We start from the raw sequence: 115343 nt of genomic DNA, 5'->3' as shown, positions 1-115343 counted from the left end.
TGATCGCCGCCGCGCTGGACGAGGCAGGGCGACCGGTGGATACGGCGCGGCTGCATCATCTTGCGGTGGCCTGCAACGCGGTGATCGACGGGCTATGGATGGAGGGCGGTGCCTTGCCGGAGGCCTTCGACGAGGGGGAATTGCCTGCCATCGGATTGGAATCCGTCAGCGCAATTCTGGGACTGAATTTGCAGCATAAGGCGGAAGAGCCATGAGAATGACCGATGTGACCAAGCGGCTTGCGGGGCTTGGCGGGGCCAAATGGGCTGTGCATCTGACCGCGCGGGAGATGATCGCCGCGGGGGCCGATATCATCGAAATGACCATCGGCGAACCTGACGTGCCACCCCCGGATGTGCTGATGCGTACCGCCAGCACTGCGATGGTGTCTGGCCGGACCGGTTATTCGGACGGTCGTGGTGAAGCGAACCTGCGCCAGGCGCTTGCTGCGCGTTATAGCGCCAGCACGGGGCGGCCTATAGGGCCGGATAACGTCCTGTGTTTTCCCGGCACGCAGACCGCGCTTTATGCGGTGCTGATGGGTGTGGCCCAGCACGGGGACGAGGTTCTTGTCGGCGATCCGATGTATGCCACCTACGAAGGAGTGATCCGGGCAAGCGGTGCCGATATGGTGCCCGTAACGCTTCGGGCCGAGCATGGTTTTCGGATGCAGGCCGATGATATCGCCGAGAAAATCACGCCGCGCTGTCGCGCCATCCTGCTGACGACACCGCATAATCCGACCGGGTCAATTCTGACGGTTGAGGACCTTGATGCGATTGGACGACTGGCCGAGGCGCATGATCTCTGGATCATCTCTGATGAGGTCTACGAACAGCTGGTGTTTGAAGCGGCGGAGTTTGTCTCGCCGCTGGCGCGGGCGGCGTTCTCGGAGCGGGTGATCGTTGTCTCCTCGATTTCCAAATCCCATGCCGCACCCGGATTTCGCAGTGGCTGGTGCATTGCCAGTAAAGCCTTCTGCGACGGCTTGCTGCCGCTGTCGGAAACAATGCTGTTTGGTAACCAGCCCTTCATCGCGGATATGACCGAGCAGGCCGTGCGTGACGGATCACCGGTGGCGGCGGGGATGCGTAGGCGATTTGCCATGCGTGCGGCGAAACTGGCAGAGCGGCTGCACCGCGACACGGCATTGCGGGTTCACAGCCCGCAGGCCGGAATGTTTGCGATGATTGACGTCTCGGCCACCGGTATGGATGGCGATGCCTATGCGCAGGATCTGCTCAGACGGGGTGGGGTTGCGGTGATGCCGGGATCCTCTTTTGGTGACAGTCTGCGGAGCTGGGTCCGGGTGGCGTTGACGATTGAGGATGAGGCCTTTGACCGCGCGCTGACGCGGATCGTCGATCATGCCAGCCAGCGATCGGCGGAGGTGGCATGAGCAGGTCCGCCCAAGACGCGGCACCGCACACTGTCGGCGAAGCGCTGGTTGAGGCGCTGGCAACACGGGGCGTGCGCCATGTTTTCGGCATTCCCGGTGTGCATACGGTAGAGCTTTACCGTGGGCTGGCGCACTCAGACCTGCGCCATATCACACCGCGTCACGAGCAGGGGGCCGGGTTCATGGCCGATGGCTATGCGCGGGTTTCCGGCCGACCGGGTGTGGCCTTTGTGATCACCGGACCGGGGCTGACCAATACGCTGACGCCGATGGCGCAGGCGCGGGCGGATTCGGTGCCGATGCTGGTGATATCCGGGGTCAACGCAAGCGGCTCTCTCGGTCAGGGGCTGGGCCATCTGCACGAGCTGCCGGATCAACATGCGCTGGCGCAGCTGGTTGCGCTGAGGTCGGAGCATGTGGCGGCGCCGGAGGGTCTGGCGCGGGCGCTCGATCAGGTTTTTGCACCGGTTGACGGCAGCGCGTTGTCACGCCCGGGACCGACCCATCTGCAGGTTCCGCTGGATGTTGCAGGGGCGGCGGCGGTCCAAACCGGCCAGTCGTCGGCAACTGATGTGAACAGGGCAGGGCCGTCCGCCGCGGATCTGGCCGCAATCACGCAGCGCCTGTCGACAGCAAAGCGCCCGGTGATCCTGGCAGGCGGAGGCGCGCGGTTCTGCGCCGATCAGTTGCGCCAGCTGGCGCAGCTTCTGGGCGCGCCGGTGATCCAGACCGTTAATGCGCGTGGGGTGCTGTTTGACCATCCGCTGTCGGTGCCCGCAAGCCCCAGCCTCGCCTCGGTGCGGGGGCTGATCGAGACGGCGGATATGGTGCTGGCGCTGGGAACCGAGCTGGGGCCGACCGATTACGATATGTATGCCACCGGAGTGATGCCACAGATGCCGGGGTTGATCCGGGTTGATCTCTGCGCTGAGCAGTTGGCCCGACACCCGGCTGAGCTGGCGATCCATGCGGATGTGGCGGATGTTCTTTCTGCGGTTCTCGCCGATCTGCCGTCAGTTGCCGGCCCCTCCGGCGACTGGGGCCTCACACAGGCGGGTCTGACCCGCGCGGCAGCCTGGGAGGAAATCGGCGAGGGTTACCGCGCGCAGGTCGAGGTGCTGAATGCGCTGCGCGCAGCAGTTCCGGGGGCAATCATCGTTGGCGATTCTGCGCAACCGATCTATGCGGGCAATCTCTACTACGATCATGACCGCCCAGGGGGCTGGTTCAATGCGGCCACCGGCTATGGTGCGCTTGGTTATGGCATTCCGGCCGCGATCGGCGCCGCCGTTGCGGCACCGCAGACGCCGGTTATCTGTATCGTCGGCGATGGTGGCGCGCAGTTTTCCCTGCCCGAGATCATGACAGCCGTGGATGAAGCCTTGCCGATCACGTTCATCGTCTGGAACAACCACGGCTATCAGGAAATTGCCCGCTCGATGCAGGAGGTGGGCGTGGCTGTGGTGGGCTGTGATCCGACACCGCCGGATTTCGCTGCGGCGGCGCGGTCCTTCGGGATCTTGCATCGGGCGGTTTCCGCCGATCCGCAAGAGGTTGCCGCGGCCATCAAAGACCGCGCCGCGCAGGCAGGCCCCAGCATCATTGAGATCATCACGCCCAAATACGTGCCGACACAGGCTACAAAGGACTGAGACATGACAAACCCAACATATGAATTCTCCCGCGCCATCACCCGCCGTCCCGCGTCCAATATCACCGACGGCCTGCGGGCCGAGGATATAGGCACGCCCGATCTGGACCGGATGCTGGCCGCTCATGCCGATTATGTTGCCGCACTGAAAAGCACGGGCGCCGAGGTGATCGAGCTGCCGCCGCTTGAGGCCTTTCCCGATGCGGTGTTTGTTGAGGACACCGCCCTCTGCCTGCCCAAGGGCGCGGTTCTGATGCGCCCCGGCGCGCCGTCGCGTCTGGGGGAGGTGGCCGAGATGGCACCGACCCTGCGGCAATGCTACAGCGAGCTGCGCGAAATCAACGGCCCCGGCTTTATCGAAGGCGGCGACATTCTTGTGACGGACCGCGAAATCCTTGTCGGTCGTTCAGCGCGGACCGATGCGGCCGGCGTGGCGGAACTGGCAGAGATCGTGTCTGACTGGGGCCACAGCCTGCGCGAGGTTTTCACGCCAGAGGGCGTGCTGCATTTCAAGACCGACTGTTCGCTGATGGACGGTGAGACCATCCTTGCCACCAAACGGCTGGACGCATCGGGCTGTTTTGAAGGCTACCGCGTGCTGCATGTCGCCGAGGGCGAAGAGGCTGCGGCCAATGCCATCCGCTACAACAATCTGGTAATCATGGCGGCAGGTTTCCCGCGCACCGCCGAGATGCTGGATCGCGAAGGCTATGAGGTTGTTCAGATCAGCAATACCGAGTGCGCCAAGCTGGATGGCGGCATGTCCTGCCTGTCGCTGCGCTTCTGAACTGGCCCAAAGAGTGGATCTCTCCCGGTTTCGGGAGGGATCTGGCCACATGAGGTTGAAACCTGGCGCCGCCGCCCCTTATGAAAGGCAATCGGGCAGACAGAGACCATTGAGGCGGCGGTATGAGCGGGACAGAACGGATTTGCGTGATCGGGCTTGGCTATGTCGGTCTGCCGCTTGCGGTGGAATTTGGCCGATCGCGCCCGGTAGTGGGCTTTGACATCAGCGACGACCGGATTGCGGCGCTGCGCTCAGGGCAGGACAATACCCGCGAGATCAGCGCCGAGGCGCTGGCGGCTGCGTCGCATCTGACATTGACCAGCGACCCGGCAGAGATTGCCGATTGCACGATCTTTATCGTCACCGTTCCAACACCGATCGACAGCAGCCGTCGCCCGGATCTGACGCCATTGCTGCGGGCGTCAGAAACGGTTGGTGGCGTGCTCAAACCCGGCGATCTGGTGATCTATGAATCCACGGTCTATCCCGGCGCCACCGAGGAGGACTGCGTCCCGGTTCTGGAGCGCGTGTCCGGGCTGACATTCAATCGCGATTTCTTTGCAGGCTACAGCCCCGAGCGGATCAATCCCGGCGATAAGACGCGGCGTCTGCCGGATATCGTCAAGGTGACCTCCGGCTCAACGCCTGAAATTGCGGCGCGTGTCGATGCGCTCTACCGTGAGATCGTGACGGCGGGCACCCATCAGGCCGAGAGCATCCGCGTCGCCGAAGCGGCCAAGGTGATCGAGAACAGCCAGCGCGATATCAACATCGCTCTGATCAATGAGCTGGCCAAGATTTTCAACCGCATGGATATTGATACCGAAGCAGTGCTGCGTGCTGCCGGAACCAAGTGGAACTTCCTTAACTTTCGTCCGGGTCTGGTCGGGGGCCATTGTATTGGGGTCGACCCCTATTACCTGACCCACAAGGCAGAGCAGCTGGGCTATCACCCCGAGATCCTGTTGGCAGGGCGGCGGCTGAATGACGGCATGGGAGCCTATGTGGCGAGCCAGATGGTCAAATCCATGCTGAAACGCAAGATGGCCATTGCCGATGCGCGGGTCCTTGTGATGGGGTTGACCTTCAAGGAAAACTGCCCCGATCTGCGCAATACACGGGTAATCGACGTGGTGCGCTGCCTTGAGGAATACGGTCTGACGGTGGATGTGCATGACCCCCATGCCGATCCAGATGAGGCGCGGCAGGAATACGGCGTCAATCTGGTGACAACTCCGCAGCCAGGGGCCTATGACGGTTTGGTTCTGGCGGTGGCCCATCAGGAATTCCGCGATATGGGGGCCGCGCAGATCCGGGCCTTGGGTCGGGACCATGCGCTGCTGTACGATCTGAAGTATGTGCTGACGCCGGACCAGTCCGACCTGCGGCTCTGACCGGCCGATCAGGCTCTGAAGCTGGCTACTTCGGGACCTTTGGCAATTTGCCGCCGCGCCAATAGGCGCCGGTGTCTTCCCGCAGGGTCTCGTAGGTGCGGAACCTTTCCTGCGCCGCCTCTCCTCCGGCATCGACCAGATGGGTCAGCAGACAATCAAGCACTGCCATCGCGCCGCCATAGCCACCAAAAGGATGCAGCGTATTGTCGGCCACCAGCAGCAGGTGGTCGGGCTGCAATCCGGGCGCGATTACCTCGCTATCTGAGATGAGGATCAGCGTCGCGCCTTTGTTGCGCGCCTGTCTCAGCGCCTGCAGCGTCTCCGATGAATATGGCGCGAAGGTCATGGCAATCAGGCAGTCCCCGGCGCCGATATCCATCAGCTCGTCCACGGCGGTGCTCATGTGGCGCGGCACCAGATCAAGCCCCGGCAAGGCCATTCGTCCGACGTAGTGGAAGTAATAGGCCAATGCGTAACTGGCGCGGGTTGCAGTAACATAGCATCGTCGCGCCGAGGTCAGCGCCGCAACGATGGCCGCAGTGCGCCCGGGGGTCATCAGGCGCAGCGAGCGGGCGACGATGTTCACCTCATTGCGGGCGATGCGACCGTGGCGGGTGGTTTCGGGAGCCTGTTCCAGCCGATCGAGCCAGCCAAGGCCCAATCCGCCCTCACGCTCGGTTGTCAGCGCGGCCCGAAAGGGCGCGCGCAACGCCTCGAAACTGTCAAATCCAAGATGTGCGGCCAGTCGCACCAGAGAATTCGCGCTGACCCCTGCCTTGGTCGCCGAGACACGGATCGGATCAAGACCAAAGTCGCCGGGGGTGTCGATGATGTATTTCGCCGCCGCCGAGAGGGCGGGGGGCAGGCTGTCGATCTCGGTCTTCAGCTGGTCGAGCAGGCGATGGGTCTGTCGGGGATCAAGATGCGGGTCCATGGCCACAGTTCAGACCGTTTGCGCGAAAAGATGCAAGATGGAACGTATGTTCTGCCCCTGCCTTTGAGACCGGAAGGGTCAGGCAGGGGCAAAAACGGATGGTGGATCAGGCCGAGACCTGTTGCAGATCCGGCGTCTCGCTCGGGGTGATCGAGCCGTCCTCGCCAACCATGATCAGCTTACCATGGGACAGCTGGTCGAGCCCCTTGCAGGCCACCAGCATCAGGATGTTCTTTTCCCGCGCGACAATCGCCATATGGCTAAGCCAGCCGCCCACCTCGCTGAGGACAGCGCCGGAGCGCTGGACATAAGGAAGCCAGGCCGGGTTGATCATGCGACATGCCAGGATGTCGCCGTCCTGAAACCCGTCAAAGACCTCCGGGCCGATGGCGGTTTCGTCTTCAACCCAGAATACGCGGGCCTCCACGGTGCCGCTGCCGGCGACACAGGTGCCGCCCAGATGCCCATCAGCGGACCCCGCCTGCACGCCGAGCGAGAGCAGCTCGCAGTCACGCAGGGTGAGGCTGACATCGGTTGGCGCCGAGGCCTTGCGCAGATCTTCGACGTGTTTGCGGCTGGCGGCGTGCTCTTTCAGCAGCTCAGGTTGGGTCCAGTCGCCGGTCATGATCTCTTCCATGGTCAGGTAGAAGATCAGATCCTCCAGCTCGGTGTCGATCCCCAGGGCCAGCAACGCCCGGCGCAGCTCCGCCAGAACCCGCAGTGCCTCGTGTTTGGCCTGTTCCTTGAGGTCCTGATAGGCGATCGCAAGCTCTAGCGTGTCGCGCAGATCTTCCGGCAGGTTTGCCGGAGTGGCCACGGTGCCGCTGATCGGCTCAACCGAACTGTCGAGCAGGGAGGCCAGCAGGCCGGGTGCTTCGCTATAGCGGGGTGCCGACAGTTCGTAATCAAAGATCGAGCGATGCCCCATCAGCAACTGCGCATGGGTTTCTGCATTGGCACCGGTACAGGAGGCCAGCAGGCTGGACGGGGCGTGGGGCAGTTCGGCGTGCATCAGGTGGGCGCGCAGGGCCGGATCGCCTGCGGCGGCGGCGCTGGCTTCGCCCATGGTAAAGCCTGCGACAATATTCACCTTCTCCGCCTCGACATAGATGTCGGTGACAAAGAGATTGCGCAGGGTCGCAATCGCCTCGAGCTGTTTCTGGCGGGGCAGGGCGGTGTAGTCCACAGCCTGCCAGAACGCCAGCTGATCGGTGAGCTGGGGCAGCACCTCCTCGCGCATGTGGGTGATCATCGGGCGGGCCTGCCTGCGCAGCTGCTTGGCCTTGGCGGCGGTCAGTTTCAGCGTCATCTGCTCTTTTAGGCCGACATCGACGTAGGTCTTGCCAAAGAGGTTCACCAGATGACCCGCCCGGCCTTCCGGCAGGTTATAGGGGACGCTCAAGCCGCGGCAGGCCAGATCGACGCTGCCGCCCGGCGCCCAGAGGCTGCCCATCAGCGAGAAAGACAGCGGGGTCGGGCGCGGCAGCACTTCGGACATCTCATCCTGTTCCAGCAGCGGCTTATCCGGATCCACCCCGGCGTAATGGTCCAGCAGATCGCGCCATTCCTGAAGCCGGATCCGCTCAGCTTCGGTTCCAAGCGACAGGGTGGTAATGTCGCGGCTTTGCACGATCTGGAACTGGCCGTTTGCATAGGCCCATTCGACGTCCTGCGGGCAGCCGAAGGTCTCCTCGATCTGCTTTCCAAGCGCCAGCAGCGGCGCCATGTCCAGCGTCTGGTCCTGATCTTCAGATGCGGGCAGGCCGGTATAGCGGCCAAAGCGCAAGCTGGTCGGGGTGACGCGGCCAGAGACCAGATCCTCGCCGCAGCCTTCGACCCATTCGATCATGCACATGCCGGGGGCCATCGGATCCTGGGTGAAGAGAACGCCGGCGTAGTCTGCCTGCACCATTTCCTGCACTACGATGTTGCCCTGATCGGTGCTGTCGCCCTCGCCCGAATAGCTGGCGGCGCGCTCGGACGAGAAGCTGGTCACAACTTCATCCAAGGCGGCGCGCATGGTCTCCGCGGTGACGTCCAGCACGGATTCGAACACTCCAGCAAAACTCTGGTCAGCGCCATCTTCGTTGCTGGCCGAGGAGCGCACGGCGACCGGCTTGCCGCCAGCCAGCCGATAAACATATGCGGCAAATGCGTCTTTTCGGGCGTCAGGCATCTCGCGATAATCGTGAATTGCATCGGAGCGCAAGACTACGCCGCCCGGCACCGGTAGCCCTGCGTTTTTGAGAATGGACAGCCGCAGGGCCTTATTGCCGGCGTGCTCCAGCTCCTCGGTGTAGCCCATCGGGATCACGCCGCGCGGCAGTTTGGCGAGGCGGCGCTTGTGGGCGCGCAGCGACAGCGCCTCAGCCAGTTTGCGGTGCATGCCGGTGACATAGGCGCGCTGCATCAGCAAGAGCGTCAGGCTGAAGCAGAGATAGGCATTGGCGGCGCCCGAGAGGCTGAACACCATGGCAAATAGCGCAGGCATGCCCAGCACCATCCACAGGGTTTTCTGGCGCTTGGTCTTGGCCACGGCCCAGAGCAGATAGATGGCGGCGAGGGCGCAGAACAGCACCGGCATGATGAACAGAGGATCGGGCAGGCCGAGGTCGGCCATCCACAGGAACGGGGTCTGCAGGCTGACGCTGGCCTCTTGCGCGGCGGAGACGCCCAGCATCATCACCGGCAGGAACAGCAGCGCGGTGAGGTTCTTCATCGGCGTCAGGCCCTTGTCCTTGTAGAACGCCTGCACCGCGCGCGCCTTGCGCACCGGGTCATGGGCCAGTTTTTCCTTCAGCGCCTTCATCTCATCGGCGGTCTCACTGGTGGTGATCTGGTCGCGTTCAGATTTCAACGCCACTGGCAGGATCATGATCCGGGTGATCAGGGAGAGGGCGAGCAGACCCAGCAGGATATGGCTGCGCTCATGCACCCAGAGCAGCGCGGCGGCCAGCGCCGAGATCGCCTTGTCCCAGAGGCCGCTTTGCTGATCGGCAAGCCAGGCCTGCACATGAGGCTTCGGCTTGGGGGCTACAAAATACTCCCATGGCAGGGTGTAGCGGCCACGGAAATCGAACCCTTTCTGCGACAGCTCCAGCCCCAAAACCTGGCTCATGAAACAGCTGCGACGGTCGTAGCAGGCCGCCAGCGTTGGTTTGGTCGGATCAAGTTCACTGATGCGCTGCATCAGATCGGCGGTTGTCGTCTTGCGGATCGGAATGTTCACCGCGCCGGGAAGGTGGCCCGCCTCAAAATCCCCGGGGTAGCGGGTATCGACGATCTGCAGGTCCTCGGTGTTCATCAATTCGGTGAAATCCGCGGTGCTGAGCAGCACATCACGACCGGGATATTCCGGAATGGCACGCAGGTCAGAGAGGGATTTCACGTCCTTGTCAGAGAACGCGCGCCCTTCGACAATCCATTTCTCGATTCCGCCGGCGATGAAGCTGCAGTCGATGCCCATCGCTGCCAGCTTGGCACAGGTTTCCGAGCTGCGGTTGCCGTTATGGCAGAACAGCACGACCTTCTGGCCGGGTTTGACCGGCTGGCTCTCGACGAAGTCCGGAAAACGGATATGGGTCGCGCCGGGCAGGGTGCCCATGGCATTTTCGCCGGTTTCGCGGATGTCGTAGAACAATGTGTTGCCATCCTCCAACGCGGCGGCGGCGTCGGCTGTCGACATCGCAAGCGGATGATCTGACTGGCGCGCAAAACTTGTCTCTTTCAGCGCCGCGTCCTTGATCTTGGTTCCGTCAAACTGCGCCGGCCGCATGAGCGTTGCCTGCAGGCGCGCCTGCTCCGCCGCCCGCTGGCTGCTGAACTGCCAGTAATTCATAACGGCCAGTGTCAGCGCCGCCAGCACCAGACCGGTGATCAATCGGACCGGGTAACGTGTTGCCACCGCAGTGCTCTTCGGCTTCAGACCAAGCTTCGCCGCAACCACCGCGCCGAGACCCGACATCATCGCGATCGCCACGGCCAGCACCTGCGACAGGGATGATACCGATCCGATCACCAGTTCCGGTGAGGGAATGGCCCAGGCAGCAGCGGGGGCGAAGCCGGAAAAAAGGGCGGCCGCAAGCAATAGGCGGGGAACGGGTCTGCGGGAAATTATGTGGTTTTTGATCACGGGAGGTCCTGCCGGGCTTCTGCCCGATCTTCAAATTTATGATGAATTTTATAAAAGAGCGCTGAAATCGTTACTGAAACGTTAATATTCATGCCACGCTCTGAGGCGAGCCGTAAAATTATTTATACTATTTCAGGGCCACTTAACCAAATTTTCTCACTATTCAGGGTAAACAGATGCGCGAGACCACCGATCGGGCAGCGCCTGGATTCAGACTGGAGACGATGATGCAAACCGCTTCGAAACATCATAATAAGCCAGCCGGCATGGGCCGCCTGTGGTTGGTATTCTGTGTCTGTCTGATGGCGCTGCTGGCGCCGATGACAGCACGCGCCGAAATTACCCTGACGTTTGGGACCTATGCCGCGGATAAACCGACGGTAACGGTTAAGAAATACCGCCCCTTCCTGACGTTCCTGTCGAACCGTCTGGGCGAGGTGCTGGGCGAAAAAGTTGTCATTCGGATGACAGTTGCCAAGGAATATCAAGAGGGTATCGACCAGCTCGCCAATGGCGAGGTGGATTTCGCGCGTTTCGGTCCGGCCTCTTATGTGCATGTGATGAAACAGAACCCCGACATCAGGATCGTTGCCATGGAATCCAAAAAGGGGCGCAAGCGTTTTAAGGGTGTGATCGTCGTGCATCGCGACAGCACCATCACTCAACTGTCGGATCTTGCGGGGCTCAGCTTTGCCTTCGGGGATGAGCTGTCGACGATCGGGCGCTACCTCGCCCAAAGCCAGCTGCTTGAGGCCGGGATCGACAGCGGTGATCTGCATACCTATGAGTACCTCGGCCGCCACGATCTGGTGGGGGAGGCGGTTGGCGCCGGAAAATTCACGGCAGGTGCCCTGAAAGAGAGCACCTACAAGAAACTGATCGCCAAAGGGGTGCCGATTCGGATCTTGGCGAGCTTTGATAATGTGACAAAACCCTGGCTTGCATCCTCGACCCTCTCGGAGGAGGTGCTGCTGGCCATGCGGGAGATCATGCTGTCGTCAGAAAATGAAGAGATCGTGCGCCGAGTGTCCAAAAACGGCTTTCTTCAGGGGGCCGACTCCGACTACGACCTGATCCGCGATGCGATGGAGCAGAGCCAGGCATTTTAGCTTCGTCACCGAGGTCTCCCATGAAACGTACGGGCATACTCTTTCAGATCGTCTTGTCATTGTCGCTGGCTGCCTTGCTGGTGGCGGTGGCGATCGGCGATGTTGCGCGTCGCTACGAGACCCGCAACCTGCAGGACCAATTGAAAGAGCAGGCTGAGCTGACCATCTCGTTGCTGAGCGGGCTGATGCTTGAATCGATCATCGTCGAAGATGTGCCGGTGCTGGAAACCGGATTGACCGAGGCGATTACCCGCAATCCCAAGCTCCTGAAGATCCAGATCCAGGATAGCGCGGGTACTCCGATCGCGGAGGCGGGCCGTACGGATCAGGTGGGGCCGGATGACTTTGTGATGTATGACCGCCCGATCACGCTCGACGGGTTCGATTTTGGCAATATGGTTGTTCACTGGTCTACCCGTGAGGGGCAGGCAATGGTTCAGCACAAGGTCAGCCAGACCATCATGTGGACCGTGGTGGCCGTGGCAGTGCTGTCCATTCTGGTGCTGATACTGGTGAGCGTGCTGGCATTGCGCCCATTGCAGATCATTCACCAGCGCATGTCGGATGCGATCGCCGGCTTGTCGAACCGGCAGGCCCGGCTGCCCTGGTTTGCCTCGCGCGAGTTTCGGGCCTTGGATTTCTCTGTCGGTGTGCTTGAGGATACCTTTGAAGAGCGGGACGAGCGTGAGTACGCATTGGATGAGGCGCGGAAATCGGCTGATATCGCCAATCGGGCCAAATCCGAATTCCTGGCCAATATGTCCCATGAAATCCGCACTCCGATGAATGGCGTCATCGGCATGGCGGAACTGATCCTGGAGACGGATCTGGACGAAGACCAGACCATGTATGCCGAGACGATTGCCAAGTCTGGCTCGGCGCTGCTGACGATCATCAACGACATTCTGAATTTTTCGAAGATCGAGGCGGGCAAGATGGAGCTGGACCGCGCGCCCTTTAACTTGCAGACCGCAATTGAGGACGTCGTGACACTGTTGTCGCCCAAAGCCGCGGAGAAGAATGTCGAGGTGACACTTCGCTATGATCCGAACCTGCCGGAATGTTACGACGGCGACGTTGGTCGTATCCGCCAGATCCTGACCAATGTGGCGGGTAACGCGGTGAAGTTCACCGGCAGCGGCTATGTCTATATCGAGGTCTCAGGCGAGTCTGAGTATGGCTACACGGATCTGCGCATTTCGGTCACCGATACCGGCACCGGCATACCGGAGGACCGGCTGGACCTGATTTTCAATGCCTTTGAGCAGGCCGACGGAGCCGCGACCCGCAATTATGAGGGCACCGGACTGGGCCTTGCGATATCCACGCGCTTGCTTGCGCTGATGGGCGGGCGGATCTCTGTACGGTCGGAACTGGGCAAGGGCTCGGTGTTCACCATTGAGCTGCCACTGCGGATCCGGCCCAACCAGCCGAAGCCTGCTCAGGATGAGCGGGATTTCAAGGGGCTGCGGGCACTGGTTGTTGATGATCTGGAACTCAACAGGATTATTCTGACTGAGCGGTTGGCGACCTGGGGGGTGAAAAGCATCGCAGCCGGATCGGCCCATCAGGCGCTGGAGATTCTGCTGGATGCACGCCACGACGGTGTGCGTTTCGACGTCATTCTGCAAGATTTCCAGATGCCGGGGATGGATGGGAAAGAGCTGGCAGAGCGGATCCGAGATATCCCGGAATATCGCGATCTGCCGATCGTTATCCTGTCCTCGGTTGAAAATACGCTGGACCGGGCAGCACGCGAACATCTGGGTCGCTGCGAAGTTGCGCTGAAGCCACTGCGTGCGGCGCAGCTCCAGTCGGTTATGAGTCGGGTGCTCGAGATACCCGCCGATGCGCCTCAGGACACGGTTCAGCCACCGGTCGCGGATGATATGGAGGCCATACCGCAGGTGAAACTGCTGCTGGCGGAGGACAATCGAACCAACCAGCTCGTCGTATCACGCATGTTGAAGGCGGCTCCCATCGAGGTCTTGATCGCCGCGAATGGTGAGGAGGCGGTGACCATGTTTGCGGAACACCAGCCGGATATCGTGCTGATGGATATGATGATGCCGGTCAAAGACGGGATAGATGCGACGGCTGAAATCCGTCAGCTCGAACGGGAGCAGGGGATGCGCCGCTGTCCGGTCGTCGCGTTGACGGCAAATGCCCTGCAGTCCCACCGCGAGGAATGCCTTGCCGCAGGCATGGATGACTTCCTGAGCAAACCGATCAATAAGAAGGCCCTGCTTGGAGCGGTAAGCAAATGGGTGGAATGCGGCCCGTTGCTGAAGACCGGAACCTGACGCCACCTGATGGCACCGGGCGCCAGCCGACAGAACCGCCGCGATCAGGCAATAACCCCCTGGTTGACGGCGACCGATTGCTGATCCGGCCTGCGGTGTTTGCTGATGAGGGTTTCCTGGCGCATCTTTCCGGTGCTGCGGCGTTGCCTCAGGCTCGGCTGAAGAGCTGTTTGAGGCTCGACAGGGCAAACAGGCTCGCGGCGAGGCAGACAATTGTCGGCCCGGTGGGCGTGTCGAACATGAACGCCAGTTGCAATCCGCCCAACGCCGAGATCGCGCCCGTGATGGCTGCAATCACCGTCATGCGTTCCGGTGTCGCGGCAAACGGGCGCGCGGTGGCGGCCGGGATGATCAGCATGGCTGCAATCAGCAGAACTCCGACAACCTTGATCGCTACGGCGACCACAACCGCCAGCGCCAGGGTCAGCACCAGTTGTTCGCGGCGCGGATCAATGCCTGCGGCGTAGGCCAGATCCGGGTTCAAGGTCGCGGTCAGCAAGGCGGACCAACGCCACCACAACAGGGCCACAACAAGGATCGCGCCGCCCCAGATGATCATGAGATCCTGACCATTGACCGCAAGGATATCGCCGAAGAGATAGGCCATCAGATCCAGCCGTACACCATGCAGGAAAGAGACGGCCACAAGACCAAATGCCAGCGATGAATGAGCGAGCACCCCGAGCAGCGTGTCAACGGCATAGCCCCGACCGCTGAGGGTTGAGACAACCGTCGCCATGATCAGTGCCATGGCAAGGACGCCGACAAAAATCGACGTGTCGAAGCTGAGCGCAATTGCGATGCCGAGGATGGACGCGTGGGCCGTGGCATCACCAAAATACGCCATCCGTCGCCAGACCACGAAACAGCCCAAAGGGGCCGCCGCAAGGGCAACACCTACGCCTGCAAAAGCGGCGCGGATCAGAAAGCTGTCGAAGATTGTCATGACTGTTGTCTCACCAGATCGGGCGTTGCAGGTTGCGGGTCATGCGCGTGATCATGACCGCAGCTGTGATCATGGGAATGATTGTGTTCGTGCCGGTATAGCGCCAGAGCGCCCTGTGTGCCGGTGCCGAACAGCGCCCGGTATTCCGGGGCGGAGGCGACATGCGCAGGCGCGCCTTCGCAACAGATATGACCGTTGAGGCAGATCACCCGGTCCGATGCGGCCATAACCACGTGTAATTCGTGACTGACCATCAGAATGGCGCAGCCCAGATCGCGGCGCAGCTGTTCAATCTGCTGGTAGAAGGCGGCTGATCCGGGCTGGTCCAGCCCCTGCGTGGCCTCATCAAGGATCAACAGCTGTGGATCGCACAGCAGGGCGCGCGCCAGCAGAACTCGCTGGAACTGACCTCCCGAAAGACCGGTCATCTGGCGTTTCATCAGCTGCCCGGCGCCCGCTTGCTCCAGCGCTGTTCGTGCTGCGGCGTCGGTCACGGGGCTGGGCAGGCTCAGGAAGCGGCGCACTGTCAGCGGGAGCGTCGGGTCGATATGCAGTTTTTGCGGCACATAGCCGATCCGAAGTCCCGGTGCCTTTGACACGGTGCCGCGGGTGGGACTCAGCGCGCCGATGATGGTGCGCAAAAAGGTCGATTTGCCGGAACCATTGGGGCCAACGATCGTGACAATCTCTCCGGGGTTAATGGCAAAGTCGACGTTGTGCAGCACGGGGTTTGCATTGTGGCGTACGGTGACGCCGTCCAGATTGACCAGTGTCATTGCGCGTCGTCCTGCTGGCATTTGGGGCACAGGCCCTCGGCCTCCATCACCGTCCGTTCGATCAGGAATCCTGCCTCGCGGGCGGCAGTTCCCAGACGACCGTTGGTGGTTTGCGAGGGGGCTTCGGCAACCGCGTTGCAGGTGCGGCAGATCATGAAGACCGGCGCGTGATCGTCGCCGGGATGGCTACAGGCCACAAAGGCGTTGAGTCGTTCGATCTTGTGCACAAAGCCGTTCTTCACCAGAAAATCCAAGGCGCGATAGGCGATTGGTGGCTGTGATCCAAGCCCTTCGTCGCGCAGGATGTCGAGCAGATCATAGGCGCCCATGGCGCGATGGGCCTGGAGCAGGATTTCCAGCACGCGGCGGCGTACCGGGGTGAATTGCAGGCCATGTGCACGGCAATGGGCATCTGCAACGGCGATACCGTCGTTTATGCAATGGCTGTGGTCGTGCGCATGAAATCCGATGGGGTCCATCTGAGGCTCCGTTGGGCGGTCTCTCTTTCGGGGTTGATATGTTATGTTATGACGTTTATCAACCGCCGTAATGTTATACAATTACATGAGGCCATCATGGGACATCTCCGCTATCTTGCAATTGCCGCAACTGTCTGTACCACAGCGACGACAGCTCTCGCCGAGGTTCCGACGGTCGCGGCTGATATCACGCCAGTCCATGGCCTCGTCTCGCGGGTGATGCAGGGGGTTGGCGCCCCTGAGCTTGTGGTGCCGCCCGGCGCTTCGCCGCATAGCCACGCGATGCGCCCCTCCGAAGCGCGGGCATTGGATCAGGCGAATCTGGTGTTCTGGCTTGGCCCGAGGCTGACCCCATGGTTGGAGGGGCCTATCGCGACGCTGGCCTCTGACGCCACGGTTATCTCCCTGCTTGAGGCTGACACAACGCGGCAGCTGACGGTGCGTGACACAGTTCAGTTCGGGCGCGGTGATCACGATGAGCACGCAGAAGAACACTCCGATGACCATCATGAGGGGCATGGGGATGACCACAATGATGCCCATCACGATGAGGAGGGGCACGACGATCACGGCCACAGGCACGAGCCGGGAAGCCTGGATCCGCATGCCTGGTTGATGGCGGAGAACGGCAGCGCCTGGTTGCAGGTCATCGCCGAGGCCCTGGCTGACGCCGATCCCGACAATGAAGCGCTATACCTGCGGAACGCCGCAGAGGGGCAGGCTGAAATTGCGGCGGCGACCGCTGAAATCTCCGCCAAACTGACCCCGGTTGCGGGCAAGCCGTTTGTGGTTTTTCACGATGCTTATCAGTATTTTGAAACCGGGTTCGGTGTTCAGGCCGCCGGTGCGATCTCGCTCAGCGATGCCTCTGATCCAAGCCCGGCGCGGATCGCGGAGATTCGCGCGACGGTCCAAGAGATGAAAGTGCAATGTGTGCTGTCAGAGCCGCAGTTTAACCCGGGCCTGGTCGCGACGGTTCTGGACGGTACGGAGGCGCGCACAGCTGTTGTTGATCCACTGGGTGTAACGCTGGATCTTGGCCCGGATTTCTATCCGAAGCTTCTGACATCTGTCGGGGCGGCCATCGCCAGCTGCTATTGATCAGCAGCTGGCGATCTTGAGCCCGAGCGTTCGGCCAACAGATGGATCAGCGTGGCCCCTGTTTCGTAATAGGCGCCACGCAAACCTGCGAAGGGCAACCGGTGATGGTGGCTCAATGGGACTGGCAGCTGGGATGGGTCTTCACCAATCAGCGCGTCTGCCATGCGTCTGCCAAAGAGCGTGCCGGGACCGATGCCCCGGCCCGAATATCCAAAACAGGCAAACCCTTGACCAAGATCTATAATCTTGGGGATGTGCTCCGTTGTCATGGCGATTTTGCCTGCCCATTGCGTCTCGAGCGGGTAGTCTGCAAGAGCAGGGAACATGCGCGCCAGTTTGCGCCGCAACCAGTTGCTGTGCACACGGCCGGCTGGGTGTGAGAGTTCCCCCATGCCGCCGATGATCAGCCTCCCCGCACGGTCGCGGCGCCAGGAAGACATGATCAAACCCGTGTCCCAGCAGCCTTCGCCCTGCGGTAGGATCTCGTTGGCCAAATCATCGGGCAGCGGCGCTGTTGCCGCCTGAAAATAGCTGACCTGAATAGACGCCGGTGCTGCGTAGCCAGCGATGGGTTGCGGATAGGCATTGGTCGCCATGATCAGATGTCTGGCGCGCACCGTGCCACCGGGCGTCGCGACGAGCCAGCCAGTGGCGTGACGGTCAAGAGTCACGACCGGAGACTGGGCGTGCAGACGGGCCCCCTGGGCCATCGCGGCGCGGGCCAATCCGATGGCATAGGCCAGCGGTTGAATCGTGCCGGCACGGGGGTCGAACAACGCGCCATGGACCGCGTCGCTGCCGACCCGAGCAATTGCTTCGCTGCGCGACAGCAACCTGACCGGAGCGCCAATCGCAGCCAGCTGCCGGTGGCGATTGTGAAGATCCTTCAACCCAGAGGGCGCATGGGCGCAATGCAATGTTCCATTATGGACCGGTTCACAGTCGATCTGATGGGTCTTGATCAGATCAAAGACAGCTGCGGGCGCTGCTGCCAGCAGCTCCGAAAGCCGCGCGCCAGCCACAGTTCCCAGTGCGGCGTTGATCTCTTCTGGCGGCAGCCAGAGACCGGCGTTGACCAGCCCGACATTTCGCCCGGATCCGCCTGCGCCAAAGCTATCGGCCTCCAGCAGGCAGACATCAGCACCCATCTCTGCCGCGCGCAAAGCGGCGGAGCAGCCGGTGTAGCCGCCGCCGATGACAACGAGATCGGCCGAAACCTCGCCGGTCAAAACGGGGGCCGAGAGCCCCTCGCGGGTGGTTTCCTGCCAGAGGCTGCGACCCGGCTCGTGCGTCATGACCGACGGCCTATAACCTCGGGAGACGTCGTCTCGATTGTCTGGTGCTGCACTTGCGCCTCCCTCCTTGGCGTGACGGGTGTCGGACACCGTTTGCTGATGGCCTGTCACCCTTCGGGCATACCGCAGCGACTGGCCTCTGCCGAGAGAAATCAGCAGAGCGCACACGGTTTACCGTGAGATTTCATGCGGCATATGTTTGCCCCTGTGCGCACCGCCCACGTCCTCGGGTGCGACGGACACGGATTTAACGATAGCATGGCACTGTGTCCCGACCGCGAGGTTCAGCGCAGCGGCAGATCGTCGGGTGACCCGCGCCAACAGGGCGCCGGCGGGCGTCTGCAATGATATCATAATACCCGGTCCCCCGCCGCTGCGCAGGGCGGTGATCCGGCCCGGAAGAATGTTCAGCGCAGACAGGCCGATGGGGCGCTCACGCGAGAGGATCACCTCGTGTGCCGATATTCGCACACGCACGGTTTGACCCGGCGGATGTGGCACCTGCGGCAGGAACAGCGCAATGCCACCGGCATTCAGTTCGCTCAGCCCATCTGGATGGTGCTGCTCAACGACGGCCTGAAGGATAGCGCCCGCGCCGCGCACGCCGGTCGGCATGATGGCCGGATCAGCGAGGACAACATCGGCAGGACCAACGCGACTGCATTTTCCATCCTGCAGGGCGACCACTGTCGTTGCCAGGCGGGCAACCTCGGCAACGGAATGAGTCACATAGAGTATCGGCACCGAGAATTCGTCGCGCAGCCGCTCAAGATAGGGCAGGATCTCTGCCTTTCGCGCCTCGTCCAACGCGGCAAGAGGCTCATCCGCCAGTATCATGTCCGGTGCGGCCAGCAATGCACGGCCAATGGCCACGCGCTGTTTTTCGCCCCCGGAGAGATGTGTCGGGTGGCGTTTCAGCAGCCCGCCCAGCCCTAGCATGTCGACCACGGTGTCAAATGGCGCTGCCTTACGGTTCTTGCCGATAAACCGTTGACCGTAAGAGAGGTTTTTTGCCACCGTCATATGCGGGAAGAGCCGGGCATCCTGAAAGATATAACCGATGTGGCGTCGATGAGGCGGGATGTTGATGTCGGCACCGGTGTCCAGAACAATGCGACCCTTTACGCGGATCTTGCCAGTGGCCGGTTTCAAAAGACCTGCGACCGCGTTGGTGACGGTGGTCTTCCCGGCGCCTGAGCGGCCAAACAGGACGGTCACCCCGGCCGGCGCTGCAAAATCGACATCAACGGCAAGTTGCCCCAGTTGATGGGTGAGCTTGACCTCTAGCATGTGGCGCCCCGCACACGTTTTGCCACCCGTCGCGCCAGCCATTCGGAGGCCAGCAAAGCTGCCATGGCGATGACAACGGAGACGATCACCAGACGCAGCGCGGCATTTTCACCGCCAGGAACCTGCAGGAAGGCGTAGATCGCCGAAGGAATGGTCCGCGTCTGGCCGGGGATGTTGGAGACGAAGGTGATCGTTGCTCCAAACTCGCCCATCGCCTTGGCAAAGGCAAGCACAGCACCCGCAAGCACGCCGGGCAGGATCAGGGGCAGAGTGATGGTCACGAAAACCCAGAACCGCGATGCGCCAAGCGTTGCAGCGGCCTGTTCCAATCTTGGATCTACGGCCTCCAGCGACAGGCGCATGGCGCGCACCATCAGCGGGAACCCCATGATCGCGGCGGCGAGCGCAGCGCCGGTCCAGCGAAAGGCAAATGTGATCCCGACCGCATTCAAGGCCGTGCCGACCGGACTGGGGCCACTGAACACAATCAACAGAATGTAGCCGGTCACCACCGGTGGTAGGATCAGGGGCAGATGGACCACCCCGTTCAGCAGGGCCTTGCCCCGAAACTGCCCGCGCGCCAGCGCCAGCGCCACCATCAGCCCCAGAGGAAGCGACAGCAGGGTTGCCCAGAACGACACTTTCAAGGACAGGGCGACCGCCTGCCATTCCTCTGGACCAAGCCACTGCATGTCGAAGGATCACTCCACTAGAACGGTGAAACCTTGCCCGACAAAGATGTCTTTCGCAATCGGGCTGCTTAAGAAGGTGAGGAAATCCATGGCCTTCTGCCCATTGTGGGTTGCCGCGGCAGGGTAGACTATCGGCCCGTGGCTGTCTGCGGGGAACCGGTCAACGACGCTAACGTCGCTCACTCCGACAATGTCGGAGCCGTAGACGATGCCAAGCCCGGCCGCTCCACGGCGGACAAGCGCCAGGGCTGCCCGAACATTGTCTGTCTGGGCAATATGTGGGTGCAATTGATCCCAGAGCCCGAGGTGCTGCAACGCGGATTTGCCGTAGATGCCTGCTGGCACCGCATCAACCAACGCCATCGCCAGCGGGCGATCCTGGACCTGTTCCAGAAGCCCTGACCCGTCGTTCAGTGACAGCGCGTCACTTTTTTGTTGTGCGGCGGCGGGTGCAATCAGGAGCAGAGAGTTGCCGAGCAGATCGAACCGGGTATCCGAAGCAATCAGGTCTTGGCTCTGGGCCCAGTCCATCCAGGCTGCGTTGGCAGAAATGAAGACATCCGCCGGTGCACCATATTGCAGCTGCCGGGCCAGAAGGGAGGACCCGGCCAGGGACAGATCAACGGCGATGCCGGTTTGCTCCTCATAGACCTGCGATATCTGCTCCAACGCGGTTTTGAGACTGGCTGCGCCAAAGATGGTCAACCGATCGGCCAATGCTGCCCGGGGCAGCACGAAGGTGAGGGCAAGGGCAAGGCAAGCAACGCACCGAATTATCCACGATCCCAGACCCTTGGGCAGGGTGAACTGCTGGTTGTGTTGCACGGTAGATCCTGTCGTCGGATGACACATTGGATCATAGCGGCTCATCCGGGCAGGCTGCAAGGCGCAAGAGGGTTGGTAGAGCCTCAACCCATGACCAAAAAGAAGGGCCCGAAACTAGCGGACCCTTCCTGAAATTTCTGGCGATTGCGGACACGGGACACAGGCGTGTTGCCCGTCCCTTTCTGCCTTAGAACAGCGTCACTGCGCCAACATCTGCCGCAGGCTTGGCAGCCGGTGCCGGACGTGCCGCGACCCGTTCCTGTTCGCCCAGACGCCGATCATCCTTCACCTGTGTCTGCTGTGCAGCACCCGAAACAGCGTGGAAGCGGACCCGTCGTGCCGAGGTTCCACCGACGCTGGAGGAGACAACAGCGATGCCCTCATCCCTCAGAAAGCGCTGGACAAAATCCGCATTTGAGGCCCCGATATCGGAGAGGTTGGCCGACATCTTGGCGCCGCCAAAGACCTTTGCCTTCAGGTTTTCGCGGCGAGCGCCCTTTTTCATGATGCCGTTGATCAGCAGTTCCATCGCGTGGATCCCATAGCGGGCATTGACGCTATCGCTGGCCGTCGAGGAGGCCAGCAGGAAATGGTTCATGCCGCCGACGCCCACTTGGTCATCGTAGATACATGCCGCGATACAGGACCCAAGCACGGTAGAGAAGACCACGGTTGGTGATGTCGATACGCGATACTCGCCCTGTAGGACGGTCACCGTGGTGGAGTTAGCAAATACGCTCAAGGTGATTTCCTTCCCAGTTATCTGTCAGGTCTTGCAAGCCTGAATCAATGTTCCGGCCATTCGCGCAAGCGAGACCTGTTGCTGCGCGGCGCCCATTTCCCAGGCGACACGTGGCATCCCGTAGACGACGCTGCTTTTTTCGTCCTGAGCAAAGGTTTTCGCCCCAGCTTTGCGCAGTTCAAGCAGCCCTTGCGCCCCATCTTGGCCCATACCGGTTAAGATTGTCGCAACAACGCTCTTTGCCATCGGGACTGCGGACATAAAAAGCGCATCAACCGACGGCATGTGACCCGAAATCGGCGGGCCTTCCTTGAAGCGTGTGCGATAGGGTTTGCGAGGGGTGAGCCCCATGTGGCGGGGCTGCCCTGCGGCCACATATACATGGCCGGGCGACAAGTTCATATTGTCATCCGCAGACAGCACCTTTGCCGGACAGATGCGATCCAGAAGCGAGACCAGCCCGCGCCCAAAATTCTTGCCGGTGTGCTGAACAATCAATGTTGGCGGACAGTTCAGCGGAAATCCGACCAATACGCTGCGCAGGGCTTCGACACCGCCGGTGGATGAACCGATTAGGATGATCTTGTCGCTGCCGGGGCCTGCGGCAGCGGCAGTGCCCTTTTGCATGGGAGAGGCCTGATCCCGTCGCGGGGCCTTGACCATCATGTCGAAGTAGCGGGCAAAATCATGCGGATTGTCGGATTTTGTGAGTTCGAAGATCCCGGCACCCACATCGAGCAGGGGGGATGAGCTGCGCGCAGGCGTCGATGTCTGGCTGTCCATCACAGATACCCAACGGATATCCAGCGCAGAGAACAGGGCCAGCATCATTTCGAATTCGGGCAGTTTGGTGAACCCATCTTCGACGAAGGCGAATGTGGGTTGCCCGGCTTCCGCCTGATTATAGGCCATCATCAGATTATTGGCCAAGAGCACTTGGAGGCCAGGATAGGTGGCCTCCATGTGGTGTTGTATGGTCTGCGCAAAACGCCGGTCCGTGGTGATGATCAATAGGCTCTGTGACAATGCTCATTCCGCTTGTTGCGTTCGGACAAGGGCCGAAGTGTTTCAGATGTAGGGGCGCCCGGTCCAACTACGGTCCGGGCGCCTTCCGCAGGATCAGAAATCCTGCCAGATGTCCCTGGCCGCGTTGCCATTGGTGCTGGCAGCTGCCGGTGCCGGTTGCGGTGTGACCGCCTCCATATCCCAGTCGTCGCCATGGGCGCTGGGGGCAGAGGGCGCCTCGTCAGGAGCTTCGTCAAACGCCATGGTTTGCGGCTTCTGCATCGCTCCGGTCTGGCCTTCAGTCGATTTTGGCATGGGGGTTGTATTGCCGCGGGATTGAGCTGCGCCCGCCACGACCCTGAAATGGGCGACCAGCTGGGCCAGCTTGGTGGCATCGGCATTGAGCATATGCCCGGCGGCAGTGGCCTCTTCGACCATGGCGGCGTTCTGCTGGGTGACCTGGTCAAGCTGGGTCACGCCGGTGTTGATCTCATGCAGACCAGTCGACTGTTCGCTGGCACCGGTTGCGATGCCCGAAACCAGTTTCGAGATATGACCGACCCGCTCCACGATGCTTTGCAGCGCGTCGCCGGTTTTGCCCACCAGATCAACGCCCCGCTCCACCTGTTTGGTGCTGTCACCGATCAGCGTCTTGATCTCCATCGCCGCATCCGAGGACCGCTGCGCCAGGGCGCGCACCTCGCTGGCGACCACGGCAAAGCCCTTGCCCGCCTCGCCGGCCCGCGCGGCCTCGACACCGGCGTTCAGCGCCAGGAGGTTGGTCTGGAAGGCGATGTCGTCAATCACCCCGATGATCTGCGAAATATGGGTCGAGGACTGCTCGATCTCGGTCATTGCGGAGACGGCGCTCTGCACCACGGTGCCACTTGTTTCGGCCTCCTGCTTGGCGTCCTGCATGATGCTTTCGACACTGCGGGCGCCTTCGGCGGCGGATTTCACGCTGGCCGTCATCTCGTCCAGGGCGGCGGCGGTTTCCTCCAGCGTGGCGGCCTGGCTTTCGGTGCGATTGGACAGGTCGTCGGAGGCCTGGCTGATCTCATTGGCGCCGTTGCGGATGCTTTCGGCGGTGTCGATCACCTGGGTCACAGTCGCGCTCAGCGTTTCCGCGGTGCGGTTGAAATTCTCCCGCAGCTTCTCGTGATGCGCCGGGAACGGATCGCTGATCGGCTGGGAGAAATCGCCACCGGCAAGACGCACCAGGCCGGAGCTCAGCTGTTCGACGACGATTTCCTGTTGCCGCTGCAGTTCCGCGCGCTCCAGTTCCGCCGAGCGAGCCTGTTTCAGATCATCCTGCAGGCTGATCAACTGCTTGCCGATATCGCCGATTTCATCGTTTTGATTCGCTTCCGGGATTGGTGATTCGAGATTCCCGGACGCAACCTCTTCGATTCGACCGCAGATCCGGTTGATCGGCTTGGTGATCGAGCGCGCAAACAGCCAGCCGAATACAGACATACCTGCGGCACAGGCCAGCGAGATCAACAGCAGGCGATTGCGATCGCGGTTTACGGGAGCAAACAGCTCTGCGCGGTCCTGTTCGGCCACGATCGCCCAGCTGGCCTGCGGCAGGCCTACGGGCTCAGAGTAGGCGACTACAGCACTGCCGGCCACACCAGTTGTGTTGGCATAGAAGCCTGAATTGCCAGCGAGGGCGCGAGACAGGTGCTCGGCTGTGTCCAGTTCGTCAAGAACCTTGTGATGGTCGTTATGGCGCGATTTGGTGCGGACCTTCATATCCTGACCGACGATGAACACATTCAGCGTTTCGGTCATCTCGCTTACCGGGTTTACGATATTCGTCAGCATCTCAACGGGCACCTGCAACGCCAGGACACCCTGAAGTTTGCCTGCAACATCGAACACTGGAGTCGCAACAAATGAGGCCGGATCGCCATTGCTGGGCGCATAGCCTTCGAGATCGGCAAAGATCACGGTTCCCGCCGATGCCTTGATGGCCGAGCGGAATGCCTTGCCCAGACCTGATGCGGCATAGGCGCCATCAACCAGATTGGAGGCATAGTCCGCTTCCTTCGTCACGGAATAAACGATGTCGCCTGCCGGGTTGATCAAGAAGACGTCGTAATACCCCTTGTTCTGCAGAACGGCAGTCAATGAAGGATGAAAACGGGCATGGTGCATGTGATAGGGCGAATCGCCGCCCCCCCGGTTAAGGAGGTGTTTTTCGCCGGCTTTGTTCGGGTTGGCGTCAACATAGGCGTTCCGCAGAACCTTCTGTGCGTCACCTTCGATCCCGTCCCAGGTCATCGTGAACCACTCCAGCGCGGTGGCCGTCGACGGAATGGTGGCCAAGGTCGACGCATCCGCCTCGATACCCTCCATCAGCGCACGCAGGGCAACACGGCGATCCTCTGTCATCGCGTGGAATTGTTGTTCGGCGTGTTTCATCGCCGCATTTTGCAGCGCAATCGAGCTGATCGTGACGAAAGCCGCCGTTATCAGCACACCGAACCCCACAATGAAGAGGGGCAACTTATACGCCAGACGCAAGGTGGGAATAATTTTCATCGGACACTCCATTCACAGGCACAAGAAGAGGATGGTGGCCTCTGCTTTCCCTTCTTGATGCCTGCTAGGAGTTAATTTCGAGCTTACGAGCGGTTGGTTTTTCACGGCAATTTCCCGGTAAAACTCCACAGCCGGGGCACCGCCGGAGTCCGTATAATTATATTACCTTACGCTGCTGCTGTTTTTGTGGCGGTACGCCCGGCGGAAAAATTCAGACGATTTGCAGCCGGTAAAATTTTGCGAAATTGCAGTTGGTTTTTACCGCCAAATCCTCGCTAATTCCGGGCCCCGGGGCGCCGGTCCGGCAATCAAATATTAAGGCCCGGCGTCTACTCCTACCGTATCGACTTGAAACCTGTCGCCGAATACGGGGGTGCGAATCGCTGACCATGACGACGGAAACGCAAAAACACATCTTGGACCTGCCCAATGCTTTCTCGGATCTTGATCCGCTGATTTCATTCTTGCGCGGGGCGCGCACTCAGGCAGTGGAGATTGATTGCAGCAGTGTGGCGGTCATGCCGTCACGCTGCCTGCAGCTTCTGCTGAGCGCAGAACAGCAATGGCGATCGGAGGGGCTGGGGTTCTCAGTCTCTAAGATCACTGAAGGGTGCCGGAAATCGCTCACTCTTTTGGGGCTCGAGCCCAACCGATTTGAAGACGAGGAAACAGCATGAAGACGAAAGTTCTGGCAATCGACGATTCCCGCACGATCCGGAATCTCCTGGCCGCCGCTCTTGAAGAGGCCGGTTTTGAATACCATTGCGCGGTGGATGGCCGCGAAGGTGTGGACATGTATGCCGACGTGGCTCCGGATGTGGTGATTACCGACATCAATATGCCAAACCTCGACGGGTTCGGCGTCATCGAAGAGCTGCGCGGGGAAGGCATCAATTCCAAGGTTCCAATCCTGGTCCTGACCACCGAGAGCGCGCCCGAACTGAAGGCCCGCGCCCGCGGTGCCGGCGCGACCGGATGGATCACCAAACCATTCGACGACGCATCCCTGATTTTCGCGCTGAAACGCGTCACCGGGGCCGCAGCCTAAGATGGCCGGGTCGATACAGGACACATTCTTCGAGGAGTGCGAAGAGCTCCTCGAAGCAATGGATGAGGGTTTGACCGCTATCGAAGGAGGCGATCATGACCCTGAGGTGGTCAATGCTGTCTTCCGGGCGGTTCATTCGATCAAAGGGGGAGCGGGCGCATTTGGCTTGGATGAGCTGGTGGCCTTTGCCCATAAATTCGAAACCGTCTTTGACGAAGTGCGGGCCAACCGGCTTGGTCTTGATACCAAGCTGATCCAGCTGTTGCTGCGCTCCAGCGATCATCTCTCTGATCTCGTTTCGACCGCGCGCGATGGTGGCAGCACCGATGAGGCCCATCACGATGTGCTCATCGCGGCTCTCGAGGAATATATCGATGAGGATGAAGAAGAGGTGGTTTTCCAGCCCATGGGGTTGGGCGGTGCCTTTGAGATGTCGCCAATCGAGGTGGAGAAAGAGCGGGTTTACTCGATCCGTTTCCATCCATTGAAAGACATGTACGGGACCGGTAACGAGCCTTACTTCCTGTTCCAGACGCTAGCTGATCTGGGCACGCTGGAGGTGGCGCTTGACGAGAGCGAGTTGCCAGGTTTCGATGCTCTGGATACCGACGAGAGCTATCTTATCTGGGCCTTGACGCTCACCACAACAGAGCCAAAGTCTGCAATCGAGTCTGTGTTTGAATTTGTCGAAGGGCTGTGCGAGCTGTCCATCGAATCCGACATGGATGAAGAAGACGAGGCCAATGCTCTGGCTGCACTGGAGGCTGCATTTGGTGCCGCTCCAGAGGAAGGCGGTGATCAGGTGGCTGCCCCTTTTGAACCGCCGGTCTCAGCTCCAGAACCGGAGGCTGTGGCGGCCCCGGTGGCCGCGAAAGCGGCTGCGCCAAAAGCTGAGGCCGCGAAGTCCGAGCAGCGTGGGCCAAATCCAACGCTGCGGGTCGACCTGGAACGCGTCGATCGTCTGATCAACGCCGTCGGCGAATTGATCATCAACCATTCGATGTTGGCACAGCAAATTGCCAACCTTGATGTTGCGGATCTGCGGGACGTCGAGACCGAACTGGAGGGCTTTAAAAATCTTGCCCGCGATATCCAGGAAGGTGTCATGTCTATTCGCGCGCAACCAGTCAAACCGCTGTTTCAGCGTATGGCGCGGATTGTTCGTGAGGCCTCAGCCGCAACTGGAAAAACGGCTAAGCTGATCACCGAGGGTGAGAATACCGAGGTCGACAAGACGGTCATCGAGCGACTCTCCGATCCGTTGACCCATATCTTGCGGAACGCGGTCGATCACGGTGTCGAAAAGCCCGACGATCGCGAAGCTGCGGGCAAAAGCCGCAGTGGTGAGATCCGTCTGTCAGCCTCTCACCGGTCCGGTAGTGTCTGTATCGAGATCAAGGACGATGGTGCCGGCGTTAATCGCCCGCGGGTGAAGCAGATCGCGATCGACAAAGGTCTCATTCCAGAGAATGCGGACCTGACCGACAGCGAGATCGACAACCTGTTGTTCTTGCCTGGTTTCTCCACAGCCAAGGAGATTTCCAATCTCTCCGGGCGTGGTGTTGGCATGGATGTGGTTAAAAACGCTGTCACGGCTTTGGGCGGGCGGATCAATATTGCCTCTACCCCGGGCAAGGGGTCGGTCTTCACCATCATCCTGCCCCTGACACTTGCAGTCATGGATGGAATGGTTGTTTCGGTCGCCGACCAAACGATGGTTGTCCCGATCACGTCCATTGTCGAAACAATGCGCGGCAGTGATGACATGGTCAACAATCTGGGGGCCGATGGCACGCTGCTGTCGATCAGGGGTAACTTCGTCCCTGTTTGCGATGTGGGCGGGGCGCTTGGATTGTCCAAGGCCGACCAGGATCAGCCACCGGGCGTCTATCTTCTGGTAGAAACGGAGACTGGTCAGCGCAGTGCCTTGGCCGTGGACGATATTCACGATCAACGCCAGGTGGTCATCAAAAGCCTCGATGGCGTTTGCGGGAATATTCCCGGCGTCGCCGCTGCCACCATTCTTGGTGACGGTAAGATCGCTATGATCCTTGATCCTGAAAGTATTCTTGCGGCTTCGCCTTCTGCAGCCGCTTTCGACACAGAGCGGAGAATAAGCAATGCAATCGCAAGCTGAAGCCAAATATGAAGATTCAGAAGTCAAACACGCCCAGCACAGCGAATTTGTCAGTTTCACCGTTGCTGGTCAGGCGTTCTGTCTGAAAATCACGCAGATCCGGGAAATCCGTCGCTGGTCTCCGGTGACGATCCTGCCTCATGCGCCCGCAGATGTCTTGGGCGTGATGAACCTACGCGGCGCGGTGATCCCGATCTACGATCTGTCCGCGCGATTTGGGCTGCAGCAGACCGAAGCGAGCGAGCGAAACGTCGTGATCGTTGTCTCGGTGCACGGCAAGCCGGTTGGTCTGCTGGCAGAGTCCGTATCGGAGATCATCTCGATCAACCCGGATGATATCCAGGACACCCCGCCGGTGGATAGTCGCAACACGATGGACTACATCCAAGGGATTATTTCGCACGATGAAACCATGGTGCGGATCATCAATCTGGATGCGGTCATCACTGTACCGGAACAGGTGATCTCGTGACCATTGCCAATCCCATTGATTCTCGTGCGGATGGTTTCACCCTGTCTGATCAGGATTTCGAAGCCATCGCCGATTTCGCGCACAAGCACTTTGGGCTGGCCATGTCCAGCAGCAAGAAACCCTTGGTTTCTTCTCGCTTGGCGCGGCGGTTGCGCAAGCTCAACTATACCGATTTCAAATCCTACCTGAAGGAGTTGAACGGACCAAATGCGGATGTGGAGCGCAGCGAGCTGCTGTCTCTGCTGACGACAAATGTGACGCAGTTCTTTCGAGAGCCGCATCACTTTGACACTTTGCGCGACGACGTGCTGCCGCCGCTCCTGGAAAAGGCGCGTCGCGGAGATCGGGTGCGAATTTGGTCGGCAGGGTGTTCGAACGGGCAGGAACCCTACACCATCGCGATGGTGCTAAAGGAACTGTGCCCGGATGTTGAGAAACTGGATGTCAAAATCCTTGGCACCGATATCGATCCTGTTGTTGTCCGCAAGGCGTCGTCGGCACGCTACTCTGCTGAAGAGCTGTCGCAGATCCCGCAGAAATACAGCGGCTACTATAAGATCGAAGGGCAAGATGGTGCGATCCGCGAAGATCTGCGTGCCCTGCTGACATTTGGTGTGCTCAACCTGATCGAACCCTTTCCGTTCAAAGGAAAGTTTGACGCCATCTTCTGTCGAAACGTGGCCATCTACTTTGATACCCCGACCCAGCAAAAGGTCTGGCACGCCTTTCAGCGCAGTCTCAATCCGGGCGGCTATCTGTTTATCGGCCACTCGGAACGTATGTCCGGCCCTGCGGCATCGGCGCTGCAAACCGTCGGAATCACCACTTACTTAAACTCTCCTGCCGGTGGGAACACCTGAGCAGTCCGGCAAAAAAAGAGAAAATGAGGAACTAAAAATGAGCTTGAAAGACTCTCTGCGTGTGATGGTCGTTGACGATATGTCTACCAGCCGAGGCATCCTGACCCAATGTCTGGACGAGCTTGGCGTGAGTAACTACATGGTTGAAAACAACGGGCAATCTGCGTTTCAGAAGCTCGTGACCAATCCGGTTCACCTGGTGCTGTCCGACTACAACATGCCGGGCATGGATGGGCTTGGCCTGCTGAAAGCGCTGCGTGAGCACCGCGTGACACAACGTGTAGGCTTTATCCTCGTCACGGGCAAACCGACACCGGAGATCGTTGAAGTCGGTCGTCGCCTGGCGATGAATAACATCATTCGCAAGCCGTTCACCGTTGCCACGATGAAGCAGGCAATCGAGCAAGTGGTTGGCCGCCTATGAACATGCAGTCGACACCACCGCCAAAGGGTCACACGGTGAGTGATCTTTGCGATGTGTCACGCGCGGAAATGCAGCGGTTGCAAACCCAGGTGCAGGCGCTTGAAGATACGGTGCTTACAATCTTTGAGCGTGGGACGCCTCCAACCCGCGAAGAGCGGCAATCGCTGCAGGATTTCGATCTTGTCGTGCAGACGCTTGCGGCCCTGGGAAAGTTCTATGCGGAACTACAGAAGCTTGCGAAGGAAACCGGCGGTATCAATCTCAACGATAGCAGCGCCGTGGTGACATTGCACAAACTGCGTGACCGGCTCCGCGATCCGGCCAGCGCATCTCAGAAGTGAGACCCTCTGCACCGCCCATCGGGCGGTGCAGTCATATCTTGGGTCGTGCGCATGCCTGGTCGCTGGCGTATCTGCCGCATGTTTCGACTGATGTTATGTCAGGCGGTGGCGTAGCGCGGGCAGGCGCGTCAGGATCAACCCGTCCAGCATCAGCAGCGCCAGAAGAGCCAGCCCCGCCATCGGAAAGGCAATGCATACGGCAATTCCGACCAGTCCTGCGCCTTTCCAGAGAGGCAGCTCCTTGGGCATCGGGGGGGCGGAGAGGCGGCCTGATTTGGTAGGACGACGCTTCCACCAGAGCACCACGGCACTGGCACATAAAAACAGGATGGAGAGGCAAACCAGCGTATTTGCCAGAACGCTCCACAGCCCCAACGTGCCCATATGGAGGGCAATCCCGACGGCCATCGCCTTTCCGGGCCAAGAATAATCGGCAAACCGGACATCCGCCAGAATCTTGCCGGTGTAGCGGTCGACATGGACAGTCCGGTCAGAGGTGGGGTTGATACTGTCGGTGCTCATGGAATCGCGGCTTAGGGTCCAGACACCGGTATCGCCGCGTGCAATGCTGAGCTGATATCGTCCGCCAAATCCGATCTGGCGCGCCAGGGCGTCAACGCTGTCGATGTCGACAGTTGCACCGATAACACCGCTGATGCCCGCAGTTCCCCCTGAAGCTGGCATCGGCGTCTGCTCAAGTGCCCAAGGAACCTCGCGGCGGGTGTGGTCCATGCTGGCATGGGTATCGCCGGACAGGGGGACGTTGTCCCATTTCTCCGCCGGAAACTGGCTCCAGGCCTGAACCATTTTCCCACCCCAGAGACCGGCCCAGGCAAGGCCTGAAACCAGAAACAGTGCAAGGAAAAGCGAAATCCAGAAACCGACCACCCCGTGCAGAGATCTCCATGTCGTCCGGCCGCGTCCCCGGCTCGGCAGCAATGCGTGGCGCCAGCCCAGATTTCGGGGCCACCACATGTATAGGCCGGTCGCGATCAGCAGCATGGTCAGAGAGGCAGCGGTTTCCAGGATGCGGTCGCCAGTGACGCCGAGCATCAGATCGCTATGCAGACTGTCGGCGAAATCATACCATCCGCTGCGGCGCGGGAAGGTTTCGATGACCGTCGCCGTATAGGGGTCGACCGCGACCATCACTGCGTCACCGTCGTGATCGATGCGAAAGAGCGCGGCGAGGTCGGCACCTCGGGGGGCCACATATGTTTTCAAGATGCCATCAGGCAGGATTGCCTGCGCGGCATCGGCCTGCGCCGAAAGTGGCAGGGCGTGGGCTTGAGCAGTGACGGGGGTACGTTCGCCATCGCGCCCGTCAACCCAGGCGATCCACAGCATGGCCAGCCCGGTTAGCGCGAGTGTTGCGAGAAACGGAATGACGAACAGGCCGGTATAGAAATGCCACCGCCAGGCAGCAAAATAGAGTTTCTGCGTGCGGCCCTGCGGCTGCACGGGGGAATGGGGCAGGGTCATAGGTTGGCTCCAGGCCTTTTTTGGCTGCCGGTGTGGCAGCGCATAGTTTGCAATTGACGTCAGAGAAGGAAGGTCAATGGCGCTGGAGGGGCCCGGGTGCGATGTGCCGGACCACGCGGGCGGTCTCGGTGCAGCGGTTTGACGACGGCTGCGCGTGTTCTCGGACGCTGTACCAAGCGCAGGCCGGGCGTTTCTGGATGGCTCGGCATCAGGGCCGCAGCGGTCAGTCGGCAGGCTTCACATTTTGCACGAGCACCGTGATCTGGGTCCGTGCTGTCACCACAGAGATCGCTTAATGTGCCGCCTGCGGCGACAAAGGCGGCATAGTCCGGCGAGTGAACGGTGCGGTCATAGCGATGTGCAAATCCGGTGCCGACCATGGCCAGCACCAGCGCTAGCATCATGGTCAGCCGTGGCAGGATATGTACCGCGAATCGCATGTGCAGTGTGTTACTTCGACTGCGGCGTGATGGCGAGTGATTCTGCTGTATTACCTAAGGTTTTGTGAGTAAAATCATTGCACTAGGTTGGTACAGTCCCGACGATGGTGTCGCGCTAGGTGTCCGTCGCCGGTCGTCGGGTGGAGAGCAGGGCCCGTCCGAAGAGCAATGCGAAGCCGAAGAAGGCGATGCACCACGCGATTGCCGAGATCAGATAGAGCTCATGCGCGATATCGGACCCGCTGTTCGCCACAAGCCGCGCGAAGGTGGCTATTATGATCGCCAACAGGAGCAGTCGGGTGCCTGCTCCTGCGACCAGTGGGCGGCCGGTATGTCCGAGCGTGGCGCGGATCATGACGGCCAGCGTCATTATGCCAATAGCCCCGGCCATCCACAGATGCTGGGCGGATGCGGGATCCAGCGGCAGCCGCAGCAGCCGGATCGAGGCCATCAGGAGGGCGCCGATGGGGATCATTGCATAAGCCAGGTGCAGAATGCCCAGCAGTGGCTCCGCTCCTGTGTGATGTCCCTGCCAGCGGACCAGTCGCAGCATCTGCGCAACACCAAAGATGGCCAGCGCCGCTGCGGCTGCGATGTGATCTGGTACAGCAACCCATATGGCCAAGGTCGGCAGGCTGAGTGCCAATGCGATTTTGTCCAGAGATTGCATTGGATCCGCAGGACGCACATCAGCCCCCTGTTTGACCAACCAGTTCCGGGTGAAACTGGGGATGATACGTCCGCCGATCAGGCAGATCATTCCAATCGCGTTGGCCAGTCCCAGACGCAGCCCCAACCCCTGTGCGGGATAGCCGCCCGCAGCCGTTTCCAGATGCAGCAGAAGCAGCGCCAATGCGTGTATTGCCAGCAATAGAAGGATGACGAGGTTGCGCCAGTTCTTTCCTGCGATGATCTCGCGCAGGACCACGGCGCCAAGCATGAGTGGAAAACTCACATCGACCAGAGTGACGGTCCAGACCGGAAGAAATGCGCCACATAGCGTCACGAGACGTCCCGCCATCCACAACAGAACCAGTGCCAGCAGCGGTCCTCCGGTGAGCGGAGCGCGACCGGTCCAATTTGGCACGGCGGTAAGCAGAAAGCCCGCGAGAACGGCGCTGAGGTAACCAAAGAGAAAAGACTTCGCGTGCCAGGATACAGGATCAAGCCTGAGCGGTAGGGTCAGCGTTCCGCCGAGCAGCCCGATCCAGGCGATCATCGCCAGTCCTGCCCAAAGCGTCGCAAGCAGGAAAAACGGCCGGAAACCATAGGAGAGTATCGGCGGGGTGCGCAATGTCGTTGTGGTATTTCCGGCATCTGCCTTGGTGGTCGCGGCCATGGGTCAGCTCCGCTAGTATTCGGGTAACAGGTTCAAGATTGCGGCACTTCGGCGCTGTCCATAAGGCGTCGGATATGTCCGGCAAAGGCGTAGGTGGCGGGCAGGGCGATTACCGCACCTATGATGATCGACGGGGATATGCCCAGAACGGGCAGACCCAGCCAGCTGGTGATCAGAGCAGCGAAATATACGTTCAGTGCCATCGCACCGGCGCCAAACGGGTAGAGTCTGACGGTTATGCGCAAGCGCGACCAACCGGCTCGCGCAGTCATCGCCGCATCACCAGCATGTGCACCGCCGCAAGCGCCATAACCAAGGCGATGCAGGCCAGTGCAAACCAGAATTCGGCAGTTGCCGATTGCGCCTGCGGAACAGGCCGGTCAAAGCCCTTGGCTATGGCGGGCGAAGCGACGGTCGCGGCGCAGGATAGGATGAACAAGATACGGCGCATGTCAGGTCTCCTGTGTGAGTGTTCGGTAAATGTCGGGCAGCGCGCGGGTCAGCCGTGTGGGATCCGACAGCAGTGAAAACCCGCCGCGTCCGAAAATTCGGGCAAACCAGTCCTGACCGTCTTCGTCGATGATGATGCCGTGCAGGCGCTGGCCTGCGCGCCGGGCTGTCCGAGCGGCCATGCGGCTGTCTTCGATGCCGTGCTGGCCTTCGTAATGGTCCAGATCGTTGGGTTTGCCATCGGTGAGGATAATCAGCAGCTTACGGCTGGACGGCTCCGTTGCCAACTGCGCGCTGACGTGGCGGATTGCGGCGCCCAGCCGTGTATAATGGCCCGGTTGCAACGCGCCGATATTGGCGGTGACGTCCTCAGACATCGGCGTGTCGAACCCCTTGCAGCGGGTCAGGAAAACGCGATCGCGGCGGAGCGAGGAGAACCCCCAGATCGCCAATCTGTCGCCGGCCACGTCGATCCCGAACGCCAGCGCCGCCATGGCATTGCGCGCAATCTCAATCACGCTGCTGTCCGCAATTGCGGCCTCGGTGGAACGCGATGTGTCGATCAGAAAGGCGACCGATAAATCCCGCTGTTGCTGGCGTGTGTTCTGCCAGAGCCGGTCACTGCCGCGCCCTGTTGCGGCCAGCTCGGCCCGGGCGCTGATCACCGCATCGAGATCCAGCTCGGCGCCGTCGATCTGGCGCGGTTGCAGGATCCGGCGTGGACGCAGGGCCTCGAACTGGCGACGGACGCTGCGGATCTGGCGCGGATCGGGGCGGAAGGGACGTGTGGTGTCAGGCTGCGCTGCGGCCTCCAGCACGCGGCAATGATCCGCCATCTCGCTTTGGCTACGATGGTTCCATTCGGGATAGGTGAATTCAGCGCTCAACCGTTCGTGTTCGGCATCTGCGGGCGACAGGTCCAAATGCAGTCGAAGCCGCGAGGCAAGGCGGCGGTCGTGTTTGGTCAGAGTTATCAGATCCTGATCCTCGGCGGCTTTCTGGGCATTGTCCGGATCGTCGTCATCAACGCTGCGGTTGATATTCATGGATTCGACCCAGGACAGGATTGATTCAAATCGGTGCAGGATGAAGCTGTCCTTGCGACGGGCCTGCTCCTGGTCTGCACGCACGCCGAGCTTGCGTTGGCTCATGGTGGCGGCGGCCAGTGGCGTCCTTTGGTCATCAGGATCGGCCGCAGCCGAGGCGGAACTCTCGGGGGAGGAATAGCGCAGCCAGATCGGCACCGGAGCGAAGGGCATGTATCTTTGGGACCTGCTGCTGTCTCTTGAGGGAGTGAATTCGCCCCAGTCGGCCGCTATGGCCCAAGGATCCAACGACAGGGCGGCGACGATCTGCTCTGCCACTGCGCGTTCGGCCGTATGCAACGGTCGTGATTGGCGTTGTGTCACACATAGAGCGGCCATCTGGAGATAAGCGGGCCTCAGGCCCGGACAATGTTCGGCAGCCCGCCTGCTGGCGGCAATGTTGGCCCGGATCCGGGCCATGTCCAGCGCCTGCGCAGGCATGTCGGCGCGCGGGTGCAGTTCTGCTGGATCGGTTACCGCCGCAAGCGCAACCAGCCAGAAATAGGCGGCCCGGTTCAGATCGTAGCTGGGAAAGCAGGCGATCACCGGCGGCAGGGCCAGCCGAGTACCGTCATAGCAGGGGATATATTCACGCAGCCGGTCAGCGGCGATCCGATGGCCGAAGGAGCGACGATGCTGCGCGACGGTAGCGGGGGTTTCGACCAATTCCACAGAGGCAGATCCCCCCAAGGCGCGAAACAGGACGGCAAGGCTGCGCCGCAGGTCCTGCAACCGGCAGGCCGCAGCAGATAGAATTTCACCATCCGTTGCGACCTCACCGGCGAGATTGCTGGCCATATCGTGCCAGAGGTTGCCAACAGTTTCCTCCGGCTCCATCAGGTCGAGCAATTTCATGGCGCTACCCGTAGATCGTGGCGATCAGATCGCGCAGCGCTTGTTTGATATCCTCTTCATCGGTGAGGGGCTCGATGATCGCGGCGTCCAGTGCCGCTTCTATCGCCATGCCGCTTTGGATCAGGCTGGCGGTGTAGATCAGCAGCCGGGTCGAGACACCTTCCTCAAGATCCATGCCCGACAGCGACCGGATGTGCCCGGCCAGCCGGACCAGAGGCTGAACACGGGACGGATCCAGGCCGCTTTCCTGCGCAACGATGGCGATTTCCGCCTGCGGGTGCGGGAAGTCGAAGCTGGCCGAGAGAAAGCGCTGACGTGTTGAGGGTTTGAGACGCTTTAGCACGTTCTGGTAGCCCGGATTGTAGGAGGCGACCAGCATGAAGCCTGGCGGCGCCACCAGCTCTTCTCCGGTGCGGTCGATCATCAGCCTGCGGCGGTTGTCTGTCAGAGGGTGCAGCACAACTGTCACATCCTTGCGCGCCTCGACGACCTCATCGAGATAGCAGATCCCGCCTTCTCGGACAGCCCGGGTCAGTGGTCCGTCGACCCACTGGGTGTCGCCGCCCTTCAGCAGGTAGCGGCCAATCAGGTCGGCGGCCGAGAGGTCATCGTGGCAGGCCACAGTGTATAGCGGACGGCCGAGCCGGGCGGCCATATGTTCGACGAAACGTGTTTTGCCGCAGCCGGTTGGCCCCTTTAGCAGAAGGGGGAGACCCTGGCTGTATGCGGTTTCGAACAGGGTGCATTCGCCTGCAATTTCAGAGTAGTGCGGGATCGCGCAGGGGGTTTGCATATTCATGGCTATTCTCCTGCGATGGTGCTGGTCTCATGGACCGGGCCCGGTGCGATCAGCTCGTCCCGACGCACCACGAGCAGCGCATAGATGAACAGGAGGGCGCCAATCACAACGGCGGCCCCGGCGCCAAACCGCATCAGGTAGAAAATCGCCAAACTATCCTGAACATCCATGTAGTAGTCGCCAATGACGCGCTGCATATGGGTCTGGATGGTGCCAGCAAAGGTGAGGACGAAGGTCATGAAGGCCATGCCGCCGGTCATCAGCCAGAAGCTCGCCATGTTCAGGACCTGATTATAGGGTGCCCGTCCACGCAGCATCGGCATGGCATAGGTGAAGACCGCGAGATTCAGCGCCACATAGGCCCCGTAGAAGGACAGATGCCCATGTGCAGCAGTGATCTGAGTACCGTGGCTGTAGAAGTTGACACCATGCAGGGTATGAAGGAACCCCCAGACACCGGCGCCAAAGAACGCCACGGTGCTCGATCCCAGCGACCACAGAAGCGCGGCCTTGTTGGGGTGGTTCTTGCGCCCCTTCCAGACCATCACAAAGGCAAAGGACATCATCAGGAAGAAGGGGATCACCTCAAAGGTGGAGAAGATCGAGCCGATCCACTGCCAGTAGCCGGGCAGGCCAATCCAGTAGAAGTGATGTCCGGTGCCGAGAATGCCCGAGAACAGCGCAGTGGCAACGATGACATAGAGCCATTTTTCGACCACTTCACGGTCCACGCCCGTCAGCTTGAGCAGCAGGAAGGCCAGAATCGCCGCCATAACCAATTCCCAGGTCGCTTCGACCCAGAGATGGACGACGAACCACCAGTACATTTTGTCGAGGGACAGGTTCTCGGGGTTGATAAAGGCAAAGACCCAGAGCAGCGACAGCAGCCACAGGCCCATCAGGAGCACGTTGGTAATGGCGGTTTTCTTGCCCGCGAGCACGGTCATCGACACATTGAACAGGAAGATCAGCGCGGCCACGAGGATGCCGAATTTCACCCAGAGCGGTTGCTCCAGAAATTCGCGCCCTCCGTGGATGCCCACCAGATAGGAGCCAACAGCGCCAAGTGTGCCGATCATCAGGATGGCAAGTTGCAGATAGGCAAGTTTGACCGAGAAGATCTCCCGTTCGGATTCCTCAGGGATCAGGAAATAGGCAGCGCCAAAGAACCCAAGCAACAGCCAGACGATCAGCGCGTTGGTGTGGATCATGCGAATGATGTTGAACGGCAGAAGCTCGGACAGGAAATTGGGGGCGACATAGATCCAGCCTGCCAATAGCCCGCCGATCACCTGAATTCCGAACAGCGCCAGAGCGCAGATGAAATAGGCCTGAGCGACCTTCTGAGATTGATATTTCATTGTGTCTCTCCCTTAGCCCGCGTCATTGGGCGGCCAGCCCTGAGTGTCGGTCTGATCGGCCCATCGCAGAAATTCGGCCAGGCCCCGGATCTCTTCGTCGGTGAGTTGGAAATACGGCATCTGACGGCGACCCTCGACACCGCTGGGCTGGCTCTCCATCCAGTTCTTCAGTGTCTCGAAGGCCTCTTCCGGTTCGTCCTGAACGCCCCAGCGGGTCATGACATTGCCGACTTCGGGGGCAAAATAGGCACCTTCGCCGTGCAGCGTGTGACAGTTGATGCAGGAGTGACGCTCCCAGACACGTTTGCCGAGGCTGACCTCTTCGGTCAGGGGCATTCCTGCGGTCGAGGTGGTCACGACGTAGCGGTGGCTGTGCACGGTCATGCCAATAAACACGACGACGAAGAAGATTGACCCTCCGTAGAACACATTGCGCGCCCGCGACTTGGTCAGAAATTCAGCCATGGCTTGGCCCTTTCCGGCAGTTGCTGATCATCCGGTGATAGCGCGCGGCGCAGCGGCAAAGGTTGCGCAAGCGCAAGGTTCGGCGCGATTGCGGCTGTTAGCGTGATATCGAAGAGAGGACAGGCTTGTGAAATTGCCACCAAAACTGGATGACCCTGACCTGCCGCTTGACGTGCTGCTGACCACCTGGCCGGAAACACTGCGGGTTTTCATGGATCATGGCATGTTGTGCGTCGGCTGCATGGTCAGCCCATTTCATTCGGTTGCAGAGGCCTGCGCCGAATATCACCTTAACGAGGATATGTTTCGCCTCGAACTGGCTGAGGCAGTTCGCTTGGCTCGCGGCGACCGGGGTTAAGTCGGTTCCTGCGGCCAGCGATGACGCTAGGCAGGCAAGCCGACCCGCCGCGCGATCAGGGATCGCTGAGCAGCATCAGTCGATGCGGATCACAGATTGTGATCTTCTTGCGTTTACTGCTGACCATGCCGTCTTTTTCCCAGGCACTCAGCAGGCGGCTGACCGTGTGCAGCGTGGTGCCGGTCAGTTCAGATACATCCTGGCGGGTGATCGGAAATCCGATCTCGATGCCCTCGGCCACCTTGACACCGGATTGATTGATCAGCCGCAGCAGCGCACGGGCGATGCGCTGTTCGACATGCTGGGTCGACATTTCCATGATGCGGGTGTTCATCTCACCCACCCGGGCGCCGACAGTTTTATATGTCTCAGTTGCAAAGCCCGGGTAGTCAGCGGTGAAGCTGTTCCACAGCGAGGTCGGCCATGACAGGATCAGCGCCTCACTGGCGGTCAAAGCCGTTGCAGGGTAGCGGTCCTGTCCCAATGCCTTGGCGATACCGAAGAGCTGCCCGGATGGGATGTGGAGAGAGGTGACCTGATCGCCGTCGCTGGTGATCCTGACGACGCGGATGGTGCCGTCCAGAAGCAGGTAGAAGCGATCAGCAGGCGCCCCTTCTTCAAAGATGGTCTCTCCGGGTCCGAGGCCGCGGCTGCTTGCCTGATCAAGAATTCTGCGGATCTGGATATCCTCCAGCTGCGAGAAGGGCGGCAGCGGTCGAAGCAGGCTTTCATGTAGGTGGCGCACGGCATCTCCGAACAAGGAACTGGTTCATCCTATCGCGATATCGCGGTGATGGTCACCCATGTCTTTAGTCTGTTGCCGCTCTCGCAGCCAAAAAGCCGCGCCGTCTTTGCGCTGCCGCAAAGTTCTGTCGGGTGTGACGAGCTAGATTAATCGCGACACCAAGACCTGCGGGATGCGCTGTCTTCCGGCTGCATCGGCGCAGGAAAGGACGCCTCCGCCCCTGAGCGGCCGGAGACCCCTATTCCACTCACAACGCCCGCCGATTTTGGGCTGATCGAATGATAAGGAGAGTGACAATGACCAAACGCTTCAATCCCGGACTTGCACCCACAAGCCGTCGCAACGTTTTGCGTGGGACAGTTCTGGCGAGTGCTGCGGCCCTGACCGGCGGACGGGCATCCGCGGCGAATGGTGCAGCTCGTCGGGCCGCTGTTCCGCCACTGCGCGGCGCGGCGCCACGGTTCATTCAGGCCGAAGCACAGGCTCAGGCCGAGGCGGCGCCGGTTGATCTCTCCGGCTATACCCGCGTCAAACAGGAACTGGTTGCACCTCCCTTTGCCCCCAAGCACGAGCAGGTCGCAACCGGTGGTCCGAAAATCGTCGAGATCGAGTTGATCACAGAAGAACGACTGATGGTTGTGGATGAGGATACCGGCGCCGAAATCTGGGCGTTGACCTACAACGGGTCGGTCCCCGGTCCGCTGATTATCGTGCATGAAGGCGACTACGTCGAACTCACTTTGCGCAATCCGACCGATAGCCAGATGGAGCACAATATCGACTTCCATGCCTCGACAGGGGCGTTGGGCGGAGGCGGTCTGACCCATGTCTTCCCCGGCGAAGAAACCGTCTTGCGCTGGAAGGCAACCAAGGCCGGCTGCTTCACCTATCACTGTGCGCCGGGCGGCGCGATGATCCCCTATCATGTCACGCATGGTATGAATGGTGCCATTATGGTGCTGCCGCGCGATGGTCTGAAAGACGGTGAGGGTAACCCGCTGCGCTATGACAGTATCGCCTATATCGGCGAGCAGGATTACTATCTGCCGATGGATGAAAACGGCGATTACCGGACCTACGATTTGGCCGGTGACGACTACGCCGACAGTATCGAAGCGATGCGCACTCTGGTGCCGACCCATTCCGTGTTCAATGGTGCGGTTGGCGCGCTGACGGGTGAAAACGCCCTGCGGGCCAAAGTCGGTGAGACCGTTCTGATGATCCACAATCAGGCCAATCGCGACTCGCGTCCGCACCTGATTGGTGGGCATGGTAACTATGTGTGGGAAACAGGGTCGTTCACAGATGCGCCGCTGACTGGCATCGAGAGCTGGTTCGTGCGCGGCGGAAGTGCCATGGCGGCGATGTATACCTTCGAACAACCCGGCGTTTATGCCTATGTGAACCACAATCTGATCGAGGCGGTTCTACTGGGCGCCACAGCGCATTTTGTGGTCGATGGGGCCTGGAACAATGCGCTGATGGAACAGGTGGTTGCTCCCCGTAGCTTTGAAACCTGAACGGCTGCGCCACCAGCGCTTGCAGAAGGAAAGCCCACATGACTGCCGCCATTTCGCACGATACCGGGAACCGGATAGCCCTGCTGGGTCTTGGCCTGGCTGTGGCGGCAGCGCTGATCTGGGCGCTTGGACAATATCTCCCTCGCGGGCTCATCGGGTCGGCGGGGGAGAGTGTCCATCCAGAGCTAGTTCTGGCCGCCATGGAGCCAGATGCTGGGCGCGGACTTTATGTCATGAGACATGAAGTCACCGTCGCCGAGTGGAACCGCTGTCACGCAGATGGGATGTGCAGCCTAAAGCTGCGCACTCGCGCCAATCAGGATGCAAAGACAATGCCTGCAACGGGAGTGAGCCATGTTGATGTGAGCCAGTATCTGGCGTGGATCAATGCGCGCAGTGATGGCGGCTATCGCCTGCCAAGTGTTGCGGAATGGGCCTATCTAGCGGAGCTGGTACTCCCAGCCGAGCCTGAACCGATCTTTAGCGATCCCGATCTTAGCTGGGCTTCGGCCTATCTCCTTGGTGAGCAGAGCAGCCGGACGCTGCGCCCCCAGGGCAGTTATGCAACTTCGCCTGATGGTGTTGTCGATCTGGATGGCAACGTATGGGAATGGACGCAGGACTGCTATGCCGGCGAGTCCGGGGCCAGCCTCGATCGTTGCCCGGCGTATTTCGTTGCGGGCGAGCATCTGGCGGCAGTTCCGTTTCTTGTCCGCGATCCCGCTCGTGGGGGCTGTGCAGTAGGGTCACCCCCGGCGCATCTGGGCGTGAGACTTGTCCGTGATACGCCCATCTGAGGTTATTCTGCCCTAACTGCCGCAGTGATGAATCCTTGCAGGTTTGCGCGCATACGCCGGATCGGAACCCTGTCCAGGACACTGCGATAGGCGCTGCCTTCGATCAGATCGACAATCATCTGCGCCGTGCCCTCCGGATCGAGATCGCGGCGCATGTCACCTGTGGACATACCGCGTTCGATTACCTTGGCGAGGGCCGCAACCAGCGCGTTTCGATTGTCCAGAAACAACCGAGCGATATCGGGTTTGCGGATGGCCTCGCTGGTGATCTCCAGACCCAGAATAACGTTTTCAGGCACTGCGAGATATTTGGCATAGGATTTTACAAAACTGTCGAGCAGTTTAAGCGGCGGGCGCGCTTGGGTGAGCGCGTCGATAAACGGCGAGAGTTCCTGTCGTTCCAGCGCAGCGATTTCGACCAGCACATCATGTTTGCCGGGGAAATGATTATAGAGATTACCGAGGCTGACGCCGGCGCGCGTCGCGATATCGCGGACACCGGTCTGGTGATAGCCAGTTTCAAGAAAACATCTGACTGCCGCCTCAAGGATCTGCTGCCGCCGTTTGGCGGTGGTCTCGGTCCGGGTGAGTTTGGGCTTGCCGTCTGACATCAGTGTCCTGAGGTGAATGCTCTGTCGCGCAGCTGCGCGGGTCTGCGGTCTGCGGAGAGATGTAGCCTCCGCGCAACAGGCTGACAAGGTCGAGGCCCTAAGGGGTGTATTGCCGCCGCGCGGTTTGGCTGGGCGAATGCCCGAACCGTCCCTTGTAGTCGCGCGCAAAACGGCCCAGGTGGGAAAACCCGTTGGAAAATGCAGCGGTGGTGACGTCGGGTGTGTCGCGCTGCGCCATCAGTTGATAGTGGGCCGCATCCAGTCGCGCATTGCGCAGTACCCGCATCGGGCTCTGCCCAAAAGCGCGGCGAAAGCCCTTTTGAAGGGTGCGGACATTCATGCCCGCATGTTCCGCAATGTCGGTCAGCTGTATTGGGTTGCTGAGATTGGCGTGGATGAAGTCCATCGCCGCGCGAACGCCGGGTGGCAGGGACCCGTGGTCAGCCCGTTCAATGATGTGGGAGATATTGCTGGGTAGCCGCGTCAATAGCTCTCGCGCCAGATCCTGTTCCACCCGGATATCCGAACCACGCAAACGCCCCTGGAACAAAATGCCGACTTCTGCCGCCTGAACGCAGGCACAGACCATCTGCCGCAGCCGCCGCCCGCCAGGAGCAAGCAGATCGACGCGGCTGGCAAAACGGATTGGCCCCGGCAGTTCCGCTCCGATCAGTTGCCGCGCAACCGTTTCAAGGTAATTCCGGTCGATCTGAAGCAGCAGCTTGCGGCAATCGGCGCTCCACCGCATCAAAGCGTCCCGATCGGGATTGAGCACCGTTGCAGTGGTTACGTCGGCCAGGATCTCGGCGCCGCGATGCCGGACGCTGGCCTGGCCGCAAAGCGGGATCTGCAACAGGTAGAACGAGTCCAACATACCGGGGTCAATAGTCACATCGGCGCCGTAGTGCAGGTAATTGATCGAGCAGTGACGCCCGGCTGCGTGATTATGGCGGACCGCGAGATCCTGATGCCGTTTGGCGAAATCCAGCCGGTGATCGCAGAATTTCTGCCCCACCCGGTGGCGTGCCTCGTCCAGATCCCCGGTGCGCAGCAGCGGATGATTGCTCAAATGCTCAACTGTGTCCGGGTTGGCTGGGATGGCCATCTTGCCTCCAGATCAGAGGACTGCAGCTTAGATTGCCCCGGAGATATTTCAAGCCTCAACCATCCTGCCATCAATTGGGTTCGTTTTCTGGATAATCGAATGTGCGACGCTGGTGCAGTCTGGCGGCATTAGATCAATTTCAGGGAGGAGACGTCATGGAAAAAGGGATCACCAAGGCAAAAGACGGTATTCGCGGCATGTCCTGGACCGTTGTCGGGCAGACCTATGTGCCCAAGTTGCTCAGCACCGATGCCTTCATATGGGATGCGGTTCTGCCGGCCGACACCTTTGTACCGCCGCATATCCATCCAACCCAGGATGAATGGATCAGTGTCCTGTCGGGGGAGCTTGAGGTGGAATTTTCGGGCGATGTGCATAAGGCGGGGCCGGGGGATACAGTGCGTATGCCCAAGGGCGAAGCACATGCGATATTCAACCGTTCCGGTGCTGAGGCGCATTGTATTTTCGGCGTCGCGCCCGCGCGCAAACTGTTCGACCTGTTCATTGAGCTGGACGGTGTGACCGACCCGGGGGAGCTGGTGCGTCTCTCTGCGCTGCATGAGGTCGATTTTCTGCCACCCCCGGCTGACGCATGAGCAATCCGGAGCGCGGGTGGGGCGGTGCCACTGTCCAACCCCGGTCCGGCAGGAAACACACCGGCCTGCGGGGAGGCAGGTGAGGGACAGAACGGTTCATCGCAGATTGGATCGAGAGGGGAGAACAGGACATGACAACACGCAAAACAGTTGCGGTTATCGGCGGCGGTGTCAGTGGTCTGGCTGCGGCCAAAGCCTTTGATGAACGCGGCCACAGGGTGATCGGTTATGAACGCAGCCATGATTTCGGCGGTGTCTGGGAGCTGTCGCGGTCATACCCGGATGTGCAGACACAGTCGCCGAAGGATCTATATTGCTACAGCGATCATCCGATGCCCGCAGATTACCCGGAATGGCCGAAAGGTCCGCAGGTTCATGCCTATCTGCATTCTTACGCGCAGAAACACCGGCTGGCGCGACTGTTCCGGCTCAACACTTCCGTTACGGCGATGGAGCGGCGTCAGGATGGGCAGCCCGGCTGGACCCTGACCCTGGAGGCCGCCGGGAAGAGTTGGCAACAGGATTTCGATTTTGTTGCGATCTGTACGGGTCAGTTTTCGGAAAAGAACATCATCACCCATCCCGGTCAGGACGCATTCATCGCCCGTGGCGGACAGGTGATACATTCATCTGATTATACGGATCCCGGCATGATTGTGGGCAAACATGTGGTGGTGCTGGGCGGCTCTAAATCGGCCACCGATATTGCTGTCAATGCGGCCAAGAGTGGGGCGAGATCTGTTCGGCTGGTCTATCGGGAGAATGTCTGGCGGGTGCCCTATTATGTCGGCGGCATCAACTTCAAGAAACTGCTATATATGCGGGCGCAGGAGCAGCAGTTCAATCAATGGGGTAAGTCGCCTTTTCAACGCGGTATCGCCGCGCTGCTGAAGCCTCTGGTCTGGGCCAATTTTCGCGGTTTGGAGACCCTGCTGAAGCTGCAACTGGGTCTGAAGAAGCACAATATGGTCCCCACCACGCCAATTGAAAAAGAGGTGTCCTGCTCGGTCCCGATTGTGACTCCAGGTCTGTTTGAGGCGTTGAACGATGGCAGTATCAAGCCCGTTATCGGCACGTTTGAGAGTTATCAGGAGGAAGGTTTGCGGCTGAGCACCGGCGAGGTGGTGCCATGTGATGTGGCGGTGCTGGCGGTTGGCTGGAAGCTGGGTGTACCCTATCTGGCGCAGGAGTATCGTGACAAGCTGATCGAAGACGATGGGCAGTATCGCGTTTATCGCCTGTCGGTGAACCCGGATCTGCCCGATATGGGGTTTGTTGGTTTCAACTCCAGCTTTTGCACGGTCCTGTCGGCCGAGATGATTGCCAATTGGCTGGTTCGCTATGCCGATGGCAAACTGGCTCACCAGCCCAGCCGGGCGGAGATGGAGCAGAATATCGAGATGATGCTGGACTGGCGCCGCCGGGAGCGACCTGCGGCGCAGGTCTATGGCGGTCTGTGCTCAGCACCGTTTCATTTCAAACACTTCGACGAGCTTTTGGCCGACATGGGAGCACAGCTGCGCAAGCGCAAGAATCCCCTGGTCGAGCAATTCTCGCCCCCGGATGCGGCGGCTTATGGGCAGTTTCTGGCCTCGGCCCCGCAGTATCAGGCCGGCCAACGCTGCCAGATCGGGAAATAGGCTGGCGTCGAGGCGGCGATCATGGCTGCGTCCTGGACGCCGGGTTTCACAGCGCCTAAGCCTGCACGCCGCCCAGTCGGGCGCTGGTGTCTTCGCCCGTGTCGCCGCCTGCCATTCGCGCAAAGGCGGCGCGCCAGCCTGCGGCGAGATCAGAGAGATCGGCCAGGCTGGCGGCCTCTCCGGCTGTGATCTTGCGAGTCAGCCTCGCATGGGTCACGCGGTATACGGTCCATTCGGGATGGCGCCGTTCGATAAGCCTGATCTCGTCGTGCGTCTGTGCCGCCCCCGGCTCAAGGACGCGGTAGTACCATCCGGTGCGGCCGGTCTTCTGGAACAGATAGGGCATCCGCTTGTTCTGAGTATAGAGACCGAGTTTCCAGCAGGGCTGTCTGCCCTGGCTGATCTGAACGACAGCACTTCCCAGTCGCAGGATGTCTCCGATGCAGAGGGTGTCCTCAGTCAGCCCGTAACTGGCGATGTTTTCTCCAAAAGCTGCCGGAACCGCTGTTGGAGGCAGCTCGGCCTCGTCCTGCCACAGGCGGTAGTGCTCGCTGGCGTAGTGGTGGATTGCCTTGTCCGCTCCACCATGCACCGTCAGATCGGCCTGCGAGTCTCCGGTGAAGCCGTTGATGTCGATCATCTGAGATCCGGCGACTGGGGACTTGTGAATGGCGGTTGGCGGTTTGTCGGCCCATGGGCTGTGGACAGCGCCATGAAAAATGCCCGCGATCGGGGCGGATAGGTCAGGTCGTGTCATCTGAAAGCGCCTTATGTTCAACACATATTAAATCTCGATCGCCGGGCTGCAGCGGAAGCTGCAACAGGGTGCAATACCCATTGGCAGGGCCTGCGTCGTGATAGGCGCAGGTCCTGCACAGGCCAAAGGGGCGCCCGCCACGGGCTTCCAAAGCCGCACGCAGGGTCGCGCTGAGCGCCTCTTCCAACGCGGCGGTTTCCGCGTCCTGCATTGTGGTCAATGCGCCGCCGATGACCGAAGGCGCTTCGGCCAGTGCCTGCCCCTCAGCTGTCACCCCGTAAGAAATCGAACGCTGATCGCCAGTTTTTGGCTCTTCGCGCACGAACCCTTTTCGGGCGAGTGTCTTGAGCGTTTGCGACATGGTGCCGCGTGTGGTGCCCAGATAATCGGCCACATGCGAGGGCGCCCGTGAGTAGCGATTGGCGCGCGCGAGGTAGTCCAGCGCCGCTGTTTGGGCCGGATTCAGGCTGTCAGACCATCCCCCGGCGGCGTCGAGACGGGCCAGACGATTGATGAGCGCGCGGATGCGGTGATGTGATGTCATGAACAATTGGTATCGACTCGAAATCAAAACTGCAATAACTCTTATTTGGTAGCGAGTCGCTACGAACTAAGATGGAGACGAAAATGACACGATTTCTAGTGACGGCTGCGATCCTGGGCCTCGGTGCGGCGGGCGCAACCGGCGCGTTCGCCGATGGCGATCATGCCGTGCATCAGCAGGGCGCTATTATCTCGGCATCCGATGGGGGGAAGACGGCATCCTTTGATATTCTTGCGGCTCATGCGCACCGCAAAGGGAACACTGTCACCTTCCACATGACGACAAATGGCAGCGCTGGCGCGGATACGCCCGAAGCAGTCGGTTCGGTCGGCGGGGCTGAGGTTTTCTCCTATGTTTGGCCGACCTCGCTTGACCCGGCTGCCGTCGGGTTTGAGGCAGGCAGCGGAATACTCGCGCTGGCTGCAACCAGTCACCCGGACTTTGACGACACGCCATTGGTGGATGAAAACAACGACGGCGATACCGGCAACGACGGTCTCCTGTGGCACAGTCATTGGGTGGTTCTGACCCCGACCGAAGCCTGCGGGCCGGGCGCGTTGGCGGTGCGTGACATTCCAGAAGGCGCCACCCCGCAGCTGCCGGCCACCTGGCCTGGGCTTCCGATCTATCTGGATAGCCCGGGATTTACGCCCCTGTTCAACGGGCCGGAAGTGACTGTGACGGTCGGGTTTCGCAGCGATGTGACTCTGGCTGATGTGGCGTATGATGGTGTTACGTCGGCCCTGCGCGTCAATGCAAATGTGCATGCGCCGTTGCTCTGCGTGGTGGATGTTTTCGATATTGCGTCGGGCGACCTGACCCTGCCGGGAAAAATCAACTGAACGCAAATGGCGCGGCACATGTGCCGCGCTACCTCATGCCTATGAACTATCGGTGCTGGGATCGTGATTTGAGGCGTTTCAATAGATTTCGGAACGGTTGCCCCGGCCGATGTTGGATCGGCAGGGGCCGGAGGTGATGAATACGATCTCTCACCAACGCATTTGGATTTGCCATTCAATTCGAAAACCACTCATATTCAGGTGAACTGACTTAATCCCTGGTCCCACGAATGGCGGCGCATCATGTCCAGACGACACTACGACCTGCCGCCGCTAACCACATTGGCGGCCTTTGAAACCGCAGCCCGGCACCTGAGCTTCAAAAATGCGGCGCAGGAACTGTCTGTGACACCCGGAGCGGTCAGCCACCAGATCAAGGCTCTCGAAGGCGAGCTGGGTGTGGCGTTGTTCCAGCGGAAACATCGCGGTGTCGAGCTGACGCGCGAAGGTCAGGCGCTGTTTGAGACTCTGGCCACATCGTTCCGGCAGATCTCGCGGCAATTGTCTAAGACCCGTCAGATGGGCGAGGAAGATGCCGTGACCGTCGGATCGACGACGGCGGTCGCAGCCCTTTGGCTGTCGCCGGTGATCATCCGATTTTGGCGTGATCATCCGGATTTGAACATTCACCAGATCACCCAGGATCGACCATTTCACGACACGCGGGAGTTCGATTTCTTTATCAGGTATGGGCGTGATCCCGACGCTACGCTGGCCCATACGGCGATCTATCGGGATCAACTTGTCCCGGTTGCCCGGCCGGATATCGCCGAAGGACTGGCGGGCTCATCGCTACAGGATCTGGCAGCGCAGCGGTTGATCCATCTGCACAACGTCAGTCAGAGCTGGACCACCTGGGTCGACTGGTTCCACGAGTTGGGTCATCGGGGCGACATTTCGGTTGGCACCCGCGTGACCAGCTATTCAGTGGCGTTGCAAATTGCCCGTAAGGGGGCGGGCGTAGCGCTTGGCTGGAAGCGGCTTATCCAGCCGATGCTCGACAGCAAGAAGCTTGCCATTGTCGGCAATCAGAGCGTTCCGGCACCGCAAGAGTTCTATCTGGTGGGTCTGCCGGATGATGAACTGTCGCCGAATGCCCGCAAGTTGAAAGCCTGGATCCTGTCGGAGGCAAGCCGCAGTTCGGTTTAGTCAGGCTCATTCATGAATGAGGTTTTCCCCTATTGAGCGGAATTGATCCGATCCTCCAATAGGGAAAAGCTCACGCCATGGAGAGTTCGATGAACACGCATACCCCCCTGTCGTCCGTGCTGACCGAGGTAAACACGGCAAACGGCCTGCCAAATGAACACTATGTCGACCCCCGCGTTTTCGATGAGGAAAAGCGCTCGGTTCTTTTTGCCAATTGGTCAGGAATTGGGTTTGGCAAGGATATTCCGGAACCAGGCGATGCCAAACCGGTCGACTTTCTTGGTATGCCGCTGCTGCTGGTGCGCGACCGAAACGGTGACATCGGCGTGTTTCAAAACACCTGCCGCCACCGGGGTATGATCCTGGTGGACAAGCCACAGAAGATCCGCGGGGCGATACGTTGCCCCTATCACAGCTGGTGCTACGGGCTCGACGGGGCATTGCGTGCGACCCCGCATATCGGTGGTCCCGGGCGGAGTACCCATGACGATGTCGACATCGGCAAGCTTGGCCTGATCCGCGTCCGGGCGCATATCTGGCGAGACGTGATTTTTGTGAATGTCGATGGCGAGGCGCCCGAGTTCGCCGAAGCCCATGCCGCATTGCTGGACCGCTGGCGCGAATTTGAGACACCGATTTACCACGGTGGCGAAGGGTCATCGCTGAAGCTGGAGGTGGCAACCAACTGGAAGCTGGCGGTCGAAAACTATTGCGAGAGCTATCATCTGCCGTGGGTTCACCCCGGGCTTAACAGCTATTCGCGGTTGGAAGACCACTACAACATTGAAGAGCGGGGAAAATACTCGGGTCAGGGCACGCTGGTCTATCGCCAACTTACCGACGAAGCCGGTGCGAAACTGCCGGATTTCGACGGGCTGAGTGATCAATGGGATGAGGGTGCGGAATATGTCGCGGTCTATCCCAACGTTCTGTTGGGGGTGCAGCGTGACCATAGTTTCGCGATTGTTCTGGAGCCGAAGGACTGCGGGCATACGGTCGAGCATATCGAGCTTTACTATGCCAGAAGCGAGCGGGACACGCCGGAACTTGATGGTTTGCGTGCCTCTAATGCGCAGCTGTGGAAGACCGTCTTCGAGGAAGATATCTTTGTGGTGGAGGGCATGCAGAAGGGGCGTCACGGCGTGTTGTTCGATGGCGGCCGGTTCTCTCCGGTGATGGATGGGCCAACTCATAACTTCCATCACTGGGTGGCGACCGAGGTTCAGAAAGGTCGTGCAAAATGAGCGGGTTCCTGAGCCATGGAACGCGATGAGCTTGATCGCGCCCTGTTGCAGGCGCATGCCGCAGATGATGGCGCGGCTCTCGTGCGGCTCTATTCACTCGCCGCCGATTATGCAGAGGCGGCCGACGATATCGACAGGGCCTGTTTTTACCTCACGCACGCCTTTGTCTTTGCTCTGGAACTCGGCGCGCCCGAAGCCGATCCGCTGAATGCGCGGCTTGCGGCACGGGGGCGCGTGCAGCGCCTCAGCTTCTGACATGTCACAGACGGGTATTTGTGCTGAAAAACCGGCTGGCATGGTGACCTGTGCGACCGGCAACAGGCACCAAGCTGTTCAACCGATAGCGGAGGCAGTGTGGATCGCTGCTCCGTTGAGATAGGCTCTTGAAGGGAGCAAAGATGCGTAGAGAAGCACAGGCAGTTGTCATCGGTGGAGGGGTTATTGGGTGTTCAATCCTCTACCACCTGACCAAACTGGGATGGTCAGATGTGGTGCTGCTGGAGCGGAACGAGTTGACGTCCGGGTCCACCTGGCACGCGGCGGCAAATATCCACGGGTTGCATGACAGCACCAATATCAGCCGTATCCAGCACTATACGATGTCTCTCTACAAGGAACTGGAAGCTGAGACCGGACAGAGCTGCGGCGTGTTTCAGCCTGGGTCCCTCTATTTGGCGCAGACAGTGGAACGTGAACACCAGCTGAGGTTGCAGGCCGCAAAGGCCAAGCTCTATGGGATGAATTTTTACGAGATCAGCATCGAGGAGGCCAGGCGCCTGAACCCGCTGGTCAATTACGATGGCATCCGCTGTGTTATGTATGAACCCGATGGTGGCAATGTCGATCCCTCTGGCGTGACGAATGCCTATGCCGTCGGGGCGCGCCAGCGGGGCGCCGAAATCCATCGTTTCACCCCTGTGACCGCGACCGAGCAGCAAGACGATGGCAGCTGGATTGTTAAGACGCCCAAAGGAGATATCCGCACGCCTTGGGTGGTGAATGCGGCAGGGCTCTGGGGCCGCGAGGTCGCGGCGCTGGCGGGGATCGAGCTGCCGTTGCAGCCAACTGAGCATCAGTATTTCGTTACCGAGACCATGGCTGCCGTGGCCGCGCATGGGACCCGCCTGCCATCCGTCAGTGACCGGGACGGTGAGTATTATCTGCGGCAAGAAGGGCAGGGGCTGCTGGTTGGCGCCTATGAAAAGGATATGAAGTTCTGGGCCGAGGAGGGCACGCCGCTCGACTTTGCACATGATCTCTTTCCAGATGATCTGGAGCGGATCGAAGAGAACATGATGAACGCCATTGAACGCCTGCCTGCGGTTGGTGACGCTGGCATCAAGCGTGTCATCAATGGTCCGATGATCTGGTCGCCGGACGCCAATGTCCTGATGGGGCCGGTGCCCGAAATTGATGGATATTTCTGCTGCAATGGCATTATTCCGGGTTTCTCGCAGTCCGGCGGTATGGGGCTGATGGCGGCGCAATGGATCATCGAGGGTGAGACCCAATATGATATGCTCGCCTGGGACATGGCGCGATTTGGCAGTTGGGCGACCAAAGATTTCACCAAGGCGCGGGTGCGGGATCAATATGCCCATCGCTTTGCCATCCATTTTCCCAATGAAGAACGCAGCGCTGGTCGCCCGGCACGGACGCGGCCGATATATGAGCAACAGGCGGAAATGGGCGCGGTCTTTGGCCTCAACGCCGGTTGGGAACATCCCCTCTGGTTTGCAGAAGCGCCCGGCGCCAAGGATACCAATGGGTTCACCCGTCAGAACTGGTGGGGACCCGTTGGTGATGAGTGCAGAATGCTGCGGTCCCGTGCGGGCATTATCGACATATCCAACTTTGCCAAATACCGGTGTGCGGGGCCCGGGGCCGAAGAATGGCTGAACGCGGTCTTTGCCAATGCGATGCCAAATGCGGTGGGACGGTCCTGCCTGACGCCGCTGATTTCGAAACGCGGTGGGATTGCCGGGGATTTCACGGTGACCCGTGTTTCTGAGGATGAGTTCTGGATCATCGGATCCGGCATGGCCGAGCGCTATCACAAGCGATTCTTCAAGGAGGTGCCGCTGCCAGAAGGCACTATGTTCGTGTCGCTGACAGACGAGATCTGCGGTTTCAATGTCGCGGGGCCGAAATCACGTGAGATGCTGCAACGCCTGACAAATACCTCCCTCTCGACCGATGAGTTTCCGTTCATGCGTTCGGCTTGGATTGATCTTGCCGGGATTCAGGTGCTTGCACTGCGGGTTTCTTTCACCGGCGATCTGGGATGGGAGCTGCATTGCAGGCGCGAAGATCAGCCGCGTCTCTACTCGGCGCTCCTGGCTGCTGGTGAGGAGTTCGGCGCAGGTCCTGTCGGGAGTCGGGCGTTGATGTCCTTGCGGATTGAAAAAGGCTATGGCTCCTGGAGCCGGGAATATAGCCCGGAATACTGGCCGCAGGAGGTCGGGCTGGACCGGCTTTGCAAGTTGCAAAAAGACTTCCTGAACAAAGCTGCCGCAGAAAAGGTCCTCGAGAACCCGGCACGTGAACGGATGGTTCTGCTGCATCTGGATGAGGCCGGAACGGCAGCTTCCAATGCTGATGCGACCGGCGGAGAGCCTATTTTCAAGGATGGTAAGGGGATCGGCCGCGTAACCTCGGGCGCCTATGGATACAGCGTGGGCATGTCGCTGGCGCTTGGCTTTGTTCGAGAGGCAATGCCCGGTGATGCGGTGGAGGTCATGGTCCTGGGGCGTCCACACCGGGCGGTCATTTTGGAGCGACCGCCGTTCGACGCAGATGGTGCCATTCTGCGGGGCTAGCGTTCAGGAGAACGAATAAAGGAGGCCATATGACCTCCTTTATCGTGGTGTCTTGTGTTCCTCGCGACGGATCAGAGAAGGTCGCGGACCTTCTCCAGCAGTGCGGCGTTCACGGCGACGCCTTCAGACGCGGCACGTGTGCGGCAGCCACGACGTCCATCGCCCGGCAGCCGTGCGCCATCCTGATCATGGATTGATGCGATCAGGTCGGTCAGCCGGTCGTGGAATGCGCCGCCCGAGGTTGCTGCCGGATCGATCGCAATGAAGAACTGGCCGGTTTTTGGTGGCCCACCCGCGGTGCCAGAGAAGGGGCTGGCGACGGAGCCGAGGGTCGCGCCGGTCATGGCAGCCGCCATCAGTTCAACAGTCAAGGCGATGCCGACGCCCTTGTATCCGCCGGAAGGAACCATTGACCCCTTGAGCCCGGCCTCGGGATTGGTGGTTGGTTGCCCGTCAGCATCCAGCACCCAGCCTTCGGGGACCGCTTTGCCCTCCCGGGCGTGTTTCATCACTTCGCTCTTGGCAATTGTGCTGGCGGACTGGTCGATCAGCAGCGCGGCATTCCCGTCTGCGTCGGGGGCCGCGATCGAGAAGGGGTTGGTGCCGACAACCGGCTTCGCACCGCCGGAGGGCGCGATCGAGGCGGGCGCATTGGTGAAACCGATGCCAAGCAATCCTGCCTGCGCCAGCCGTTGCGTGTGAACTCCGAGGACACCGCAGTTGTAGGAGTTGTTCACCGCCAGAACCGCAACCCCCATCTCGCGGGCCAGCGGGATCAGTTTTTCAAAGCCGAGATCAATGGCGCTATGGGCAAAACCGGTCGCTGCGTCCACGGTGACAACCGCCGGGCGGGGCTGATCCACAACCGGCTTTGCCTGACCATCCACCTTTCCACATTCGACATGCTGGGCATAGATCGGGATATAGGCCAGCCCGTGCGAGGCGACGCCATCGGCTTCGGTCATGGCGGTTGCAACAGCAAGGGGGCGGGCGTTGGCTTCGGAGGTGCCGGCCTTGACCAACACGCGGAAGGCTAGGTCTTCGATTTCGGCAAGGGTCAGGGTTTCGGTTGCGGTCATATCGGGCTTTCTGTTTTTCAGTCTTCGGGTCAATGCCGGGCTGACCGGCAGTCGATGGGTGGATCAGTCGTTGTCGCTGAGGCCGGCCCCGGCGCCGCGCAGGCGGCTTTCCTCGGTCGCCGGGGCAAAGGTGCGATGGGCAAACTTGCCCAGCTGATCCCAGCTTGCGTTGGAGACGCTTGCGCGCATCACCGGTTCTTGCTGGCCGGTCATCTCCGCAGGGGCGGAGAATACCATCCGTTCCGCCAGCCGGCTGTGCAGCGCCTCGCTGGAGCCCTGCACGCAGAGCCGCTTGCCATCGGTGGCCAGGCGCGCGCCCTGCCATTCGGCGGCAACCGGTCGGCCCAGTCGCAAGGCCGCACCGCCCATGAAGGGCACCGCCAGCAAGGGAAAATTGACGTTTTCCATCGTGATCTTGCCACGCTCCAGCAGGCGCACGGCACAATCGCTGAGTGCTGCACCGGCGATCAAGGGGCTCATCCGGCGGGCAGGGGCGTGCCAGACCTCGGCTCGCAGCGAAACGGGCGATACGTCAATCGAGGGAATGCGATCATTCATCGTCAGCAGATCTGCCAGCATCTCGGTGCCGGGAAACCCAAAAGACGAAAGCCAGCGCGTGCCCTTGGCGGCCTCTTCTGCCAATCCCCAGGACAGGCCCGCGCCCCGGGCGGCGCGCTTGCTCATGGCCTCGATTTCATTCAACGAATGGCTCATGCCAGACCCTCTTCCAGTTCGGGGAATACCCAGAATTCCGCGTTCTCAACGGTGAGTTCGGTGGGCAGCGGAGCATTGCCATACATGCAAATCCGCACCCAACGATCTGACCGGGGATCAAATTTCGTCGCGCCAAAGAATGCCAGCTTGCAGCGCAGCATATCGATCGGCAGGACCTGATCGGAAATCGTGTTGTCACGGATTTCCGCGTAGGGCGCGCGGCCGACGATCTGAACACGGCGCAGAACATGGCGGTGTTCGGAATGGCGCAACAGGAAATCTGCAACCTGCGCCTCGTCTGGCCAGTGGGCCAGAGCCTGGTACAACATCGCGGCATCTCGACCCGGTGCCAGCGGCTGCTCATATTCTTCGATGGGCTCCTCAAAGCGCTCACCCAGACGGGGTTCGAGCTTTTCCTCCGAAACATACCAGGCGCGTGCCTTGTTCTCTGGGGCCTGCCAGTTTGTGTCGATGGCCCAAGCGTATACGTCCCGCAGGATCTTGCGAAGATCGCCAATGGTCATAGCACCCGCAATGCGAAAGGTTGCGGTGTTATCTGCCGACATATCTTCGGCGAAGCCATCGACAAGCCCGCCGTAGGGCTCCAGCATCAGCGACGCGATCCATTCCTGACCCTCGAGCGAGAGCGTCTCTTCGGCCCAGCGGTAGAGGGCATTCCAGGGCTTCGGACCGGCCAGCGTCTGGATTTCCAGGTAGCTGGTCACTTGATCAGCGTCGGCACGCAGCGCGCTCAGTTTCTGGATCTGAATCGGATGCTGTGACTGCCAATCTGCAATTGTCAGCTTGCTGCGTGCCACCAGAGAGCGGAACACAGCGATATCGTCCGGATGCGCTTCCTCGATATTGCGCACCGCCTGGATCGCCTTTTCGCGCGCCGCGACCCAGTTGTTGAATAGCACCGGGTGGTTGAGCAGAAACGGCGCCATTCCAAGGCCGGTGGAATTGCCGATCCCCATGGACCGGGCCAGATCCGGAGCCAGTTTTGCGGCGGTGGTGCCCTCAGCCTTGGCGCGACATTCGGCCATATGCTGGACCAGATCGGTGACGAACCAGCGGGTCAGGTAGACCGATAGCATCTCAACCTGGAACGGCGCACGGAATTCGGGGCGTTCCGCGATCATCTCGCGGTCAGCCGCACCCAGTTTGCCGGACCCGTAGACCGCCGTTGTCCGCATCAGATAGCCGACGGCGTCGATCTGCTCTGCGGAGGGCTGCTGGCCAGAGGCCAATGCGCTGACCACATGTTCCCAGAGGCGCACCGACCGGTTGGCGCGGGATACAGAAAGCTCCGACCCGGACACACGTCCGGCTTCCTGCACGGGGATATTCTGTGACAGCCGCGCGATATCCGCGTCAGAAGGAATGCCGTCAAATAGTGTGAAAGTGGCGTCCCAGGCCTCTGCAATCACTCGGTCGGAGCGTTTTTCAGGCGGCAGGTCATGGGCAAAGGCGACCAGGGAATATGCACGCTCCGGCCCATATGCGGTATAAACGGCATGGCCCTGACCGCTGTCGTCTATGTCAAATGCGGTCTGTTCAAATCGCCAGCCTTCGCGCGCCAGACGACGGGTCAGCACCCGCATGAATGACAGGCGCGACTGGTGCATCGAGCCAAGGCGTGCCAGACGCATGACGGTGTTCGGTTCACGGCAGAGAATGTCGGTCATTCGGATTGGCCTTTGTAATCAGGTCGTTAGTCGTATCCCGTATGATCTGAACAGGTCGGGCAGTTTGGATGGGTGGGCCGGGCGCCAGCAGCGCCCGGCAGCTATTCAGTTCTCTTTGCCTTTTGCCAATGTGATGCGCAGAGCATCCCAGAGCGATGGCAGAAGAATAAGCGACACCGGAACCGCGGTGACCACGATGAAGCTCTGTAGTTTTGATACGCCACCGGAACCGACGGAGATCAAAATGACCGCCATCACACCCATGGCGATGCCCCAGAAGACACGTACGGCGATGCTTGGGGTGTCGCCGTTGGTCATTGTAGCGGAAATCACGTAGCTCATCGAATCTCCGGTCGTGGCCACAAAGATCGTGGTCAGGATCAAGAACAGGATTGAGATCAAGAAACCCATCGGCAGATTGTTCGTGATTGCCAGCAGTGCCGCAGGCAGGTTGAAGCCTTCGAAAGCTGCGGAGATGGTGCCGGGCTCAGCCAGTTCCATCGCAATGCCCGTGCCCCCGATGATGGTGAACCAGAAGTTGGTCACGATGGGTGCGATGATCGACAGCATGATGATGATGGACCGGATCGACCGTCCGCGTGACACGCGGGCAATGAACATTGCCATCAGTGGCCCGTAGCCCATGAACCAGCCCCAGAAGAACACGGTCCACCATCCCAGCCAGCCGGGAGCGCCGAATATGCCTGCATCACCGCGATAGAGCGCCATCTGGAAGAAGTTGCCCAGATAGGTCGTAAAACCTGAGAAGAACGATCCGAAGATGAAACCGGTAGGCCCGGCAATGAGCACATAGACCAGCAACACGGCGGCCAGGATCACATTGATCTTGGACAGCATCTGGATGCCGCGCGACAGGCCGGTCATCGCCGAGATCGTGTAGAGTGCCACCAATGCGCCGATCACCACGAACTGAGTGGCAAAAACGTCCGGGATGCCGAAGAGATCGGAGAGACCATAGCTCACCTGAAGCCCAAGAAAGCCGATCGGACCGACGGTACCCGCTACCACGGCGATGATCGATGATGCGTCGGCGATCACCCCGATGGGGCCGTTGATAGCCTTGTCCTTGAACACCGGATAGAGCAGCGTCCGGGGGGCCAGCGGCAGGCCCTTTTCATAGTGATAATGCATCAGCATGACCGTGGAGAGCGAACCGAGGATCGCCCATGCTAGAAACCCCCAATGCATGAAGCTTTGTGCGATAGCGGGGGTAACGGCGGCTTCGCTACCGCCTTCGGCCCCGTAGAGGGGAGGCGAGTAGAGGAAATGCGCAATCGGCTCCCCGGCAGCCCAGAACACGCCACCACCAGCAAGCAGAGTACACATGACCATGGATCCCCACTGGAACGTGGTGAATTCAGGCGCGGCCAGCCCGCCGAGAATAGCGCGCCCACCGGGCAGGACGCAGAGCAGCAAACCGATCAGAAAGGTCGCAAGCAGTAGAATTTGCCAGTACAGGCCAAAATAGGTCGCCGAGATGTTGAACCCCCAGTCGACCAGTGCCGACAGCCCGTCAAGATTGACCAGTGCTGCGGCACAGAATAGCGCGATAAAACCGCCTGAAAGCAGAAATAGCGGCTTGTTGATCCGGCTCTCCTGCGGTGTTGTCTCCATAGATGTCTCTGACATCTTTCCCTCCCATTGGTTGGCCCGCGCACTGGTCGGGCCGATATTTCTGTCTATCCCGGTCTTTAATCCCCCGATTTTGGACCGAAATTCTCTTCAAAGAAGCGATACCAGTTGCCTCCCATGACAGCTGATACCTCGTCGTTGTTCATGCCGACCTTGCGCAGCCCGTCTTCGATATTTCCGAAGTCGCGGTTGTCTTCGAACCAGCTGGGCATTGGCGGGAAACCCGGCGCGGATTTGGAGCCTTCGCCGTAGTCGATCTCCTTGGTCCAACGACCCACACGCATCCATTCGACGACGCTGTCCGGCTGGTCCTGGCAAAGGTCAGTGCCGATCCCGAGATGTTCAACGCCGAATTTCTCGGCGGTTCGGGCAATCATCTCGCAGAAGCTTTGCAGCGTGCAGTTGGACTTGTCCTTCAGGTGATGCGGATAGACCGAGAAGCCCAGCATCCCGCCGTGGCCGGTCACTGCGCGGATGACATCATCCTTCTTATTGCGCAGGGCCGGCGACCATTCATGCGGGTTGGCATGAGTAATGGCGATCGGGCGGCTGGAAATTTCCGCTGCTTCGATGGTGGAGCGGTCGGCGGAATGGCTCATGTCCACGACCAGGCCGACCCGGTTCATCTCCTTGATCACCTGCTTGCCCATGCGGGTGATGCCCATGTCCTCGGCCTCATAACACCCCGTCGCCAGCAGCGACTGGTTGTTGTAGGTGAGCTGCATGAATCGGGCGCCCAGCGTATGCAGGATCTCCACCAGGCCGATGTCGTCCTCTATCGGCGATGGGTTCTGGAAACCGAAGAACACCGCAGTGCGGCCGGTTTCGCGGGCCTTGTCGATATCAGAGGCCCACTGCCCCTTCATGATCAGGTCGGGGAACTGTTCGAACCAGCGGTTCCATTTTTCGAAGTTCAGGACCGTCTCGCGGAAGGTCTCGTGATAGGCAATGGTGACATGGATTGCGTCCACGTTGCCCTCGCGCAGCTGGCGGAAGATTTTTTCCGACCAATTGGCATATTGCAGGCAGTCGATACGATATCCGGTCATTCAAGTACCTCGGTTTTCAAAGTCCACTACCCGGCCTGTAATGCCAGGCAGGATGCGCCCGCCTCGGGGGAAACAAGGAGGGCGGGCGCGTCCGCAAACTGGCAGGCCGGCGATGCGGCACTGCCAAGAATTCAGTCTCAGACCGGCTTGCCGGCGCTGATGTAGGCGGTTTTGACGGTGGTATAGAACTCCGCCGCTGCCTTACCCTGCTCGCGCGGGCCATAGGAACTGTCGCCGCGGCCACCGAAGGGCACGTGGTAGTCGGTGCCTGCGGTTGGCAGGTTGACAGTGACCACACCGGTGCGCGCGTTGCGGCGGAAATGGGTGGCGCGGGCCAGCGACTGGGTGACAATGCCCGAGGTCAGGCCGAAGTTGGTGTCATTCACCACCGACAGCGCCTCGTCATAGCTGCCGACCTTGATCACGCTGGTCAGCGGCGCGAACATTTCCTCGCGGTTGATGCGCATGTCGTTGGTGGTGTTGAGGAAAACGCCAGGGGACATGTAGAAGCCCTCGTGCGGCATCTGAAGACGCTGGCCGCCGCAGGCGAGTTCGGCACCTTCGGATTTGCCCAGATCGACATAGGCCAGGTTCTCGTTCAGCTGCTGCTCGCTGACCACCGGCCCCATCTGCACGCCCGCTTCCAGCGCGTGGCCCACTTTCATGGCCTGTGCCCCGGCGACAAGTTTGTCGACAAAGGCATCATGAATGGCCGCGTGGACCACGAGCCGGGAGGAGGCTGTGCATTTCTGTCCGGTGCCGCCAAAGGCGCCACCGAGGGCCAGCGTGACGGCCAGATCCAGATCTGCGTCGTCCATCACCGCCAGAGCGTTCTTGGAGCCCATCTCCATCTGCACCTTGGTCAGGTTCTGGATGGCGGCGGCAGCAATCCCTTTGCCCACCGGCACCGAGCCGGTGAAGGAGATCGCGTTCACTTTGGGGCTTTCGACCAGACGCTGGCCGATGGAACGGCCGGAGCCCATGACCAGCGAGAACAGGCCCTTGGGGATATCCTGCCGGTTGATGATCTCGGCCAGTGCGACGGCTGATGCCGGGGTGATGTTGGCCGGTTTCCACACCACGGCGTTGCCATAGCAAAGCGCCGGCGCGATTTTCCAGGAGGCGGTAGCGGTCGGGAAGTTCCAAGGGCTGATGATCGCCACGGTGCCGACCGCTTCCCGGCGCACATCCACCTCGATGTCGGGACGCACGGAGTCGGCGTTTTCCCCGATTTGGCGGAGGCATTCGGCGGCGTAATAGGTGAAGAACTGGCCGGCGCGGTAAACTTCGCCTTTACCCTCGGCCAGCGGCTTGCCTTCTTCACGGCTCAGGAGCGTGCCGAGTTCTTCGGCGCGGGCCATCATCTCGTTGCCGATTGCGTTCAGCACGGCCTGCTTACGCTCAAGCCCATAGGCCGCCCATTCACGCTGGGCCACCTGCGCCTGGTCCAATGTCGCATCCAGTTGATCGGCGCTGGCCTGCGCGAAGATACCAACGAGGTCGCTCAAATCCGATGGGTTGCGGTTCTCGACTTCGCTCTCACCAGCCAGCCATTCACCGGCAATCAGGTTCTTTTGGATATCAGTCATGGTCGGAGGCCTCACACAGAATTCAGTTTCCATGGGTATGGACATGCGCGGCCACTTCAATCAAACTCAAATTACTGAACATCATTTCAGAAACTCTGAAGTTAGTGCTCATGGCTTTGAAAATTGAATTGCTCCGCGGTTTTGCTGCAGTCGCTCGAAGTGGAAACCTGAGTGATGCTGCCGGTATTCTTGGGCGCACGCCCTCTGCCGTATCGATGATGCTCAAGCAGCTGGAAACCCATCTTGGCGAACCGCTGTTTGAAACCGACCGTAAGAACAGGCTGACCGCCCTTGGGGCCTTTGTGCTGGAACAAGCAGAGCGCGAGTTGCAGCAATACGATACGATGGTCAAAGCCATAGAGGGCTATGCCAAGGCCACCCACGGACATGTCCGCATAGCCACGGTTCCATCGGTCGCCGGCACCGTCATGCCCTTGGTCTTTTCCAGGTACATCAACGATTTCAAGAATGTAGATATTGAGTTGCGAGATATGGACTCGATCTCGGTTCTGCATGAGCTGTCCCGTGAACGCATCGACATCGGCATTGCAACACTGGGCCAGAACAGCTCTGGATTGCACAGCCAGCATCTGCTGTCGGATGCGTTCGGAGTGATCTGCGCACCCAGTCACCCGCTGGCGCAGGAGCAGGGGAAAATCGAATGGGAGATGCTGCGCAACGAAAGGCTGATCGCCAATAGCCTGTCGGCCAGCATCAAGGCGGAGCAATCCAGAGAGCTGCACGACAGGGCGCTGTTGAAGGCACAGAACCTGACCTCCATCATGGCTATGGTGCAGGCTGAAATCGGGGTAACTATTTTGCCGGAGATGGCCGCGCGAGCCGCGAATGCGACGGGGCTGGCGTTCCGACCATTGGCTGATTCGCTTGCGACTCGCCAGATCCACCTGCTTCGCAAAACCGATACGGCGCTGTCTCCTGCGGCCCGTTTGCTGGAAAAACACATCCTGAGCTGTGCTGCCGAATTGACCAAAGGAGGCCTGTCGTGACCCTAACCAAGACGCCGCTTACGCTTGGCATTATGATTTTTCCCGGTTTCCCTATGGCTTGCCTGACGTCTTGCATCGAGCCGCTGAGGGCCGCCAATGAAATCGCGGGGAAGGAGGCGTTTCGCTGGACTGTTGTTGCCGAAACAACGGAGCCGGTCGCGTCCTCGGCAGGGGTGACGTTCAGCCCGGATCGTGTGCTGGCCGATCTTACGGATCACGATTATCTGTTCTTTGCGGCGGGTCCTAATGCGCGCTTTGATCAATCGGCGCGTGCCAATGCCGCGCTCCAGCGGCTTACCCGGAACAAGACCCGACTTGGCGCCTTCAGCGGGGGGGTGTTTCCGCTGGCACGCACCGGTTTGGTCGGGAGCGACCCGCTCTCGGTTCACTGGTGCTATGAGGCTGCTTTTGAAGCGGAATTTCCTGAGATCGAGAGGCTGAGCACAGTGATCTGCGATGAGGGGGCTTTCACCACGATTTCCGGGGCAACGGCGGTTTTCGACTATATGTTGACCTTGATAGAAGACCATCTGGGCGGCGATATCATGGCCGAAGTTGCCTGCTGGTTTCAGCATCCATATGTGCGCAGCGCCACGACGTCGCAAAAGACACCCGCGTTTTCAACAGCCAAGAGCAAGGATCTGTTGCCCAAGAAGGTGACGCAGGCCATTGAACATTTTGCCGAGCATATCGAAGACCCTATTCAAATCAGCGATGTAGCGAATGCCATTGGTGTATCGGCGCGATCCCTCGAACGCAGTTTCAAGGAGGCGACGGGTCAGAGCCCGCTGAAATACTATCGGATGATGCGGATGAATCAGGCGCGGCAACTGGTGCTGTATTCCAGCACCTCGGTCACCGAAATCGCCTATATGGTAGGTTACAGCACGCCGGGCGCGTTCCTGCGGATATACCGCGAGAGCTTTGGCGTCACACCGATCAATGATCGCCGGGCGAAAAACTCCCTCCGCGTAAAAAGCGGCGACGCCCTGCCTGCGGGATAGGACACCGCAGACAGGCGGGTTTTACGCGATGGAATGAGCTGCGCTTATAAGCGCGTGGTGAAGGGAGGCCGCGGAGGAGCGCGGTCCCAATACTGCCATGTGATCCTCTGCCCGGCGCCAAAGGAATACGCCGAGATGTTCCAACGTGCCCCGAATAACGCGCCCTGTTGTCATATTGCGCACAGGTGCATTGCTGAGCCGTTCGAACAGATCGCAGAGTGTCGGACCGGCGACATCGAAATGGCACCAGCCATCGGTCTGTTCGACCACCGAGGCAGCCGCACCCACCACTTGTTTCAGATCACGCGCCAGCAATTCATGGCGGTCATGCGGGGCCGAGATCATCCATTGAGCGGGTCCGGTCCAAAAAACGGAGATATCCCCCGAGTCTGAAGATGTGCCGACATCTGGAAGCGTCATGCCATGCGCCGAACCAAGAGCCGCCCGCAGTGCCGGTTCCTGATCTTTGCGCGCTGTAACCGAGGCCAGGGCCTGGTCTGTCACCTCTGAGATGGTCAGGTCGCCGACCCGGTCAATCCGGGCCGTATCGCTGCCAAGTGGGCTGATTGGACTGAGCTTATGCACGGAGCTTCTCCCCTTCCGGGTCAACAAAATGTGGGCTGACAATCTCAACCAGGACTGTTTGGTTTTCCAACGGGTTCACAAGGCGCAGCCGTTCTCCTGTGCGGTCCGACCCACCTTTGACAAAAGCCAGGCCAATCGCGCATTTCAGGATGGGTGAATAGGCCGCGGAGGTGACATATCCCTGATCATGTGCCGCATCCACGGGGCCGTCGGCTGCCATCAGATGCCCCCCGGCGGGCAGGCTGTCGCTGCTGTTGACGGGGCGAAGCCCTACCAGATGCAGCGCCGCTTCGGTATTCATCCCCTCGCGCCGGCTGAGGACATTGCCAATGCAGTCTTTGCTGGTTGAGACCATGCGCCCGAGTCCGAGGTTTAGTGCGGATGTTGTCCCGTTCAGCTCATTGCCGGCGGCGTGTCCTTTTTCGATCCGCATGACACCCAGAGCTTCTGTGCCATAGGGGGTTACGTCGAATTCCTCACCGGCGGCCATCATTTCCCGCAGCAGCGCGTCGCCATAGCGTGTCGGCACCGCGATTTCATAGGCCAGCTCACCGGAGAAAGAGATCCGGAACAGTCGGGCGCGGCATCCGCCGCAGACAGTGATTTCGCCGCAGCCCATGAAGGGAAACGCTTCGTTTGAGATGTCAAATTCTGGGTCGACAATCTTCTGTAGCAATCTCCGCGCATTTGGCCCGGCGACGGCATATTGTGCCCAGGCCTCGGTTGTCGAAATCAGTTGAACGTCCAGATCCGGACACAGGCACTGACGCACGAATTCCATATTGCGATAGACCAGAACCGCATTGGCCGTGGTTGTAGTGACGACAAAATGATCCTCTGCAAGACGGGCCGCAGTGCCGTCATCATAGGCGATACCATCCTCACGCAGCATGAGCCCATAGCGCACCTTGCCAACCGGTAATTTAGCAAACCCGTTTGCATAAATCATGTTGAGGAAGGTCGCGGCATCCGTGCCCTGAACGTCGATCTTCCCCAAAGTGGTTACGTCGCAAATGCCCACCGAATTACGCGTTTGCAGCACTTCGCGGTCGACGGATTGGCGCCAATGGGTTTCACCGTCACGCGGGAACCACTGCGCGCGCAGCCAGTTGCCGACCTCAACGAACACCGCGCCTTGTTCCTCGGCCCATTTGTGACTGGGTGTCAGGCGGGTTGGGTGGAAATCCTTACCCACCGCTCGCCCCGCCAGAGCGCCCATCGCCACCGGCGTATAGGGCGGACGAAAGATGGTCGTGCCGGTTTCCGGGATTGACTTGCCGGTGAGCTCGGCCATCACTGCCAACGCGCCAAGGTTCGAGGTTTTGCCCTGGTCGGTGGCCATGCCGAGTGTGGTGTAGCGTTTCAGATGTTCCACCGAGGTGAAGTTTTCCTGATGCGCCAGCTTCACGTCCTTTACCGTCACATCATTCTGGAAATCCAGCCAAGCGCGCTTTGCGCCTTTGACCTGCCAGAACGGGGTCAGCGAGACGGGTGCGTCTTCAGCACGGGGCAGATCGGCTGCACCGGCCGAGATGCCGAGATCGGCAAGCGCCTCGATCGTTTTCTGGGCACCCCCCGCAAGGGCCTGTGCGGTGGTCATATCTCCCATAGCAGCCCCGGCGACCAGCTGATCGGTGGGCAGCCCTGCGGCCGGAACAAAAGACTGGATGGCCTCGTTCCAGACGGGGCGACCACGCTGGTGGCACGTCAGGCCCAGATTGGGATTCCAACCCCCGGACATGGCCAGCGCGTCGCAGGCGATTGTTCGGGTTTGCCCATTTGCCAGGCGCAGGGTGACAGACGTCAGGCCAAGCCGCCCCTTGGTGTCGGTAATCTCGGCACCTGCCAGAACCTCGGTTCCTGGCAGGGCTGGCGCATCCGGTCGCACGTCAATGATCGCGGGGACCTCGACACCCTTTACCATGAGGTCACGAGCGGTTTGATGTGCATCGTCATTGTTGGCGAACACCACGACCGAATGGCCGGGGGTCGCCGCCCAGCGATTGGCATAGGCACGCACGGCGCCCGCCAGCATAATGCCGGGCCGATCATTATTTTCAAAGGCGATCGGTCGCTCAATGGCTCCCGTGGCGATCAGCGCGCGTTTGGAATAGATCCGCCAAAGGGTCTGACGCGGTTTGCCAGCTGCGGGTTTTGGCAGATGGTCGGCATTGCGCTCAACCGCACCATAGATACCGTGATCATAGGCGCCAAAGACTGTGGTGCGAGGCATCACCCGCACATTCGGGAGCGTCGCAAGCTCTGCCTGTGTCTGGTCCACCCAGTCCGGGCCTGACATATCGGACAGAGCCTGAGTTTCACTTAGCAGACGACCGCCTAGGTGACTATCTTCATCCGCGAGAATGACCTGAGCGCCAGCGCGCCCTGCGGTCAATGCTGCGGCCAGCCCGGCTGGTCCGGCGCCTATGATCAACAGATCACAGTGCAGATATCCCTTGTCGTAGGCGTCGGGATCCGCCTCACCGGTCAGGCTGCCAAGGCCGGCTGCCTTGCGGATGATCGGTTCATAGAGCTTTTCCCAGAATGCTTTGGGCCACATGAAGGTCTTGTAGTAGAACCCTGCGGTCAGGAAGTTCGAGAACCGGTCATTGATCGCCATCACGTCATGTTCGAGAGATGGCCAGCGGTTCTGCGATTGGGCCTCCAATCCTGCGTAGAGTTCGATAACCGTGGCGCGCGTATTCGGTTCCTGACGACCACCGGACCGCAGTTCAACGAGGGCGTTCGGCTCCTCGCTGCCCGCGGTCAGCACGCCCCGCGGGCGGTGGTACTTGAAGGAGCGGCCCATAAGGCGCACGCCATTGGCAAGCAGTGCTGACGCCAGCGTATCTCCCTGATGGCCTTGGTAGTTCTTACCGTCGAATTGGAACGACAAGCCTGTGTCGTGGTCGATCAGTCCGCCGGACAGACGGTTTTTCAGTGCGGGGTGCGAACTCATTGCAGCGCCTCCTGCGGCGTGTTTGCGGCTCTGTTCGCAAGGGCAACATCCCGCGCCAGTTCAACCTTCAGTATCTCATGCGTGACCGTATTGCGGGTGACGACCAGCCAGGAACGATCGCCCTGTTCATGAAACCACAATTCGCGATGCTCCCCAGCCGGGTTCTGACGCAGATAGAGGTAATCGTGGAATTGCTGCAGCGCGGTCTCCGAAAGCCAATAGGGGCGGTTCATAAGGCCAGCATCGCCCAGATAGGTGAATTCCTGCGCGTCGCGTGGGCCGAGTAGCGGATGGTTGATGATCATCTGGACAAGTCCTCAATGCAGGTTCGGTTGGGCGCCCTGGCCCTTTTCGTCGATCATGCGGCCAGTCATGAAGCGATCCAGCCGGTAGGCGGTTGCCGTCTCATGCGGGCGGTCTGTTTTCAGCAGATGTGCAAAGCAGTAGCCTGCAGCTGGCGTGGCCTTGAAGCCGCCGTAGCACCAGCCCCCGTTGAAATAGAGGCCGTCGATATGGGTCTTGTCGATGAAGGGAGAGCCGTCCATCGACATATCCATGATGCCGCCCCAGCTGCGCAGGAGACGCGCGCGACCAAGAGCCGGGATCAGGGACATGCCGCTTTCCACCACATCCTCGACCACTGGCAAATTCCCACGTTGTGCGTAGGAGTTATACATGTCGATATCGCCGCCAAAGACGAGCCCGCCCTTGTCTGACTGGCTGCAATAAAAATGCCCGGCGCCATAGGTGATCACCCCGGGAATGAAGGGCTTCAGCCCCTCGGAGACGAAGGCCTGCAGAACATGGCTCTCGATGGGCAGGCGCATCCCGGCGAGGGCCATGACCCGGCTGGAATTGCCAGCAACCGACACGCCCACCTTTCCCGCGCCAATGTAGCCGCGAGAGGTTTCGACACCGCACACCTTGCCTCCGTCGATACGCAGGCCCGTGACCTCGCAATTTTGAATGATATCGACGCCGCGCTGATCCGCGCCCCGGGCATAGCCCCAGGCCACCGCATCGTGGCGCACCGTTCCGCCGCGCCGGTGCAGCAACCCGCCCTTGATCGGGAAGCGGGCATCGTCGAAGTTCAGGAAGGGATACATGGCGCGCACACCGGCGGTATCCAGCAGTTCCGCGTCCGAGCCGTTCAGGATCATCGCATTGCCGCGGCGCCGGGCTGCGTCGCGCTGCGCATCGCTGTGGATCAGGTTCAGGATGCCACGCTGGCTGACCATCGCATTGTAGTTCAGATCCTGCTCCAGGTTTTCCCAAAGCTTGAGCGAGAACTCGTAAAAAGGCTCATTGCCATCCAGCAGGTAGTTGGATCGGATGATGGTTGTGTTGCGTCCGACGTTGCCGCCACCAATCCAGCCCTTTTCCAGCACCGCGATCCGCGCGCCGCCGAATTCCTTGGCGAGGTAATAGGCAGTGGCCAGACCATGGCCGCCGCCCCCGATGATGACGTAATCGTAGGCGGGCTGTGGCGCTGAATCGCGCCATTGCGGGCGCCAGCCTTTGTGCCCGCTCAGAGCTTCCTTGATCAGTCCAAACGCAGAGTATCGCATGGGGGCTCCTGTTTCTTGCCGCACCAGTTGCCGCGAATTCGAGGGATCTTGCCGATGCGCTTTCGGACAAGATTCAGGTCAGAATCGACATTCGGGGCCTGGGCCCCTCGCCAGTCTTTGCAATCTTCGATCCCGAGTGCTTGGAGGGGTCATCCTACAGGGCCGAAAGTGGCGACGATTCCGGAGCGGGTCCAGTCGGTATTGGCGGGCGAGGCGCATGAATTCCACCACGTGGAATACGGCTCTGGCGTCATGGATGCCGGTCTGGATTTACCCGATCATCGGTCCCGATTACCCACAAAACGGTACCAAGATGACACAGAGCCAAAATCGAGAAGAGTTCCGCGCGTTGATAGCTGATGTCGATGATGTGGTTGTGGACCGCTTAATGGTCGGTGCCGTTGATCTCCACGTGCATTCAGGACCCTCGATCATGGAACGCCAGATCGACCATATTCAGGCGGTCGAGCAAGCGGCGGCTGCAGGAATGCGTGGCATCCTGTTCAAGGACCACCACTACTCTGTTGCACCGTTTTTGCCCATGATGAAGCGTCTGGTCGGGGATCTGGGCGTAGCGATGTATGGCGGGTTGGTTCTGAACAACACGACCGGGGGATTCGACCCGCATGTGGTTGATTCCCAGTTGAAACATGGCGGTACGATGATCTGGATGCCGACGGCGCAATCGGCCAATCATATCCGTTCGTCCTTTCGGAAATCGCGGTTGGCGATGAATGTGAAGCTCAAGCCTCCACGGCTTTTGACCGTCGTGGACGATCGGGGGGCGATCATTGATCCGGTCAAAGAGATATTGGATTCAATTGCCGAGTTCGATGCGGTTCTGTCCTCAGGGCATCTTCACGTCTGGGAGATATGGAAGCTGTTTGAGGAAGCCAAAACGCGTGGGGTGAAAAAACTGATCGTCAATCACCCAATGTACGGGCTTCACTTTACCTACGACGACATTCGCGAGATCGCCGAATTTGGTGCGCTGGTTGAGCAATCTGCCTGCCTGTATGTTGATAGCCGCTTTAACGTGTTCGAACCGCATCTTCTGGCTGACCACATCCGCGCTGCCGGTGTCGAACATTCTTCGATCGGATCAGATTTGGGTCAGATCGACAATCCAACTCCGGTCGAAGGAATGCGACAGGCGATCAAGCTGTGCCTCGTCAGCGGCTTCAGCGAGGATGAAATTCGCCTGCTGGTGCGGGATAACCCGTCGCGTCTTGTTGGTCTGCCGCTGGCCTCCGACGTGTGAAAGGGCAGGATATGACCTATGTTAAGGGCGGATTTCGTCAGAGGTTTCTACACGAAACCAATCTGACCGGGAGTTTTCTGAAGATTGCGCATACCATGCCTGCGGAAATCCTCGGGGTGGTCGGTTATGACTTTGTAGTGGTCGACGAGGAGCACTCTCCGATTTCTCGTGAGGCCACGGATCGGATCGTTCTGGCCTGCAAGGCGGCAGATATTGGCTGTCTTGTTCGGGTAAAGAGCGCCGAACCGGCGGACATCCTGTCGGCTTTGGATTGCGGTGCAGACGGGATTCTTGTTCCGCATGTTGACACAGCACAGAAAGCCAGGGCGATCGTCTCCGCCGCGCGCTATCGCGGCGGATCGCGGGGCTATTCGCCGACGACGCGTGCGGGTCGATTTGGGGCGGTCACGCTCGCCGAGCATGTTGAAAAGGAAGACAACAGGGGCCTGGTCATCGCGATGATCGAGGATCCTTTGGCGGTCGAGCAGATTGACGCGATAGTGACGACCGATGGGCTGGATGGTGTGTTTATCGGGCGCGGCGATCTGACCGTTGCCTATGGCGAAACAAAGCCCGGGTCAGAGCCTGTATTGCGGGCGACAAAAACCATCTGCGCAACGGCGCGGGCGCACGGGGTGGCGATCTGCGCCATGGCGGTTTCGGCCAAGGATGCCGGATGGCTCTGCGGACTGGGAGCGACCGCCTTCGTGCTCGCGTCTGATCAGACGTTCATCCGCGATGCGGCCCGCGCGCGGCTTGCCGAGCTTCGCAATGCCCTTCCCTCAGTACAGGAGTGACTGATGGCCTATGACAAGACAGACCCGCGGTCGGCGCTGCGCACAAAAGCCGCGGCCAAGCCCAGAACGGGGCTAGTAGCGATTCCGCAGATTGGTGAGTTCGACAAGATCGACCCCGCTGTTCGCAGCAGCGACGGCCTGACATGGTGCCTGAGAGGCCAAAACTTTGTTGTCATGCGCACCGAAGCGGAACCGGGAGGCAGTTTTACCAGACAAAATCAGTGCGACGAATATGTTGTCCTGCTGCCGGAGAACGGCGCGACGATCACTGTCGGCGGTAATTCCTGCGACGTGCCTGGGAACTCCATTGCCTTCGTGCCACCCGCCGACAGCGCAGTGATCCTTCCCGAAGGGGGGCGTTTTTTCCGGCTGTTCACCAGCCGATCAAAGGATCTGGTGGCGCTTTGCACCAATGGTGACGCTTATCAATCGCTGCGCAGTCATATTCCGCCCTTGCAAGACTGGCCAAAGCCCACCGATGGGTGGCAACTCCGGCATTACTCGTTGGATGTCCCGCCAGAGCCGGGTCGATTTGGCCGGATTTTTCGATGCACCACCTTCATGGTCAATGTGCTTGATCCTTATGACGGGCCACGCGACACAACCAAAATGTCGCCACATCATCATGATGATTTCGAACAATGCTCACTGGTGCTTGAGGGCGCTTATTCGCATCATTTGCGCTGGCCCTGGACCACGGATATGGCGGATTGGCGCCCTGATCAGGAGGTCAAAGTGGGCGCCCCGTCGGTGACCGTTATTCCTCCGCCCGTCATCCATACCAGTCGGGCGACGGGTGCTGACAGAAACGCAATGGTTGATGTCTTCTGTCCCCCGCGTGAGGATTTCAGTCTGAAACCCGGTTGGGTGTTGAATGCGGCTGACTATCCGATGGCGGGCTGACCGGATCGGAAAAGTCTTTGAAGGAAATGGCGATGAACGAACGAGTTGGCGTTGTTGGGCTTGGCAAGATGGGCGCGGCACTTGCGGCAAGATTGGCTGAACAGGGCTGTTCAGTTTCGGGCTGGACGCGGAGCGGGGTGGACCTGGATTGGGCCGATGCGAGGGGAATTGGTGCCCCTGCCATATTGGACGATCTGGTTGCGGAGGTCGATATTGTCCTATTGTCGCTGTTTGACGACGGGGCGGTCGCGGCAGTGCTGGACCGGCTGATAACCTGTGAATTGCGTGGCAAGCTGGTTGTCGACACCAGCACGGTTAATCCGGCCACGCTGAAAGGATATGCCGACAGGATCAAGGCTGCCGGAGCTGTGGTTCTGGACGCGCCTGTTTCGGGCTGGCCCAAGGTTGTCTCGATGGGACAGGCAGGCGTCTTTATCGGCGGTGAGCCTGTTGATGTGGCCCGCTTCGTGCCGGTAGCCGAACTCTTTGCAAACCGGGTTTTTCACGTCGGCCCGTTGGGCCAGGGGTTGGCGGCAAAAATCGTCAATAACATCATGCTGGCCAGCTATTGGCAGTCGCTGCGCGAAGCGCTCGGGGTAGGGCGCAGCCTCGGCCTGCCGGGTGAGTTGATGTTGGACATTCTGATAAGCGGCCCTGCAGCAAATGGTGCTCTTTCCGGGAAGTCCGAGATTATTTTGGGCAAAGAGAGCCCGGCGAGCTTTACAGTCGCCGGCATTGCCAAGGACCTAGGGGTGTTTTGCGAGGTGGCAGCCCAAGGCGGAGTCGCGACGCCAGCCTTGCAGGCTGCGCTTGAAAGCTTCACCCAGTTTCGGGATGCCGGGTATGCAGATCGCGATTTCGCGGCCATGCCGGGTGCAATTCTGAAGGATGGCAATCATGTTCTTTGAACCGTCAAAAGGGCACGGCTTGCCACATAACCCTATCTCTGCCTGCGTTGCGCCACGGCCTATTGGCTGGATTTCGACTGTGAGTGCCGATGGCATCCATAACCTTGCGCCGTTCAGTTACTTTAATCTCGTGCATAATTTTCCGCCCACCGTCATGTTCTCGTGCAATGGGTTGAAGCCGGACGGCACGCCTAAGGACAGTTGGGTCAACGCTGAGAATACGGGTGAATTCGTCTACAATGTCGCCACCTATGATCTGCGCGAGGAGGTCAACCTGTCCTCGACTGCTTGGGGCAGCGAGGTTAGCGAGATCGACGAGGTGGGGCTAGCTTCGGTCCCGTCTAGGCTGGTCCAACCGTTGCGGGTTGCGGCTTCTCCCATTCAGTTTGAGTGCAAGACCATCGAGGTGCTGCATTTGCCAACTGAACGTCCTGAGAACCCCAATACGATCGTGTTTGGCCATGTGGTTGGTGTTCATATTGACGATGCCTGCCTCACCGACGGGATGGTGGACTACAACAAGGTCAGGCACATCAGTCGCCTGGGCTATCTGGATTTCGCCGAAATGGGGCCGCGATTTCAGTTGCCTCGGGTCTACGTCAAGAAAGAACAGGATTGAGATGATCAGATACGATGCGCTGCGGCGGCTGACCGGCGATCTTTATGATTGGTCATTAAAGAAGATCCCCGAGGACACGAAAGCACGGCTTGCCGAAGCCTATGCCGAGGAAACCGGTGAGAACGCTAAGAAGGTGCTGAACTTCATGATCCGCAGTTCGGAGCTGGCCGAAGAACACGACCGGTTTTTGTGCTCGGATGCGGGTGTGCCGGTCTATTCTGTTAAGATCGGCAGTCAGGCACGGTTCGAAGGGGATGTGAAATCTGCCTTCGTCGATGGTTTTGGCGATCTTGTTGAGCGTATCGATCCGCCGCTTTTGAAATTTGTTCAGAACCCTCTGACAAACGAACGCTCCTATCAGGGCAAGGATATGCCCATCATCAACTGGGATATCGTCGATGGCGCGGATTACATTGACATCACATGTTCACCCAAGGCGCTCGGCTCAGGTCGTTGGGCGGCGCTGGAGATCTTTGTTTATCCTGGACTGGCCGATATTGAGGAGTTCATCCTCAAGACGGTGATCAAGGCCGGTTCGCAGCATTGCCCGCCCGTCATGATTGGCGTCGGTATTGGCGGGTCCTTCGATCAGGCTGCAAAAATCGCAAAGAATGCGACCTTGCGACCGATGGGTACGACAAACCCCGAGCCGATCCTGGCAGATATGGAAAAGCGTTTGCTGAAGGCAATCAACAAGCTGGGTTTCGGTCCAATGGGGCAGGGCGGCGATACGACAGCATTGGGCATCCATATCGATTATTCCGCCGGTCATGGGTTTACCCCCGTGGCAGTGTGCTTCAACTGCTGGATCAACCGTAGAACCCGCGCGCGCCTCTATAACTCAGGCAAAATCGAGCGGATCGAATGACCAATACGCAATCCCAGAGCCACGATTTGACCTTGCCGCTGCAACAGGATTGTCTGGACAGGCTTAGGATCGGTGACCTTGTCTATCTCACAGGGGATATCGTTGTAACCGTTGGTCTGCCGACGCATAAGCGGATGAAGGACTATCTGCAAGCGGGGGTTGAGCTGCCGATAGACCTCAAAGACGGTATGTTGTGTCAGGTCGGTGCTTATATCGAACAGAGTGGATCCGACAAAACATGTCGCTACATCAACCCGTCAACCAGCACGCGATTTGAGCCCCATCTGCCAGCGATCATTCGCGCCAGTGGGGTAAAGGCAATCGGTGGAAAAGGCGGTGTCGGTCCGCAGACGGTAGAGGCAATGCGCGAGATGCGCTGTGTTTATCTGTCATTTGTGGGTGGGGCCAGCGCATTGACGTCAGAGGCGGTCGAAGATGTAATCGACGTGGCGTGGACAGATCTCATCCTGCAATTTCGGCTGACGCGCCTGCGCGTGAAGCAATTGGGCCCCTTGACCGTTGGTGTCGATGTGCGTGGCAATTCTCTCTATTCCGAGTTGCAGGCCCAAGCGGATTCCCGCTTCGAGGCGCTGATGAAAGAGTTGAACGAAACCCGAGCACGTTGACACAGCTCTCAGGTCAGATCGCGGACATTGCTGGCGATCTGTTTGGCCGCATCCTGTAGCGGGCGCAGAAAGTCGCGAACGGCATCCGCGCGCCGGACGGCCGAGCGGAAATAGGTAATACCCAAAGTCCCCAGTACGCGGCCTTCGCCAAGGATCGGAACCGCGATCGTGTTGGAGCTTTCGTTGCCGGCGGCGCGCAGCCGCTCCGCAAATCCCTGCTGCTTGATGAGGGCCAGTCGCCCTTGCAGCCCGGTTTCTGTGTCGCCTGATTGCGGCGTCTCACTCTTGCCGCGTTCGAATATCGATTTCAACAAAATGCGCTGCTCGTCCTCCGGACAGAAAGCCAGATAGGCAAGTCCCAGCCCATGAAGATCCAATGACAGGCGCATATTCACCGTTGCGTGAAACGGTGAAATCGGGCTGTCGGGAATGGTTGAGAACCGAACCACGACGTCGCCCTGATCTGGAATGGCGATTGAGACCGGCCAAGTAACCTGCTTTGTCAGGGCAATGGCATAGGCACGCCCGGCTTCGACAACCAGCGGGTCATTGTGAAACCCGGCACTAAGCGACATGACCTTTGAGGTCAGAACATAGCCCGACTGGCGTTCATCTCTGCTCACATAACCCATGTGTTCCAGCGTCTGGAGCAACCGCACGATTGTCGGCTTTGCGAGTTTGGTGCGGAGATGCAGTTGAGCAACCGTGGAGCTTTTGACGCGGTTCATTTCCTCAAGCACCGCCATCGCCCGCTCGACGGATCTGACCGGAGTATACCGTACCAATAACCTGCTCCCTTATGCGATGTCCGGAACGCTTACCATATTGTTCCACACAGTGGAACATCCCTGCGCAATCGTTGAGAGGTCGCAGGCAAGACCTGACAGTAAATCACAGGTTAACTCAGACGCTCGTCCTGGTTTTCGACCAAGGGTTTTCAATGGGGCAAAGGCCAGGGCGACTGAGCTCTAACCAGAACAAAGGGCGGAAACCGGACCGCGTAACCGACTAGGAAGTGTGAGAAATAGAAATGACCAAAACGCTTAGAATTATGGGTCCGCTTTTGGCGATGTGCCTGGGCGGTGCCGCCGCGGCGGAAGAGACCAAGCTGCCCGATACGTTGTCGTGGACAGCCTATAATGTCGGAAGCTCGGGCTATAGCCAGTCGGTTGCTATCGGCAAGGCGCTCCAGGACGAATACGGCGTTACGCTGCGCGTTGTTCCGGCTAAAAATGACGTCTCTCGCGTTGTGCCAGTGGTGAGCGGTCAGATCGATTTTGCCGCTGCCGGATCTGGCGTGTTCTATGCAGCTGAGGGCGTCCTCGGGTGGGCGAAACCGGAACTGGGACCACAACCCCTGCAAATGGTGATGAGCGCATCCGGCAACAACTGTCTCGCGCTTGGAACTGCGGCAGACGCGAATATCGTGACTGCCGCAGATCTCAAGGGCAAGCGGTTGCCTTGGGTTGTCGGTTCACCCGCGCTACAGACCAATGTGACGGCCTTTCTCGCATATGGCGGATTGACTTGGGACGATGTCACCAAAGTCGAGGTAAGCGGGTTTGACGCGGCATGGAAAGCAATCCTGAATGATCAGGCCGATGCGATGACTTCATTTACCACAGGCGGCGGCACCGAAGTTGACGCGTCTCCGCGGGGTTTGCGCTGGCTTGAAACTCGACATGATGAAACCGAAAATTGGGCGAGAATGCAGGCCGTGGCCCCTCATATGGCCAAACGGATCGCAACGGCCGGTACCAACATCTCGGATGCTAACCCGTTGCAATGCAGCGGCTTTCCCTATCCAATTCTCGTGACCGCGCCGGATCGCGATGCTGGGCTTGTGATGAACATGGCAAAGGGCATCGACGAGCAGTTCGAGAGATTTGTCGCCGCCGAGCCCTCCGCCAGCGGCTGGGCCAAGGATCGGCAGAATTTCCAATGGGTCTTGCCGTATCATGAAGGAGCGGTTGCGTATTGGAAGTCGGTTGGCCTGTGGTCTGACGAAAATGAAGCGCACAACCGGTATCTTCTGAGCCGGCAGGCTGTGATCGCAAATGCGTGGCAAGACCTGGAAGACAAAAGCGCCGATGACTTCCAGAAGCGCTGGATGGCCGCGCGTGCAGATGCGCTGCGAGCGGCAAATATGCCGACAGTTTGGGATAACTGATCCATGAGCACGAAGATGGACGACCTAGAAGCGTCGGTCAGCCGTTTCCGACCTGTCGGCAATGCCTGGCTCTGGTTGCTGCGGGCAAGCACCTGCGCCGTAGTGTTTCTTTCGATCAATCAGGCCTTCAATCTGCATTTCTTTGTGGGCCATACACTTCTTGCAAATCAGTATATGTATCTGCTTTTGCTTTTGATCATCCCGTCCGTCTTCATCATCTTGCCCATTGGCAAGGCTGCGACCGACACCAGGGTGCCGTTCTACGATATCGTCCTGGCGGTCCTGACCGGATCTGTGCTGTGCTGGTTTATCGCAAACTCGCTCAACATGATGCAAAATGGCTGGGAACTCGCGGCACCCGCGCGCGCCACCTATGTTTCGATGGCACTCTGGGTCCTGATCTTTGAGGCCTCGCGCCGCGCCGGCGGCACGGCACTCGCCGTTATTGTGGGCGTCGTGTCCCTCTATCCACTGTTTGCCGATGCCATGCCCGGCCCCATTCGCGGGTTTTCCTACCCGCTGGAGACTGCGGCGGGTTACCATGCCATGAGCAACGAGAGCATTGTGGGCATCCCGATGCGGGCGTTCGCCAATCTGGTCATCGGGTTTCTGATCTTTGGTGCAGCGCTACAGCATACCGGGGCCGGCACATTCTTCATTAATCTTGCCTTTGCTCTGCTGGGACATATTCGTGGCGGGCCAGCGAAGGTTGCGATTGTAGCAAGCGGCCTGATGGGCTCGATGAGCGGTTCGGTTGTGACCAATGTCATGACCACCGGTGTGATGACCATCCCTGCGATGCGCCGTATCAAGCTAAAGGCACCCTTTGCCGCCGGGGTCGAGGCCTGCGCTTCAACGGGTGGTGTGCTGATGCCGCCAGTTATGGGCGCCACAGCCTTCATCATGGCCAATTTTCTCGAGGTCTCTTACGCCAGTGTTGCAATGGCCGCGATTATCCCGTCGTTCTTATATTTCTTCGGGCTTTTCATCCAGATCGACGCGCGCGCGGCGCGCGAAGGTATCAAGGGGCTTGAGGCCGCGGAATTGCCATCGGTGCGACAGACGCTGAAAGAAGGGTGGTTCTATATCTTTGCCTTCGCTCTCCTTGTTTATCTGCTGCTTTTCCTTCGCCGCGAAATGCTGGCGCCGTTCTATGCAACTCCAGTGCTGCTGATCATCAATCAGCTGTTCTCAAAGAACACGCGCTGGGGACGTGACGAGCTGCTTGCCTTTGTTGACACGCTGACGAAGCTTTTTGCCGAACTCGTTAGCGTATTGGCGGGGATTGGTTTGATTGTGGGTGCCCTCTCGATGACCGGGCTTGCCGGAACGTTGGTGAATGACCTGCTGTCGATCGCTGGCGGCTCGCCTATGGTGCTGTTGATCATCGGGGCGATGACCAGCTTTGTGCTTGGTATCGGTATGACGGTGACGGCGGCCTACATCTTTCTTGCGATTATTCTTGCTCCCGCACTGGTTGCGACCGGGATGAATGCAATGGCCGTCCATATGTTCATTTTTTACTGGGGTATGCTGTCGTTCATCACGCCGCCTGTTGCGCTGGGGGCGTTTGCCGCCGCCTCGGTCGCAAAGGCACCGCCAATGGCCACGGGAGTTGAGGCGATGAGACTTGGCAGCGTCATCTACTTCATCCCCTTCTTCTTCGTGCTGGATCCGGCGTTAATTCTGGTCGGCAGCCCGGGTGAAATCGTGATCGCACTTAGCATCGCGGTATTAGGTGTGATGTGCTTTGCCAGCGGTATGCAGGGCTATCTGGCGGGTGTTGGTCGTCTGAAGCTACACGATCGGCTGCTGCTCATTGCGGGTGCGATCATCATGCCGCTCCCCGGGCACACGGTCATCCCGCTTGAAAAGCATGAAATCCTGGGTTTGGCGGGGCTTGTGATCATCCCGGTGGTGGCCTCTGCCTTTCTGCGGGAGCGGCGGCTTGGCAAGATCGAGCTAAGCCATGATTGATGCTTTCCCAATACTGGCCGCCGGACCGGAAACCATTCTGATCCCTGGGCCGTCGATCCTTCCCGATGCCGTGCGCACGGCGATCCAGCGCCCCTCCATCGACATCTATTCCGGGCCGCTTCTCGACGTGACGGCCCGGTGCGAGGCAGGCTTGCAGAAAGCATTCGGCACATCGCAGCGGGTCTTTCTCTATGCGGCCAACGGTCATGGCGTCTGGGATGCGGCGCTTTGCAATACGTTGTCGCGCGGAGATCGAATTCTGGTCTTGGAATCCGGCCGGTTCGCGCTTGGCTGGGGAGACATGGCAGAGGCGATGGGATTACAGATCGAGATCCTGCCGGGCGACTGGCACCGACCCATCGACACCGACGCGCTGATACGGCGATTGACAGAAGACAGCGCCAACGAGATTGCCGCCATCCTTTGTGTTCAGGTTGATACCGCCTCAGGCGTCTGCAACAAGATCGGTGCCATCCGGCAGGCCATAGACGTCACTGGTCATTCTGCTCTGCTGATGGTGGATGCCATCGCGTCGCTGGGCACCATGCCATTTGCTTTCGACGAATGGCACGTGGATGTTGCGGTATCAGCGTCACAGAAAGGTCTGATGTGTCCAGCGGGACTGGGTTTCGTGGTGGCAGGACCGCGTGCATTGGCGGCCCATGCCTCAGCGGGTCTGCGGTCCCGCTACTGGGATTGGACCGCGCGAATGACGGGTGATCACTACTCTAAATACTGTGGCACGCCGCCCGAACAGCTCTTGTTCGGGCTCGCGGCAGCACTAGACATAATGGAGCGGGAGGGGCTCGGCGCGGTCTTTGCACGTCACGCAGCGCTTAGAGATGCGACACTGGCCGCAATTGGCCAATGGTCGGCGGCGGGCGCGATGGCGAATATTATAGACCCGTCTGCTCGCGCGCCATCGGTATCGGTGCTGAACTTTGCCGATACACACGCGCATAGGATCATCGCTTTCTGCAAGCAACATTGCGGTGTTACGCTGGGCCGGGGACTGGGCGACTGGGCCAACAAGTCGATACGGATCGGGCATATGGGGCACATCAATGCACCGACCATTCTGGGGGCGATATCAAGCATTGATTTGGCTCTGAAGGTGCTCGGCATACAGGCCGATGCAGGCGGAGCAGGGGCGGCGATAGAGGCCTTGGCCAATCTGGAAGAATCCCGCGCATGACCGACCAAGCACCCTGCATAATCTGTGTGGCAATTACCGGGTCACTGCCCCGCAAGTCGGACAATCCGGCGGTTCCAATTTCCGTTGATGAACAGATCGAAAGCACCCAGGCCGCGTTTGAGGCCGGTGCCGCGATTGCGCATTGTCATGTTCGGAACCAGGACGAAACACCCAGTTCGGATCCTGAGAAATTCGCGCGCCTGATGGAAGGAATCCGCAAGCACTGTGGTGGCATGATCGTCCAGCTGTCCACAGGTGGCCGGTCCGGGTCTGGCCGGACGCGGGGAGGTATGCTGTCACTGCGGCCCGATATGGCGTCGCTTTCGGTCGGATCAAACAACTTCCCAACACGGGTCTACGAAAACCCACCCGAGCTGGTGGATTGGCTGGCAAGCGAGATGGCGGCCTACGGTGTGATGCCGGAGATTGAAGCCTTTGATCTTAGCCATATCGTAAATGCGTGCACGATGGCGCAAGAGGGTAAGTTGCATGACCCGCCTTATGTGCAGTTTGTCATGGGGGTGCGCAATGCGATGCCCGCAGACAGAGCCATATTTGATATCTACCGGGCAACGCTGCAACGGCTGTCGCCGACATCGCCGTGGTGCGCTGCCGGCATTGGCGCTGCCCAGTTGGTTGTCAATGAATGGGCAATCTCGACAGGTGGACACACGCGAACGGGTCTTGAGGATAATGTCAGGCTCGACCGCAATACGCTGGCGCCGTCGAACGCTGCACTCGTGCAGCGTGTGACAGCGCTCTGCGAAAAATACGAGCGTCCTGTAGCGACCACAGATGAGGCACGCCGCATTCTGGGATTGCGGGCGTCGACGCCAGGGCCGCAGGTCAAGGAGACTGTGTGCTCAGGGGAACGGCTGGAAGTCGGCGGGTGACGCATGGCCAAGCTTGAGACCCGCATTGGAGATCTTTGCCTGAAGAACCCGGTGATCGCGGCGCCGGGAGAACATCTGATTGATATCGAGGGGGTCCGTGCTGCGATTGAAGCCGGCGCGGGTGCGGTGGTCGGCAAATCTATCAACGAGTCGCAAGCCGCCAGGCACCAGTTGCAGCAGGCTGAATACACTTTGCTGGATCGAGACTGGAACAAGGTGGATTGGTCCGAGGATGCTCCTCGCGGACTGACGGTGTTTACCCGATCTGGGCTACCGTCACTGACGTTTGACGCTTGGCTCTTGCAAGCTGTGAGTATGGACCGTCTGGCAGGTCAACACGACTGTCTGTTCGTACCGTCACTGGTCCTGGCTCAGCCAGCCGCAGCCCTGGACATGGCGCGCGCGATCCAGGCCGCCGGCCTGAAGCTTCTGGAACTGAACATCGGTACGCCCTACGCCAGCCAGGCGGCGCGCTGTGCTGTCAGCACGGAGCTGGTCCCCGAACGGGTGGCAAGGCTCACCGGAATGATGGTTGAAGCATTAGATATTCCGGTCTGGATCAAGATCTCAGGTCAAAGCGAACGCGTAGGCGACCTCGCTGAAGCAGCCTTTTCCGCAGGCGCCCAAAGCGTGGTTATGGCAGGCCGGTCGCTTGGGTTGGTGCCTGATCTTGAAACACAAAAACCTGTGCTGGAGACAAGCTGCGGTATCGGGGGGTATTGGAACCTGCCGATCACTTGCCATTGGTTGGCAACAAACCGACGACGTCTTGGTCCGGGCTGCCCATTGATTGGCACCAACGGCGCGACAAATGGTCGGGACGTTGCCCGGATGATGCTGGCTGGTAGCAGTGCCGTAGGGATATCCTCCGAGGTGATGCTGCGCGGCTGGAGGGTGATCACGGACGCGGTGGATGAACTGGAAGCCTATTGCGACAAAATGGGCATGTCTGCCGCCGATCTCATCGGTCGCGCCGCCGACGCACGGCGGACCTATACAGAACTGCCCACCGTCGGGGATCATTGGCGCGATTTTATCCCATCAACAGCAGATGCAGCGCCCGAGGGCTGAGGAATTGCGCCCACAAGATGATTGATAATGGTAGTTATGTTAAAAATAGGATTTATTGAGTTGACAAGACAGGCTTGGTTTCATGCACGTAAGGCCGCCGCTAGATCCTGAACGCCTTGGTCAAGTGTGTCTTCTGAGAACCCTGCAAAGCCCATGACCAGCCCTTGCATGTTGGGCGTTTGTGCAAAAAATGACGACAGCGGTCTAACGGAAACCCCGGCCAAATCGGCGCGCTGTGCAGCCTCGACATCGCTCATGCGGCTCTCGAGCGAAGATGTGAGCCTTGCCACCAAGTGCATTCCGGCAGGTACCGGATCCACGGTCAGTAGATCGCCTGCATGGACGCAGATCGCCCGCAGCAGCGCCGCATGTCGTTTTGCGTAGACGCGCCGCATCCGCCGGATATGGGTGGCAAAATCGCCGCTCTGCATGAAACGGGCCAGCACGGGTTGCAGCATGAGTGAAGCCTGCGGGTCGGTCTGTTCCAGCACGGCTCTGACCTGCGACAAAAGTGGTTTTGGAAAAACCACAAACCCTAGCCTTAGTGCAGAAAAGACCACCTTGGAGAAGCTGCCGACGTAGATCACCCGATCCTGATTGTTGAGGCTCATCATCGCCGGGAGCGGTCGACCCTGAAATCGATACTCACTGTCAAAGTCGTCCTCGATCACATAGGCCTGTCTCGCGACGGCCCATTCGATCAGTTCCAGTCGGCGGGAAAGCGGCAATGTCACGCCCAGCGGGTACTGACGCGACGGTGTCACAATCGCCGCTTTTGCCCTCGGTGTGGCTGGCAGTGCGCTCTTGATGTCGAAGCCCGACTGATCAACCGGCGACGGCACTGGGATTAGCCGGTTGTGATGCAAAGCGCGATTGAGGATCATATACCCGGGATCTTCGGTCAGGACCTCATCGCCTTCGCTTAACACGGCAGCCGCGATCAGGCCAATCGCTTCGACGACACCGGAGGTGATGAAGATCTGCTCTGGCGTGCAGGGCAAGCCACGCCATTCTCGCAAATGATCGGCAATCGCGCTGCGCAGCGGCGGCCAACCAAAAGGATCGACGCGCGCCAGCAACGCGGCTTCGGGCATACGCCAGGTTTTGTCGTGGTGGCGGCTCCATTGGCGGTATGGAAACAGTGCGATCTCAGATGCGGAGATATCAAAGGTTCGTAACTGTGCGGGCATGTCGGGAGTAGCGTCCGGCATGGCTGCGTCTGTATCCTGCGGGCCTGGTGCTCCTGCCGATCCCGGCAGCTGTTCGGGCAATTCTGCTTCGACGTAGACACCGGATCTGGCGCGCCCTTCCAGATAGCCCTCGCTGATCAACTGATCGATCACGGCGGAGACCGTCACCCGTGACACCGAGAGTTCATCAGCCAATGTCCGGCTTGAAGGGAGCTTTGACCCTGGCGAAAGCACATGCTCGAGAATCAGGCGTCTCAATTGAGACAGCAGCTGTGCCTGCAACGTTTCTGGTCCGTCGCGATCCAGCGAAAGGGAGAGCAGTGCCGCTCCTGTTCTGGCCTTAGTCATAGCGCAACTATTGATAAGTTCGATCAGACCAGTCAAGGCGAGAACTGCCTTTGTGGCCGCTGCCCCCCGAATGGTAGGTCCCCCCCACCCTGATCCGGATGGGCGAGAGGAATGCTGCGTTATTCATTCGGACGAACGCGTGCAGCCGTTTTGTTCGCAAAGGCTTCAAGCCGTGCCCGTGCCGCGGGCTGCGTGTTCACAACACCGGCGACCACCGCTTCGGCATAGGCGGCATCCATACCGGACATATTGTTGAGATGGCTGATTGCGGAACAGATCGCGTAGTTGGTCAACGGCAGGTTTTCCGCCGCGCGATCGGCAAGTTCCAATGCCTTGTCAAAGCTGGATCCATCAGTGATGTATTGCGCCAGCCCAAGGTCAACGGCCTCCTGCCCCTGATAAACACGTCCCATCAGGATCATGTCGATCATCCGTGATTTGCCAATCAAATCAGAGACACGGATGGTCGCGCCGCCACCGGTGAAAATGCCACGCTGGCCCTCTGGCAGCGCGAAATATGTGGTTTGGTCTATCACCCGGATATGGGCTGCGCTGGCCAGCTCAAGACCGCCACCAACAACCGCGCCCTGCAGGGCTGCGATGACGGGAACCCCGCCATATTCCATCTTGTTGAATGCTTCGTGCCAGCGCAGGCAGACATGCATGAATTCGTCCGGGCTGCGATCCTCTTTCCAATGTTCGACGAGGTCCAGACCTGCACAGAAATGGTCCCCCGCCCCGGCCAGCACCACTGCCTTTACACCGTTGCGATGTGCACCGCTGAAGAACTGAACCAGCTCTTCAATGGTTGCGGTGTCCAGCGCGTTTCGTTTCGAGGGGCGGTTGAGTTTTACGACACAGACACCGTTGTCGCGCACGTCGATGGCGAGGTTCTGATAGGAGCTGAAGCTGTCTTTTGCCAACATGGCGGGATCCTTTTCGGATTAAATGGGTGCCCTTGGGCGGGTATGCTGCGGAAGGTCAGAGTCGGCTTGTCTCGTCGAGGATACTCGATGCACCGTTGATGATCCGGGCCCGGTCGCTTTCGCATTCGACCAGGACATGCCGGGCGAAGATCTGGGCGGTGGTGATTTTTTGTGCCATGAATTCAGGATCGCTGCCCTGTTCCAACTCAATCTCGGCAGCACGCGCCGCGCGTGCCAATTGCCATCCGGCCGCAAGCGTCCCGGTTAAATTGAGGAAAGGGACGCTGCCGGCAAAGGCGGACCTGAGATCATCGCTGCCAATGTCCAGCAACCAGTCCAGGCTGGCATCAAACGCTGCCCGCGCATCGCCAAGACATTTCGCGATGTCCTGCGCCTTCGGGCTCCCAGTTTTCAGGGCGCTTTCGGTCTCTGCAATCATGGCCGAGAACCGGCGCGCTGTCTGTCCGCCATCTCGCAGCACCTTGCGTCCCAATAGGTCATTCGCCTGAATTGCCGTGGTTCCTTCGTAAATCGGCAAGATCCTGGCATCCCGGTAGAATTGCGCGACGCCGGTCTCTTCGATGAAGCCCATTCCGCCATGGACCTGCACGCCGAGGGAGGCCACTTCGACCGCTCGCTCGGTGCAGAAGGCTTTGACCAGAGGGACGAAGAATTCGGCGATCGGCGTTGCCTCTGCGCGCGTGCTGTCGGTCCCGTTCCGAGACAGGTCCAACCAGCCAGCCGCTGCCATGCTGAGCGACCGGCCACCTTCGACCAGAGCCCGCATCCGCAGCACCAGCCGGCGCACATCGGGATGGCCGATGATGGTCGGAACCTGTTCAGGGTCCAGCCCGATGCCTTGTCCCTGAACCCGCTCCTGGGCGTAGGCAAGCGCGTGCTGATAGGCGCGGTCGGACAAGGCGACCCCCTGAACGCCGACGGCAAAGCGCGCGGCATTCATCATGGTGAACATATACTCCAACCCGCGGTTTTCTGCCCCGATCAGATATCCGGTGGCACCTGCATATTCCAGAACCGCTGTCGGACTTGCCCGCACCCCCAGCTTGTGTTCGATGCTCACACAGTTGACACGGTTGCGGTCGCCGGGGTGGCCATTCTCATCAACGAGGTATTTCGGCACCAGAAACAGGCTCAGCCCCCTGTGCCCCTCCGGGGCGTCGGGAGTGCGCGCGAGAACCAGATGAATAATGTTCTCGGAGAGATCATGTTCGCCATAGGTGATGAAAATCTTGGTGCCACTGATGCTGTAGCTGCCGTCCTCGCGCGGCTCAGCTTTGCAACGCACGCGACCAAGATCACTGCCGGCCTGAGGCTCGGTCAGGTTCATTGTCCCGCTCCACTTGCCGGACACCAGCGGCCGGAGATAAATTTCCTTCTGTTCATCCGTGCCAGAGAGCTCCAGCGCGTCGATGGCACCATCGGTCAGAAGTGGGCACAGGCCAAAGCTCATGTCCGACGCATTCAGGATCTCCGTCGCGGCAGCTCCGACGGCCCGCGGCAAGCCCATTCCGCCATGGCCCGCAGGGTGCGCCAGGCTTTGCCACCCCATATCGACAAACTGCGCGTAGGCTTTTTCATAGGCTTTGGGGAGAACGACTTTGTTCCCCTCAAGTCGCGCGCCCGCCGTGTCGGCATCATGTGACAGCGGCGCGATGAGATCCCCGCAGAACCTGCCAAATTCTTCCAATGCAGCCTGAGCGTCAGCGCGTTCAATTTCGCTGTATTTGTCCAAGGACACGATCTGCGGCCATTGGGAAAGATGTTCGAGATTGAACATCAGGTCACGGATTGGAGCTTGATAAGTCATTGGCGCCTCGCTGCTGTGCTACCTGCTGTCGCGTATCTACGGTACGCCCAGTTTGCTGCCCATTCCAGAATTTGACAAACGACTTTCCGAAAGTGACAAAACAACCTAATCTGACGCAGTGATGACACACTCCGATCCAGACACGCTGGCGACCGTATCTCTGCCATTCATTGAAGACTGGCTTCTGGCTTTGCAGACCTGCTGCAACGGAGATCAGATGAGCGCTATTCTGCAACGCTGCGGTCTTGCCCCGCTGGTCAAGCCGGAGACTGTCAAACACATGGGCGCGCAGCGGGTAACCCTTGACCAGATCGTGCAGCTCTATCAGGTTGCCGCCGTTGAAACTGGTGATGAAATGACCGGTTTGTGGGACCGCACTGTCCGGCCTCGCGCGCTGCAACATCTGTTGACCACGGTGCGTGCAGCTGGAACCCTCCCGGCGGCCCTCTATCGGTTCTCCACATTCTGGAATTTGATACTTGATGACTATCAAGTTGATTTAAAATCTGAAAATACAGATCTCATTCTCAAGATCGTCCCCCGCGGATCGCCTGAGATCCAACGGTTTGGGCATATGCTTATGCTTAAGCTGGCGCATGGTCTGCTCTCTTGGCTGGCGGGCTACGAGGTGCCGGTGAAGGCCGTGCAATTTGCCTTCGATCGCCCCGAATTCGCGCAGGATTATGGTGTCGTCTTTCCAGCCGCCGTAACATTTTCTCAGGGCTGCTCGGCCATCTCATTCGACGCCCAGCAGCTGGGCGCACCTCAGCCCCGCACTGCTGCGGAGTTGGCGGAATTCCTGGACCGCGCTCCGCGTGACTGGATCTTCACCGGCTTTCGGGAGCACCGGCTTTCGCTTCAGATCCGAGAATTCCTCTACCAATCCAACTGGGAAAACTGCCGACTGAGCGATGCTGCGGCAATGCTAAATGTGACACCTCGAACATTGATGCGGCGATTAGATGCTGAGGGAGCGTCCTTCCAGTCCATCAAGGATGCACTGCGCCGCGATATCGCGATCCGTGATTTGCGAGCCGGGCAGAAGTCGATTGAAGAGATATCGCAGGATCTTGGATTTTCCTCTGCGGCAAACTTTCATCGTGCTTTCCGGCGCTGGACAGGCGGCACAACCAGCTCCTATCGAGCCCTTGATACATAGGCACCGGGCTGCTCGGGTTCAGGATACAGGCGCGACGCATAATCGAGGATCGACCCGAGGGCTGTTAGGCCGTTCATGATTGGTGGCGTTCGGATTTTTCAGGGCAGTACGAATAAATTCGTGCTATCCAAAGACAAATATCAACGGGCCTTCTATGACGCATTCAGACCTCGGGACAGGATCGGACAAAGTTCTGGAGCGCCAGTTGGGTGTGCAGCAGTTTGGTGAAACCATTCTGCTAGACTGCGTAGTGATCCCCGCAGGCAACAGCCATGCCGCCAGGCTGTTCTTCAAATCAGGGACCCATTGCAACGATGTTTTGGCTTCCGACGAAAACACCACGCTGAGACATCGCCCGGATTGCGTTCAGTCCCTCGATCTCGGGTTGAATAGCCCGATGGACCCGGTCGTTATCGCCGTCAACAGTCAAGAATGCCGTGTTGAGGCCCAAGCTGCTGAGACGGACCTTTTTTCCGGGCTGAACGTGATTATAGCGACGCGCAATGGTGAAAGTGCCGAAACGGCCTTTGACTGGCTGACCTACCATGTGTCTCAGCATGGGATGCAGGCAGCCGTCATCCTAGATCAAGCGCCACCTGATGAAAGTCGGCAGTTTATCGCGGCTTTGCAAGGCTTTGCTAAAGAGATTGAGGGGCTCGTGCGCGTGGTCGTGGTTCATTCTGCCTGCCCGCTTGGCAAAAAAGGCCTGCCAGCTGAAGCTCATCCACTGAATGTGCTGGGTGCACCGAAACGCAGGCAGACGGCGCCGCCGGATGACCCCTGGAGGGCGCCGCTCGGTGAGTTCGTGATCTATGAGATCATTCGGGCGCGTTTTTTGGCCAGCGCCCGTGCAGTGGCCAACCTTGATTTATGCGACCTGTTGGCCTGTGACAAAGGGCCAACGATTTTTGATCGCGCGGTTCAGGTCCCTGGTCGCTACACGTGCCTGCATGGGGTGCAGAGCTATCCTTGGCGGGTGCGTCGCGGCAGAAACGCCTCATTTTCCGATCATATCTGTACGCGGTTTGATAGCGACATACGCCACCTGCGTTGGTGCGTCGCCCCGCAAGACTGCCGCGCTGACAGCATTTGGCATCAGTCACAGATCGTAGGGGCGACGCCCGACACGGATCGCATCGCCAAGTTCTCCCGCAGTATGCTCCTGCGCCATCCAACTGAGAAGCTATCGCAAATTGTCCCGAAGGCTGGCCTCGTTGAGGCGCCGGAACTCCTTGATTTTTCGTTGCAGCATTTCGGCGCAGATCCGGTTCGTATGCCCAAGGCAAAGCTTTTGTCCACTGGCGGCAGTGGAACGCGGACGGTTGTGGTCACAACGATGAAGAATGAAGGGCCTTTCGTGCTGGAGTGGCTGGCCTACCACCGTGCTATCGGCGTCGATGAGGTCCTTGTTTATACAAATGACTGCAGCGATGGCACCGACAGTCTTTTGCGGGTTTTACAGGACAAGGGCTACGTCCAGCACAGGGATAACCCATATCGCGGAACCGACCTGAAGCCGCAGCACGCCGCGTTTCAAGCGGCGGAAGAAGAACCTGTCGTTCGCGCCGCGGATTGGCTTGTCTGTATGGATGTGGATGAATTCATTAATATCAGATGCGGAAATGGGCGGCTCAGCGACCTATATGCTGCGATCGGTGACGCGAATATGATCGCTATGACCTGGCGCTTGTTCGGAAACAATGATGTGTCCAGGTTCTCCGGCGCGTTAGTCACACGAGAGTTTACGCGCTGCGCCCATGAAGTCACGCGCAGGCCGCATCAGGCTTGGGGCTTTAAAACGCTGTTTCGAAATAACGGTGTCTTCAGACGTCTCGGCGTTCACCGGCCAAAGGGGCTGCAATCACAGCACTGGCAGGGCATTCGATGGGTCAACGGATCGGGTCGCCCGATGCCACGGGACATATTTCGCAATGGCTGGCGCTCGACCATCGCAACCTATGGATACGACCTGGTCCAGCTCAACCATTACGCGGTGCGCAGTGCAGAGAGTTTTCTGGTCAAACGCGACCGTGGTCGGGTGAATCACGTCGAGCGCGATCAGGGATTGTCCTACTGGTTCAGAATGAACAACAACGCCGAAGACGATCGCTCGATCCAGCGCATGATGCCTGCGCTTGAGGAGGAACTGGCCCGATTGCTGACAGATCCAGACATTGCCGCTGCGCATGAGGACTGCTGCCGAAGGCATCGCGAGAGGATCAGCGAACTCAAGGCGCGCGAGGATATGCTTGCGCTGTTTCAGGACATCACAGGTGAAAAGTTGCGAAAACTCTCGAGGATGCACGCCCATTTCTGCACCAACGTGTTTCTGGGCGGCCCCGAGGTTATACCTGACGAGGTTGCTGATCGCCCCTTAGGGAGCGACTTTTTTTTCAGCGTGAAGCGGGGCGAGACCAACCATTAACGACAGAAGAGATCCGGGATTTGCGTATGGCTGTCCTGGTGTCTGTTGTTTTAAGTCTTGCGGTTTGTTATATTATAAAATAATAACCTGAAGCAACAAAGGGGGCCATCATGCGAAAACGCGCAACGACACGCCAATCAGATGTCCTGACCGTGTTGAAGGCCTGCGACAGGCCGATGACGGCCTATCAAATTCTTGAACAGCTCCAGCTGAGCGAGCCAAGTATAGCGCCGCCGACAGTCTATCGTACGCTGTCGGCTCTGACCGATCAGGGGCGTGCGCATCGCCTTGAGTCAATCAACGCCTTTGTCCCCTGTCGCTGCGACCATGCTGAAAGCGTGCCTGTTCTGGCCATCTGCGAAGACTGCGGATCGGTAGAGGAACACGACGGCAGTGACTTGCTTCCGAAGCTTACAGAACTGACCGATAGAAATGCCTTTAAAGCCCTGCGCCATATCGTCGAAATCCACGGCCTATGTGGCACCTGTGCTGCCTGATCATTTTCCACATTGGACATTGTTATGAAACGAACTCTCTCTCTTCTCGCAATCGTTACTGCCTTGCCGGCGTTGGCCGAGGGCCCCCGTCAACTTGGCGCGCATGAACACGGCGTTGGCACGCTGAACATTGCGATCGACGGGAGCACGGTATTGATGGAGTTCCAGGCGCCCGGTGCTGACCTGGTCGGGTTTGAACATGCCGCAAAGAGTGCCGCGGATCGTTCAGCCGTTGATGCTGCAATCGCCCGGCTCAGTGATCCGTTGGCCCTGTTCATTATGCCGGACGCCGCTCGGTGCAGCGTTGGCGAGGCGAGCGCAAAGCTGGAGACTGCCAGTGGCCACGGTCAAGATGTGCATGAGGATCATGCCGGAGATGCCGGGCATGATAACAACCAACACGGTCATAACGACCACGAAGGCCACGCGAACGACAAGCATGATGACCATGAGCATGAAGGCCATGCTGAGCATCACACCGAAAAAGCAGATCACACCGAGTTTCATGCAAGTTACATGCTAAACTGCGCCGAACCTGCATCCCTGACGAATATCAGCTTCGCTTACTTCGACGCCTTTCCCAACGCGCAGAAGGTTCAGGTGCAACTGGCCGGTGCATCCGGCGCGCACGCATATCAGGTCGAACGTGGCACCCCGATCCTGACGTTGGAGCGTTGAACGTAGGTGACGGATGCAACGCTCGAAATCACTGGACTGGCCTATCGTTGGCGCGGACGAACCGGGTTCTCGCTGAGTGTCCCGCAATTCTCTCTTGCAGCGGGTGAAACAGTCCTGCTTCTGGGCGAAAGCGGGTCGGGAAAATCAACGCTGCTGTCATTGATCTGCGGTACAATCCTGCCGGATCGCGGCGAGATTGCTGTTGCCGACAGAGATATTTCCCGATTGAGCGGAGGCGCGAGAGATACCTTCAGGGCGGAGCATATCGGCGTTATCTTCCAGCAGTTCAACTTGCTCCCATTTGGATCCGTGATCGACAATATCCTGCTGCCCCTCCGCTTTGCCCCCTCACGCCGCAGGCGGGTCAGCCAGCCCGCCGCGGAGGCAGCACGCTTGTGTTCTGCCCTGGGTCTGCCGGAGCATCTTATCAACGCAAAGGCCAGGACGCTCAGCGTCGGTCAGCAACAACGCGTCGCGGTGGCCCGTGCCTTGATTGGCCAGCCCCCCCTGATCATCGCGGATGAGCCGACCTCTGCCCTCGATAGCAACGCCCAGAACGCCTTTCTCGATTTGCTGTTCACACAGGCTGCGTCTACGGGCTCTTCACTATTGATGGTGAGCCATGATCCCCGTCTGGGCAAAAGGTTCGACCGGGTCATCACCCTTGAGGACATCGCCGAAGTTCAGAAAGGGGTATCATGATTTTGCGGCTGGCGATTGCGTCGCTGTTTGCGCGTGCGCTGACGGTGGGCATGACAATCCTCGCTATCGCTTTGTCGGTCGCCCTTTTTCTTGGCGTCGAAAAGGTGCGAACCGGGGCCAAGGCGAGCTTTGCCGACACGATTTCCGGGACCGATCTGATTGTCGGCGCCCGCTCGGGATCTGTGCAGTTGTTGCTCTACTCGGTATTTCGTATCGGGAATGCGACAAACAACGTCAGCTGGCAAAGCTATCAGGACATCGCGGGCCGGTCCGATGTGGACTGGATTGTGCCGATCTCCCTTGGTGACAGCCACCGGCAGTTCCGTGTGATGGGCACCACCCAAGAGTTTTTTGAGCATTATAGATATCGGCAAGGCAGGTCGTTGACGCTGGCAAATGGCGCCGTCATGGATGATCTTTTTGATGCGGTGGTTGGGGCCGACGTCGCGTCCGCATTGGGTTACAAGGTCGGCGATCCGATCATCGTGGCGCATGGCCTTGCGTCTTTCACCGAACACAAAGATCAGCCATTCCGGGTCTCTGGAATTCTGGGAAAGACCGGTACGCCGGTTGACCGCACGGTCATCATAAGCATGGAGGCGATAGAAGCCATCCATGTCGACTGGCAGAGTGGCGCACAGATCCCCGGTCAGGCGACGCCGGTGGATGTCATCCGTCAGATGGACCTGACACCGAAAGCGATAACGGCGGCCCTCGTCGGTGTCAAAAGCCCGCTCCAGACATTTTCTCTGCAACGTTCCATCAACGAATATCGCGAAGAGCCGTTGCTGGCGATCCTGCCGGGTGTGGCTTTGCAAGAGCTATGGGGTATTGTTGGCATAGCCGAAACCGCGCTTGTTGCAGTCTCGGCTATGGTGGTTGTGACCGCGCTGATCGGAATGATGGCCACGATCTTTTCCAGTCTGAATGAACGGCGCCGCGAAATGGCGATCTTTCGCGCGATGGGTGCAGGTCCGCTAACAATACTTAGCCTGCTGGTGTTGGAAGCGATGATGATGGCCACTCTCGGGGCAACACTTGGATTGGGGTTGGTATATGTAGGGTTGATCATCTCCCAACCCCTTCTCGACAGCGCGCTTGGCTTGTGGTTGCCGATTGATGCGCCAACACTGCGCGAGTTTTGGGTCATTCTGAGCGTTATCTGTGCCGGCATGGTTGTCAGCCTCATACCTGCGATGAGAGCCTATAGAATGTCCGTTGCCGATGGTATGATGGTAAGGATGTAGTGGACTAAGCGAGGTGGACCAAATGATGAACCGCAGAACGGCGTTGATGCTCTTGTCTGGATCAGTGGTTGCCCCAACGGTGGCCTCTGCAGCGACGCCGCGCGAGATCATGTGGGATGACCTGATCCCGCCGGGAGTTCCCTATTCGGAGATCACCGGCGAAGGCGATATGGACGTTGAGAATGACACCTGGCGGCCGATCTACGACGCAAATGCGACGAAGCTGAACGAAGAGCTGAACGGTGTGTATATCAAGATGCCAGGTTTCATCATCCCCTTCGACGTCGGTGCAAAGGGCGTGACGGAGTTCATGCTGGTGCCCTATGTCGGCGCCTGCATCCATACGCCCCCGCCCCCGGCTAACCAGCTTGTGATGGTCACCGCGACAGAACCATGGCCGGGGGATCAGCTCTGGGATCCGGTTTGGGTTACGGGAACACTGCGGACGCAACTGCAATCTACCGCGCTTGGCCAAACGGGCTATTCCATAGCCGCCGACAAGATGGAGGTCTACGTCTGGTGACGAAGCAGCTCGCCGTTTTTCGAAAGCTCCAAGCGAGGCAAGAATACCCCGCTTGAAGCCCAATCGGTCGCTGTTACTTTTTAACAAACTGCCGCGTGTGATCGCGGGGTAGTCTTGCAATTGAGCGGTAAGGCGAAGACCAGGAAACCGGCCGGCGCCGTGAGGCAGAGCTCCTGACTATGTTGATGCAATCTGCTCCGCGAACTTTATCAGCCGGTTCCGCTGGAATTCGACGAAATCGGCTGCGGGCTGGTTGGCCTCGGCAACGCCGCGGAAGGGGTCTTCGACATCGCTCTTGATGCCTGCCATCGTCGCGATCACTTCGTGCGCACAGAAGGGAACCACCGCCTCCGCGTAGCCGCCCTCATGCACCGCAACCAGTCTGCCACCACATAGATCGCGCGCGGCCTTCATCACCGTGCGGGTGAGATAGGCGAATGTGCCGCTGTGCGCGGTCATCCGGCTGAGCGGATCGAAATTGTTGGCATCAAGCCCGCAGGCGATGATGATCAGATCCGGTTTGAATTCGTAAAGCGCGGGCAGCACCAGCAGCTCCATCGCATCGGCGTAAGACTGGTGGCCTGCGCCCGGCAGCAGCTCGACGTTCAAGTTGCAGTCGGCTCCTGCTCCCGCGCCGCGCTCCTCCCCCAAGCCCGAGCCAGGTGGGAAGCAGCTTTGCTGGTGAATCGAAATCGTCAGAACATCACCGCGCTCATAAAATATGTCTTGGGTGCCGTTTCCATGATGAACATCCCAGTCAAGCACTGCGACGCGGCCTAGCCCTTTTTCAGCCTTGGCGGCCTCGATCGCGATCGGGATATTAGCCAGGAGGCAGAACCCCATGGAACCATCCCGCCCAGCATGGTGCCCCGGCGGGCGCGACAGGGCATAGGCGTTCTGATAGGTTCCGTCCAGCACATCGAAAACCGCCTGTCGCGCCAGCCCGGCCGACAAAGCGGCAATTTCGTAGCTGCCAGCTCCGAAAGGTGAGAACAGACCAGCATTCCCGCCGCCCGCATCGCTCAGCGCCTTGAAACGCTCAATGTAGTCACTGCTGTGGACCCGCGCCATTTCGCATTCGCTGACTGGCCGGGCCGACTGGACGCCCAATTGGGCGGTCAGCCCGGACACATCCATCAGCGACTTCAGTCGCCGTTTGGATTCCGGCGATTCCGCATGCCCGGCGCCGGCGGGCGGTTGCACCCAGCCCCCGACCGGCATGATCAGCGCGTGTTCACCTGTCGTGTGCCACAGGCAGTGTTCGTCAAAGTAAAATCCTGTATCCGGCATTATCGTCTCTCCTCAATCTTCAGGTTGCAGAAGCGCAGCGGCGCATAATTGGCGCGGGCTTAGGCATGCAGCCGCGATCCGGCCAGCTAGGCGGCGCGCGTCAAAGTCTTAGTCATCGTCTCGTCGCCGAGGTTCGAGATTATGGGTCTCTGGCAGCCGTTCTGGCTCTGGGGAGCAGGCGGTCCAGCAGGCCGCTCAGCCCCTTAGGCACAGTCAGCATCACCGCAACCGCAATGGTGCCGAGGGCAATCTGGCTCCAGCCGGGATAGTCAACGAGCCCCTCCCGCAGGACGACGAACAACAGCACGCCCAGCACCGGGCCGCGGATGGTCCCAAGGCCCCCGATCACGCAGATGAAGATCGCGTTCACAGTCCAGTTGATGTCGAAGGCGGCGACTGGCGAGACATAGAGCGTGCCAAGAAAACTGATGGCGCCGGCCATCCCGCACCCTGCCGCCGACAGGACAAAGATGGTCCCTTTGATCCGCCGGGTTTTCACCCCCAGCGAGCGGGCGGCGGTTTCGTCATCGCGCATCGCATGGACATGCAGGCCATAGGGGCTTTGCTGCAGCAGCCACAGCCCCAGGCACAGGCCCGCGGCCAGTGTCAGCGCAAACCAATGCGCCGAGGCGGGCAGCCAGCTGGTATCGATCCGCCGCGCCGCATAAAGCGGCAGGCCGGAGGAGCCTCCGAAGTAGTCCAGCCGACTGACAACGATCTTGATGATCTCTGCAGCCACCCACATACCGATGGCGAAATAGACCTCGCGCAGGCGGAACAGAACCGGGGTCAGGGCAAGCGCCAGCAGCGCTGCCCCGGCCCCGGACAACGGGACCATGATGTAGGGAGAGACAGGCAGGTCCCGTGTGACGGCAAACAAGAGGTACGCCCCGGTGGCGACAAAGGCGTGGTGGCCAAGCGACAGGAGGCCGCCATAGCCCGCCAGCAGGTTCCAGCTTTGTGCGATGGCCAGCAGCACCAGCATTTCGGTCAGCAGCGCGAGCCCGCCTGCATTCAGCGCAAAAGGCGCGGCAGCAAGTGCTGTCAGCAAAAGGGCAAGAATAGCGCGGGTCATCGTGTCACCACCTTTCCGGCAAGCCCCTGCGGGCGGATGAGAAGGAAGACCAGCAGAAGCAGGTGCCCGTAGAGCAGCCCCGACGCCGGATCAAAGTAGAAGCCCGCCACATGCACCAGCGCCAGGGCGATGCCGCCAAGATAGCTAGCCCAGATTGAGCCAAGGCCGCCGATCACGATCACCTCAAAGGCGATGAGCAGGCGTTCCGCACCGGAAAACGGCGTGATCGAACTGCGTGAGGCCAGCAGCATTCCTGCCAGTGCCGCGCAGGCTGCGGAGACTGCCATGGCAATGGCAAAGATGCGTCGACGGCGGATTGCAAACAGCGCCACGGTTTCCGCATCATCCGAGGTTGCGCGCACCGCGCGCCCCAGCCGGGTCTTGCGCAGGACCAGATGCAACCCGCCGAACAGCGACAGCGACAGCAGGAAGATGCCCAGCGGGAGCCAGCCGATTGTCTGGCCAGCAATGGTGAGATTTGCTGTTTTGACCGCGCCTAGGTCGATGCTGCGGCTGTTGGCGCCGTATAAGCCGACCATCGCATTCTGCATCACCACCGACAGGCCGAAGGTGACCAGCAGCGCGGGCATCGGATCGGGGCTCAGCACCCGGTTCAGCAGCTGGGTCTGCAGCAGCCAGCCAAAGGCGAAAGCGCCCAGGCACACCAGCGGCATCAGCAGAAATGGGCTGACCGGCCAGTCCGCGCCGAGGGTGAACAGCGCCAGCGCGCCGGCAATGGCCAGCTCTCCATGAGCAATATTGGCAATCCGCATGACACCGAAGATCAGCGATAGTCCCAGCCCGAACAGCGCATAGAGCCCGCCCAGGAACAGCCCGTTCATCAGGATTTCTATGGCTGTGCTCATTGGTTCTCTCCGAAATAGGCCTGACTCACCTGCTCGAAACAGGCACCATCCGAAGCGCCTGCCAGCGACACTTGCCCTGCCAGCAGGCAGTAGAAACGGTCAGAGGCTGCCAGCGCCCTGCGGATATCCTGTTCGACCAGCACAATTGTGGTGCCGCGCGCCTTGAGGTCGGCCAAAGCCTCATACACCCGATCAACAATCACCGGCGCCAGCCCGAGGGAGGCCTCATCCACCAGCAGCAGCTCCGGGTTGGTCATCAGCGCGCGGCCGATGGCCACCATTTGCTGCTGGCCGCCCGACAGCAGACCTGCAGGCCGCTGCGCCATCGGCGCGATTTCGTCGAACAGCTCCAGCACCCGCGGCAGGGTCCAGTGGCCGCGCCGTCCGACATCGCCGCCGATCATCAGGTTTTCCGCCACGGTCAGGCTGGGGAACAGCCGCCGCCCCTCTGGCACCATGGCAATGCCGCGCTGCGCCAGCGCGCCGGGATCCAGCGCCAGAATGTCCTGCCCGGCAAAGGTCAGCTGTCCCGCCTCTCGTGTGCCCAGCCCGGCAATCGCCCGCAGCAGCGTGGTCTTTCCCGCGCCATTGGCACCGATCAGCGCGACGGTCTCCCCCTCGTCCACATGGGCATCAATCCCGAACAGAGCCTGGAAATCGCCATAGCGCGCGGTCAGGTTCTGCATCTGCAACAGGGTCATGCCGCCGCCCCCAGATAAAGCGCGCGCACCTGCGGGTCGGCGGCAACCACCTCCGGGCGGTCCTCAATCAGCTTGCGCCCCAGCGCCAGCATCATGATCCTGTCAGACGCTTCCTGCAGTGCGTGGGCGATATGCTCAATCCACAGGACCGCCAGCCCCGCTTCCTTCAGCCGCTTGACCAGCAGCACCATCTCGGCGGTTTCCTGATCGGTCAGCCCGCCGGACACCTCGTCCAGCAGGATTACTTTGGGGTCGGAGGCCAGCGCCTTTGCCAGTTCGAGCCGTTTGCGGTCCAACAACCGCAGCGCGGTGCCGGGATTGTTGCGGTGTGGTCCCAGACCGGTGATCTCCAGGATCTCCTCCACCCGCGCCCGTGCGGCCTTGGGCGCGATGCCGTGGCTTGCGTGCTGTGCCAGATAGAGTGTCTCTTGAACGCTGAGAGAGGCAAATGCGCGCGGCACCTGAAAGGCACGTGCCAGCCCGGCACGAACCCGCCCGGCTGTGTCCAGCCCGGTTACATCCCGCCCTGCCACATGGACCGATCCGCCATCGGCGCGTGTAACATCGGTCAGGAGATCAAAGAACGTGCTCTTGCCCGCGCCATTGCCCCCCATGATCCCAAGGCAGCTGCCCGGTGCGACGGTGACCGAGACATCCTTGATCACCCGCAGGCCGCCAAACGCCTTGCTGAGATTGCGTGCTTCCAACATGGCTCAGACCTTGGGCAGTGCGATGGTTTCGCTTTCGACGCGAATGTCAGGCGCGAGGGTGTTTTCGGTAATCACCAGTTCAAACGCATGCTTACCCGAGGACTTGCGCCACTGGCCGCCCGCCAGCTGGGTCTTCGCCACGTTTTTGACAGGGCTGGAGGCAAAATTCACCGGCCCCACAACCGTGTCCAGTTTTGTGGCAGCAAAGACGTCGCGGACTGCGGCGCGGTCCTTGGGGGCGCCGGACTGCACCAGCGCATCCAGGCCCACCTCGAACAGCGCGTGGCTGTAGCCCAGCGTCTGCACCCATTGCGCGTTGCTGTCTGCTTCCCAGGCGCCGGCCAGTTCGCGGGCGCTTTGCCCCGTGAAGGAAGAGGCGAAGGGCACATTCGGGGTCCACCAGACCTCAGTTGTCATGCCATCGCCGCGCGCGCCCATCGCTTCAATCGCCTGTGGGAACAGAAAGGCCGCCGCAAAGGTGCAGGCCTTTGGGGTGTAGCCCGCCTGCCCCGCCTGATTCCAGAAGGTGATCCAATGCGGCGGGAAGCCGAAGCCAGTCACAATATCGGCGCTTGCGTCGCGGAAGCGGCTGACCTGGGCGGAATAGTCATCCGCGTCGATCTTGAACATGCCGCCATCGGTACGCGAATACCCGCCCCGCTCGATGAAGCCCGGCAACCCCATCGCCGGATCGGCAAAGGCCTGTCCGACCGGGTTGTCGAGATAGAAATCGCCAACGCTCTTGTTGGTGTCGATCTGATCCCAAAGCCGCACAAAGGTGCTCATGGCGTCATCAGCCCCCCAGAAGAAATGGAAGGTCCAGGGAAAGCCCTGTTCCGGGTTGGAGCCGCGCGGGAACATCCAGGCTTGCCACGGTTGCATCGTGCTCATCGTCGGGATGCCGTGGATATCAGCGATCTCGCCCAAAGCCACCGCTGCATCGCCGTCGTTGATCAGCAGCATATCGACCTGATCGCGCAGGATCAGCTCATTGCCCGCAGAGATCGACCGGTTCATGTTGGACTGATTGTCCTTCACGATGATCTCGACTTCATGGGTGCTGCCGCCAGCGTTCAGCCCGCCCTCCAGCTGCTTGCGGATGCTGTCGACCATCCACTGATCCGACGTCCCGAACGAGGCGCGAGGTCCGCTCAGCGGCGAGATGAATCCGATCCGCACCTTCTTGGAGGCGGCGGTGGCAATGGACGGCATCGCGAGTGTGCCGGTTGCGGCGGCCGTTCCGGCCAGGAAACTGCGACGGCTGAAAGATGTGTTTCTGGTCATGGTGATCCTCCCTTTTCCAAAACGGTACGGAAGGGCGAACGGGCCAGACATAGTGCAGATGCACTATCATCGACCGGCTTGTTTACAGCTTTGCAGCGCTCGCAGGAACGTCGATGGAGCCACATGAAATCAGCGGCATAGCGAAGGAATGAAGGTGCCTGAAACGCTACGGGTGCAGCTCTAGCGCAGCTGGCTGCCCGCCAGTCGCAGCAGTTCGACTTTGCTGTGAACGCCGGTTTTCCGATAGATGGAGGCCGCCTGATTCCGCACGGTATTGACCGAAACGCCGACGTCTTCGGCAATCGCCCGCATCGTCGCGCCGGAAATCAGCAGCTCCGCAACATGGCGTTCCTTCGGGGACAGGCGGCTCAGGGGGCTGACCGGCTGTGCCGAAATCAGCCAAAGGTCGTCAGAGTAACGGGAGCGGCCGAAGGTCGTCCCGGAGGGCGCGGTGATCACAGTCTGACCCGCCAGTTCCCGCATCATGGCCGTCGGCTTCTGCCCTGGCTCAAGCCCGTCTTTCACCGCCGCATTGAAGCCGGAAGAGCACAAGAACAATTCGCCCTCATGGTCCAGCAGCGCCCATTCGTTGCAGGGGTCCACCCGCAATCCTAGGTCCAGCTGTAAGCACATCGACAACGCCTGCTCCAGATGCCGTAGGATGGCCAGAAAATCCGCAGTCTCTGTGTCGGTAAAGGCTGGCTTCTGGCCATGCCGGTAAAGCGACATGAAAAAGTTGAACGGCCCTTCGCGCACCTTGCAATGGCCGTTCAGCATCTGGGTCAGATCGAATTCCTCGGCGAAGACCTTAAACCCGGGATCTGTCACAGCATCCTCGACCGACAGCGACCGGGCGTACCGTTTCAGGGAACGGCCGGTGCGCACAAAGGGGTCATTCACCAGATGCGCTTTGACCTTGGGCTCGAACCCCTCCGGCAAACCGCTGACCATCGTATGCACCATCGCGATCTTGCCGCCGCGGAACACTGACCAGCCCCACCAGGCGGAATCGAACACCGTAATCCCGCGCATCAGCCCGATCATGTACTGCTGGAAATGCAGCGGCGTATGGGTGTTGGCCTTGTCCATCAGGCTCAGCACAAATTCACTCAGATCATAGCGGTTCATGAGGTCAGGTTATCCCGTGCCAAGCTGCCACCCGCATAGTGCATATGCACTATACAGTCGCTTCCTTTCCCTGACTAGCGTTGCTGTCAGCGCCCCGGAAAAGTCTGGGACAGGCGCAAACGCAAGGGAGGATTGCACCATGACTGCTACGCTGAAAGACGTGATCGCCACCAAGTCCCGCCAGTTCGAGGCGAATTTCGCCGCCGGCGATGTCGCCGCGCTGGTGGAGGACTACTATACCCCCGACCCGGTGGTGATCGGCCAAGGAATTGGAACCTTTTCCGGCCGGGATGGTGCCTCGGCCTATTTCCTTGGCGCCGTGCAGGACATGAAAACGGCGCAGTTATCCACCACATCGGTGCAGCATGAGGGCAGCAGCGCCATTGAAACCGGCCGGGTGGTGCTGACACCGCGTGCTGAGGGCGCAGGTGATATCCATCTGGCCTATGTGGTGGTCTGGCAGAACGGCGAGGACGGCTGGAAGGTCCACATGGACTATTTCATGCCCGCCGCCGCCTGACCCGCTGGCAAGGAGAACACCCAATGAAATTTGAAATGACAATCGGCGGCGCCCCCGCTCCCGCGGCTGCCTGCTTCGATGTGGCCAATCCGGCAGGCGGGCTGGCAGGCCGAGCACCAAACGGAACACTGGCGGACCTAGACCGTGCGGTAGCAGCCGCGCAGGAGGCCTTTGCCAGCTGGTCGCAGCTGTCCCATGCCGATCTTCAGCGCTATTGCGAGGCTGTAACAGCCAAGATCGCGGAGCATGCCGAAGAGCTTGCTCAGCTGATCACGGCTGAACAGGGCAAGCCGCTCAATGGCCTCGGATCACGTTTTGAGATGGGCGGCGCCCAAGCCTGGGCTGGATACACCGCTGAGCTGTCGCTGCCGGTCAAGGTGCTGCAGGACGACGCCGAAGGCCGGATTGAGCTGCATCGCAAACCGCTTGGTGTCGTCGGTTCGATCACCCCCTGGAACTACCCAGTTATGATAGCGGTTTGGCACATCCTGCCCGCGCTGCGGACCGGCAATACAGTGGTGATCAAACCCTCGCCGCTGACTCCGCTCAGCACGCTGCGGCTTGTGGCTTTGCTAAACGAAGTGCTGCCTGCGGGTGTTCTCAATTGTATCACCGGAGACGACCAGACTGACAACCTGGGAGCGGCAATGTCTGCCCATCCGGGCATCCGCAAGATTGTCTTCACCGGCTCTTGCACGACCGGAGAGAAGATTATGACCGCGGCTGCGCCGACAATGAAGCGGCTGACGCTGGAAATGGGTGGCAATGACGCGGGCATCGTGCTGCCGGATGCAGACCCCCAGGCGATTGCCGAAGGGCTGTTCTGGGGCGCTTTCATCAACAACGGCCAGACCTGCGCCGCGCTGAAGCGGCTCTATGTTCATGAGGACATCCATGACGCAGTCTGCGCCGCGCTGGTGGAATTTGCCCGCACCATTCCGGTGGGTCCGGGATCTGACGAATCCTCCATCCTTGGCCCGCTGCAGAATCCCATGCAGCACGCCAAGGTTTCCCGTCTCGTTGCCGCTGCCCGCGAAAAGGGCCAGCTGCTGCTGGGCGGCAACCCAGGCAAAGGGCTGTTTTTTGAGCCGACAATCATTGCCGGTCTTACCAATGGCGACCCGCTGGTGGATGAAGAACAGTTTGGCCCGGCCCTGCCGGTGATCAAGTACAATGACGTGGAAGAGGCGATTGCCGCCGCCAACGGCAGCCCCAACGGGCTGGGCGGGTCGGTGTGGTCCAGTGATATTGCCAAGGCGTGCACCGTCGCGGCACGGCTGGAATGCGGCTCTGTCTGGATCAACAAGCACGGGGCAATCCAGCCCAACGCGCCCTTTGGCGGGGTGAAATCCTCGGGGCTCGGCGTGGAGTTCGGCGAGGAGGGGCTGGCGGAATACACCGATATCCAAGTGGTGTTCGCCTGAACCGGCGGCCGGGACAGCGGTCCCGGCCCTAGCCTGCGCTGTCGTAACGCTCTCGCGCCGACATGATTTCCGGCTGTTTCGCCACCGCCCAGGCGGCCATTGCGCCTATCGGTTCAAACAACGACTTGCCCAGCTCCGTGATGGCATAATCAACCCGCGGCGGGACCACCGGAGTGACCCTGCGCGCCACCAGCCCATCCCGCTCGAGCTGCCGCAAGGTCTGGGTCAGCATCCGCTGCGAGACATCCGGGATTGACCGCTGAATCTCGGAAAACCGGTGTTCCCCGTCCCTCAGCAGCAGGATCACCAGCAGGCTCCATTTGCCGCTGATCTGCGCCAGCACTGTCCGGATCGGGCACAGATCCAGCCCCAGCTCCCGTTCGAGTTCTTCACGCCGCTTCATGGATTTTCCTTAGTTACTAAAAAGTGCCTACTTCCGAATTGGAACTTCGGTTCCTATTAGTAACTCATGTACCCGACTCAAGCAACTGTCACGATGGAGACTGCAATGACACTTCTTAAAAAAGCAGCCGCAGCTGTGCTTGCCTCCGCCGCCGCGACCAGCGCCGCCGCAGACCCAGCAGAAAACAAGGCCACAGCCGTTGCCCTCTTGGAGCAGGGCCTCGCCAAGGGCGATCGCGATTTCATTCGCGCGCATGTCGCCGAGGATTACATCCAGCACAACCCGCAGGCCGCCGATGGGCGCGAAGGGCTGCTGGGCTTTGTTGATTTTCTTGAGACCCTGGATCCGCCAGTGCAGGTGAACCCGGTCAGGGTGTTCGGCGATGAAAATTTCGTGGTGATCCACCAGACTGCAGAGTTCTTCGGGCCGAAGGTGATCATCGACCTGTTCCGCTTTGAAGACGGCAAGCTGGTGGAGCATTGGGATGCGATCCAGGATGAAGTGACTGAGACCGCCAGCGGCCGTTCCATGATTGATGGCACCACCGAAATCACAGATCTGGACAAGACCGACGCCAACAAGGCACTGGTCACCGGCCTCGTCACCGACGTGCTGATGGGCGGCGACCTTGCCAGGATCGACAGCTACATCCGCGCCGACTACATGCAGCACAACCCCTATGTGCCGGACACCCGCGACGGACTGAAGGGGTTCATCGCCTATCTGGCCGAGAACGAAATCTCCTTCGGCTACACGAAGCTGCACAATGTGGTGGCTGAAGGCAATTTCGTGATGACCCAGGCCGAAGGCATCTACGACAGCAAACCCACGGCCTTCTATGACCTGTGGCGCGTCGAGGACGGGCTGATCGCCGAACATTGGGACGCGGTGCAGGAAATCCCCGCCGAATTCGCCCACGGCAACGGCATGTTTTGATTCACAACCCCTTTAACTTCACGTCCAACGGAAAGGATACGCAATGACCAAAATCCACCTTCTCAGCACCCTCGCCGCTCTTGCCATCATGACAGGCGCAGCCGCTGCAGCAACTTACAAGACAGATCCTGGCCACACTGAGGTTCGCGTGGGCTGGAACCACGCCGGCGTCTCAATGCAGCACGGCGAATTCACTGCGGTCAGCGGCACGCTGGAACTGGATCCTGCAAACCCGGAGACCGCCAGCGTCACAGCGGCCATCGCAACGGACAGCTTCTTCTCCGGCGTCGAAGCGCTTGATCAACATGCCAAAAGTCCGGATTTCCTGGACGCAGGCACCTATCCGGAGATCACCTTTACCAGCACCGGTGTAAAACTCACCGGTGAGGATACAGCCGAGATTACCGGCGATCTGACCTTGCACGGTGTCACCAAACCGGTGGTGCTTGAGGCCCGCCTGACACACCTTGGCGCGCATCCGGTCGGTCAGTTCTTTGATTACTACAAAGGCGACTGGGTGGCTTTCTCCGCGTCGGGCACAATCGACCCGGCAGATTTCGGCGTCGGCAGCAGCATCCCGGTGGGCCAGCTGACCATCGAAATCGACACCGAGCTTAAAGCAGCCGAATAAGCTCAGGTCTCAATATACCAAGTATTCCGACACCGGGGCGCCAGCTTCGGGGTCGGAGTCTGCACATCAGACTGGTAGATTCAGCGAGACGGTCCATAACTGAGGATATCCACCATGGAATTGGTCACAGCTTGCGGTTGCAAACCAAGGGTTCACGAAATGCCTGAAGCCGACATCCATCGTGCTGTTCAGTTGTTGACCATTCAGAACGTAGGTAATCACTTGCGCTTTACTGCGCTGCAGCAAGCTTAGCGAGCGTTCTAAGTCAAAGGAGCCGCACAGCTGCAACGCATTCTAAGGTTCTTCAAGCGACTGGACACCCTAAGCAGAGGTGGTTCGGGTCGTTTGAACAGTTTCCGGCCGTTTCGTAGGTAGATTTCCCGCTCGATTATGCTGCGACCGGGATTTGTCGCAACGGTTTGAGATAGGCCTGATCGGGCGTCTGCCCGTCCAGCGATGAGTGCGGCCTCCTGCTGTTATAGAACGCCAGATATCGGCACAGGCTCTCGCGGGCTGCTGACACGCTTTCATACGCGCGCAGGTAGACCTCCTCGTATTTGATCGTCCGCCACAGCCGTTCGACAAAGACGTTGTCCCGCCACGCACCTTTGCCATCCATGCTGCTCTGGATGCCCGCGTCCTTCAGCGTCTTGATGAAGTCGATGGACGTGAACTGGCTGCCCTGATCCGTGTTCATGATCTCGGGCTTGCCATGACCGCGCAAGGCATCTTTCAAAGCCTCGATGCCCGGGCCGGTTTCCAGCGTTGTCGACAATCGCCAGACCAGAATCTTTCGGCTGAACCAGTCCAGCACCGCAACGAGATAAACAAATCCGCGCGCCATGGGGATCTAGGTAATGTCCATCGCCAGACCTGGTTTGGCCGTGTCACAGCATGCGTTCTTAGCAGACCGGCCTTGGCGAGCACTTCGCCCAAAAAATCGTTTTCCAGCGTCAACTGGCCTATCGTCGCGTGCAACGATTTCACATCGATCTCGGGCGCTTTCGACGCCTTCGGATTGTCGTCAAAACCGTCTGTCACGCGGCCTAGGGGCTGGTCTTTCCATTGCTCGACCTCGTTTGGATGAACGTCAAACTGCGTCGCCAATTCGCTCATCGTTTTGTCGCCCTTCAAAGCTGACAATGCGACTTTCGCCTTGAATGCCGGGCTGTGGTTCTGTCTGGGTCGCCTTGCCATCGTTGCTCCTTCGTCCCGGTACGCTGCCGGATCAGGAGCGGAAAATCCACCTAGCTCAACCGTCCATATTTCTCGGGCCAAATCTAATGGCCGCTCTATCTCTCTTCGCAAAGATCAGGGAAAATCTGCTCTGGCGTAGTTTGCAAAGCGTCCGCCAAAGCCTGCTCAATCTTCGCAGATCGACACATTCTTTTTCCTACCAAAGTGACAGCAGAGTCAGTCACGCCCAATTCGCGGGCGATCTTTGCGAGAGAGCTTCCCCGGACGCGAAGATCGGCCCTGCGGCGTTCATGTCGATCTAACTGTTGTTTTGTGGGCTGACGCATGTTGGCACAATGACGCAGCGCAAGTTTTAGGACAACACGGAACGCCAGCGAGCAGTGTTCGGATGCTGGGTGAATGTTGCGCGGAAGAGTTCGGCCGGGACTCTGTTGGGTCAATGATGTGACGGAAAAGTCAAACACCTCTGACGTCATACACATAGGAGAAGTGGCGGACCGAGGAGGATTCGAACCCCCGACCCCTTGATTCGTAGTCAAGTACTCTATCCAGCTGAGCTATCGGTCCACTGCGGCGGGGTTTAAGCGTAGCGGCGCGGGGGTGCAAGTCAAAAGCGAGGGGTCGGCCCTTTTTTTGGCTGACCCCTGAAACGGCTTCTTACCCGGATCAATCAGAACCCCAGTTTGGACCGGGTCTGTTGAACCTGGGCCTGGAATTTATATCCACGGACGAGACCCGCATCTTTCCCCATCGGCCACCATTCGGGATCGTTCGGCCAGCTTCGCCAGATGACACCCCAGGCGTCAACCACATGGCTGATGCAGGATTTGTCGTTCGCGCTGGCTCCGGCACGGCGTCCGCTTGGGTAGTACCAAACGAGATCCTGGCACATCTGCCCGTTTGCATCGACCGCCCAGGTTCCTGCGCCCAGGTTGTCGCTTTGGTCGGCACACCAGGCGCGCGCCTGACCGCCCGGTGCGAAATAGATGCCTCCGCCGCAGTTGTTGGTCCAGAGTTCAGTCTTTCCCGAGTATATTTTTGCAATTTTCTGCGGATTGGCAATTTTTGCACTGCGCGGCAACGGGTCTGCGGATGTCACCGCAGGTAGAGTGCAAAGCAGCGCCGCAGCAATCAGGTTACGTTTAACACTAGTCATCATTTACCTCCTCGGGTCTACCTGGGATCTGTCATCTTGATCTGCTGAACCGCTCTCCAGGCGCGAAGCTTGGAGCGTCAGTATATCAGAACAAGAAGTGATCGGCGTCCTGCAACTCTGTGTATGTCATGTTTTCGACGATCACGGTGACATCGGCAAAATAGATTGCCGCATCATCGCCGACCTGACCAAAATCGACATCCTGCATGCTCTCCGCTCCGCGGCCAAGCTTGATGCGGTCCACCCCCGCCTCAAAATCGGTGATGCGATCAGTGTGATCGCCCTCATTGAAGATAAATATATCCGCCCCCGCGCCGCCGGTCATCACGTCATCACCGGCCCCGCCAAATAGTCGGTCCACACCGGCGCCGCCACGAATCGTGTCGTTGCCAGCCCCACCGATCAAACGATCGTTGCCCCGTCCGCCCCCGATGAAATCGTCACCAAGACCGCCAAAGATACGGTCACGGCCGATTCCGCCGCGCAGGATATCGTCGCCGCCGTTCCCGTGGAGCGTATCTGCACCGGAGCCTCCGCGGAGGTTGTCGATCCCCAGACCACCCGTCACGAAATCATTACCCCCGCCGGCAGCGACCGTGTCGTTTCCGGCGCCAAGTGAAATGCGATCGCCGCCGCCATAGGTACGGATGGCAGTCACATTGCTGTTGAGGAGGGCAGTGATCTCGTCGTCACCAGAGAGCAGCTCACGGGCCAAATCGTCGGCAGGCAGTGAGGCAAAGCGATCAAAGGTCATCGAGATATTGGAAACCGATACGATTGGGGCGCCGTTCAGGGAGTGGTCCATCGAGTAGATCTGCCAATCCGCCTGGTCCTCGCTGGAAAAATCCCCGCCGAGGCGCAGCACGGATCCATCGGCGCCCGTCTGTTCAAGCTCGGTGGCAGAAACAACGGTACCGAAAGAGTCGCGCGAGGTTTCAAAGCTGTCAAAGGCCAGATAGTTACTCAGTGAAGATACGCCTGGAAACGACGCAACGAATACATTTGCCATTGTGGGCTCTCTTTCACACTGGTTGGAACGATTTGACTAAAAGCTGATAGGTTTATTCGGCGCTGCGGGCAAATATTTGGCGCCTTAACCATATTAACGGACTGTTAATGGGCGTCTGGGGCGTACAAACGACGAAATTTCGTGCGACTGTTTCCAATGCCGCCATGGAACGACCCGCGCTCTTCGCTCTAGGGGGAACACCGATTCTCTTGGTTCAGGTCGTTTTTCTTATCTCGATTCGGCCGGCGGTCTTCTGCGCCAATGCGTCACCTCGATGCGCTGTTTTTCGCCGCTGGGGTGCTCAGTATAGCAGTCAGAACCGCCGATTCCCGTCCACCCTCTGATAGGTTCTTGCTATGCGGAATGCGCATCCGCCGAGGTGATTGAGCCAACAAATGCCCCATAAGTTTTTGAAATATTTTTGAAAAACAAGCTATACGCATTTTGCATAGCCGCTTTGCAATCGGCATTGGATTGTTCGCGACCCCTGCGATACCGATGAAGTAACAATACAGTAACGGGAGGATGAATAATGAAACATTTTGCGAGTACGCTCGCTGTTGCCACTCTGACGGCAACCCTGAGCACGGCCGCGATGGCCGAGGTGACCATCAAGGTCGCCTATGACGCTGATCCGGTTTCGCTGGATCCGCATGAGCAGCTTTCCGGCGGCACGCTGCAGCTGTCGCACATGGTATTTGATCCGCTGGTCCGCTGGACCAAGGATCTGCAGTTCGCTCCGCGGCTGGCAGAAAGCTGGGAGCAGATCGATGAAACCACAATGCGGTTCAAGCTGCGCGACGGTGTCACGTTCCACAGCGGCAACCCGCTGACCTCGGCAGATGTTGACTGGACGTTTGATCGTCTGAAGTCCAGCCCCGATTTCAAGGGTATCTTCGCGTCTTTCACTGACGTCGAAGTCATCGACGAGCTGACTTTCGACCTGAAGACCTCCGAGCCGTATCCGCTGGTCCTGCACACGGCGACCTACATCTTCCCGATGGACAGCCAGTTTTACTCCGGCACCACCGAGGATGGCAAAGAAAAGGCCGAGCTGGTCAAGCACGGCGACAGCTTTGCATCGCGCAACCTGTCCGGCACCGGGCCCTTCACTGTCACCGAGCGTGAACAGGGCGTGAAAGTCGTCTTTGATCGCTTTGATGGCTACTGGGACACCGCTTCCGAAGGCAACGTCGACAAGATTATCCTGACGCCGATCAAGGAAGACCCGACACGTGTCGCAGCCCTGCTGTCTGGTGACGTTGATTTTATCGCACCGGTTCCGCCAACTGATCTGAAGCGTGTCGAAGAACACGAAGGCACCACCCTGATCACCGAACCCGGCACCCGTATCATCACGTTCCAACTGAACCAGAACCGTGTTGAAGCGTTCAAAGACGCACGTGTTCGCAAGGCGATCGACTATGCGGTGAACAACGCCGGCATCGTGGATCGCATTATGCGCGGCTTTGGCACCGTTGGCGCCCAGGCAAGCCCGGCCGGCTATCTCGGCTATGACGAGAACCTGACCCCGCGCTTTGACGTTGAAAAAGCCAAGGCTCTGATGGCCGAAGCTGGTTATGCCGATGGTTTCTCGGTCACCATGATGGCGCCGAACAACCGCTATGTGAACGATGATAAAATCGCTCAGGCCGTTGCTTCGATGCTGGCAAAGATCAACATCAAAGTTGACCTGCAGACCATGCCCAAAGCGCAGTACTGGCCGACATTTGACGAACGCGCTGCCGACATGATGATGATCGGCTGGCACTCCGACACCGAAGACTCCGCGAACTTCCACCAGTTCCTGACGCATTGCCCGGACGAAGCCACCGGCAACGGTCAGTACAATTCCGGCAACTACTGCAACCCGGAAGCCGATGCTCTGATGGCTGAAGCCAATGCGACAACCGATCAGGCGAAACGTGGCGAACTGCTGCGCAAGCTGGAAGGCATCCTTTATGAAGACGCGGCCTTCATTCCGCTGCACTGGCAGAACCTGGCCTGGGGTGCTCGTGATGGTGTCCACGCTGAGAAGATCGTGAACGCCCTGAACTTCCCCTACTTCGGCGATCTGAAAGTAGACTGATAACTCTTAGGCCGGGGCGGCGTCGCTGCCCCGGCCGATTTGCCACCAATTCCCAGATTTTCACCACTTCTTTATGGGCATGTCCCTGCCGCCCGTCGGGCGTCAATGGCGTTGTGCCCATCAACAAGTGACTGATACAAGGTAACTCCAACATGCTCGCCTACCTCGTGAAACGCGTGTTTCAGGCTATCGCGGTGATGTTTGCCATCTCGCTGATCGGCTTTGCCATCCAGGACAATCTCGGCGACCCCCTGCGCGAACTGGTCGGTCAGTCCGTTTCGGAAGAGGTCCGCCAGCAACTGCGCGACGAATTGGGTCTGAACGACAGTTTCGTGACACAGTACATCCGATTTCTTGGAAATGCCCTTCAGGGCGACCTCGGCACCAGCTATTTCTTCAAAGAACCCGCGCTCGACGTGATCCTGAAGAAGCTGCCCGCCACTTTGGAACTGGTTATGGGTGCAACCCTGATCATCGTCGGCCTCTCCGTACCCTTGGGCGTTTATACAGCGATCAAACCGAATGCGTTCTTCAGCCGCTTGATCATGGGGGTCTCGATTGTCGGCATCTCGATCCCGGTTTTCCTGACCGCAATCCTGATGATTTTTGTCTTCTCGGTGGAACTCGGATGGTTCCCATCTTACGGGCGGGGCGATGTGGTGCATGTCTTTGGCTATTGGGAAACCAATTTTGCTACCGCAGATGGCTGGGTGCACATCCTGCTGCCTTCGGTCGCGCTGGCATCGATCATGCTGCCGCTGTTCGTACGCCTGATCCGGGCTGAGATGATGGAAGTGCTGCAAAGCGAATACGTGAAATATGCCCGCGCCAAGGGCATCCGCCCCGGACGCATCTATTTTGTGCATGCGCTGAAGAATACCTTGTTGCCGGTGATCACCGTTGGTGGTGTGCAGATCGGAACTATGGTCGCCTACACTATTCTGACGGAGACCGTCTTCCAGTGGCCAGGCATGGGGTTCATGTTCCTTGAGGCGGTGAACCGCGTCGATACCCCGTTGATCGTGGCATATCTCATCATTGTGGGCTTCATCTTTGTGGTGACCAACACAATCGTCGACCTGATCTATGGGCTCGTCAATCCAACAGTCAATATTGCGAGGATGGGCGCATGAGCAGCCTTAGTACAAACCAAACCACCCCGTCGCGGTTTAGTCGCCTGTGGAACTCCAACATGGGCTACAGCTTCCGGCGCAACCCCGTGGCGATGGTATCCTTTGCGGTGTTCATGGTCATCACCCTCGCCTCGATCCTGGCACCGGTGCTGGCACCGTTTGATCCCTATGATCCGGCCCAGATCGACATTATGAACAGCGAATACCCGCCAGCCTGGATTGACGGAGCCGACCCCCAGTTCGTGTTTGGCACCGATGATCAGGGTCGGGATCTATGGTCGACGATCCTCTACGGCACCCGCCTGTCCTTGCTGATCGGTCTTTGCGCCGTCGCCTTGCAAGCCTTCCTCGGGATCTCAATCGGGTTGGTGGCCGGCTATGTCGGTGGGCGGCTCGACAGCCTTCTGATGCGCTTTGCCGATATCCAGCTGTCTTTCTCGACGTTGATGGTCGCTATCATCTTCCTCGCGGTGACGCAGGCGATGTTTGGCAGCGAGACCTTCAACCAATATGCGATCTACTTCCTGATTGCAGTGATCGGCGTCGCCGAATGGCCGCAATATGCCCGAACGGTACGCGCCACTGTTCTTGCTGAGAAAAAGAAGGAATATATCGACAGCGCCCGCGTGCTGGGCTTCGGCCCGATGCGGATTATGGTGCGGCATATTCTGCCGAACTCGCTGTCGCCGATCTTTGTGATTTCGACGGTGCAGGTGGCGAATGCGATTATTTCCGAGGCGTCACTCAGCTTCCTGGGTCTTGGGATGCCCCCCAGTCAGCCCTCGCTCGGATCGCTGATCTCCTCCGGTTTTGATTATATCTTCTCCGGCAGCTGGTGGATCACCGCCATCCCCGGTGTGGTTCTCGTTGTCCTCGTTCTTGTCATCAACCTCTTGGGTGACTGGATGCGTGACGTGCTGAACCCGAAACTCTACAAAGGATAATAGCGATGTCGTTGCTTTCCGTTCGCGACCTCACGGTCAAATTTGCGATGCGTGATCACACCGTCACCGCATTGAACCAGATTTCCTTCGACCTTGGAAAAGGAGAGCGTCTGGGCATCGTAGGTGAATCCGGGGCCGGTAAATCCATCACCGGTTTCTCTCTGATGAACCTTCTCAGCCGGCCCGGATATATCGACAGTGGTGAGATCCTTTTTGGTGGCAAGGATATCGTCAAACTGTCCGACGCCGAGATGCGTACGATCCGTGGCAATCGCATGGCGATGATCTTTCAGGATCCGATGGTCACTCTGAACCCGGTCCTGACGATCGGCCAGCAAATGGTCGAAACGCTCAAGGCGCACCGCTCGCTCAGCCAGTCTGAAGCGGAACAGATCGCTATTCTGAAGTTGCGGGAGGTCTATATCCCCTCGCCCGAAGAAAGGCTGAACCAATATCCCCACGAGCTGTCCGGCGGCATGCGGCAACGGATCATCATCGCGATGGCGCTGCTTCTGGATCCGGAGCTGATCATCGCAGATGAACCGACAACTGCGCTGGATGTGACAATTCAGGCGGACATCATGGAGTTGCTGCTCGAACTCTGCCAGTCCAACAAGGTTGGCCTGATCCTGATCACTCATGATCTTGGCGTGGTCAGTCAGATGACCGAGCGCACCCTCGTCATGTACGCCGGTCGTCTGATCGAGGCAGGTCCGACGCGCGAGATTATCAACGACCCGCAACACCCCTATACCCAAGGGCTGATCAACGCGTTGCCGCAACAGACCCTGCCCGGCCAACGACTGAAACAGATCCCGGGCAACATGCCGGGGCTGACATCCATCCCCCCCGGCTGTCCCTTCAGCCCTCGCTGCGAATATGCTGTCGACCACTGCCGCAAGGTGTTGCCGGAAACAGTAAGCTATCGCCAGGTTGAGGTCGCCTGCCACGAAGTCTCCCGCCTGCAGAATACCAGCCTTGAGGAGGCAAGCGTATGACAACCCAGATACAAGACAGCAAACCTTTGCTTGAGCTGAAGAATCTTGAAAAACGCTTTGAATTGGATCGCGGGTTTCTAGAAACCATCAAGCTGCGCGGTGGTCGCATCACCCGTGAGAAACGCGCGGTGCATGCGGTCAACAATGTCTCGCTCACCGCGGACCGTGGCGAAGCGTTGTGTATTGTTGGTGAATCCGGCTGCGGAAAATCTACTGTAGCGCGGCTGGTTGCCGGGCTGCTGACGCCCAGCGGCGGCGAAATCCACTATGATGGTCAACGGATCGACGATCGCTCGCGCGGGGAAATGATGCCCCTGCGCAAGAAGATGCAAATGATCTTTCAGAATCCCTATGCCTCCCTGAACCCGCGCATGACCATCCAGCAGGCGTTGGAAGAACCCGTTCGCCACCACAATCCGTCGCTGTCGCGTGGCGAAGTGCGTGATAAAGTGTCGGAGGTCATGCGGTCTGTTGGTGTGGATCCGAGCTGGTCCAGCCGCTATCCGCATGAATTCTCGGGTGGCCAGCGCCAGCGGATCGCAATCGCCCGGGCATTGACTGTCGACCCCGAGTTCATCATCGCGGATGAACCGATTTCGGCACTGGATGTCTCGATCCAGGCACAGGTTCTGAACCTGATGCTGGAAGCCAAGGACCAGCGGGGACTGACCTATTTCTTCATCACCCACGACCTCAGTGTGGTGGAGCATTTCGGGACGCGCGTTGCGGTGCTCTATCTTGGTACGCTGTGTGAGTTGGCCGATACCCGGACATTGTTTGAAAACCCCAAACACCCCTACACCAAGGCGCTGTTGTCCGCGGTGCCACAACTCAAGGATGAAGGGCCAAGTCACATCCGGCTGCAGGGCGAAATCCCGACACCCATCAACTTGCCTCAAGGTTGCCCCTTTCAAACGCGCTGCGCATTTGCGAATGCTAGATGTCGCGAGTCGCGTCCGCGTCCACTACGGCAAGCAGATGGCAGCACCGTTGCCTGCCACGCGGTCGAAGAGAACCGGCTCGACGGCTAAACACCGGGACCCCCGGCCCACTGGATGACCCCAGAACGGACCTAGGCAAGTTGGATATAATCTGGCTCAGAGACTTTGAAGCGCTGACAACGCACAAGAATTTTTCGCGTGCTGCAGAAGAGCGGAATGTCAGCCAACCCGCATTCTCCAGGCGTATCCGCGCCCTGGAGGATGAGGTTGGTGTGAAGCTGATCAATCGACAGACCTTCCCGCTGTCGCTGACGCCTGCGGGGGATGTGTTTCTATCGCAGGCCAAAATCATCCTACGCACCTACTCCGAGACGCTGGAACGCTGCCAAACTATTGATGCTGCCGGAGAAAATGTCATCCGCTTTGCGTCATCTCAGTCGCTTTACATGACCCATTTCCGGGACCATATCGAACCGTTGATGGAGGCCGGCGGGTTGGATGTCGATCTCAACTCCACCAGTTGGGCGGCAGATCAATTCGTCACTGCCTTGCAGCAGCGCTATTGCGACGTGATCCTGACCTACTGGCATCCCGCAATGGATTTCCTGTCGCCGCTGGAGGTCAGCAAATGCGATTACTTGACGCTATCAGAGGATGAATTCATCCCGGTGTCAAAAACGGATGCAGGTGGACACCCGCTTTTCCACCTCGGCCGCGATACCAAACGACAGATTCCGCTGCTGTCCTATGGCAGCGCATCCGCGCTGAGATCGGTTCTGGATCACACCTTGCGCCAGCAAATCTCGCCTCCAAATCTGCTGGTGGTAAACCAGAACTCTCTCGCGAACTCGGTCAAGGCGATGATCCTGGAGGGGTTCGGCCTTGGCTGGCTGCCGCGCAAGCTGTGCGAGGATGAATTGAGCGATGGGCGTCTGGCGCTTGCCGGCGGAGAGTCGTTTGTCACGCCAATTTCGGTCCGTCTGTACCGCGAGACCGAGAATACCAAACCCACATTGAATAGCCTTTGGCGCAAGATGGGCAACAGTGCAGCGATCGTCGGCTGACAGCAACAACGCGCGGACTGTTATCTGACTGTTACCGGTCGGCTTCATGCTAGGAATGTTTTGAACCCCTCGCAATCCAGGGCAGGCAAAAAGGCGCTCGTCATGACGTTTCTCTCCTAACCGGCGGAATACAGCCCAACTCATCTATTGCGGGTGTTTCTGTTTTGACTTCTCGCAAAGAGGGCATAAAAGTTGTCTCGCGCGTGTCAGCCAGGGGTGGTGGCGCGCCATCTAATAGAGGCGCAGGCATTCGATGCGCCCTATGGCATTTGAAGGGGTAACCATGGATATCAGTCAACTCAAGACCTTTGTCACAGTGGCAAGGGAAGGCAGTATCACGCGCGCGTCCGAGCTGTTGTTTCGCAGTCAACCGGCCGTCAGCGCCCATATCAAAACGATGGAAGACACGCTGGGCCTGACACTATTCCAGCGTACACCGCGCGGGA

The 115343-nt window shown here is 59.5% G+C and carries 108 protein-coding genes, 1 tRNA gene and 1 pseudogene (2 of these 110 running past the window's edge); 57 read left to right on the top strand and 53 right to left on the bottom strand.

Annotated elements, in window-relative coordinates; translation table 11 throughout:
• The 5 genes from VWY60_RS00825 to tviB all read left to right on the top strand — a co-directional run.
• On the top strand, positions 1-215 hold the final stretch of the coding sequence (locus VWY60_RS00825; RefSeq protein ID WP_416539642.1) for a TetR/AcrR family transcriptional regulator. The gene continues 433 nt to the left of window position 1, outside the view; 215 of the gene's 648 nt are visible here — the last part of the coding sequence; its start codon lies beyond the left edge, outside the window; its stop codon occupies positions 213-215.
• Positions 212-1399, top strand: a complete 1188-nt coding sequence (locus tag VWY60_RS00820; protein ID WP_416539641.1) for a pyridoxal phosphate-dependent aminotransferase — start codon at positions 212-214, stop codon at positions 1397-1399. The genes VWY60_RS00825 and VWY60_RS00820 overlap by 4 nt, the downstream gene beginning before the upstream one ends.
• On the top strand, positions 1396-3051 hold the full coding sequence (locus VWY60_RS00815; RefSeq protein WP_416539640.1) for a 5-guanidino-2-oxopentanoate decarboxylase: 1656 nt from the start codon (positions 1396-1398) through the stop codon (positions 3049-3051). The genes VWY60_RS00820 and VWY60_RS00815 overlap by 4 nt, the downstream gene beginning before the upstream one ends.
• Positions 3052-3054: 3 nt before the next feature.
• Positions 3055-3837 carry a dimethylarginine dimethylaminohydrolase family protein gene (locus tag VWY60_RS00810; RefSeq protein ID WP_416539639.1) on the top strand — a complete coding sequence of 261 codons (783 nt, stop codon included), beginning with the start codon at positions 3055-3057 and terminating at the stop codon, positions 3835-3837.
• A 122-nt stretch (positions 3838-3959) separates the two neighbouring features.
• Positions 3960-5231, top strand: a complete 1272-nt coding sequence (tviB, locus tag VWY60_RS00805; protein ID WP_416539638.1) for a Vi polysaccharide biosynthesis UDP-N-acetylglucosamine C-6 dehydrogenase TviB — start codon at positions 3960-3962, stop codon at positions 5229-5231.
• 25 nt (positions 5232-5256) lie between these two features.
• Here tviB and VWY60_RS00800 read toward each other — a convergent pair whose 3' ends face one another.
• Both VWY60_RS00800 and VWY60_RS00795 read right to left on the bottom strand, forming a co-directional pair.
• Positions 5257-6165 (bottom strand): MurR/RpiR family transcriptional regulator, encoded by a 909-nt coding sequence (locus tag VWY60_RS00800; protein ID WP_416539637.1) that lies wholly within the window; start codon positions 6163-6165, stop codon positions 5257-5259.
• Positions 6166-6271: 106 nt separating this feature from the next.
• The gene (locus VWY60_RS00795; RefSeq protein WP_416539674.1) at positions 6272-10132 is read right to left on the bottom strand and encodes a PEP/pyruvate-binding domain-containing protein; all 3861 of its coding nucleotides are present in this window, start codon (positions 10130-10132) and stop codon (positions 6272-6274) included.
• Positions 10133-10524: 392 nt separating this feature from the next.
• Here VWY60_RS00795 and VWY60_RS00790 point away from each other — a divergent pair, with 392 nt between their 5' ends.
• Positions 10525-11406, top strand: coding sequence for a PhnD/SsuA/transferrin family substrate-binding protein (locus VWY60_RS00790; RefSeq protein ID WP_416539636.1), 882 nt, complete (start codon positions 10525-10527; stop codon positions 11404-11406).
• Positions 11407-11426: 20 nt separating this feature from the next.
• The gene (locus VWY60_RS00785) at positions 11427-13709 is read left to right on the top strand and encodes a response regulator (RefSeq protein ID WP_416539635.1); all 2283 of its coding nucleotides are present in this window, start codon (positions 11427-11429) and stop codon (positions 13707-13709) included.
• Between the two features lie 148 nt (positions 13710-13857).
• Here the strand turns inward: VWY60_RS00785 and VWY60_RS00780 are convergent, their stop codons facing one another.
• Genes VWY60_RS00780 through VWY60_RS00770 form a run of 3 tightly spaced genes read right to left on the bottom strand, consistent with a single transcriptional unit; the run spans position 13858 to position 15910 of the window.
• Positions 13858-14655, bottom strand: a complete 798-nt coding sequence (locus VWY60_RS00780; protein WP_340547728.1) for a metal ABC transporter permease — start codon at positions 14653-14655, stop codon at positions 13858-13860.
• On the bottom strand, positions 14652-15431 hold the full coding sequence (locus VWY60_RS00775; RefSeq protein WP_340547727.1) for a metal ABC transporter ATP-binding protein: 780 nt from the start codon (positions 15429-15431) through the stop codon (positions 14652-14654). The genes VWY60_RS00780 and VWY60_RS00775 overlap by 4 nt, the downstream gene beginning before the upstream one ends.
• Positions 15428-15910: a Fur family transcriptional regulator gene (locus tag VWY60_RS00770; RefSeq protein ID WP_340547726.1), complete on the bottom strand. Its 483-nt coding sequence runs from the start codon at positions 15908-15910 to the stop codon at positions 15428-15430. Before VWY60_RS00770 ends, VWY60_RS00775 begins: the two co-directional genes overlap by 4 nt.
• Positions 15911-16006: 96 nt before the next feature.
• Here VWY60_RS00770 and VWY60_RS00765 point away from each other — a divergent pair, with 96 nt between their 5' ends.
• Positions 16007-17011, top strand: a complete 1005-nt coding sequence (locus VWY60_RS00765; protein WP_416539634.1) for a zinc ABC transporter substrate-binding protein — start codon at positions 16007-16009, stop codon at positions 17009-17011.
• Here the strand turns inward: VWY60_RS00765 and VWY60_RS00760 are convergent.
• From VWY60_RS00760 to VWY60_RS00730, 7 genes are all read right to left on the bottom strand, one after another.
• The gene (locus tag VWY60_RS00760; RefSeq protein WP_416539633.1) at positions 17005-18306 is read right to left on the bottom strand and encodes an NAD(P)/FAD-dependent oxidoreductase; all 1302 of its coding nucleotides are present in this window, start codon (positions 18304-18306) and stop codon (positions 17005-17007) included. The two genes, VWY60_RS00765 and VWY60_RS00760, sit on opposite strands and share 7 nt — an antisense overlap.
• Before the next feature lie 171 nt (positions 18307-18477).
• Entirely contained in the window at positions 18478-19596 is a 1119-nt protein-coding gene (modC, locus tag VWY60_RS00755; protein WP_416539632.1) for a molybdenum ABC transporter ATP-binding protein, read from the bottom strand.
• Entirely contained in the window at positions 19590-20288 is a 699-nt protein-coding gene (gene modB, locus VWY60_RS00750; RefSeq protein ID WP_416539631.1) for a molybdate ABC transporter permease subunit, read from the bottom strand. Before modB ends, modC begins: the two co-directional genes overlap by 7 nt.
• A gap of 9 nt (positions 20289-20297) precedes the next feature.
• On the bottom strand, positions 20298-21113 hold the full coding sequence (gene modA / locus VWY60_RS00745) for a molybdate ABC transporter substrate-binding protein (RefSeq protein WP_416539630.1): 816 nt from the start codon (positions 21111-21113) through the stop codon (positions 20298-20300).
• Positions 21114-21300: 187 nt separating this feature from the next.
• Positions 21301-21855: a chemotaxis protein CheD gene (locus VWY60_RS00740; RefSeq protein ID WP_340547720.1), complete on the bottom strand. Its 555-nt coding sequence runs from the start codon at positions 21853-21855 to the stop codon at positions 21301-21303.
• A gap of 24 nt (positions 21856-21879) precedes the next feature.
• Positions 21880-22818, bottom strand: coding sequence for a CheB methylesterase domain-containing protein (locus VWY60_RS00735; protein WP_416539673.1), 939 nt, complete (start codon positions 22816-22818; stop codon positions 21880-21882).
• A 156-nt stretch (positions 22819-22974) separates the two neighbouring features.
• Positions 22975-25407: a methyl-accepting chemotaxis protein gene (locus VWY60_RS00730; RefSeq protein WP_416539629.1), complete on the bottom strand. Its 2433-nt coding sequence runs from the start codon at positions 25405-25407 to the stop codon at positions 22975-22977.
• Between the two features lie 389 nt (positions 25408-25796).
• Between VWY60_RS00730 and VWY60_RS00725 the strand changes: the two genes are divergently transcribed.
• From VWY60_RS00725 to VWY60_RS00695, 7 genes are read left to right on the top strand one after another with little or no spacing between them, the layout of a single operon-like run.
• Complete coding sequence (locus tag VWY60_RS00725; RefSeq protein WP_340547718.1) at positions 25797-26084, top strand: STAS domain-containing protein; 288 nt, start codon at positions 25797-25799, stop codon at positions 26082-26084.
• Complete coding sequence (locus VWY60_RS00720) at positions 26081-26455, top strand: response regulator (RefSeq protein ID WP_340547717.1); 375 nt, start codon at positions 26081-26083, stop codon at positions 26453-26455. The genes VWY60_RS00725 and VWY60_RS00720 overlap by 4 nt, the downstream gene beginning before the upstream one ends.
• A gap of 1 nt (position 26456) precedes the next feature.
• A complete protein-coding gene (locus tag VWY60_RS00715) occupies positions 26457-28592 on the top strand; it encodes a chemotaxis protein CheA (RefSeq protein ID WP_416535507.1) in 2136 nt (711 codons plus the stop codon).
• Positions 28576-29064, top strand: coding sequence for a chemotaxis protein CheW (locus tag VWY60_RS00710; RefSeq protein WP_340547715.1), 489 nt, complete (start codon positions 28576-28578; stop codon positions 29062-29064). Before VWY60_RS00715 ends, VWY60_RS00710 begins: the two co-directional genes overlap by 17 nt.
• Entirely contained in the window at positions 29061-29924 is an 864-nt protein-coding gene (locus tag VWY60_RS00705) for a CheR family methyltransferase (protein WP_340547714.1), read from the top strand. The genes VWY60_RS00710 and VWY60_RS00705 overlap by 4 nt, the downstream gene beginning before the upstream one ends.
• Before the next feature lie 37 nt (positions 29925-29961).
• Positions 29962-30348, top strand: coding sequence for a response regulator (locus VWY60_RS00700; RefSeq protein ID WP_340547713.1), 387 nt, complete (start codon positions 29962-29964; stop codon positions 30346-30348).
• Positions 30349-30383: 35 nt separating this feature from the next.
• Positions 30384-30689 (top strand): hypothetical protein, encoded by a 306-nt coding sequence (locus VWY60_RS00695; RefSeq protein WP_340547712.1) that lies wholly within the window; start codon positions 30384-30386, stop codon positions 30687-30689.
• Positions 30690-30782: 93 nt separating this feature from the next.
• Here VWY60_RS00695 and VWY60_RS00690 read toward each other — a convergent pair whose 3' ends face one another.
• The 9 genes from VWY60_RS00690 to VWY60_RS00650 form a co-directional block, all read right to left on the bottom strand.
• Positions 30783-32171 carry a PepSY-associated TM helix domain-containing protein gene (locus VWY60_RS00690; RefSeq protein ID WP_416539628.1) on the bottom strand — a complete coding sequence of 463 codons (1389 nt, stop codon included), beginning with the start codon at positions 32169-32171 and terminating at the stop codon, positions 30783-30785.
• 59 nt (positions 32172-32230) lie between these two features.
• Positions 32231-32611, bottom strand: a complete 381-nt coding sequence (locus VWY60_RS00685; RefSeq protein WP_416539627.1) for a DUF2946 family protein — start codon at positions 32609-32611, stop codon at positions 32231-32233.
• A 115-nt stretch (positions 32612-32726) separates the two neighbouring features.
• On the bottom strand, positions 32727-33950 hold the full coding sequence (locus tag VWY60_RS00680; RefSeq protein ID WP_416539626.1) for an NnrS family protein: 1224 nt from the start codon (positions 33948-33950) through the stop codon (positions 32727-32729).
• 32 nt (positions 33951-33982) lie between these two features.
• Positions 33983-34153: an NnrT protein gene (locus VWY60_RS00675; RefSeq protein WP_416535503.1), complete on the bottom strand. Its 171-nt coding sequence runs from the start codon at positions 34151-34153 to the stop codon at positions 33983-33985.
• 65 nt (positions 34154-34218) lie between these two features.
• Positions 34219-34401, bottom strand: coding sequence for a protein NnrT (locus tag VWY60_RS00670; protein WP_416539625.1), 183 nt, complete (start codon positions 34399-34401; stop codon positions 34219-34221).
• Position 34402: 1 nt separating this feature from the next.
• Positions 34403-36340, bottom strand: a complete 1938-nt coding sequence (locus VWY60_RS00665) for a nitric oxide reductase activation protein NorD (RefSeq protein ID WP_416539624.1) — start codon at positions 36338-36340, stop codon at positions 34403-34405.
• 4 nt (positions 36341-36344) lie between these two features.
• Positions 36345-37139: a CbbQ/NirQ/NorQ/GpvN family protein gene (locus VWY60_RS00660; protein WP_416539623.1), complete on the bottom strand. Its 795-nt coding sequence runs from the start codon at positions 37137-37139 to the stop codon at positions 36345-36347.
• Between the two features lie 2 nt (positions 37140-37141).
• Positions 37142-38500 carry a cbb3-type cytochrome c oxidase subunit I gene (locus tag VWY60_RS00655; protein ID WP_340547704.1) on the bottom strand — a complete coding sequence of 453 codons (1359 nt, stop codon included), beginning with the start codon at positions 38498-38500 and terminating at the stop codon, positions 37142-37144.
• A 12-nt stretch (positions 38501-38512) separates the two neighbouring features.
• Positions 38513-38965: a c-type cytochrome gene (locus tag VWY60_RS00650; RefSeq protein WP_340547703.1), complete on the bottom strand. Its 453-nt coding sequence runs from the start codon at positions 38963-38965 to the stop codon at positions 38513-38515.
• Positions 38966-39098: 133 nt separating this feature from the next.
• Between VWY60_RS00650 and VWY60_RS00645 the strand changes: the two genes are divergently transcribed.
• On the top strand, positions 39099-39323 hold the full coding sequence (locus tag VWY60_RS00645) for a DUF1858 domain-containing protein (protein WP_340547744.1): 225 nt from the start codon (positions 39099-39101) through the stop codon (positions 39321-39323).
• A gap of 55 nt (positions 39324-39378) precedes the next feature.
• Here VWY60_RS00645 and VWY60_RS00640 read toward each other — a convergent pair whose 3' ends face one another.
• Complete coding sequence (locus VWY60_RS00640; protein ID WP_340547702.1) at positions 39379-40068, bottom strand: Crp/Fnr family transcriptional regulator; 690 nt, start codon at positions 40066-40068, stop codon at positions 39379-39381.
• 296 nt (positions 40069-40364) lie between these two features.
• Between VWY60_RS00640 and nirK the strand changes: the two genes are divergently transcribed.
• Entirely contained in the window at positions 40365-41588 is a 1224-nt protein-coding gene (gene nirK / locus VWY60_RS00635; RefSeq protein WP_416539622.1) for a copper-containing nitrite reductase, read from the top strand.
• Between the two features lie 38 nt (positions 41589-41626).
• Complete coding sequence (locus VWY60_RS00630) at positions 41627-42385, top strand: formylglycine-generating enzyme family protein (RefSeq protein ID WP_416539621.1); 759 nt, start codon at positions 41627-41629, stop codon at positions 42383-42385.
• Positions 42386-42387: 2 nt separating this feature from the next.
• Here the strand turns inward: VWY60_RS00630 and VWY60_RS00625 are convergent, their stop codons facing one another.
• Together VWY60_RS00625 and VWY60_RS00620 are read right to left on the bottom strand one after the other, a co-directional pair.
• Positions 42388-42996 (bottom strand): TetR/AcrR family transcriptional regulator, encoded by a 609-nt coding sequence (locus tag VWY60_RS00625; RefSeq protein ID WP_416535496.1) that lies wholly within the window; start codon positions 42994-42996, stop codon positions 42388-42390.
• A 97-nt stretch (positions 42997-43093) separates the two neighbouring features.
• On the bottom strand, positions 43094-44101 hold the full coding sequence (locus tag VWY60_RS00620) for an AraC family transcriptional regulator (RefSeq protein ID WP_416539620.1): 1008 nt from the start codon (positions 44099-44101) through the stop codon (positions 43094-43096).
• Positions 44102-44256: 155 nt separating this feature from the next.
• On the opposite strand from VWY60_RS00620, the gene VWY60_RS00615 reads away from it, so the two are divergent.
• Positions 44257-44697, top strand: a complete 441-nt coding sequence (locus VWY60_RS00615; RefSeq protein WP_416535494.1) for a cupin domain-containing protein — start codon at positions 44257-44259, stop codon at positions 44695-44697.
• A 131-nt stretch (positions 44698-44828) separates the two neighbouring features.
• A complete protein-coding gene (locus VWY60_RS00610) occupies positions 44829-46337 on the top strand; it encodes a flavin-containing monooxygenase (RefSeq protein WP_416539619.1) in 1509 nt (502 codons plus the stop codon).
• Positions 46338-46392: 55 nt separating this feature from the next.
• On the opposite strand, the gene VWY60_RS00605 is transcribed toward VWY60_RS00610, so the two are convergent.
• Positions 46393-47094, bottom strand: a complete 702-nt coding sequence (locus tag VWY60_RS00605) for an MOSC domain-containing protein (protein WP_416592402.1) — start codon at positions 47092-47094, stop codon at positions 46393-46395.
• Positions 47081-47638: a MarR family winged helix-turn-helix transcriptional regulator gene (locus VWY60_RS00600; protein ID WP_416539617.1), complete on the bottom strand. Its 558-nt coding sequence runs from the start codon at positions 47636-47638 to the stop codon at positions 47081-47083. Before VWY60_RS00600 ends, VWY60_RS00605 begins: the two co-directional genes overlap by 14 nt.
• Before the next feature lie 83 nt (positions 47639-47721).
• Between VWY60_RS00600 and VWY60_RS00595 the strand changes: the two genes are divergently transcribed.
• The 5 genes from VWY60_RS00595 (at position 47722) to VWY60_RS00575 (ending at position 53692) form a co-directional block, all read left to right on the top strand.
• Entirely contained in the window at positions 47722-48480 is a 759-nt protein-coding gene (locus VWY60_RS00595; protein WP_416539616.1) for a hypothetical protein, read from the top strand.
• A 243-nt stretch (positions 48481-48723) separates the two neighbouring features.
• The gene (locus VWY60_RS00590) at positions 48724-49629 is read left to right on the top strand and encodes a LysR substrate-binding domain-containing protein (RefSeq protein ID WP_416539615.1); all 906 of its coding nucleotides are present in this window, start codon (positions 48724-48726) and stop codon (positions 49627-49629) included.
• A gap of 89 nt (positions 49630-49718) precedes the next feature.
• Complete coding sequence (locus VWY60_RS00585; protein ID WP_416539614.1) at positions 49719-50873, top strand: aromatic ring-hydroxylating oxygenase subunit alpha; 1155 nt, start codon at positions 49719-49721, stop codon at positions 50871-50873.
• Positions 50874-50888: 15 nt separating this feature from the next.
• The gene (locus VWY60_RS00580) at positions 50889-51128 is read left to right on the top strand and encodes a hypothetical protein (protein WP_416535487.1); all 240 of its coding nucleotides are present in this window, start codon (positions 50889-50891) and stop codon (positions 51126-51128) included.
• Positions 51129-51271: 143 nt separating this feature from the next.
• Positions 51272-53692: a GcvT family protein gene (locus VWY60_RS00575; protein ID WP_416539613.1), complete on the top strand. Its 2421-nt coding sequence runs from the start codon at positions 51272-51274 to the stop codon at positions 53690-53692.
• Positions 53693-53763: 71 nt separating this feature from the next.
• Here VWY60_RS00575 and VWY60_RS00570 read toward each other — a convergent pair whose 3' ends face one another.
• The 6 genes from VWY60_RS00570 to VWY60_RS00545 form a co-directional block, all read right to left on the bottom strand.
• On the bottom strand, positions 53764-54771 hold the full coding sequence (locus VWY60_RS00570) for an Ldh family oxidoreductase (RefSeq protein ID WP_340547688.1): 1008 nt from the start codon (positions 54769-54771) through the stop codon (positions 53764-53766).
• A 63-nt stretch (positions 54772-54834) separates the two neighbouring features.
• Positions 54835-55485: a DUF3726 domain-containing protein gene (locus tag VWY60_RS00565; RefSeq protein WP_416535484.1), complete on the bottom strand. Its 651-nt coding sequence runs from the start codon at positions 55483-55485 to the stop codon at positions 54835-54837.
• Complete coding sequence (locus VWY60_RS00560; protein ID WP_416539612.1) at positions 55482-57173, bottom strand: hypothetical protein; 1692 nt, start codon at positions 57171-57173, stop codon at positions 55482-55484. The genes VWY60_RS00565 and VWY60_RS00560 overlap by 4 nt, the downstream gene beginning before the upstream one ends.
• Before the next feature lie 105 nt (positions 57174-57278).
• Positions 57279-58823 carry a BCCT family transporter gene (locus VWY60_RS00555; RefSeq protein WP_340547685.1) on the bottom strand — a complete coding sequence of 515 codons (1545 nt, stop codon included), beginning with the start codon at positions 58821-58823 and terminating at the stop codon, positions 57279-57281.
• Positions 58824-58885: 62 nt separating this feature from the next.
• Entirely contained in the window at positions 58886-59875 is a 990-nt protein-coding gene (locus tag VWY60_RS00550; RefSeq protein WP_416539611.1) for a membrane dipeptidase, read from the bottom strand.
• A gap of 137 nt (positions 59876-60012) precedes the next feature.
• Complete coding sequence (locus tag VWY60_RS00545; RefSeq protein WP_416539610.1) at positions 60013-61464, bottom strand: aldehyde dehydrogenase family protein; 1452 nt, start codon at positions 61462-61464, stop codon at positions 60013-60015.
• A 110-nt stretch (positions 61465-61574) separates the two neighbouring features.
• Here VWY60_RS00545 and VWY60_RS00540 point away from each other — a divergent pair, with 110 nt between their 5' ends.
• Positions 61575-62471, top strand: coding sequence for a LysR family transcriptional regulator (locus tag VWY60_RS00540; RefSeq protein ID WP_340547682.1), 897 nt, complete (start codon positions 61575-61577; stop codon positions 62469-62471).
• Positions 62468-63475, top strand: coding sequence for a GlxA family transcriptional regulator (locus tag VWY60_RS00535; protein WP_340547681.1), 1008 nt, complete (start codon positions 62468-62470; stop codon positions 63473-63475). Before VWY60_RS00540 ends, VWY60_RS00535 begins: the two co-directional genes overlap by 4 nt.
• A 21-nt stretch (positions 63476-63496) precedes the next feature.
• Here the strand turns inward: VWY60_RS00535 and VWY60_RS00530 are convergent, their stop codons facing one another.
• Genes VWY60_RS00530 through VWY60_RS00515 form a run of 4 tightly spaced genes read right to left on the bottom strand, consistent with a single transcriptional unit; the run spans position 63497 to position 68587 of the window.
• A complete protein-coding gene (locus VWY60_RS00530) occupies positions 63497-64060 on the bottom strand; it encodes a sarcosine oxidase subunit gamma (protein ID WP_416539609.1) in 564 nt (187 codons plus the stop codon).
• Positions 64053-67019 (bottom strand): sarcosine oxidase subunit alpha family protein, encoded by a 2967-nt coding sequence (locus VWY60_RS00525; protein ID WP_416539608.1) that lies wholly within the window; start codon positions 67017-67019, stop codon positions 64053-64055. Before VWY60_RS00525 ends, VWY60_RS00530 begins: the two co-directional genes overlap by 8 nt.
• Entirely contained in the window at positions 67016-67324 is a 309-nt protein-coding gene (locus tag VWY60_RS00520) for a sarcosine oxidase subunit delta (protein ID WP_340547678.1), read from the bottom strand. Before VWY60_RS00520 ends, VWY60_RS00525 begins: the two co-directional genes overlap by 4 nt.
• 12 nt (positions 67325-67336) lie before the next feature.
• Positions 67337-68587, bottom strand: coding sequence for a sarcosine oxidase subunit beta family protein (locus VWY60_RS00515; protein WP_416539607.1), 1251 nt, complete (start codon positions 68585-68587; stop codon positions 67337-67339).
• Positions 68588-68804: 217 nt separating this feature from the next.
• Between VWY60_RS00515 and VWY60_RS00510 the strand changes: the two genes are divergently transcribed.
• The 7 genes from VWY60_RS00510 to VWY60_RS00480 are packed head-to-tail and all read left to right on the top strand — an operon-like array spanning position 68805 to position 74569.
• Positions 68805-69848 (top strand): DUF6282 family protein, encoded by a 1044-nt coding sequence (locus VWY60_RS00510; protein ID WP_416539606.1) that lies wholly within the window; start codon positions 68805-68807, stop codon positions 69846-69848.
• A gap of 11 nt (positions 69849-69859) precedes the next feature.
• Complete coding sequence (locus tag VWY60_RS00505; RefSeq protein ID WP_416539605.1) at positions 69860-70645, top strand: HpcH/HpaI aldolase family protein; 786 nt, start codon at positions 69860-69862, stop codon at positions 70643-70645.
• Positions 70646-70648: 3 nt separating this feature from the next.
• Positions 70649-71548: a hypothetical protein gene (locus tag VWY60_RS00500; protein WP_416539604.1), complete on the top strand. Its 900-nt coding sequence runs from the start codon at positions 70649-70651 to the stop codon at positions 71546-71548.
• A 32-nt stretch (positions 71549-71580) separates the two neighbouring features.
• Positions 71581-72456 carry an NAD(P)-dependent oxidoreductase gene (locus tag VWY60_RS00495; protein WP_416539603.1) on the top strand — a complete coding sequence of 292 codons (876 nt, stop codon included), beginning with the start codon at positions 71581-71583 and terminating at the stop codon, positions 72454-72456.
• Positions 72446-73075 carry a flavin reductase family protein gene (locus tag VWY60_RS00490; RefSeq protein ID WP_416539602.1) on the top strand — a complete coding sequence of 210 codons (630 nt, stop codon included), beginning with the start codon at positions 72446-72448 and terminating at the stop codon, positions 73073-73075. Before VWY60_RS00495 ends, VWY60_RS00490 begins: the two co-directional genes overlap by 11 nt.
• A 1-nt stretch (position 73076) precedes the next feature.
• Positions 73077-73943, top strand: a complete 867-nt coding sequence (locus VWY60_RS00485) for a fumarate hydratase (protein WP_416539601.1) — start codon at positions 73077-73079, stop codon at positions 73941-73943.
• The gene (locus VWY60_RS00480; RefSeq protein ID WP_416539600.1) at positions 73940-74569 is read left to right on the top strand and encodes a fumarate hydratase C-terminal domain-containing protein; all 630 of its coding nucleotides are present in this window, start codon (positions 73940-73942) and stop codon (positions 74567-74569) included. The genes VWY60_RS00485 and VWY60_RS00480 overlap by 4 nt, the downstream gene beginning before the upstream one ends.
• Positions 74570-74577: 8 nt before the next feature.
• Here VWY60_RS00480 and VWY60_RS00475 read toward each other — a convergent pair whose 3' ends face one another.
• A complete protein-coding gene (locus VWY60_RS00475; protein ID WP_416539599.1) occupies positions 74578-75354 on the bottom strand; it encodes a DNA-binding transcriptional regulator in 777 nt (258 codons plus the stop codon).
• Positions 75355-75599: 245 nt separating this feature from the next.
• Here VWY60_RS00475 and VWY60_RS00470 point away from each other — a divergent pair, with 245 nt between their 5' ends.
• From VWY60_RS00470 to VWY60_RS00450, 5 genes are read left to right on the top strand one after another with little or no spacing between them, the layout of a single operon-like run.
• Complete coding sequence (locus tag VWY60_RS00470; protein WP_416539598.1) at positions 75600-76739, top strand: TAXI family TRAP transporter solute-binding subunit; 1140 nt, start codon at positions 75600-75602, stop codon at positions 76737-76739.
• Between the two features lie 3 nt (positions 76740-76742).
• Positions 76743-78716 carry a TRAP transporter permease gene (locus VWY60_RS00465; RefSeq protein WP_416539597.1) on the top strand — a complete coding sequence of 658 codons (1974 nt, stop codon included), beginning with the start codon at positions 76743-76745 and terminating at the stop codon, positions 78714-78716.
• Positions 78709-79911 (top strand): pyridoxal-phosphate-dependent aminotransferase family protein, encoded by a 1203-nt coding sequence (locus VWY60_RS00460; RefSeq protein ID WP_416539596.1) that lies wholly within the window; start codon positions 78709-78711, stop codon positions 79909-79911. Before VWY60_RS00465 ends, VWY60_RS00460 begins: the two co-directional genes overlap by 8 nt.
• Positions 79908-80804, top strand: coding sequence for a 3-keto-5-aminohexanoate cleavage protein (locus VWY60_RS00455; protein ID WP_416539595.1), 897 nt, complete (start codon positions 79908-79910; stop codon positions 80802-80804). The genes VWY60_RS00460 and VWY60_RS00455 overlap by 4 nt, the downstream gene beginning before the upstream one ends.
• Positions 80805-80855: 51 nt before the next feature.
• Positions 80856-81875 carry a dihydroorotate dehydrogenase gene (locus tag VWY60_RS00450; RefSeq protein ID WP_416539594.1) on the top strand — a complete coding sequence of 340 codons (1020 nt, stop codon included), beginning with the start codon at positions 80856-80858 and terminating at the stop codon, positions 81873-81875.
• Between the two features lie 80 nt (positions 81876-81955).
• Here the strand turns inward: VWY60_RS00450 and VWY60_RS00445 are convergent, their stop codons facing one another.
• From VWY60_RS00445 to VWY60_RS00435, 3 genes are all read right to left on the bottom strand, one after another.
• Positions 81956-83449, bottom strand: a complete 1494-nt coding sequence (locus VWY60_RS00445) for a PLP-dependent aminotransferase family protein (RefSeq protein WP_416539593.1) — start codon at positions 83447-83449, stop codon at positions 81956-81958.
• Positions 83450-83532: 83 nt separating this feature from the next.
• Positions 83533-84339, bottom strand: a complete 807-nt coding sequence (dmdD, locus tag VWY60_RS00440) for a methylthioacryloyl-CoA hydratase (RefSeq protein ID WP_416539592.1) — start codon at positions 84337-84339, stop codon at positions 83533-83535.
• Positions 84340-84394: 55 nt separating this feature from the next.
• A complete protein-coding gene (locus VWY60_RS00435) occupies positions 84395-86167 on the bottom strand; it encodes an acyl-CoA dehydrogenase (protein WP_416539591.1) in 1773 nt (590 codons plus the stop codon).
• 121 nt (positions 86168-86288) lie between these two features.
• On the opposite strand from VWY60_RS00435, the gene VWY60_RS00430 reads away from it, so the two are divergent.
• From VWY60_RS00430 to VWY60_RS00400, 7 genes are all read left to right on the top strand, one after another.
• Positions 86289-87326, top strand: a complete 1038-nt coding sequence (locus tag VWY60_RS00430; protein WP_416535463.1) for an AraC family transcriptional regulator ligand-binding domain-containing protein — start codon at positions 86289-86291, stop codon at positions 87324-87326.
• A 154-nt stretch (positions 87327-87480) separates the two neighbouring features.
• Entirely contained in the window at positions 87481-89751 is a 2271-nt protein-coding gene (locus tag VWY60_RS00425) for a glycosyltransferase family 2 protein (protein WP_416539590.1), read from the top strand.
• 110 nt (positions 89752-89861) lie between these two features.
• The gene (locus tag VWY60_RS00420; protein ID WP_340547659.1) at positions 89862-90248 is read left to right on the top strand and encodes a Fur family transcriptional regulator; all 387 of its coding nucleotides are present in this window, start codon (positions 89862-89864) and stop codon (positions 90246-90248) included.
• A gap of 24 nt (positions 90249-90272) precedes the next feature.
• Positions 90273-90926, top strand: coding sequence for a zinc uptake protein ZrgA (zrgA, locus tag VWY60_RS00415; protein ID WP_416539589.1), 654 nt, complete (start codon positions 90273-90275; stop codon positions 90924-90926).
• Positions 90927-90932: 6 nt separating this feature from the next.
• Positions 90933-91628, top strand: a complete 696-nt coding sequence (locus VWY60_RS00410; RefSeq protein ID WP_416539588.1) for an ABC transporter ATP-binding protein — start codon at positions 90933-90935, stop codon at positions 91626-91628.
• Complete coding sequence (locus VWY60_RS00405) at positions 91625-92875, top strand: ABC transporter permease (protein WP_340547656.1); 1251 nt, start codon at positions 91625-91627, stop codon at positions 92873-92875. The genes VWY60_RS00410 and VWY60_RS00405 overlap by 4 nt, the downstream gene beginning before the upstream one ends.
• 22 nt (positions 92876-92897) lie before the next feature.
• Positions 92898-93398 carry a DUF3299 domain-containing protein gene (locus tag VWY60_RS00400; RefSeq protein ID WP_340547655.1) on the top strand — a complete coding sequence of 167 codons (501 nt, stop codon included), beginning with the start codon at positions 92898-92900 and terminating at the stop codon, positions 93396-93398.
• Between the two features lie 177 nt (positions 93399-93575).
• On the opposite strand, the gene VWY60_RS00395 is transcribed toward VWY60_RS00400, so the two are convergent.
• The 7 genes from VWY60_RS00395 to VWY60_RS00365 all read right to left on the bottom strand — a co-directional run bounded on the left by VWY60_RS00395 (position 93576) and on the right by VWY60_RS00365 (position 100452).
• Entirely contained in the window at positions 93576-94688 is a 1113-nt protein-coding gene (locus VWY60_RS00395) for a class II histone deacetylase (protein ID WP_416539587.1), read from the bottom strand.
• A 139-nt stretch (positions 94689-94827) separates the two neighbouring features.
• The gene (locus tag VWY60_RS00390; protein ID WP_416539586.1) at positions 94828-95763 is read right to left on the bottom strand and encodes a branched-chain amino acid ABC transporter permease; all 936 of its coding nucleotides are present in this window, start codon (positions 95761-95763) and stop codon (positions 94828-94830) included.
• Positions 95760-96629 (bottom strand): branched-chain amino acid ABC transporter permease, encoded by an 870-nt coding sequence (locus VWY60_RS00385; protein WP_416539585.1) that lies wholly within the window; start codon positions 96627-96629, stop codon positions 95760-95762. The genes VWY60_RS00390 and VWY60_RS00385 overlap by 4 nt, the downstream gene beginning before the upstream one ends.
• Positions 96626-97330 carry an ABC transporter ATP-binding protein gene (locus VWY60_RS00380; protein WP_416539584.1) on the bottom strand — a complete coding sequence of 235 codons (705 nt, stop codon included), beginning with the start codon at positions 97328-97330 and terminating at the stop codon, positions 96626-96628. The genes VWY60_RS00385 and VWY60_RS00380 overlap by 4 nt, the downstream gene beginning before the upstream one ends.
• A complete protein-coding gene (locus VWY60_RS00375; RefSeq protein WP_416539583.1) occupies positions 97327-98040 on the bottom strand; it encodes an ABC transporter ATP-binding protein in 714 nt (237 codons plus the stop codon). The genes VWY60_RS00380 and VWY60_RS00375 overlap by 4 nt, the downstream gene beginning before the upstream one ends.
• Before the next feature lie 3 nt (positions 98041-98043).
• Positions 98044-99324, bottom strand: coding sequence for an ABC transporter substrate-binding protein (locus VWY60_RS00370; RefSeq protein ID WP_416539582.1), 1281 nt, complete (start codon positions 99322-99324; stop codon positions 98044-98046).
• Between the two features lie 180 nt (positions 99325-99504).
• Positions 99505-100452, bottom strand: a complete 948-nt coding sequence (locus VWY60_RS00365; protein WP_416539581.1) for a helix-turn-helix transcriptional regulator — start codon at positions 100450-100452, stop codon at positions 99505-99507.
• A gap of 139 nt (positions 100453-100591) precedes the next feature.
• On the opposite strand from VWY60_RS00365, the gene VWY60_RS00360 reads away from it, so the two are divergent.
• A complete protein-coding gene (locus VWY60_RS00360) occupies positions 100592-100972 on the top strand; it encodes a nuclear transport factor 2 family protein (protein WP_260016170.1) in 381 nt (126 codons plus the stop codon).
• Between the two features lie 23 nt (positions 100973-100995).
• Positions 100996-102396: an aldehyde dehydrogenase family protein gene (locus VWY60_RS00355; protein ID WP_416539580.1), complete on the top strand. Its 1401-nt coding sequence runs from the start codon at positions 100996-100998 to the stop codon at positions 102394-102396.
• Positions 102397-102424: 28 nt separating this feature from the next.
• Here VWY60_RS00355 and VWY60_RS00350 read toward each other — a convergent pair whose 3' ends face one another.
• Complete coding sequence (locus VWY60_RS00350; RefSeq protein ID WP_260016172.1) at positions 102425-102799, bottom strand: winged helix-turn-helix transcriptional regulator; 375 nt, start codon at positions 102797-102799, stop codon at positions 102425-102427.
• A gap of 105 nt (positions 102800-102904) precedes the next feature.
• Here VWY60_RS00350 and VWY60_RS00345 point away from each other — a divergent pair, with 105 nt between their 5' ends.
• On the top strand, positions 102905-103735 hold the full coding sequence (locus VWY60_RS00345) for a nuclear transport factor 2 family protein (RefSeq protein ID WP_416539579.1): 831 nt from the start codon (positions 102905-102907) through the stop codon (positions 103733-103735).
• 43 nt (positions 103736-103778) lie between these two features.
• A complete protein-coding gene (locus VWY60_RS00340) occupies positions 103779-104366 on the top strand; it encodes a YceI family protein (protein ID WP_416539578.1) in 588 nt (195 codons plus the stop codon).
• A 388-nt stretch (positions 104367-104754) separates the two neighbouring features.
• Here VWY60_RS00340 and VWY60_RS00335 read toward each other — a convergent pair.
• From VWY60_RS00335 to VWY60_RS00315, 5 genes and pseudogenes are all read right to left on the bottom strand, one after another.
• Positions 104755-105563: pseudogene (locus tag VWY60_RS00335) on the bottom strand (IS3 family transposase).
• Between the two features lie 95 nt (positions 105564-105658).
• Positions 105659-105889 carry a helix-turn-helix domain-containing protein gene (locus tag VWY60_RS00330; RefSeq protein WP_416539672.1) on the bottom strand — a complete coding sequence of 77 codons (231 nt, stop codon included), beginning with the start codon at positions 105887-105889 and terminating at the stop codon, positions 105659-105661.
• Positions 105890-106053: 164 nt separating this feature from the next.
• Positions 106054-106130, bottom strand: a tRNA-Arg gene (locus VWY60_RS00325).
• A gap of 103 nt (positions 106131-106233) precedes the next feature.
• Positions 106234-106722 carry a DUF995 domain-containing protein gene (locus VWY60_RS00320; RefSeq protein WP_416592401.1) on the bottom strand — a complete coding sequence of 163 codons (489 nt, stop codon included), beginning with the start codon at positions 106720-106722 and terminating at the stop codon, positions 106234-106236.
• 82 nt (positions 106723-106804) lie between these two features.
• Complete coding sequence (locus VWY60_RS00315; protein WP_416539576.1) at positions 106805-107728, bottom strand: calcium-binding protein; 924 nt, start codon at positions 107726-107728, stop codon at positions 106805-106807.
• Between the two features lie 532 nt (positions 107729-108260).
• Between VWY60_RS00315 and VWY60_RS00310 the strand changes: the two genes are divergently transcribed.
• The 7 genes from VWY60_RS00310 to VWY60_RS00280 all read left to right on the top strand — a co-directional run.
• Complete coding sequence (locus VWY60_RS00310) at positions 108261-109817, top strand: ABC transporter substrate-binding protein (protein WP_416535444.1); 1557 nt, start codon at positions 108261-108263, stop codon at positions 109815-109817.
• Positions 109818-109969: 152 nt separating this feature from the next.
• Complete coding sequence (locus VWY60_RS00305) at positions 109970-110950, top strand: ABC transporter permease (protein ID WP_340547639.1); 981 nt, start codon at positions 109970-109972, stop codon at positions 110948-110950.
• A complete protein-coding gene (locus VWY60_RS00300) occupies positions 110947-111894 on the top strand; it encodes an ABC transporter permease (RefSeq protein ID WP_260102074.1) in 948 nt (315 codons plus the stop codon). The genes VWY60_RS00305 and VWY60_RS00300 overlap by 4 nt, the downstream gene beginning before the upstream one ends.
• 5 nt (positions 111895-111899) lie before the next feature.
• Positions 111900-112892: an ABC transporter ATP-binding protein gene (locus tag VWY60_RS00295; protein ID WP_260102075.1), complete on the top strand. Its 993-nt coding sequence runs from the start codon at positions 111900-111902 to the stop codon at positions 112890-112892.
• Positions 112889-113923, top strand: coding sequence for an oligopeptide/dipeptide ABC transporter ATP-binding protein (locus VWY60_RS00290; protein WP_340547637.1), 1035 nt, complete (start codon positions 112889-112891; stop codon positions 113921-113923). The genes VWY60_RS00295 and VWY60_RS00290 overlap by 4 nt, the downstream gene beginning before the upstream one ends.
• Before the next feature lie 50 nt (positions 113924-113973).
• Positions 113974-114897 (top strand): LysR family transcriptional regulator, encoded by a 924-nt coding sequence (locus tag VWY60_RS00285; RefSeq protein WP_340547636.1) that lies wholly within the window; start codon positions 113974-113976, stop codon positions 114895-114897.
• 283 nt (positions 114898-115180) lie between these two features.
• A protein-coding gene (locus tag VWY60_RS00280) for a LysR family transcriptional regulator (protein WP_416539575.1) crosses the window boundary here: on the top strand, positions 115181-115343 show its 5' end (the start). The gene runs 728 nt beyond the window's last position; only the first 163 of its 891 coding nucleotides appear in the window; its start codon is at positions 115181-115183; the stop codon falls past the right edge of the window.

This window comes from Phaeobacter sp. JH20_26, assembly GCF_048056275.1.
GTDB lineage: Bacteria > Pseudomonadota > Alphaproteobacteria > Rhodobacterales > Rhodobacteraceae > Phaeobacter > Phaeobacter bryozoorum.
Note: the sequence above shows the minus strand (reverse complement) of the source record. Positions and strands in the feature narration are given on the sequence as shown.

Coding starts and splice junctions, on each gene's coding strand:
- VWY60_RS00820 (WP_416539641.1), top strand. CDS start 212: ATGAGAATGACCGATGTGACCAAGCGGCTTGCGGGGCTTGGCGGGGCC.
- VWY60_RS00815 (WP_416539640.1), top strand. CDS start 1,396: ATGAGCAGGTCCGCCCAAGACGCGGCACCGCACACTGTCGGCGAAGCG.
- VWY60_RS00810 (WP_416539639.1), top strand. CDS start 3,055: ATGACAAACCCAACATATGAATTCTCCCGCGCCATCACCCGCCGTCCC.
- tviB (WP_416539638.1), top strand. CDS start 3,960: ATGAGCGGGACAGAACGGATTTGCGTGATCGGGCTTGGCTATGTCGGT.
- VWY60_RS00800 (WP_416539637.1), bottom strand. CDS start 6,165: ATGGACCCGCATCTTGATCCCCGACAGACCCATCGCCTGCTCGACCAG.
- VWY60_RS00795 (WP_416539674.1), bottom strand. CDS start 10,132: ATGATGTCGGGTCTCGGCGCGGTGGTTGCGGCGAAGCTTGGTCTGAAG.
- VWY60_RS00790 (WP_416539636.1), top strand. CDS start 10,525: ATGCAAACCGCTTCGAAACATCATAATAAGCCAGCCGGCATGGGCCGC.
- VWY60_RS00785 (WP_416539635.1), top strand. CDS start 11,427: ATGAAACGTACGGGCATACTCTTTCAGATCGTCTTGTCATTGTCGCTG.
- VWY60_RS00780 (WP_340547728.1), bottom strand. CDS start 14,655: ATGACAATCTTCGACAGCTTTCTGATCCGCGCCGCTTTTGCAGGCGTA.
- VWY60_RS00775 (WP_340547727.1), bottom strand. CDS start 15,431: ATGACACTGGTCAATCTGGACGGCGTCACCGTACGCCACAATGCAAAC.
- VWY60_RS00770 (WP_340547726.1), bottom strand. CDS start 15,910: ATGGACCCCATCGGATTTCATGCGCACGACCACAGCCATTGCATAAAC.
- VWY60_RS00765 (WP_416539634.1), top strand. CDS start 16,007: ATGGGACATCTCCGCTATCTTGCAATTGCCGCAACTGTCTGTACCACA.
- VWY60_RS00760 (WP_416539633.1), bottom strand. CDS start 18,306: ATGACGCACGAGCCGGGTCGCAGCCTCTGGCAGGAAACCACCCGCGAG.
- modC (WP_416539632.1), bottom strand. CDS start 19,596: ATGCTAGAGGTCAAGCTCACCCATCAACTGGGGCAACTTGCCGTTGAT.
- modB (WP_416539631.1), bottom strand. CDS start 20,288: ATGCAGTGGCTTGGTCCAGAGGAATGGCAGGCGGTCGCCCTGTCCTTG.
- VWY60_RS00735 (WP_416539673.1), bottom strand. CDS start 22,818: ATGGAGGCCACCTATCCTGGCCTCCAAGTGCTCTTGGCCAATAATCTG.
- VWY60_RS00730 (WP_416539629.1), bottom strand. CDS start 25,407: ATGAAAATTATTCCCACCTTGCGTCTGGCGTATAAGTTGCCCCTCTTC.
- VWY60_RS00725 (WP_340547718.1), top strand. CDS start 25,797: ATGACGACGGAAACGCAAAAACACATCTTGGACCTGCCCAATGCTTTC.
- VWY60_RS00720 (WP_340547717.1), top strand. CDS start 26,081: ATGAAGACGAAAGTTCTGGCAATCGACGATTCCCGCACGATCCGGAAT.
- VWY60_RS00715 (WP_416535507.1), top strand. CDS start 26,457: ATGGCCGGGTCGATACAGGACACATTCTTCGAGGAGTGCGAAGAGCTC.
- VWY60_RS00710 (WP_340547715.1), top strand. CDS start 28,576: ATGCAATCGCAAGCTGAAGCCAAATATGAAGATTCAGAAGTCAAACAC.
- VWY60_RS00700 (WP_340547713.1), top strand. CDS start 29,962: ATGAGCTTGAAAGACTCTCTGCGTGTGATGGTCGTTGACGATATGTCT.
- VWY60_RS00690 (WP_416539628.1), bottom strand. CDS start 32,171: ATGACCCTGCCCCATTCCCCCGTGCAGCCGCAGGGCCGCACGCAGAAA.
- VWY60_RS00685 (WP_416539627.1), bottom strand. CDS start 32,611: ATGCGATTCGCGGTACATATCCTGCCACGGCTGACCATGATGCTAGCG.
- VWY60_RS00680 (WP_416539626.1), bottom strand. CDS start 33,950: ATGGCCGCGACCACCAAGGCAGATGCCGGAAATACCACAACGACATTG.
- VWY60_RS00675 (WP_416535503.1), bottom strand. CDS start 34,153: ATGGCACTGAACGTATATTTCGCTGCTCTGATCACCAGCTGGCTGGGT.
- VWY60_RS00670 (WP_416539625.1), bottom strand. CDS start 34,401: ATGCGCCGTATCTTGTTCATCCTATCCTGCGCCGCGACCGTCGCTTCG.
- VWY60_RS00665 (WP_416539624.1), bottom strand. CDS start 36,340: ATGAAATTGCTCGACCTGATGGAGCCGGAGGAAACTGTTGGCAACCTC.
- VWY60_RS00660 (WP_416539623.1), bottom strand. CDS start 37,139: ATGAATATGCAAACCCCCTGCGCGATCCCGCACTACTCTGAAATTGCA.
- VWY60_RS00655 (WP_340547704.1), bottom strand. CDS start 38,500: ATGAAATATCAATCTCAGAAGGTCGCTCAGGCCTATTTCATCTGCGCT.
- VWY60_RS00650 (WP_340547703.1), bottom strand. CDS start 38,965: ATGGCTGAATTTCTGACCAAGTCGCGGGCGCGCAATGTGTTCTACGGA.
- nirK (WP_416539622.1), top strand. CDS start 40,365: ATGACCAAACGCTTCAATCCCGGACTTGCACCCACAAGCCGTCGCAAC.
- VWY60_RS00630 (WP_416539621.1), top strand. CDS start 41,627: ATGACTGCCGCCATTTCGCACGATACCGGGAACCGGATAGCCCTGCTG.
- VWY60_RS00625 (WP_416535496.1), bottom strand. CDS start 42,996: ATGTCAGACGGCAAGCCCAAACTCACCCGGACCGAGACCACCGCCAAA.
- VWY60_RS00620 (WP_416539620.1), bottom strand. CDS start 44,101: ATGGCCATCCCAGCCAACCCGGACACAGTTGAGCATTTGAGCAATCAT.
- VWY60_RS00615 (WP_416535494.1), top strand. CDS start 44,257: ATGGAAAAAGGGATCACCAAGGCAAAAGACGGTATTCGCGGCATGTCC.
- VWY60_RS00610 (WP_416539619.1), top strand. CDS start 44,829: ATGACAACACGCAAAACAGTTGCGGTTATCGGCGGCGGTGTCAGTGGT.
- VWY60_RS00605 (WP_416592402.1), bottom strand. CDS start 47,094: ATGACACGACCTGACCTATCCGCCCCGATCGCGGGCATTTTTCATGGC.
- VWY60_RS00600 (WP_416539617.1), bottom strand. CDS start 47,638: ATGACATCACATCACCGCATCCGCGCGCTCATCAATCGTCTGGCCCGT.
- VWY60_RS00595 (WP_416539616.1), top strand. CDS start 47,722: ATGACACGATTTCTAGTGACGGCTGCGATCCTGGGCCTCGGTGCGGCG.
- VWY60_RS00590 (WP_416539615.1), top strand. CDS start 48,724: ATGTCCAGACGACACTACGACCTGCCGCCGCTAACCACATTGGCGGCC.
- VWY60_RS00585 (WP_416539614.1), top strand. CDS start 49,719: ATGAACACGCATACCCCCCTGTCGTCCGTGCTGACCGAGGTAAACACG.
- VWY60_RS00580 (WP_416535487.1), top strand. CDS start 50,889: ATGGAACGCGATGAGCTTGATCGCGCCCTGTTGCAGGCGCATGCCGCA.
- VWY60_RS00575 (WP_416539613.1), top strand. CDS start 51,272: ATGCGTAGAGAAGCACAGGCAGTTGTCATCGGTGGAGGGGTTATTGGG.
- VWY60_RS00570 (WP_340547688.1), bottom strand. CDS start 54,771: ATGACCGCAACCGAAACCCTGACCCTTGCCGAAATCGAAGACCTAGCC.
- VWY60_RS00565 (WP_416535484.1), bottom strand. CDS start 55,485: ATGAGCCATTCGTTGAATGAAATCGAGGCCATGAGCAAGCGCGCCGCC.
- VWY60_RS00560 (WP_416539612.1), bottom strand. CDS start 57,173: ATGACCGACATTCTCTGCCGTGAACCGAACACCGTCATGCGTCTGGCA.
- VWY60_RS00555 (WP_340547685.1), bottom strand. CDS start 58,823: ATGTCAGAGACATCTATGGAGACAACACCGCAGGAGAGCCGGATCAAC.
- VWY60_RS00550 (WP_416539611.1), bottom strand. CDS start 59,875: ATGACCGGATATCGTATCGACTGCCTGCAATATGCCAATTGGTCGGAA.
- VWY60_RS00545 (WP_416539610.1), bottom strand. CDS start 61,464: ATGACTGATATCCAAAAGAACCTGATTGCCGGTGAATGGCTGGCTGGT.
- VWY60_RS00540 (WP_340547682.1), top strand. CDS start 61,575: ATGGCTTTGAAAATTGAATTGCTCCGCGGTTTTGCTGCAGTCGCTCGA.
- VWY60_RS00525 (WP_416539608.1), bottom strand. CDS start 67,019: ATGAGTTCGCACCCCGCACTGAAAAACCGTCTGTCCGGCGGACTGATC.
- VWY60_RS00520 (WP_340547678.1), bottom strand. CDS start 67,324: ATGATCATCAACCATCCGCTACTCGGCCCACGCGACGCGCAGGAATTC.
- VWY60_RS00515 (WP_416539607.1), bottom strand. CDS start 68,587: ATGCGATACTCTGCGTTTGGACTGATCAAGGAAGCTCTGAGCGGGCAC.
- VWY60_RS00510 (WP_416539606.1), top strand. CDS start 68,805: ATGAATTCCACCACGTGGAATACGGCTCTGGCGTCATGGATGCCGGTC.
- VWY60_RS00505 (WP_416539605.1), top strand. CDS start 69,860: ATGACCTATGTTAAGGGCGGATTTCGTCAGAGGTTTCTACACGAAACC.
- VWY60_RS00500 (WP_416539604.1), top strand. CDS start 70,649: ATGGCCTATGACAAGACAGACCCGCGGTCGGCGCTGCGCACAAAAGCC.
- VWY60_RS00495 (WP_416539603.1), top strand. CDS start 71,581: ATGAACGAACGAGTTGGCGTTGTTGGGCTTGGCAAGATGGGCGCGGCA.
- VWY60_RS00490 (WP_416539602.1), top strand. CDS start 72,446: ATGTTCTTTGAACCGTCAAAAGGGCACGGCTTGCCACATAACCCTATC.
- VWY60_RS00485 (WP_416539601.1), top strand. CDS start 73,077: ATGATCAGATACGATGCGCTGCGGCGGCTGACCGGCGATCTTTATGAT.
- VWY60_RS00480 (WP_416539600.1), top strand. CDS start 73,940: ATGACCAATACGCAATCCCAGAGCCACGATTTGACCTTGCCGCTGCAA.
- VWY60_RS00470 (WP_416539598.1), top strand. CDS start 75,600: ATGACCAAAACGCTTAGAATTATGGGTCCGCTTTTGGCGATGTGCCTG.
- VWY60_RS00465 (WP_416539597.1), top strand. CDS start 76,743: ATGAGCACGAAGATGGACGACCTAGAAGCGTCGGTCAGCCGTTTCCGA.
- VWY60_RS00460 (WP_416539596.1), top strand. CDS start 78,709: ATGATTGATGCTTTCCCAATACTGGCCGCCGGACCGGAAACCATTCTG.
- VWY60_RS00455 (WP_416539595.1), top strand. CDS start 79,908: ATGACCGACCAAGCACCCTGCATAATCTGTGTGGCAATTACCGGGTCA.
- dmdD (WP_416539592.1), bottom strand. CDS start 84,339: ATGTTGGCAAAAGACAGCTTCAGCTCCTATCAGAACCTCGCCATCGAC.
- VWY60_RS00435 (WP_416539591.1), bottom strand. CDS start 86,167: ATGACTTATCAAGCTCCAATCCGTGACCTGATGTTCAATCTCGAACAT.
- VWY60_RS00430 (WP_416535463.1), top strand. CDS start 86,289: ATGACACACTCCGATCCAGACACGCTGGCGACCGTATCTCTGCCATTC.
- VWY60_RS00425 (WP_416539590.1), top strand. CDS start 87,481: ATGACGCATTCAGACCTCGGGACAGGATCGGACAAAGTTCTGGAGCGC.
- VWY60_RS00420 (WP_340547659.1), top strand. CDS start 89,862: ATGCGAAAACGCGCAACGACACGCCAATCAGATGTCCTGACCGTGTTG.
- zrgA (WP_416539589.1), top strand. CDS start 90,273: ATGAAACGAACTCTCTCTCTTCTCGCAATCGTTACTGCCTTGCCGGCG.
- VWY60_RS00405 (WP_340547656.1), top strand. CDS start 91,625: ATGATTTTGCGGCTGGCGATTGCGTCGCTGTTTGCGCGTGCGCTGACG.
- VWY60_RS00400 (WP_340547655.1), top strand. CDS start 92,898: ATGATGAACCGCAGAACGGCGTTGATGCTCTTGTCTGGATCAGTGGTT.
- VWY60_RS00395 (WP_416539587.1), bottom strand. CDS start 94,688: ATGCCGGATACAGGATTTTACTTTGACGAACACTGCCTGTGGCACACG.
- VWY60_RS00390 (WP_416539586.1), bottom strand. CDS start 95,763: ATGACCCGCGCTATTCTTGCCCTTTTGCTGACAGCACTTGCTGCCGCG.
- VWY60_RS00385 (WP_416539585.1), bottom strand. CDS start 96,629: ATGAGCACAGCCATAGAAATCCTGATGAACGGGCTGTTCCTGGGCGGG.
- VWY60_RS00380 (WP_416539584.1), bottom strand. CDS start 97,330: ATGACCCTGTTGCAGATGCAGAACCTGACCGCGCGCTATGGCGATTTC.
- VWY60_RS00375 (WP_416539583.1), bottom strand. CDS start 98,040: ATGTTGGAAGCACGCAATCTCAGCAAGGCGTTTGGCGGCCTGCGGGTG.
- VWY60_RS00370 (WP_416539582.1), bottom strand. CDS start 99,324: ATGACCAGAAACACATCTTTCAGCCGTCGCAGTTTCCTGGCCGGAACG.
- VWY60_RS00365 (WP_416539581.1), bottom strand. CDS start 100,452: ATGAACCGCTATGATCTGAGTGAATTTGTGCTGAGCCTGATGGACAAG.
- VWY60_RS00360 (WP_260016170.1), top strand. CDS start 100,592: ATGACTGCTACGCTGAAAGACGTGATCGCCACCAAGTCCCGCCAGTTC.
- VWY60_RS00355 (WP_416539580.1), top strand. CDS start 100,996: ATGAAATTTGAAATGACAATCGGCGGCGCCCCCGCTCCCGCGGCTGCC.
- VWY60_RS00350 (WP_260016172.1), bottom strand. CDS start 102,799: ATGAAGCGGCGTGAAGAACTCGAACGGGAGCTGGGGCTGGATCTGTGC.
- VWY60_RS00345 (WP_416539579.1), top strand. CDS start 102,905: ATGACACTTCTTAAAAAAGCAGCCGCAGCTGTGCTTGCCTCCGCCGCC.
- VWY60_RS00340 (WP_416539578.1), top strand. CDS start 103,779: ATGACCAAAATCCACCTTCTCAGCACCCTCGCCGCTCTTGCCATCATG.
- VWY60_RS00330 (WP_416539672.1), bottom strand. CDS start 105,889: ATGCGTCAGCCCACAAAACAACAGTTAGATCGACATGAACGCCGCAGG.
- VWY60_RS00320 (WP_416592401.1), bottom strand. CDS start 106,722: ATGATGACTAGTGTTAAACGTAACCTGATTGCTGCGGCGCTGCTTTGC.
- VWY60_RS00315 (WP_416539576.1), bottom strand. CDS start 107,728: ATGGCAAATGTATTCGTTGCGTCGTTTCCAGGCGTATCTTCACTGAGT.
- VWY60_RS00310 (WP_416535444.1), top strand. CDS start 108,261: ATGAAACATTTTGCGAGTACGCTCGCTGTTGCCACTCTGACGGCAACC.
- VWY60_RS00305 (WP_340547639.1), top strand. CDS start 109,970: ATGCTCGCCTACCTCGTGAAACGCGTGTTTCAGGCTATCGCGGTGATG.
- VWY60_RS00300 (WP_260102074.1), top strand. CDS start 110,947: ATGAGCAGCCTTAGTACAAACCAAACCACCCCGTCGCGGTTTAGTCGC.
- VWY60_RS00295 (WP_260102075.1), top strand. CDS start 111,900: ATGTCGTTGCTTTCCGTTCGCGACCTCACGGTCAAATTTGCGATGCGT.
- VWY60_RS00290 (WP_340547637.1), top strand. CDS start 112,889: ATGACAACCCAGATACAAGACAGCAAACCTTTGCTTGAGCTGAAGAAT.